Genomic DNA, 101,253 nt, shown 5'->3' on the forward strand with positions numbered 1-101,253 from the left:
AGACCTGCTGACCCAGCCTTTTTGCCCACCAGGAGGGGCTGGAAGTGAAGTTGTCACCTACTGAGCGCGAGGCCTACCACCTGTTCGCTGGTCCGAAAATGTATATGCAGGCGCATGTCTACGGCAGTGATATGGAGGATCTGAATCCTGAGCAGGCTCTTGATGTGCAGCACCCTATTCCTGCGGATTATGGCCAGTCTCAACGTTTTGTGGGGTTTCCTCAGAAAGAGGGCATCACAGTGAGTGAATCTGTGATGGATCAGCACAGTGGCCTTATCTCCTACGTCACCGTGTCTGATCTGGCTGCTGAACCCTGGCGTGAAGTGGGACTGCGTGAGAAGGTCACCCTGCGGTTTCCCAAAGCCTATGCCTCCCGTGAGTTCTCTCCCACGTCGGTCACAGCTGTAGCCTCGGACGGCAGTACCTATGTGGCGATGTACACCCATATCACTGAGTACCAAGATCAGGCTCCAGGCATAGCAGGAATCACCAAAATCAAGAATGGCAATGTGGAGTGGCAGGTCTACTGGGATGAGCCCCAGGTGCTGAGATTAGAAGACATTGCTGCCAATGATCAGGGGGTTCACGTGCTGTTTAACCGCTCTATTCACCCTTCCTATCCCCGTCTGGAATCCACCATCTTGTCTTTGGATGCCAGCGGGCAGGTGACCGGCAACCGGGATATTCCCCTGGACGCTCTGCGGGATACCCTGACGCAGGTTGATCCTCTGGACCGGTATTACGTTCTTCCGCCTCTGACCAATCTCAAGGTGGACAATGCTGGCCGTCTGGCTGCGTTCAACCAAAATGCCATTCTCACTGGGACCGTGGGGCAGAGTTTGGAACATTCTTTTGTCCTCAATGACGGTTCGGCAGCGGGCAAAGGCTGGATACACGATGTGGTGTTCCAGGGGGACTATCTGTATGCCGAAGGCATGACGGGTGAGGCCCATTTCCTGCGGCCAATGGATTTCCAGTTGCGGTCACGCTGAGTGCGCTGACTCTAGACCGCTCCACTTGTCACGAAGGAGAATGCCATGAAGAAACTATTTGTTGCTGCGGCCACCTTGGGGTGTTCCCTGATGCTCGCTGCTTGCGGGTCCACGCCTCCTGCCACCGGTCCCGGTCCGGTTGATGCTGGGTCCAGACTGAGCGCAGGCGGATTCATCTTAGAAGGGCGGAAAAACTTCAGCTCTAACCGTGTCACCCTGCCCCAGCCCACAGCGGGGCAGATGCCAGCGCGTCTGGGGGCCCAGGCCCTGACCTCACCTCTACTCGAGTGGACAGGGCCGCAGCTATTCGGGTATAGCATCGCCGATATTGGCGTCAATGCGGGAGGTGATCTCTTTCTGGGACAGAGTGCCTTTGGTATGTACTGGGATGATGCCAACAGGACCTTGCCGCCGCACCTGCTGAAATTTACCTCTACCGGACAGAAGCTCGCTCTTCAGCGCTTCCCATTCGGCACCCAGGGCGGCAGCAATGCAGTTCTCGTGACCGAGGACGGTGCCAAAGAAGAGGTCTACCACCTTATCGACCCACGGGAACCATACTCAGAGGGGCCACAGGCGGAAATCTACGGTACGGATATGCAGAGGCTCAGCAACGGATCCGAAGAGCAGTTTTCGCTTCCCATACAGGGATTTCCAAGTGAAGTCGTCCCGGCCAAACAGGGAATAGCGACCCTACAAATCCTCAGGCCTGAGCAGGGCGGTGCGGGAGGAGTGGACGTCCGCGAACTGGCTTACCGCAGCTGGGGTGAAATAGGTCTGACCCAGCACTATGTCCTGCGCTCGCCAGCGGCTCTCAAGGATGGGACTGTCAGGGCACACCTGGCCTCTGCATCGGACGGCAGCCTCTACCTGCTGACCTCTGTGGATATCCCCAACGAAGAGTGTCATTCTTTCAGGAGTCATTATTTCTCCACCTTGGCTTGTCCCAGTGTTATGGGAGTCACCAAATTCGTGGATGGCGAGGCTGCCTGGCAGGTGTACTGGGAAAGCAGCTCGCCCCAATTGGCCCTGGACCTCTCCGCTTCGGTGCAGGGCGTCAGTATTCTCATGACATCTGGCCATGCACGCGGGGAGCCGTCGGCCACCAGCGCTCAGACGGTCCTGTCCTTCGGTCCGGATGGCTCGGTAAAAGGCAATATCACTTTGCCTATACAGCAGCTTCGCAGCCAGCTTGAGATTCCGGATAAGCCGGGTCTGGCCGATACCGAACGTGTGGTGAGTGCTCCCCTCAACCTGACGCAGGACAATGAGGGACACCTGCTCGCCTACAGCGACAACCTTATCTTGACGGGCACGGTGATGGACGGCTTTGTCCATCACTACCTTATGGATAGCAATGGTGTAGAGACCGCTGTGCCTTTGCCTGCCGAACGCGGATCTATCAATAAAGTTGTGATGCGTGGCGAGTACGTGTACGCCATAGGAACCACCAACAATAAGTTCGGTTCTCCCCAGCCGCCTCTGCTCAACAGCCCTGATGACCTGAACAGGAGCACGGTCCAGGAAAAGACGTTCCTCCTCCCCCTGGACTTTCAGTTGCGGTCACGTTCTGGCCGCAGCTAAGGCCTCTGGTCATGATGGTCCGGTCGCTGGAATGCGGCTGGACCATTTCTTATTGTTCGTCACTCCGCCGGGGCTGGGTATCCCGTTGCGCTCAGAGCCACTTTGCGGGCTGCGCCCCGTCTGGTTGGGGTATGGCTATAGGACCCAGACCAGGTTCCAGCTGGCCGAAAGTCTCTTGCAGACCTGGCCAGTCCTCTCGTGTAAAAGGCCGTGTGCTGCGGCCAGAGTCGCGCCCCCACTTTGCCCCGGCGAATGCTCTAAGCTGTCCCGCAGGTTCGCTGCGCCGGACCACATTTTGCCTTCCTTTACCGCCCAGTTTGCCCTGCACGGAGTGACCCCGCATGACCCAGACCCCTGCCCCCGACCTTTCCAGCATTTCCGATTATGCCAGCCTGCCGGAACACCGCTCCAGCGGCGTGCTGCTGCATCCGACCTCTTTGCCCGGTCCCTACGGCACGGGCGAACTGGGCCACGAAGCCCGGCAGTGGGTGGACTGGCTCCAGGAAGCGGGGCAGACCTACTGGCAGATTCTGCCGCTGGGGCCTACTGGGCACGGCAACAGCCCCTATCAGACGCTGGGGGCCTTTGCAGGCAATCCGCTCCTGATCAGCCTCAGTGAACTGCTGGGCAGTGGCCTGCTGAGCGCCGCCGACCTGCACGCCGCTCCACTGCACCCGGAGCGGGTGGATTTCGACGCGCAGACTGCCTGGCGCAGTGAGCTGCTGTGGACCGCTTACCGCCGCTTTCAGGCGGGTGAAGGCCCGGCGGAGCTGGCAGCAGAGTTCAGCGCCTACAAGGCCGCGCAGGCCCGCTGGCTGGACAACTACGCCCTGTTCCGGGCGCTCAAGGAAGTGCATGGAGGGGCTGCCTGGTTTCAGTGGGCAGCGGAGTACCGCCGCCGCGATCAGGCGGCACTGACCCGCTTTCAGCAAGATCACTTTGACGTGGTGGAACATATCCGCTTTATTCAGTTCCTGTTTGAGCGGCAGTGGCAGGCGCTGCGGGCCTACGCGGGCGAGCGAGGCGTGCAGATTGTGGGCGACCTGCCCATTTTCGTGGCGCTGGACTCGTCGGATGTTTGGGCGCACCAGGACCTGTTTGCGCTGGACGAGCAGGGCCAGCCCACCGTGCAAGCAGGTGTGCCACCCGACTACTTTGCTGCAGAAGGCCAGCTGTGGGGCAATCCGCTGTACCGCTGGGACCGCATGCAGGAGCAAGGCTTTGACTGGTGGGTGGCCCGTTTTGCGCGCAGCCGTGAGCTATACGACCTGATCCGGGTGGACCACTTCCGGGGCTTTGAAGCTTACTGGGAAGTGCCTTATCCCGCCGAGAACGCGATGGGAGGGCGCTGGGTACCGGCTCCGGGCCGCGAATTGCTGGCCGAGGTGCGCCGCCGCCTGGGCGACCTGCCCATCATCGCCGAGGACCTGGGCGTCATTACCCCCAAGGTGGAGGAGCTGCGCGATGAATTCGAGCTGCCGGGCATGGTGGTGCTGCAGTTCGCCTTTTCCGATGAGGATTTCTGGAACAGCCCCTTTTATCCGGCCAACATTGTCCGTAACCGGGTGGTGTACACCGGCACCCACGACAACGACACCACCCTGGGCTGGTGGCGCACGGCCAGCGACCTAGAAAAGCACCATTTCCGGTCCTTTACTGCTTCTGACCCCGCCGAAGACGAGGTGACCTGGCGGATGCTGGGCATCGCCTGGCACAGCCGCGCCCGCGTGGCCATAGCGCCGCTGCAAGACCTGCTGAACCTGGGCACTGATGCCCGCATGAACGTGCCGGGCAGCGCCACCGGGCACTGGGGCTGGCGGGCAGACGCCAGCGCGCTGACCCCAGAGCTGGCGGCACGCCTGCGCGAGCTAACCGAGGAATCTGGGCGACTGGCGGCCCAGGTTCAGGCCGCAGACTAAAGCCCACTGGTTCAGGGCGCTGGCGGGATGAAGCAGCGCCTTTGAGAAGGTCCTGAGTTGGGAGATCAGGACCGCTTTCTTGTGGCCGGTGCGGTGGTCTACTCTGGAGCCTATGCGCCTGCCGTTTGCCCGCCGATTTGCCCCCTACCTGTTCGGCTTTCTGACCGTACAGCGCCTGCTGGAACTGAAGGTCGCCCGCCGCAACGAAGCCTGGGCGCGGGCGCAGGGTGCGCAGGAATACGGCCAGGAGCATTACCCGGCTTTTTTCGTGCTGCACCCGAGTTGGATGCTCTTTACCTTGCTCGAAGGCCGCCAGAACCGGGGCCGGGTCAGCCTGCCCGCCCTGCTGCTGTTCGTGCTGGCGCAGCCGCTGCGCTACTGGGTGATTCGCACACTGGGCCGCTACTGGAACACCCGCATCCTGATCGTGCCGGGTGGGGAGCGGGTGCGGGGCGGGCCATTTCGCTACCTGAAGCATCCCAACTACGCCGTGGTAGCGCTAGAAATTGCCTCCGCGCCGCTGGCGGTGGGGGCCTGGCGCACCGCCCTGGCCTACAGCGTGGTGAACGCCGCGCTGCTGCTGCTTGTGCGCATTCCTGCCGAGGAAGCGGCGCTGCGTGAGTATGCCCGTGAGGCGTCCCAGGGCGGTAGACTGCCTGGCTGATGCCCCCCACCTCTGCCACTGCCCGAGTGTCTCAGCAGACGGCTGCCGTTGCCGTCGCAGTGACCGCGGGTCACTTTATCAATGACGCTTATGGAGCCATGCTCACCCCACTGCTGCCAGAACTGCAAAGCCGCTTTGCGGTGAGTACCGCCGCCGCCACCTTTCTGGTGAGTGCCCACAGTCTGACCGGCAGCGTGCTGCAACCGCTGCTGGGCGTGATCGGGGAGCGGGTGGACCGCCGCGTCACCGCCGCGCTAGGCCCGCTGCTGACTGCCGTGGGCCTGTGCTTTATGGGCTATGTGCCCTGGTTCGGGGCGTTGGTGTTGCTGGTGGCGGTGGCTGGGCTGGGCAGCGGCTTTTTCCATCCCAGCGGGGCCGCCTACATCGCCACCAACTCGCCGCGTGACAAGCGGGGCCTCTGGGCGTCCATCTTTAGCGCGGGGGGCACGGGTGGGGCCGCGCTGGGGCCGGTCTTTGCGGCTCAGGGGCTGGATACGCTGCCGTATTTTGCCGCGTTCGGTTTCCTGACCGCTGCGCTCACCTATGCCGTGACTCCGCCCGCAGCCCCGCCCGCCCGAAAAGCGATGCGCCTGGCCGACTACCTCGCCATTTTCCGTGGGCCGATTGTGCCGCTGTGGGGCATGGCGGTGCTGCGCTCGCTGGCGTCTATGGGCTACAACACCATGTTGCCGTTTATCCTGCTGGGCCGGGGCTTCAGCATGCGCGAGGTGGGGTTGGCACTCGGCCTGTACGCGGTGGCAAGTGCGGTGGGCGGCATCATAGGCGGGCGCATCAGTGACCGCGTGGGCCGGACGCCAGTGCTGCGGGCAGCTATCGGGGCCACCATTCCCTTTTTCATCATCCTGATTCTGAGTGACCCCGGCGACCTGTGGTTCTATCCACTCACGTTCCTGATGGGCGCGTTCGTGAATGCCAGCGTGCCGGTAGGCGTGGTCACGGCGCAGGAATACCAGCCGGGGCACGTGGCCATTGCCAGCTCCATCATGATGGGATTTTCCTGGGGGTTTGCGGGCCTGCTGATCTTTCTGGTGGGGGCGCTGGCTGACTTGACCACCCCCACTGCGGCGGCCATCGCTGCGATTTTGCTGCTGCTGCCCAGCGTGTGGCTGGCCTTCCGCTTGCCGGAGCCGGAGCGGGCGGAGCTGGTCTAGCCGTCAAGCGTGTCCTCCTGACTTCAAGAGGCCAGGGCCGCTGTTCGCTTGGATTCTGAGTTCTGGAGTTTGGGGCTAGGCCCTGACGCGCTCCGCGTCGCTGAAGCTGCTTTCCCCCGGCGAGGCCGAATCGGCCAAGCTGATTCGCTCACTGCGTCCGCCCAGCAGCCAGCCGAGGCCCAGGCCCGCCAGCATGAAAGGCAGCCATTCCAGCGACTGTGCGCGCAGGGGAAGAGTCTCTATCCAGGGCAAGCTCAGCCAGCCGTTGCCCTGGGCTGAAGTGAGCAAGCTGATCACAGTCACGGCAGCGACAGCCAATTGCCAGCCGAGGCGCGGCGTGGCGACAAAGCGGGCCAGCAAAATCAGCAGCATCACGCTGATGGTGATGGGATACAGGATGACCAGCACCGGCACACTCACGCTGATGATGGTGTTGAGCCCCTGGTTGGCAATCAGCAGGCTGAACAGTGTCAGGGCCATCACGGTGAGGCGGTAGTTCAGCTTGGGAAAGGTGTCCACCAGGTACTCGCCCACCGCCACCAGCAGGCCCACGGTGGTGGTCAGGCAGGCCAGCGTCACGATCAGGCCCAGCAGGGTGCGCCCAAAAGGGCCGAATGCCTCGTTGGCGATGGTGGTCAGCAGGTAGGTGCCCAGGTTGGTTCCGCCCGCCTGGAGTGAGTTCAGGGTGTCGCTGCTCAGCGGCATGTGGGCCCCGGTCCAGCCCAGCGCCATGTACACCAGCCCCAGAAAAAGAGCGGCAATCGCACCTGCTGTCGCCGTTTGCCGCAGCAGTGCGGGGCCAGAAGCTGCGCCTTTGCTCTGAATCGCTCCCAGCACCACCACCGAAAAAGCCACGGCGGCCAGGGCGTCAAGCGTCTGATACCCGGCGGTAAAGCCTGCGAAAAAGGCGTGTCCATCTGCGTAAGCGGCAGCGGGCGCGGCAGGGGTGTGGCCGCTGAGCAGCATAAAAGCCCGCACAATCAGCACCAGCAGCGACAGCAGCAGCGCGGGCGTCAGCCACTCGCCGATTCGGTCTACCATGCGTGAGGGATTCAGGCTGAGCCACAGGGCCAGCCCGAAATAGCCCAGTGTCCATAGCAGCAGTGACGTGCCGCCCGCATTGCCCAAAAAGGGCACCAGGGCCATTTGGTAGGCGGTGGCCCCGGTGCGGGGAATGGCGAACAGGGGGCCAATGGTGAGATAAATGGCCGTCAGGAACACCAGGCCAAAGGCAGGGTGAATCCGGCGCAGGGCCTCGGCGTAGCCGCCAGGGGCCAGCGCACCGACCACGATGCCCAGCAGCGGCAGGCCCACGCCGGTCAGCAGAAAGCCGAGCATGGCCGGAGCGTAGGCCGCGCCACTCTCGGAGCCCAGCTGCGGCGGGAAAATCAGGTTGCCTGCCCCGAAAAAGATGGCGAACAGCATAAACCCGACGGTGAGCGAAGTTCTGAGCATAGATAGAGTCCTGACGAGAGAAACTTGGAATGGGAGCTCATCCTCGAACGCTGATGAAGCTGGGACTGCGGGGACAGTGCAGTGGCAGGAAGTTAGTGGGAAGTGCTGCCCTGGCCCCCTCACATCTGTAGCCGGGCAGTGGCCATGTCCCCAGCAAGAAGCCAGTGGCCCTGCGGTCTACGCGCTGGCCAGACGCCAGAGCAGGGCCAGGGGGAGCAAGGGAGTTCAGGGCCAGCCAAACGTGACCCCCGGCCCTGCAATAGGCCGGAGGATACCCAATGCCAGCGCAGAAAACAACCACTGCGCCGGGCTTTATGCGCTTTGGAAACTGGAGAGGCTGGGGAAGATTTATGGATGTCAGGTGGGGATTGGCCTCAGCGCTCGCGGCGATACCAGCGGATCAGGGCATTGGTGGACGAGTCGTGGTGCAGGTCCTGCTCGCCGCTCAACTCCGGTGCGATTCTCTGCGCCAGTACTTTGCCCAGCTCTACGCCCCACTGGTCAAAGGAATTGATGTCCCAGACTGCGCCCTGCACAAAGACTTTGTGTTCGTACAGCGCAATCAGCGCACCCAGGCTGCGCGGGGTCAGGTCGCGGGCCAGCAGGGTAGAGGAGGGACGGTTGCCCGCAAAGGTCTTGTGTGGCACCAGCGTCTCAGGCACGCCGTCCCCGCGCACCTGCTGGGGCGTCTTGCCGAACGCCAGCGCCTCGCTCTGCGCGAAGACGTTCGCCATCAGCAGGTCCTGGTGGGTCTGGCCTTCGCCGGCAGGCAGCGGGGTCAGGCTGCGGGCAAACCCGATAAAGTCGCAGGGAATCAGCCGGGTGCCCTGGTGAATCAGCTGGTAAAAAGCGTGCTGACCATTGGTGCCCGCCTGCCCCCACACAATGGGGCCGGTGTCATAGCCGACCTCAGCGCCGCTCAGGGTCACGTGTTTGCCGTTGCTTTCCATGTCCAGCTGCTGCAAGTAGGCCGGAAAAGAGCGCAGATACTGCGAATAAGGCAGCACTGCCAGCGAGCAGGCCCCCAGGAAATTCTGGTTCCAAATGCCGGTCAGGGCCATCAGCACCGGCAGGTTCTGCTCCAGCGGCGCGGATGCAAAATGGCGGTCCATGTCGTGCATGCCGTCCAGGAATTCGCGGAAGTGCTCTGGGCCGATGGCAATGGTCAGGCTCAGGCCGATGGCGCTGTCCAGGCTGTAGCGTCCGCCCACCCAGTCCCAGAACTCGAACATATTGGCTGTGTCTATGCCGAATTGCCGCACTTCATCGGCGTTGGTGCTGACGGCCACGAAGTGCCGCGCCACCGCCGCCTCGTCCCCCAGGGCATCCAGCAGCCAGCGACGGGCAGTGTGGGCGTTGGTCATGGTCTCCAGGGTGGTAAAGGTCTTGCTGGAGACGATAAACAGGGTGCTGGCCGGGTCAAGGTCCCGCACTTTTTCGGCAAAGTCGCTGCCGTCCACGTTAGATACGAAGCGCACGGTCAGGTTCCGGTCACTGTAGTGTTCCAGCGCCTCGTACGCCATGACCGGCCCCAGGTCGCTGCCCCCAATCCCGATATTCACCACGGCGTGGATGGGCTCGCCAGTAAACCCGCGCCACTCGCCGGAGCGCACTTGCCGGGCAAAGTCGGCCATGCGGTCCAGCACCGCGTGAACCTGGGGCACCACATTCTGCCCATCCGCGCGGATATCGGCGTCACGGGGCGCACGCAGGGCGGTGTGTAGCACGGCGCGTCCTTCGGTCACGTTGATTTTTTCGCCGCGCAGCATGGCGTCCCGTCGCTCCTCCACACCGCACTCGCGGGCCAGGTCCAGCAGGGCGTTCAAGATGGCTCTGTCCAGGCGCTGCTTGGAGTAGTCCAGATACCAGCCCGCTCCCTCGGCAGCGTACTTCTGGCCGCGCTCCGGGTCGTCAGCGAACAGGTCACGCAGCGTCAGCTGGCGCTCGGCGGCCAGGGTCGTGAGGGCTTTCCAGGCGGCAGTGTCGGTGGGTTGCATAGGTCCAGCATAGTAGGGACGCGCTGATCCCATCTCAGGCTGAGAGAAGCCTTAAAGCAGTTCTCTACTCCGGAGCCCGGCAAGCTGGGTGCTGGGGGCGGGAAGAACCCTTCCGGGGCACGCCATTTTTGGCCTGATGGGCCGTGCCATTCCACAACTCGCTAAGCTGAGCAGACGGAAGATGACAGCGCTGGGCTACGGCACCTGCCTGACGGAAAGGTGGAGCCGGGCGAAAACCCTCAGGACGCGGCGGTGTGTGAAGCCTGGGAGGAAACTGGGATGCGCGTGCAAATCGTCAACTTTCTAAATACTCGTGCCTCCCGTCACCGGGACGGTGGCCTGATACTGCCTTCTGTCTGGTAGCCGAACCGCTTCCAGGTGAGGAGCTTCAGGCCGCGCACCTAAGCGAGGTCGCGGACGCCCGCTATTTCACCCGCGCCCAGGTGGCCGACCTCTGCGCATGGGGGGAGCTGCGGGCGTATACCACCCCGCTGTTCTAGGGTGAGGCCCTGGCGGCTCGGGCCTCGCTGGACCTTGCTCTCTTACTCCACGGGAGTCAGGTCAAAGTCCCACTCAAACGAGCGGCCCCAGGGCAGGTTGACCTGTTCCAGCCCGTATTGCCCGCCGAGGTTGAGCGGGAAATACTCGGCGGCCAGCTCCATTAGCTTGGCCTGGGCGGCGGGAGTATTCATCTCAGCTTCGGGAATGGCAGCGCGTAGGGCTGCCCGCAGGCGAGTGGAATAAATCAGGTCGTTGGCGTATTCGCGGGCCAGCAGGGCCTTTTGCCGCTCTGGATCTACGCCGTCTAAGGACAGCTTGGCGTGGGCCAGCGCCGAGCCGAGGTTGTTGCCAGGAGTGCCCCAGGCCGCCAGCGCGGTCAGGTTGGCGTCGCGCTTCAGGGTGCCCAGGTCTTGCCACAGTCGGGTGTTGCCCAGGTTGACCTTTTCTACGTCCACCACAGCTACGGGGCCACGGCGCAGCAGGGCCGAAATAGCAAGCGCGGCCTGGCGTGGGTCGCCGCCATTAAACACGTACACAGTCATGTCGGCGCTTTGGCCCTGCTGTGCCATGCGGAACCCTGCGGCTTCGGCATGGTTTTCTACGCTCTCGGTGAGCGGAATGCCCTCGTACTTGATGACTTCCTGGGCCAGTTTGGGGTCAGAGTACACGGCCTGAAGTGTCTTGGGCGCGGGCGACAGGGCGCGGGCACTGAGCAGGGCCAGCACCTCGTCGGCACCGGGGTAGACCCGCACATTGTTCGGGGCGACCTCGGCGGCAAACTGCGCCAACTTGGCCCCTTCAGCAGGAGCCGGGCTGCCGGGCAGGGCGTCGTCCCAGGCGATATGCAGCTCCTTAAACACCCCAGCGGCGGCCCAACGGGTCAGCAACTGGGCTGCCGCGTAGTTGCGCTCCCGGTCTACCGCGTCGGGATGGCGCGGAATGGTGATAAAGGCGTAGACCGGACGCCCGGTTTCGCGCTGCCACTCCCGCAGCGGCAGCAGTCGGCTGCGGACCCGCGCCGCCGAATCGGTGCTCTTGCGTGACTGAACCAGCCCGCCGTAAGCCAGGGCGTCCAGGGCCACGATCAGCGGCTCGTCAGCGGCTCCGGCTCCTTCGGTGCGCAGCCACTCCAGCAGCCGGGCCGGGTCTGCGCCTTGCTGCGCCGTGCCCAGCAGGTCACGCGGGACCACTTTGAGCGTGTCGCTCTTTAGGCCAGCAATTGCCGCAGGCAGGCGGCTGGTAGCAGGGCGCGAGTCCATCGGAATCAGTGTCTGGGCCTGGGCAGGTAGGGCGGCCAGCAGCAGGCCAGCACTCAGGGCCAGCGGAAATATACGGCTCATGTGTTCAGCTTAGGCGGCGCACATGATACCCATCTGAAGCAGCTCTCGCGGTTTAGTCCTTCTGTACGGTCGTTTGCTCGTCACGCAGCCAGAAGTTGCGTCCGGCGCTGTCCTGCATCCGCACGACCACCTGCACATTCTCGCCCGCCCGCAGACCCTGTGCAGGGCCCCGGCCTTCAATCACGCGGCAACCGGCACCGCAGCTGCTGGCGCGCCACTGGCCTGCCGCTTGCCAGACACCGCCCTGGGTGACCAGATACACCGAAAGCACATTCAGCGGCAGGGCGCTGGCCGAGCTCTGCACCTGCACGCGGGCGCTGAGTTCATTGCCGCTGAGCACCGGGCGGGCCTGAGCGCTCAGGGTGCGGCCTGCCAGGCTCAGGGTGGTGGGGGTACGCAGCAGTTCTCCTGCGCTCGGGCCTGCTTGGCTCACGCTGCCACAGGCGCTGAGGGGCAGAGCCAGAGCAGAGAGGAACAGGGCAGACTTGGCCTTCATGTGAAGCATCTTAGAGCAGTCTGGTTAAAACTCTCTGACAGAAGTCCTGCTTTATGAGAAGAAGGCTGGCCTGAACATCCGCAAGTGCGGCTTAATGCCCACTGGCTGGGCCTCCGTGCGCGTGGCCTTCATAATGGCCTCAATGATTGCCCCCCCTTTATTTGCCTCAATGATTCACCTTGACGCGCCGCTGGCCTTGCGCTCCTGTCCCCCTGCTCCTCCCGTCCCACTGGCGTTCTGGCGGGCTGTGTGGAGCTGGCTATGACCCCAGCTGAATCCCCTGAAGCTGGCCCTTCGCAGGCGGCGCTGGAAGCTGCCGTTCAGCGCTCAGCCGACACCTACGACGCTGTGATTATCGGGGCCGGACCGGCTGGACTGAACGCTGCGCTGGTCTTGGGCGGTGCCCGGCGGCGGGTGCTACTACTTGATGGCGGCCCGCCCCGCAATGCCCGCGCCCAGGCGGCCCACGGCGTCTTTACCCGCGACTGCACGCCGCCCACCGACCTCAAGCGTATTGGGCTAGAGCAGCTGGCCCCCTATGACGTGACCGTGCGCCCCGAAGCGGCGCGGCAGGTGCGCGAATTCAGGGAAGGCTTCGGCGTGCAGCTGGCCACCGAATGGGTGACGGCCCGCCGGGTGCTGTTTGCCAGTGGCGTACAGGACGTGCTGCCGCACATCAGCGGGCTCAAGGAGCGCTGGGGCCGCACAGTTCACCACTGCCCCTACTGCGACGGTTGGCCCAACCGGGAAGCGGCGCTGGCCGTGCTGGGCAGCCACCAGGAAGGGCACCACTTGGCGCTGAGTATGCAGAACTGGACCGACCACCTCACCCTGCTGACCGACGGCCCCGACGAGCTGACGCCCGAGCAGCGCCGTGACCTGGCACGGCTGAACATCACCCTGGACACCCGGCCTATCCTGCGGCTTTCGGGTGAAGACGCGCTGACGGTGCATTTCCACGGCGGGGACACACTGGCCCTGGAAGGCATGTTCCTCAATCCCACCCAGGGGCAGCGCAGCCACCTGCCCGCCGCCCTGGGCCTGGAAATGGACGCCAAAATGCGCGTGATGGTCAACGAACACGGCATGACCAGCCTGCGCGGCGTGTGGGCAGCGGGCGATATGACCGGCGCCCCGCAGTATGTGATGAGCGCGGCGGCCAGCGGCATGGTGGCGGCGGTGAGCCTTAATTCCACCCTGATTCACGAGGATGTGCGCGAGTTCGGCGCTGCTTTTCACGAGTCTCCGGATGAAGCCCCCGGCGTGGGCGAGGCGTAATGCTGTGTCGCTGGCGCTGGCTAAACCGTTCGGGGCAGGGCGGCAGGGCGGTCCAGCCGCCATTCTGGATAAGCTGACCGCATGACTCCTGAACCGTCCACGACCACCCGGCAGGCTTGGCAGCTGATCGAAGCGGGAGCCCATGACGACGCCGCCGAGCTGCTCGCCACTGACCCTTCCGAAGAAGCGCGAACTGCTCTGGGGTACGCCTACACCTTCACCGGACGCTTTGACGAAGCCCGCGCCGTGTACCGGGCGCTGTGGAAGGGAGCGCAGGGCCAGCCGGGAGCGCACCGCTTCCTGCACCAGCTGGGAATGGTGGAGCGGGAAGCGGGCGACCACGCTGCTGCACTGGCCCTGTTTGAGCAGGAGCAGAAGCTGATAGAGCGCGAGGGCCTGGGGGCCCTGGAACGCGCCGTCAACGGCTATGAGCTGGCCGTCTGCCGTCATGCTCTGGGACAGGAGCGCGAAGCCCACGCTGCCCTGGCCGCTGCTTTTGCCGAAGCAGTCACGGCGGACGACCCCACCACGCTGGGCTGCCTCTGGCGGGCGGCGGGTGATTTTGCCCAGACCGAAGACCGTGCTGAGGCGGCCCAGGACGCGTACACCAACGCCCGAAGCTGTTTTGAGCGGGCGGAGTATGCCGCTGCCGTGCAGGAGATAGACACCCGCCTGAGCGCGCTAGGCACGGCCACTCCCGAAGCGTGAAAGCCGCCTTGTTCGACCTGGACGGCACCCTGCACGACCGCACCGCCACGCTACGGCACTGGCTGCCAGGCCACCTGCGCCGCTTTGGGCTGCCGCCGGAGTACGCAGCCCGCTTTGCAGAATTGGACGATTTCGGCTACCGCTCCAAGCGGGAGGTGTTTCCGCAGTTGGTGCAGGAATTTGGCCTGGAATGTGACTCGCAGGTGCTCTTTGATGACTTTGGGGGACATGTCCAGCAGGCTGCTCCCATGCCTCATGCAGCCAACGTGCTACGCGAATTAAGGAAAAATGGTGTGGCGCTGGGATTGGTGACCAACGGTTGGCCGCAGCCGCAGCGGGCGGTCCTCGCCGCCTGCGGGCTGGCCGACTTCTTTGACGCGGTGGTGGTGAGCGGCGAAGTCGGGTTGGCCAAGCCTGACCCGCGCAGCTATCACCTCGCCCTGGACGCCCTGGGTATCGCCCCAGCCGCCGCCTGGTTTGTGGGCGATTCGCCCCGCAACGACATCTGGGGACCGCAGCAAGTGGGAATGCGGGCGGCCTGGCTCCCCACCGGCCACCCGCTGAGCGGCCAGCGCCCTGACGCCACTTTGTCTGACCTACGCGGCGTGCTGCACCTGCTTTAATATTCCCTGCATGCCCGTCTCCTGTAGGCCCAGTGCGCCCAACGACCCTGAACTCCTGCGCGACTTCACCCGGTTGGTGCCGGTGGGCCGCAGCCTGGACGGGGTGCTGTGGCTGGAAGTTGGGGTGGTGTCCTGGCCTACGCCCCACACGCCGCAGCTACACTGGGAGCCGCTGCAATCTCTGCCCGCCCACGCCAGTGCTCAGGCGGTGACACAGGCCCGGCACGCTGCGCTGCACGACCCGCGCTACTTTGCCCTGTGTGGGCGGTGCGGTCAGCGCCGTCCCCAGGGCTGGATGCATGACGGCGACCTGTGCCAGAGCTGCGCTGAGCGGTGGCTGGGCGTGGTTCACTGAGCCTGCCGGATAAGTTGCAACTCACATGCTGTCCAGACCGACACTGGGGCGCTCGCCTCACACCCCTCCTAGAAAGTGCTGACCCTGTGATCGAACCCCTGCCTGCCCTTCAGACCCTGCCAGAGCTGCGCGCCGCGCTGGCTGCCCATCCTTTGGCGCTGCTGCAAGCCCCCCCCGGTGCCGGCAAGTCCACCGCGCTGCCGCTGCATTTGCTGGATGAACCCTGGCTGGAGGGTCAGCAGGTGCTGCTGCTGCAACCGCGTCGGGTGGCTGTGCGCGGGGTGGCGGCGCGGCTGGCGGCCTCGCTGGGCGAGAGCGTAGGGGAGACGGTGGGCAGCCGGGTGCGCTTTGAATCACGGGTGTCGGCCCGCACCCGGCTAGAAGTCATCACCGAGGGGATCCTCACCCGGCGGCTTCAGCGCGACCCGGAGCTGTCCGGGGTGGGGTTGGTCATCCTTGACGAGTTTCACGAACGCAGCCTGAACGCTGACCTGGCACTCGCCCTGCTGCGTGAGGTGCAGGGGGCGCTGCGGGGCGACCTGCGCGTACTGCTGATGTCGGCCACCTTGGACGAGTCCTTGCCCGCCCGGTTGAATGCGCCACTGATTCGCTCTGAGGGGCGGGCCTACCCGGTTGAGCTGCGCTACGCTGCCCAGGAACCGGCGGGCCGCACTGGGCCAGCCGTGGCCGCTGCCGTGCGCCGCGCCCTGACTGAGGAGACGGGCGACGTGCTCGCCTTCTTGCCCGGCGTGGGCGAAATCCGCGAAGCCCAGGCCGCGCTGGCAGGCGTAGACGCCGCCGTGTATCCGCTACACGGCAATCTTCCCCCAGCCGAGCAAACCCGCGCCCTGCTGCCAGACAGCGGAGGACGCCGGCGGGTGATTCTGGCGACCTCCATTGCCGAAACGTCACTCACTATCGAGGGAGTGCGGGTGGTGGTGGACAGCGGCCAGCGCCGCTCTCAGGCGTATGATCCCGGCACTGGCCTAAGTGGGCTACGCACGGGCCGCGTGACCCGCGCCGAAGCCGAGCAGCGGGCCGGACGGGCTGGGCGAACTGGGCCGGGCGTGGCCTACCGCCTGTGGCCAGAGCGCACCCAGGCCCTGCTGGCCGCTGACCGCCCCCCTGAACTTCTGGCTGCCGACCTCGCCCCGCTGCGGCTAGAGCTGGCCGCCTGGGGCGTAACCGAACCGGGGGCCCTGGAGTGGTTGGACGTTCCACCGGCTCCTGCCTGGGCTGCTGCGGGCGAACTGCTGCGCGGCCTGGACGCGCTGGATAGCAGCGGGCGCATCACCCCAGCGGGACAGGCCTTGCTGCACTTTCCCACCCATCCCCGGCTGGCGCACCTGCTGGCTGCGGCCCCTGATCCGGCCCTGGCCGCCGACGTGGCTGCCCTGCTGGAAGAACGCGGTCCCCGCCAGGAGGGCGCTGACCTGACCGAACAGGTTAACCGGCTCCGGCAGGCCCGCGCAGCCGGGCGGCTGGAGGCCTGGGCCGGAGCCGAACGACTCTCGCAGCAGTGGCGTCGCCTGCTGGACACTGCCCCAGATGACCGTCCCGCTGACCCCTATGCAGTGGGCCGTCTGCTGGCTCTGGCCTACCCGGAGCGGGTGGCCCTGGCCCGTACAGAGGTGGCGCGCGCAGAGGTGGCCCGTGCAGAAGGTGCAGGCCGTTTCCTGCTGGCGGGTGGGCAAGGAGCCGAGCTGCCGCCCGGCGACGACCTGAGCCGTGAGCCCGCCCTGGCGGTGGCCCACCTGGACGGCGCGGCAGAAGGTAACCGCCGGGGGCCAGAAGGCCGCATTTTTCTGGCCGCCCCGCTGCACCGCCGTGACCTGCTGGCGGGCGCGGCCTGGGTGCCCCGCACCGAGTGGGACGCCCGCACTGGCCGCCTGCTGGCCCAGGAAGAACTGCGCCGGGGCGCACTGGTGCTGGACACCCGCCCGCTGCCGGTCAGCGACCCGGTGGCCGGAGCAGCAGCGGTGGCGGCGGCCGTTACTCGCGAAGGGCTGCACCTGCTTACCTTTTCCCCCGAAGCCCAGGCGCTCAGAAACCGGGTGCTCTCGCTGCGGGCGTGGCGCCCAGAAGAGGACTGGCCCGACCTGTCGGACACCGCCTTGCTGAATACCGCAGGGGAGTGGCTGGCTCCTTTCCTCGGCGGCATTCGCAGCCGCGAGACGCTGGCCCGCTTGGACCTGTTACCCGCCCTCCAAGCACAGTTGCCCTGGTCGCTGGCGTCACAGCTGGATGACTTGGCTCCCACCCACCTCACCGTGCCCAGCGGTTCGCGCATTCGGCTGGAATACAGCCCGGACGGTGGCCCACCTGTCCTGGCGGTCAAGTTGCAGGAGCTGTTCGGTCTGCAAGACACGCCCGCAGTGAACGCGGGCCGCACTCCAGTGCTGCTGCATCTGCTTTCGCCAGCCCGCCGCCCGGTTCAGGTGACGCAGGACCTGCGCTCGTTCTGGGCGAGTGGTTACTTCGAGGTGCGCAAGGACTTGCGGGGCCGCTATCCCAAGCATCCCTGGCCCGACGACCCGGCCAGCCACATTCCGACAGCCAAGACCAAGCGGGCGCTGGAGCGGGAGCGAAAGTAGCGGGTGATCTGGTTTGGGTTCCGGGGGCTGTAGGGCTGTATCCTTGCAAGATCAATCACCCCTCGCCGTCCATGCCGCGTCGCTGAGCCCGCTGACAGACTACGGCTTTTGCCGCTTCTCACGTAGGCTCTCAAACCACCGGCGGCGCCGTTGCCAGCGCAGGGTGTTGGCGCTGGGTTCCGGCTGCTCGCGGCTTTGGTTGGTCAGGGTCATCCCTGCGCTCGCTGTCATCACGGCGATGAGGGCCAGCCACTGCACTGGTGTCAGCGTTTCGCCTAGCAGCAGCAGTCCCGCAACAGCCGCAATTGCAGGTTCCAGGCTGCTCAGCACCCCAAACACTTTGGCGGGGATGAATTTCATCGCCTGCATTTCCAGGGTGTAGGGCACGGCGCTGCTGAGCAGGGCCACGCCCAGCCCTGCCAGCAGTACGCCCGGCGCGAACAGGCCTGTGCCCGCCCCGGCCAGCGCAAACGGCAGGGTGACGGCGGCGGCCACCCACATGCCCGTGGTCACGCTGAGGGTGCCCGACAGCTCGCGGCTCACCCGGCTGCCCGCCAGGATGTACAGCGCCCAGAAGAACCCGGCCAGCAGCGCAAAGCCGATGCCGACGGGGTCCAGGCCCTGCATGTCTCCGCGTGGGGCCATCAGGCCAATTCCGGCAGCGGCCAGCAGCACCCACAGAAAGTCAGCCGGGCGGCGTGACAGCAGCAGCGACAGCACCAGCGGCCCGGTAAATTCGATTGTGACCGCCACGCCCAGCGGCAGCCGGGCCAGCGCCGCATAAAAGGCCAGGTTCATCAGGCCCAGGGCCAGGCCGTAGGGCACGATCAGCCGCCACTGTGCCGGCGTGATACCGCGCCAGTTGGGCCGGAACAGCAGCGAAAGCAGCGCGGCGGCCAGCACCACCCGCAGGCCCGCCGTGCCCATCGGCCCGACCTGAGGGAACAGTCCCTTGGCAATCGCCGCGCCTCCCTGAATGGTCAGCATGCCGGCCAGCAGCATGAGCAGGGGAGGAAAGCGGGGCGGTGTCTGAGGGGTCATGGCCGCGATGCTAGAGCATTTGGACGCACTCGCCCACCGTAGGGCCGGGCAGTGACGCAGCCCGCTTGGTATAAGATGCGGGGCAGTGAAAGAGGCCATGCATGACTGATTCTCAGGGGCAGCCCCCCCAATCCCCTTCCGAGGCATATCCGCAGAGCGTGACTGGGGAGCGTCACCTTCAGGCCACCTCAGCCCGCCCCGCCGCCCGCAGCGGCCTGGCAAGGCTGTGGAAAGACTGGCTGGAGCCGGTGCTTTTTGCCCTGCTGATCACGCAGTTCATCGTCACGATGGTCAAGGTGGATGGGGTCAGCATGATGCCCAACCTGCGCGACGGCGAGCGCGTGATTGTGCCCAAATACGAGATGTGGCTCCACCGCCTGGGCGTGGGCGAGTTTGACCGCGGTGACATCGTCGTGTTCAAGCCGCCGCAGGCCGCTTCCGAAGTGGTCCCCACGCTGCGCCAGGACTTTTATGGGCTGTGGACCTACCGTCCGCATCTGGTCAAGCGCATTATCGGGGTAGAGGGGGACCGCATCCGCATTCAGGGCGGCGACGTGTGGATCAACGACAAGCCGCTGGATGCCAGCTTTACCACGGCTTACTGGCAGGAGCAGGGCTGCTGGGACCGGGACAGTGCCCTTGCCAATCAGGCCACCTCGGCGCAGCAGGGCGTGATGCCCGACCAGCTGGAGCTGACAGTGCCTGAGAACCACTATTTCGTGATGGGTGACAACCGCACCGTGAACGGCTCAGAGGACTCGCGGGCATTTGGCACTGTTCCGCTGAGCGATATTGCTGGCCGCGCCGCCTTTGTGGTGTGGCCGATTCAGCGTCCCGCCGAGCTGGGCTACGATTGCCAGAACAGCCGCGCCGGGCAGGCCAGCTCCGACAAAGAATCGGCGCTGCGGACTCTGCCGGCCCCCGCTGGCTTCACGGAGCTGAGTCGGCAGTTGGGCGAGTAGGTCACAGGCTGCCCCGTAGCCATAAATGCAGAGGCCACCGGCAAGAGTTCTTCTCCGGTGGCTCCATGTGTTGGATGGTCGGACCGCTTGGGCCTTACTCCAGCGCGGTGATGTCGGTCCACTCCTCGGTGATCTGATAGTCACCCGTTGCCACAAAATCAGCGGCCAGCCGCAGGGTTTCTTCGACCCAGCTGTAGTCGTTGCTGACCGTGACCACCGCAATAACTTCCCAGTCGTGGGCGTCCAGACCGTCCAGGCGGGCGGCAGTGACCGGAAAGCGCACCTTCAACTTCTCGACCACCGGTTTGACCAGTGACCGCTTTTCCTTGAGTGACCGCACCCAGGGCATTTCCAGCCGCAGGGTCAAGGTGCCCACGTATCCCAGGGTGCTCATTGCGCTACAGCATAGCGGTTTAGAGCATGCCGGCCAGGAAGCCCTGCGAGCGCACCTGCCGCACCAGGTCCATCACGGTGTAGCGGCTGGGGTCGTAGTGCACTTCAATCTGGCCGGTGTCGGGGGTCGCTTTGCTGATTCCGGGCAGCGCCAGCAGGTGCGCGGCCACGCGTTCTCCGGCTTCGCGGTCCATGCCGCGAACGCCCAGCAGGACTCGGGTGGGGTTCGTCATGGCCCGAGTATAGGGGGGCTGGCCTTGCGGGGTTCTGTCAAATGTGGGAGCCCCGCAATCCTGTTTAGATAGAGAACTCCGTTGAGCCAGGGAGCGCAGTCTCCTCGCGGCTGCCCAGGTAGCGCACGCCGTAGTCTCCCAGCCGGCGTATGTCGCCCAGGTCTGGAGCCAGCGGCCAGCGGCGGTGCGGCACGAAGTGAACCTCATAGACGGCGGTGTCATAGGCGCTCTTGAACAGGGCACGCAGCAAACCACTGTAAATTTCTGCCCGCAGAGCTTCGGGCAGGCCTGGGTCGGTGAGCAGCGTACGGACCAGCACAATCGGCTTGTCACCCTGCCACACACTCTGGGCCAGGACCATGCCAGCCAGGGCCCCTGCCCGCACCGCCGCAAAGGAATGGTCAGTGCGCTCATAGAACTTCAGCGCCCCCAGGCTGGTGCTCAGGCGGCCTTCACGCTCGCGCTCTGGCCGCTCTGCGAAACCGGGGTCCAGTTCGAGCTGGGCGGCCAAGTCCAATTCGGCCAGGGCCGCATAATCGTCGGGAAGCAGCGAGCGGTAGGCCGCAGCGGGCGCAGAATCGGTGGCAAGGTCGGTCATAGTGCCGAGCGTAATTCATCTGGCCCAGTCTGTGCCAGAGCGTGCCGCAGTCAGATGACAGTTTGTCAAATTTGAAAATGTGCTTATACTGAGTTCAAATAACTCATAAAAACCGTGCTCAGGCGTGTGTTCGGCCCTGCCCCCCCGCTGCACTGAAAAATGCCGCTGCGGCTGATGTCAGTGGCATTTTCCGAAAGGAAGAAAATGACCCAAGACCACGCTCAAACCTACCTGTCCCGCCCCTGGACCGCCCGCTATGAGCCTGGCGTGCCGCATGACTTTGTGGCGTCCAACCGGGTGTTGCCCGACTTGCTGCGTGACCATGCCCGCGACTACGGAGCGCGCCCCGCTGTGTCCTTTCTGGGAGCCACGCTGACCTACGCGCAGCTGTGGCGGCAGGTGCAGCAGCTGGCCACTGCCCTGCAAAAGTCAGGAGTGAAGCCGGGGGACCGGGTCGCGGTGATGCTGCCCAACCTGCCGCAGTTCGTGGTCTCCTTTTATGGGTCGCTGTTGGCAGGCGCAGTGGTGGTCAATACCAGCCCGCTGTATGTGGCCAGCGAGCTCAAGCATCAGCTGGTGGATTCCGGGGCCACCACCCTGATCATTTTGGATTCGCTGCTTCCGCGCTACTTTGATGTCCGTTTCGAGGTGCCGGTGGAGCGGGTGCTGGTGGCCCGCGTGCAGGACGCCTTGCCCTTTCCCAAGAACCTGCTGTATCCCATCAAGCAGCGGCTGGACGGCGATTATGTGCCGGTGCGCTGGACCGACAAGCTTTTGCCGCTCAAAGAGGTCATTGCTTCTCAGAAGCCTGCCCCAGCTCCCGTCACGCTGCACCCCGATGACACCGCGCTGCTTCAGTACACCGGCGGGACCACCGGCGTCCCCAAAGGGGCCATGCTGACCCACCGCAACCTGATGGCCAACGCTGAGCAGGCCTGGTCCTGGCTGAGTGACCTCAAGATGGGCGAGGAAATCGGACTGGGGGCCATTCCGTATTTCCATGTCTACGGCATGACCGCCTCTATGAACCTCAATATGCTGGGCGCAGGCCACACTGTCCTGATTCCCAATCCGCGTGACCTGGGGATGGTGCTGGCCGAAATTGACCGGGTCAAGCCTACGCTGTTTCCGGCGGTGCCCACGCTCTATAACGCCATCAACCACCATCCGGATACTCCCAAGCACGACCTGACTTCCATTCGGGCGTGCATCAGTGGCAGTGCGTCTTTGCCGCTGGAGACGGCCCGCGCCTTCAAGGAAATCACCCGTGGGGCCAACCTGGTCGAAGGCTACGGCCTGACTGAGGCCAGCCCGATTACCCATGTCAATCCCGTGATGAGTGAGCAGCGGGAAGGCTCCATTGGCCTGCCCCTGCCTGGCGCGGACGCCCTGATCATGGGCGAAGATGGGCAGCCCGCTGCTCTGGGTGAAGTGGGCGAGCTGTGGGTCAGCGGCCCGATGGTGATGAAAGGCTACTGGCAGCGCCCCGACGAAACGGCCAAAACGCTGCGCGAGTATGGCGGGCAGACTTGGCTACTGACCGGCGACATCGCCCGCATGGACGCAGACGGCTTTTTCTATATCGTGGACCGCAAAAAGGACCTGATTATCGCCAGTGGCTACAACATCTACCCCCGCGAGGTAGAAGAAGTGCTGTACGCCCACCCTGCCGTGCTGGAGGCGGCGGTGGTGGGCGTGCCTGACGAGTACCGGGGCGAGTCGGTTCACGCAGCTGTGGTGTTTAAGGAAGGTCAGAGCGCCAGTGAGGACGACCTGATTCAGTATTGCCGGCGGCACCTTAGCCCCTACAAAGCGCCGCGCTCGGTGGAAGTGCGCCAAGAACTGCCCAAGACAGCAGTGGGCAAAGTGCTGCGCCGCGAACTGCGCGATCAGACCCTCGCTGCCCGCGCCGAAGCGCAGGCACAGGTGCAGCCCGGCGAACCCCAGCAGTGATGTGATGGCTGCGGCAGGCGTGAAGAGTGCCGCCCAGAGTGCCGCTTTCCCGCCCCTCTAACCAGCCGCGCAGCATGGGAGGGTAAACTGCACTGAACAACTGCGCTGAAGCGCGGCGCTGCTGGAAAGCGGGCGGGCGGCCTGGCCGCGAACCTGCACAGGACTGAGCCTAGGGCGAGGTCCAGAGCAGCGAGACTCAGCGCACCGCAGCGACATGCAGGGCAGCGAAATAAGGGAGAACACACTTGATACTGTTGGGCAAATTTCTGAAATTCTTCTTTTCGTTGGTGCTGGCGTTGGTGCTGGCCGGGGCCGGGTTGGCAGGGGCTTTTGCCATGAAGTGGGCAGGCGAACTGCCCGACTACCGCGAGCTGGACAGCCTGACCCTGGGTGCGGAGACGCGCGTATTTTCGCGTGACGGCACTCCGCTGGGCAGCCTGATTCCCCGCATCGGGGAGCAGAAGGTCAGCCGCACGCTGGTGCGCCTGAACGAAATCAGCCCTTTTATGACTGCGGCGGTGATTTCCAACGAGGACCGGCGCTTTTTTGAGCACTACGGCCTGGACCCGTACGGCATCGCCCGGCAAGTGCAGCGCATCTCCCAGGGCAAGGACGTGCAGGGCGGCAGTACCCTCACCAACCAGCTGATCAAAAATACCCTGCTGTGGGAGGAGTTCGGCGGCGCAGTGACGGCTGACCGCAAGGCCAAAGAATGGATGCTCAGCGTGCAGGTCGAGCGCTCCTTTACCAAAGAAGAAGTGCTTCAGAATTATCTGAATGCCATCTACTGGGGCGACGGCGGCCCGGTGGAGCTGTACGGCGTGTATTCGGCAGCCCAGGCGTACTTCGGCAAAGCGCCGCGTGACCTGTCGCTGGCCGAGAGCGCCTACCTCACAGTGATTATTCCCAACCCAGCCAAGCGCTACAAAGATTTCGAGCAGTCGTACGGCCTGATGAAAGTGCTGCTCGGGCGGATGGAGCAAGACGGCTGGATCACCCCGCAGCAGCACCAAGCCGCGCTGGCCGAGAAGGTGCAGCCCAAGGGCTGGAAGGTGCAGTACGCCAGCCCCGGCGAAGTGGCGAGTGCTGAGCTGGTCGACGCCAAAGCCAAAGAGCTGCGTGACGTGACCACCAACCGCGCTCCACACTTCACCCAGCAAGTGGAGCAGGAGCTGATCAGTTTGCTGGGACGCGACAAGGTCTACGGCTCCGGGGGCCTGCGGGTGTACACCACCCTGGACATGAACGTGCAAAACGCGGTAGAGATTGCCAGCCGTGAGGCGCGGGGGCTGCCCTACGGCGCGACGCTGGGGGCCATCATCATGGACCCTTATAGCGGCCAGGTGCTGGGCATGATCGGCCAGAAAATCCGCGAGGGCGAGCCCGTGCCCGACTGGAACAATGCCGCGCAGGGCCAGCGGCAAATCGGTTCAACCATCAAGCCGCTGCTGTACACCGTGGGCCTGCAAAGTGGACTGCGGCAGGATCACCGTGAGGAAGACCGCCCGGTGTCGTTCCCGTGTGACACCTGTAGAGGTGGCGTGTATAGCCCGCAGAACTTTGAAGGGGCCACCACGTTCCGCAACATGACCATCCGCGAGGCGCTGGACCGCTCACTGAACCTCGTCACGGTGCGCCTGGCTGACCGGGTGGGCCTGGAGAAATTCTTCGGGAAGCTGGGTGAGCTGGGTATTCCGCCCAGCGACGGCACGGGACTGGCCGCCGCACTGGGTGCCATTGAGACCACGCCGGTCAATATGGCAGCGGCCTACGCTCCCTTTGTCAATGGCGGCGTGTACTACAAGCCGCGCTACATCACCAAAGTCACCACTGCACGCGGTGAAGTGCTCTACGACGCCAGCACCGAGAACATCAAGCCGGTGCGGGTCTGGTCGCCGCAAGTGGCTTACTTGGGCCTGGACATGATCCGGGGCGTGGTCAATGATCTCAAGTCCGAGCAGGGCGGTCTGGCCAGCGGGGCCAAATTCGGAGAGTGGTCCGTAGCGGGCAAGACCGGAACCAGTAACGGCCCCAAAGACCTGTGGTTTGTCGGCACCACGCCGCTGTATACCGGCGCTGTATGGGTCGGTAAGCAGGAGGGCGGTGACATGCCCATCAACTCCTACTCGGGCGTGATCAATACGCCCATCTGGAAGCGCATGATGGAAGTCGCCCACGCGGGCAAGACCAAGACCGAGTACCAGCAGCCGCCGGGCATTCTGTTCGCGGATCACCCGGATCAGCAGTGGATGCCCAAGGTCAAGTTCGCCTACATCGATCCCAGCTATCAGGACGCGGCCACCGACGTGGAAGGTCAGACCCTGCCTGCTCAGGGAGCCCGCTACACCGAGGCGGAGTGGTCACCTTCCGACCCCAACTCCACTGAGCTGGTGGGGCTTGACCAGCGCACTGGCAAGCTGGCGACTGAGTTCACCCCACCTGAGCAGGTGATTATGCGGCGCATCAATACGGCTGACCTGCCCTCCTACTCGCCGGACCTGCCCGCCGCTTCCGGGCAGAGTGCGCCGCCTGGACCGGCCACGGCCAGCAGCTCGGCCACCAGTCCCGCTGCGTCGGGCAGCGGTCAGTGAGCCCAGCCCAGGCCCAGGGGGAAGGAGTTTACGCCTTGCCGCGCCGCCTGGGGCTGACCGGCAGCATCGGCGCGGGCAAAAGTACCGTGGCGGCGCTGCTGCGTGAAGCGGGCCTCACCGTGATTGACGCCGATGCCCTGGCCCGGCAGGTGACTGCTGAACCGGCAGTGCTGGCCGAGCTGGCTGCCCTGTGGCCGGACGTGGTCAGCGGCCAGGGGGGGGCGACGCAGCTGGACCGCGCTGCCCTGGCCGCCCGCGTATTTGGCGACCCGACCCAACTGGCGCAGCTTGAAGCGCTGACCCATCCCCGGATCCGTACCGCTACAGCTGCGGCCCTGCGGGCGGCGGCAGAGCGCGGCGAAAGCTGGGTGGTCCAGGATATTCCGCTGCTGTTTGAAAAGGGCCTGGACGCGGGAATGGACGCCGTGTGGGTGGTGGACGCCCCCAGAGAGCTGCGCGTGCAGCGTCTGCTGGAGCGCAGTGGCCTGAGCCGCGAACAGGTGCTGGCCCGTGAAGCAGCGCAGTGGTCTCCAGAGCGCAAGCGGGCCAGGGCCGACACCGTGATTGAGAATACGGGCACGCTGGAGGAACTGCGGGCGCAGGTCAGCCGCGAGCTGGGTGCGCTACAGGCCGGGATACCGGCAAAGTCCTGATGGGACGGAGCACCCTCCCAGGCAGCAAATGTTCAGTAGAAGGTCTTTTAGTGTAGCAGTCGCTGGGTCGGCGCACCGTACGCTGGCCTGTTTCCTGAAAGTTTATGCGTCTCTATACTGTGGCCTTGAATTTTGCTGGCTCTGCGGAGCCGGGCAATTTCAAAAGTGAAGCTGGTCTGCTGCCTCTTCCTGCATTGAAGAGGCCGGCCCCGGCGAATGAAGAGGAGTCACCCATGGATAAAGATTTCAGTGTCATTTCCGCTTCCCGTCAGAACAATGTGCGTGACCTACCCTCACCTCGCCAGCTGATTGATGAGGTCTATGCCAGCGATGTGCTGACGTTGGATGACCTGCGCAGCCGCCTGAGCAAGCCGGTGTTTAAGAGCTTGCAGGCGACGTTTGAGCGTGGCGCAGACCTGGATGCGGGCATTGCCGACACCGTGGCGCTGGCGATGAAGAACTGGGCCATGGAGCGTGGGGCCAGCCATTACACCCACTGGTTCCAGCCAATGACCGGCTCTACTGCCGAGAAGCATGACTCCTTTCTCACGCCAGTGGGTGACGGCAAAGTCATTTCTACCTTTAGTGGCAGCGAACTGATTCAGGCAGAACCTGACGCCTCGTCTTTTCCTTCGGGCGGCCTGCGTGCCACTTTCGAGGCCCGTGGCTACACGGTGTGGGACCCGACCAGCCCGGCGTTTATCCTGCGCCACGCAGCGGGAGCCACGCTGTGCATTCCGGCTATTTTTGCCTCGTGGAACGGTGAAGCGCTGGACCAGAAAACTCCGCTGCTGCGCTCCAGTGAAGCGCTCAACCGCGCCGTGGTGCCCGCGCTGCAACTGTTCGGTGCTTCTGCTGGAACCCGCGTCGGCTCCACGCTGGGTGCGGAGCAGGAATACTTCCTGATTGATGAGCAGTTCTACTACCAGCGCCCCGACCTCGTCATGGCGGGCCGAACCCTGTTTGGAGCCAAGCCTCCGCGTGGGCAGGAGCTGGAAGACCACTATTTCGGCAACATCCCTGACCGGGTGCTGAACTTCATGAGTGATGTCGAGGCGCAGCTGTACGCCCTGGGTATCCCCGTCAAAACCCGTCACAAGGAAGTCGCGCCCGGCCAGTTCGAGCTGGCCCCGGTGTTCGAGGATTCCAATGTGGCTGCCGACCATCAGCAGCTGAGTATGCAGATTGTGCAGAGCACCGCGCGCCGCCACGGTCTGGTGGCCCTGCTGCACGAAAAACCCTTTTCCGGCATGAACGGCTCGGGCAAGCACTGCAACTGGAGCATGTCCACCAATGCCGGGGAAAACCTGTTCGAGCCTGGCGAAACCCCGCACGAGAACCTGCAATTTCTGTTCTTCTGCGCTGCCGCCATCAAAGCGGTGGACGATCACCAGGACTTGCTGCGTATCAGCGTGGCGAGTGCGAGCAACGATCACCGCCTGGGAGCACAGGAAGCGCCGCCCGCCATCATTTCGATGTTCTTCGGCAGTGAGCTAACCGAGATTTTCCAGCGCATTGAGAGCGGTGAGGGTGGGCGCGGCGAGAAAAAGGGCCTGCTGGGCATGGGCAGCGCCGTGCTGCCGAACATTCCCCGTCACGCTGGGGACCGCAACCGCACCAGTCCGTTTGCCTTTACGGGCAACAAGTTCGAGTTCCGCGCGCCCGGCTCCTCACAGAGCATTTCGCTGCCCATCACGGTGATGAACCTGATTATGGCAGACGGCGTAGCGCAGCTCACGGAGCGGCTGAGGGCCCACCTGGACGATGGGATGGACCTGGACAAAGCCGTGGGCGAGATTTTCCGGGAGGTCTACACGCAGCACAAGCGGGTGCTGTTCGACGGGGACGGCTACGATGAAGCCTGGCACCGGGAGGCCGAATTTGAGCGCGGCCTGCTGAACCTGCGGACCAGCCTGGACGCTTTTCCGCACCTGACCAGCCCCAAGAATGTAGAGTTGTTTGCCCGCCACGGCGTGCTGAATGAGCGCGAACTGGAAGCCCGGCAGGAAATCATGTTCGACATTTACTTCAAGACGGTAAACATCGAAGGTGAGCTGACCGAAACCATTGCCCAGACGGTGCTGCTTCCCGACACCCTGAACTACCTGCGTGACCTGTACGCCTCGGGCGAAAGCCGCGCTGTCAAAGCCCTGATTGCCGAGATGGAAGGCCTGACCGACGAACTGTATGAAGCTCTTCAGGAGCTGCGCCAGCAGAATGCAGAGCTGGGAGGCGAGGCCGCCCACGACAAAGCCTTCCATGTGCGTGACCGGGTGCTGCCCGCCATGCTGAAGGTGCGCCGCGTGGCTGACGGCCTGGAGCGCTTGGTGAGCGATGAGCGCTGGACGCTGCCCACCTACCGCCAGATGCTGTTCGTGAAGTAAGACGGCCTGGCGCGAACTCCGGCCTTGCTGGCCGGGGTTTTTTTGTTGGAGATGTCCTAAGATTGGAGTCTGTGTTTAACTTGATGAACAAATCCGCCGTGGCTGCCGCCGAGCTGGACGCTGGCCTTGCCAAACTGGGGCTGGACGGCACCCAGCATGTGCTGGCGCATGCATCGTTGCGGTCGTTCGGACGGCTAGAAGGCGGCGCACGCACCTTGGTGGATGTGCTGGCCGCCCGCACGGCCACCCTGGCCGCTCCGGCTTTTACTTACGCCACCATGCTGTACCGCCCCACCGACCCGGTTCACGCCCGCTTCACGCGGGACCGGCGGGTGAGCCGCGAGCTGGGACGGCTTCCGCAGGAAATGGTCGAGCGGGCAGCTGCGCAGCGTTCCTTTCATCCCACCCTGAGCTTTGTGGCGCTGGGGGAGCAGGCCGAGTACGTGACCCGGCGGCAGTCGCTGGGCCAGCCGTACGGGCCGGTGGGGGCGCTCTATGAACTGGGCGGTTACTCGCTGATGGTCGGCACCGACTGGGACAGCAACACGGCCATTCACTACGGCGAGTACCTGGCCGGGGTGCCGTACCTGAGCCGCTGGGCGGAGCTGAATGGAGCTGTGGCCGAGATGGCGTTTCCCAACTGCTCGGCGGATTTTGGCAACCTTGCGCCGTATGTCCACGACCTTGCCAGCGTGGTCCGGGTGGGGCAGTCTACGCTGCAACTGTACCCGCTGCGTGACCTGGTAGACCGCGCCGTGACCCTGCTTCAAGCGGATCCCAAAGCGCTGCTGTGCCGCTCGCGCTCCTGCCGCTGCCAGCAGGTGGGCGCACTGATTGACCGTGAGGGCCTGCGTCCCCGCGCTCACCAGGCCGAGCTGAACTGATCTGCCTTGAACCAGAGATGAAGCCACAGATGAAGTAAAAAAAAGAGAGGCTGCCACAGAGGTATTCCCGTGGCGGCCTCCTTTTTCCGTCCGGCGTTCAGCCTCGGCGGTGCGTCAGCATCTCTTCTAAGTGGACGACTTTGTGGCGGGGGCGGCCTGCAGCGCCGCCGCTCGCCTGCTCATGCTGGTCCAGCACCTGCCAGTCCTCAAAGGTGTAGACCGGAAGCTGGGCCAGCTGTGCGTCCAGTGCTTCGCGGCTTCCCGCGCGGGGAGGGAGGGCTCCGCTGCTCGCGTCCTGAAGGAGCAGGTTCACGGTGTCGGCAGCGCATTTGCGGTTGGTGCCAATCACACCGCTGGGGCCGCGTTTGATCCAGCCTGCTGTGTATTCGCCTGCGCCGCCAGTCACACGCCCGCCCTCGTTGGTGATGGTGCCTGCCCGCTCGTCAAAGGGCACGCCCGGCAGTGGCACGCCTTTGTAGCCCACCGAGCGCAGCACCAGCTGCACCGGAAGTTCTTCAAATTCGCCGGTGCCCTCTGCGCCCCCGCTTTCTGTCAGGCGGTTTTTCTCGACCCGGATGGCCCGTACGCGGCCCTGCTCATCGCCCAGGATTTCGGTGGGCGACACCAGAAAGCGGAAGTGGACCGTGCGCGGCACGTCCCGTGCCTCCAACTCGCCAAAGCCGCGCAGCACTTCCAGATTCTTTTTCACCACGTTGTCGGTGATGGCGGCTTCCTCGGCCTCGCTGACCTGTATTTCTTCGGGGCGCAGACGGACATTGGCGGCGTCCAACTCGCCAAATTCACGCAGTTCTTTGGTGGTGAACTTGGCCTGCGCCGGTCCCCGGCGGCCCATGACATACACGTCCCTCACGCCGCTGCCGCGCAGCATGTCCAGCGCGTGCCCGGCAATGTCAGAAGTGTGCAGCTCATCTGCCGTCTTGGCGAGGATGCGGCTCACGTCCAGGGCCACGTTGCCTACACCAATCACAGCCACGCCTTCCACCCGGCTGAGGTCCAGATTCCGCGTGGCGGCGTCGGGGTGGCCGTTGTACCAGGCCACGAACTCGGTGGCGCTGATTGAGCCCTCAAGGTCTTCGCCGGGAATGCCCAGGCGGCGGTCACTGCTGGCCCCCACTGCGTAGATGACTGCGTCGTAGTGTTCCAGCAACTGTTCGCGGCTCAGGTCGCGGCCAAGCTCCACATTGCCCAGGAAACGCACCCGGTCATCGTTCAGGGTCTTTTCAAACGCTTTGGTTACGCTCTTGATGGTCAGGTGGTCGGGGGCCACGCCGTAGCGCACTAGGCCGTAAGGGGTGGGCAGGCGGTCATAGATGTCCACCTCGGTGGGCACTTCGGTTTGCTTGATCAGACTCTCAGCCGAGTAGATACCGCTGGGGCCAGAGCCGATGACCGCCACCCGCAGCGGGCGTTCGGAGGTAAAGGGGGAATCTTGAGTCATACGGTCCAGTTTAACGGGTCGGGCGTGGTGCCCGCCGTGACGCTGGACCGGGTTCAGCGGCGGGGCGGTACAACGCAGCAATGAAAAAAGGGCAAAAGGGTCCACTTTGGATTCCCTCTGCCCTGTGGCTACCTTATTTGCCGTTGACTTCCTTATTTCTTCGCGGGGCGGCTGGGGCGCACTTCGACCCGGCTGGGCAGGGTGCGGCGCGGCATTTCCAGCAGGTCCACCGTCAGCTGGGCGATGTCTTCAGGCTGAATCTTCCAGGCGTCGGCCTCGCTGGGGGTGTGGCCGTTAAAGTAGGTCGCCACGCTGCCGGGCATGAACTGCGTCACCTTGATGTCGTCTTCGCGCAGGTCCAGCATCAGCACTTCGCTCAGGCCGTTCATGCCGAATTTGCTGGCGTTATAGGCCGCGCCGCCCGCAAAGGGATTTTTGCCCGCCAGGCTGGACAGCAAGAAGATGTAGCCGCCGCCGTTGTTGGCGCTCTGGGTCAGCGCAGGCAGCGCTGCTTTGACCGTGTAGAACGCACCGCTGAGGTTGGTGTCGAGCACGGTGTCCCAGTCCTCCACGCTCATGTCCTTGACGTTGGAGAAGTGGCCCACGCCCGCATTCACGAACAGCACGTCCAGCCCGCCAAAGGCACTCACATGCTCATCCACCGCTTGTTGCAGGGCTTTGGGGTCACGCACGTCGCACACCACCCCGCGCACGCTGCTTCCAATCTGCTCGGCGGCTCCAGTCACTTCTTGCTCATTGCGGCTGGTGATGGTCACCTGATAGCCCGCTCCGGCCAGCGCCTGCGCCACGGCGTAGCCGATGCCCTTGCTGGCTCCGGTCACGAATGCGCTTTTGCCTGTTCCAATGGATGTCTTGTTCATGTGCTGAGCCTAGCGCGGGGACTCGGGGCAAAGGGTGGGCAGGGGCAGAAAGGGCGAGACAGGGTGCGGCACAGAAAAACGCCCCCATAGGGGAGCGTGGCGGGTGGGCGCAGTGGAAGCGTCCTTGTGCTTCCGTCCTGCTGTCCTTACGGCAGCTGCTTGGCAAGCTGGTCGAAGATGTAGTTGGCGGCGTTGGCGCGGTGGTTGTACACCTCCAGCACGCCGAAGTTCTGCTGCACGTTGACCACCTGACCGCTCGGCAGCTTCAGGCTGAGGCCCGCCGAGAACTTGGCCCAGGGCAGCAGGGCACCCGGTGCAGTCAGGCTGGGCGTCACACGGATGGCTCCTGGGGTGGCCGGGTCGGTGGCGATGGTGGCCTTAGGGTAGCGGCGTTTGATGGCCCCAGCCGAGTCGGTGGCGAGGGCTTTGACCACCGTTTGATAGTCGCCCGCGCTGACCAGGCTGCGGTTGCCGCTGATCTGCGGGCTCAGGATGACGTAGGTGGCGGTGGCTGGGTTGATGCCGCCCCAGTTTGCGCCCTGGGCGTGGGCGGCGGGCAGAATCGACAGGGTGGCCAGGGCCACGGCAGACAGGGTCTTCTTCATGACCCCGAGTGTCGCATGCATAACCTGACGGGGTATGAAAGCCCGCTGAATCTGGCGATTTGCCGTTGCTGCCGGCACAGCGCGTTCCCATGCCAGGGCTTACCATAAGGAAATGCAAGAGTTGCTGACCACCATGCGCCGGCTGCGTGCCCCAGACGGTTGCCCCTGGGACCGCGAGCAGACCCACGAGTCGCTGCGGCCCTACCTGCTAGAAGAAGCGGCTGAGGCTGTGGATGCCGTAGCGCAGGGCCCTGCCGAGCTATGCAGCGAGCTGGGTGACGTGCTGCTGCAAGTGGCTTTTCACGCGGTCATTGCCGAGGAGGCAGGCACGTTCGGCTACGCGGACATTGAGCGCAGCATCGTGGACAAGATGGTCCGGCGTCATCCGCATGTGTTTGGGGGACACCCACAGCTGAACCAGGCGGGCGAGGTGCTGGGCGTGTGGGAGCAGGTCAAGCGCGAAGAACGTGGCGGGCGTGAGCCGACCCTGGCCGAGCAGATTCCAGCTGGCTTAGGAGCGCTGGAACGTGAGCGGCAGGTCCAGAAGAAAACCGGCGTGGCTGCCGGAAGCCGCGCCTCCCTGCTCCGTGCCATTGAGGAAGCCCCGGAGACGGCGGAGGGGATAGGCGCAGTCCTGGCCGCCGCTGTGGCCTGGGCGCGGGCGGCGGGCGTCAACCCTGAACTGGCGCTGCGGGACCACACGGCCCGCACGCTTCCCGGGGCCAGCCGTGACTGAGCGGGTGCCCGACCCGCTGGACGAATCGCTGCTGTACGACCCGGCTGCCGACCCCTGGGCCGCCTGGGTGGCCCGCCGCGCCCGGCAGGGGCTGGAGCTGCCCGAATTCCGCCGCGCCGCTGTGCTGGCCGCGTTGTCGCTGGAGCGGCCAGCACGGCTGCTGCTGACGGTGCGCTCGGCAGACCTGCCCACCCACCAGGGGCAGGTGGCTTTTGCGGGTGGCAAGCTGGAAGTGGGGGAGACGCCCACTCAAGCGGCGCTGCGGGAAGCCTGGGAAGAGGTGGGATTGCCTCCGCAGCAAGTGACCTTGCTGGGCGAGCTGGACGATGTGTTCACCCCGCTGGGCTTTCACGTGACCCCGGTGCTGGCCCGCTTCCAACCCCCAGCAAAATTTGCCCTGAGTGGCGAGGTGGACCGGCTGCTGCTGTGCACGCTGGACGAACTGCGTGCTACGGCGGCTCCGCCCACCACCCGCACCCTGCCGGATGGCCGCAGCTACCCCATGTACGAGTATTTTCCCCAGGGCGTACGCGTGTGGGGGATGACGGCCCGCATTCTGCACGACCTGCTGGAAGCGGGGGTGGAGTAGGGGAAGCCGCCCCCGCTTCGCCGGATGCTTTACGCTGGAAGGCATGCCCCAACTGATCTCTTACGACCCTGCCAAGCATGCTGACCTGCTGGTGGACTACTGCCTGTACGCCCAGCCCGGTGAGCGCCTCCAGATTGCCAGTTCCACTCTGGCGCTGCCGCTGATGCAGGAGCTGTACCGCGCCGTGCTGCGCCGGGGAGCGCGCCCGGTGCTAAACCTGGAATATCCCGGTCAGCTGGACGACTTCGCCGCGCTGGCCGCCGACGATATTCTGGATCAGGTTCACGACGCGGACGTGCAGAACATAGCCGGAATGGACGGCACCCTGCGCGTCAAAGCGCCGGAAGACCCAGCGGGCGGTGCCCCCAAGCGCCAGGCCCGCCTGATTGCCAGCGGGGCGCGGCTGGCGGCGGTGCGCTCACAGAAAAAGTGGAGCCTGACCCTGTACCCAACCGAGTTTGCAGCCAAGCAGGCCGGGATGGCCCTGCCTGAATTCGAGGATTTCGTGATGCGGGCGATGTTCCTGGACCGCGCCGACCCGGTGGCGGCCTGGGGCGAGGTGCGTGAGATGCAGGCCGGGCTGATTGAGCGCCTGCGTACCGCCGACCAGTTCCGCATCCAGAACGCGGGCACCGACCTGACCTTCTCGGTGAAGGGGCGCACCTGGGCCAACTCGGACGGACGGCGCAACATGCCCAGCGGCGAGGTCTTTACCGGCCCTATCGAGGACAGTGCCAACGGCTACGTGACCTTTAGTGTGCCCACCATCTACGGTGGGCAGTGGGTGCGCGGTGCCCGGCTGGAATTCAGGGACGGCGCAGTGGTAGACGCCCGCGCCGACGAGGGCGAGGACGTGTTGCTGGCCGCACTGGACACCGACCCCGGCGCGCGCCGCCTGGGCGAAATCGGCATCGGGTCCAACTTCGGGATTCAGCAGCCTACCGGCAATATTCTGTTTGACGAAAAGATGGGCGGCACGGTTCACCTGGCGCTGGGCCGCTCTTACCCTGAGACGGGCGGCGTGAACGAAAGCGGTATTCACTGGGACCTGATTACCGACCTGCGCCCGGCGGCGGGTGGCGGCACCCTGACCCTAGACGGCGAGGTATGGCAGCGAGACGGTCAGTTCGTCTGAGTGAGGCGTAAAGAGGCCGGGCCGCGAAGTTGTACTTGCGGCCCAGTCCTTTTGTGCTGACGGTGCCTAGTCTTCGCTGCCCGGCGCGGCAGTGTTCCGGCGGCGGGGTCGCTTGAGTGGGGCTGGGTCAGTGTTGGAAGTCGTGCTAGCAACCTTGGCGCGGCCTTTCGCCCCTGCTTGTGCGGGGGTTTGCGTGTCTGTGGCCTGCTTGCGGGTGCGGCGTGCGGGCTTGGCACTGGAGGCTGGGGTGTCCGGCAGTGGGGCGCTGTCTGGTTGCTCGTTCTCTGGCTCAGCTGCGGCGGTGCGGCGGCGGGCCGGGGTGGGCAAGGGTGCAGCTTCCGCGTCTTCGCTCCCTTGATCTCCGGCTTCCAGCGGGGCCAGCAGCGCGTCCAGGTCATCCTGGGTCAGCTGCACGGCACTGCTCAGGCCGCCGTCCAGCACCCCGCTGGCCAGGGCTGCCTTGCGGGCTTGCAGGTCCAGAATCCGCTCCTCTACGCTGCTAGCGGCAATCAGCTTGTAGACAAACACCGGTTGGTCCTGCCCGATGCGGTAAGCGCGGTCGGTGGCCTGCGCTTCGGCAGCGGGGTTCCACCAGGGGTCTATGTGAATCACGGTGTCGGCTGCCGTCAGGTTCAGGCCCACGCCCCCAGCCTTGAGGCTGATCAGGAACACTTCGGCCTCGCCACTCTGAAAGCGCTCGATGGCCTCGGCCCGCTTGCGGGTCTGCCCGGTCAGCTTGCTGTAGCGCAGGCCCAGCTCGCGTAGGTCCTCTTCCAACAGGCCCAGCAGGGAAGCGAACTGGCTGAAGATCAGCACCCGGTGCCCTTCCTCGACCAGCTGCGGCAGTTGCGAGCGCAGCCATTCGCGCTTGGCGTTGTGGCGCACCTGCTCGGCCACGCTCAGGCGCACCAGGCGGGGATCAGTGGCGGCCTGCCGGAGCTTCAGCAGCGCATCCAGCACGGTCACGCTGGAGCGGGCCAGGCCGCGCATCTCCAGTTCCTGGCGCACCCGCCCTTCCAGATTCAGGCGCACCGTTTCGTACAGGTCGCGCTGGTCGCCTTGCAGCTCCAGCCGCACGGTCACTTCGGTCTTGTCGGGCAGCTCGCGGGCCACCGAGCGCTTGTCACGCCGCAGCACGAAAGGCCGGATGCGGGCGGCCAGGGCACGTTGCCGCGCCGCGTCGCCACCTTTTTCGATGGGGGTGCGGTACAGCTGAGCGAACTGCCGCTCGCTGCCCAGCAGGCCCGGCATCAGGAAGTGAAACAGCGACCACAGCTCGCCCAGGTGGTTTTCCAGCGGGGTGCCGGTCAGGGCCAGCCGGTGCCGGGCGTCCAGTGCCCGTGCGGCGCGGGCGGCTGCGCTGCGCGGATTTTTGATGTTCTGCGCTTCGTCCAGAATGACCAGGTGAAACGGCTGCGCCCTGAGCTCTTCGATGTCGCGGGGAAGCAGGGCGTAGCTGGTCAGCACCAGGTCGTAGTCGGCCAGCGACCCAAAGTGGCGGTGACGGCCCGGGCCGTGGAGCGTCAGCACCCTCAGCTGAGGCGTGAACTTCGCAGCTTCCGAGCGCCAGTTGCCGAGCACCGAGGTGGGAGCCACCACCAAGCTGGGCAGATCGGCGCGGCCAGAGCGCTTTTCGGTGAGCAGGTGGGCCAGGGTTTGGACCGTTTTGCCCAGGCCCATATCGTCGGCCAGCACGCCGCCCAGCCCGTATTCGCGCAGGAATTGCAGCCAGCCCAAGCCCTGCCGCTGATAGGGCCGCAGCTTGGCCTGAAGGCCACGTGGGGCGCGGGCCGGGGCAATGCCTTCAAAGTTCTGAAGGCGCTGCCCCAGTTCCAGCAGGTCCTGGTGGCCCAGCCAGCGCAGGCCCAGGGCGCGGTCCAGCTCGGCCAGGCGGCCTGCGTCCAGCACCGACAGCCGCAGCGGCTCGCCCGAGCGTCCGCTTAGGTGCAGCTCGACCAGCACGCTGAGGATGTCACGCACCCGCGCTGCAGGCAGGGCCAGGGTGCGGCCACCGGGAAGTGCGGTCAGCAGCGGGCGGTCATCCGGCAGCGCTGCTAGTGTGGCCGGGTCCAGCAGCTCCGGCTGACGGTCCAGCAGTCCGGCCAGCAAGGGCAGCAGACTGTGGCGCTGCCCGCCCACCATGACCCCCAGTTCCAGATCAAACCAGCTGCCGCTGGCGTCCTCTTCGGCTGCGCCGTACCACTCTTCAATCTCGGCAAAGTGATAGGGGAAGGAGGCGGTGACGTCTACCCGGAAGCCCGACGCTTCCAACCGGGGACGCACCTCCTGCAAGAAGTGGTACCACTCCGCCGGGTCGGTCACGCTGTACAGGCAGCCCAGCTCGCCCAGTTCGGGCTGTGGCTGGGTGGCGGGCGGAAACAGCTTACTCAAGGGATGCAGGCCCGTGCCTGTCAGTTGGCGCTTGGCCTGGGCTTCGGCTTCGGGGTCGCGGCGGTAGAGCGTCTGGGCCGCACCCTGTGTGTCGTCCAGGCGCTGACCGGCGTACTCGTGATGGAGCGCCGCCACAGCCACGGGCTGCACCTGCCGGTGCTTGCCCCGGCCCGCCAGCACACCTGTTTCCAGGAGCGTCAGCACGGGTTGGTGCGCGGCCACTTCGGCATGCTCCTGCATGGCCTGCGGCAAGGGGAATTTGCCCGCCCGCTCGCCCAGCAGCTCCTGCATCTGCACAGCCATTAGGGTCCGGGTGGCGGCGGCCTGCTCAGGAGGCACCGGAGGCAGGGCGAGCAGCGCCGTTTCCACCTCGGCGGGCAGCAGGCTCACCACTTCGCCCAGCTGGCCGCTTTCCCGGTCCAGATACCAGCGGCTGTGCAGGCCGAACAATTGCTCGTCGCTCAGTCCGCTCGGCGCACGCAGCTCGAACTGCTGCACTCCGCCCCGGCGCTGGGCCCAGGCATAGCGCAGGGTGCGGGCCGGCCCGGGCGCCAGCGGCTGCGGGTCGCTGCCTACATGCAGTCGCCCCGTCGCCAGCAGGGCCGCCAGCAGGTGGTCGGTCAGCGGTTCGCGCCGCAGCAGCTGCACCGGCTGATCGTTGAGGGTGGCTGGGTCGCCGTATTCGCTCAGGCCGCGCAGCAACTCACGGTCACTGTCGGCACCCGGCGGAAGGGTCTCCAGCCAGCCGCGCCGCCACTCCAGGCTGCCTGCGGGCGGCAAGTCCAGCGGCTGCTCGGGCAGCAGCGTGCCGGAGCGGGCGTAGCGGGCCTGCTCCACGCCCACACTGACCAAAAAGGGGCCACCTTCGGGATCAGGAATCAGGTTCAGGCGGTAGCGCAGCGCCTGCCCACGCCGTGGCGTGTCGGGGCGGCGCAGGCCACGCAGCAAAGGGCCGTACTGCTCGGCGGCCCGTGCCCGCGAGACTCGCCCGCCTGCTGGGCGGGATTCGGCGGGGTGCAGGGCCTGGCCCGCCTGTTCGCTCGCCGCTTCTCCTGGTGCGCCGCTGCCTGCCCGCTTTTTCTTTTTCTTCTTGCGGCGGCTGGGCTCGGCGTCTTGGCTCTGGCTGCCGTGTGTGTCTGGGGCTGCGGAGACCGGCTCAGCGTCCTGCTGAGCGGCTCCTTGCTCCGCTTCGGCCTGCGCCAACGCCTGCTGCGCCCGGTCCAGCTGCTCACTGCCAAGCACCCGCGCCAGGTGTAGGCACAGCGCCTCACCGCACGAGCAGCGGCTATCCAGCAGCTGCCCGCCCGCGTCCAGCACAAAGCGCTGCGCGAACCAGCGTTTGCCCGCCCGCACGCGCGCATTGCCCTTGGTGCCCTGCGGGATGCGGCGCAGTTTCAGGCCCTTAATAGCCCCTTCAGGCAGGTCCTGCGCGGCGCTGAGCGTGGCCGGGTCAAACCCGCCGAGGTCCGGTGAACTAAGGTCAGGAACCGTCATTCGACGCGGGTCAGGTCCTTGGGCAGCGGCAGAAACTCGATTTCGGGGTGCTGCTCGGCGGTGTAGTCCAGGTCGTATTTGGACCGAAACAGCATCACCGGGCGGCCCTGGTCGTCTTCCATGCTGCGGGCAAAGCGGGCCACGCTGCCCTCGTCACCGGCCAACCAGCGCACCAGCGAGTAGCTCGTCACGCTCATTTCCACTTCCACCTTGTATTCCTCTTCCATGCGCGCCTGGAACACCTCGAATTGCAGCGGGCCCACGGCGCCCAGGAACGGCTCACGCGCCCCGTCGGTGGGATAAAACACCTGCACCACGCCTTCTTCGGCCAACTGGGTCAGCCCTTTCATAAAGGCCTTGCGCTTGCCCACGTCCTTCAGGTACACGCTGGCAAAAGTTTCGGGTGTAAAGCGTGGGAAGCTCGGCAGCGCCACTTTGCCGCTCACGCTCACCACGTCGCCAATCTGAAACACGCCGGGGTTGACCAGACCCACGATGTCGCCGGGATAGGCTTCTTCCACCTTTTCGCGGTCCTGGGCAAACAGGGTGTGGGCCTGCGACAGCCGCAGCTTGCGCCCTGTGCGTCCGTGAATCACGTCCATGCCCCGGTCAAACTCGCCCGACATCACCCGCATGTAGGCGGTGCGGTCGCGGTGGGCCTTGCTCATGTTGGCCTGCAATTTGAAGATAAATCCGGCAAATTCCTCGGTCGGCTCACGCATGCCCTGGTCGGTTTCTACCGGCCCCGGCGCAGGAGCCAGCTCCACGAAATTGCTCAGGAAGTGTTCTACCCCAAAGTTGTTCATGGCGCTGCCAAAGAACACCGGGGTCATTTCTCCGGCCAGGAAAGCGTCCAGGCTGAATTCGGGCAGGGCGCCTTCAATCAGCTCCACTGCTTCGGCCAGGGCGGCGGCCAGGTCAGCACCCACCAGCCCCGCCAGCTGCGGGTCATCCAGGCCAGCGGTCTGTACAGGTGCGCGGTGCTTGCCGCCCGACGTGCGCTCAAAGGCCAACACCCGCCCGGTCTGAAGGTCGTATACGCCCTTGAAATCGGGGCCGTCGCCAATTGGCCAGGTGAGCGGCACGGCGGTGATGCCCAGCGACTCTTCGACCTGGTTCAGCAGCTCGAAGGGGTCGAGCGCGGGGCGGTCCATCTTGTTCACGAAGGTCAGGATGGGAATGCCCCGGTTGCGGCACACCGCAAACAGCTTCTCGGTCTGCGCCTGAACGCCACGCGCCGCGTCCAGCACCATCAGCGCCGAGTCAGCGGCGGTCAGGGTGCGGTAGGTGTCTTCGCTGAAATCCTGGTGTCCTGGGGTGTCCAGCAGGTTGATGTGGCGGCCCTCGTACTCAAAGGTCAGCGCCGAGCTGGAAATGGAAATCCCGCGCTGCTGCTCGATGCTCATCCAGTCCGACTGGGTGTGCGAGCGGCCCTGCTTGGCAGTCACGCTGCCAGCTTCCTGAATCGCGCCCCCGTACAGCAGCAGCTTCTCGGTGATGGTGGTCTTGCCGGCGTCGGGGTGAGAAATGATGGCAAAGGTGCGGCGGCGGTCAATTTCGCCCTGCAACTGGGCGGATGGTGCTTGGGTCATGGGTACTCCTGGCGTCACGGCTCCGGCGCGCTTCCAGACGGGAAAGGCGGTCAGAGTGGGAAAGCTGATTGCTGCGGCGATATCCGGCCTTCCCTCTCCGCGCTGGACGCAGAAAGCTGGGGAAGGGCGGAACAAAGACTCCAGGCCAGGGGCTCAGGGTGGACCGGGGCGCGGCCAGCGTGGAGCGGCAGACATGCGGGCCATGATAGCAACTGGCGCAGGGGCGGAGGCCAAGAGGTGGAGGCCAGCAAGGAGAGCGCAGGAAAGGGAAAGCCCCTAGTCGCGCACGCTGTGCCCCGCTGCTCTCAGGGCGGCCATGGCCCCGGCCAGCTGAGCGCGGCTGACCAGTACATAGTCGGTGTCAAAGGTGCTCACCGCAAAAATGCCTATCTCGGCGTCCCGCAGCGGGTCCAGCACACTGCTCAGGATGCCGGTCAGGTCAAAGGGGAAAGGTCCTTCTAGCTTCAGCGCCGCCCAACCAGCCTGGGCCTGCACTCCGGCAGGCACCCCCTGCGCCGCGCACAGCACTGACAGTTCCTCGGCAGTGCGGCTGACCGTCCAGAACTCGCCCTCGGTGGCCCACGCGGGCAGCGGTTCGGCAGGGTTCAGGCGGCACACGGCATATTCGCCGCGCAGCAGGGTCAGGGTCAATTCGGGCATGATCTCAGTGTAGATAACGGTGGGGCCGGGGTACGCTGACCTCATGACCAACCCTGCTTCCCGCCCCCTCACCCTCATCACTGGCGCCACCGGCGGTATCGGCCGGGCCACCGCCTTTGCCCTGGCCCCCGACCACGACCTGATTCTGCAGGGCCGCAGCCGCGCCGCGCTGGAGGACTTGCAGCGTGAGGTGCAGCTCCAGCATCCCCACACGCGGACAGAGCTGCTGGAGCTGGACCTGCTGCGCCCCGATACCTTCGCCGCCGCCGCCGACCTGCGCCCCACCCATCTGGTCCACAACGCGGGCGTGGCCGAGCTGGGCGCAGTCGCCGAGCAGACCCACGACCGCTGGACCTGGACCCTGGCGGTCAATGTGGTCGCCCCCGCCGAGCTGACCCGGCTGCTGCTGCCCTCGGTGCAGGCGGCGCGGGGCACCATCGTCTTTATCAACTCGGGCGCGGGCCTGCGGGCGAATGCCGGCTGGGCCAGCTACGCGGCCAGCAAGCATGCGCTCAAGGCCCTGGCCGACGCCCTGCGCCAGGAAGTGGCCGACTCCGGGGTGCGGGTGGCCAGCCTGTACCCTGGCCGCACGGCCACGCCGATGCAGCAGGCCATTCGGGAGCAGGAGGAAGCCGCGTACGACCCCGCCGCCTTTATCCAGCCGGCTACCGTGGCCGACGTGGTGCGTTACGTGCTGGCCGCCCCGCGTGACGTGTCGCTGGACGACGTGGCTGTGCGCCCTGGCCCGCGCTGAAGCCTGCCCGACCTCTTCTTGGTCCGGCAACCCTGGTCCGGCCGCCCTGGGCTAAGCTGTGAGGCATGAATATTCTCGGCAAAGTGACGGTGCTGCCCAAGTTGCCGGCGGCCATCGGGCGGCTTTCGGAGCTGGCCTACAACCTCTACTGGAGCTGGGAACCCCGCGCCTGTGGCCTGTACCGCGACCTCGATCCAGACATCTGGGAAACCTACGGCCACAACCCGGTTCGCACCCTGCTGGAAGTGAGCAGCGAAAATATGGACCGCGCCGCCGCCGACCCCGAGTTCGTGCGCCGCTATGAGGCGGTCATGGCCGAATTCGATGCCTATATGGGCAAAAAAGACACCTGGGCCAGCCGCCACGCGCAGGCCCTGGGGCCAGTCGCCTACTTCAGCATGGAGTACGCCCTGCACGAGTCGCTGCCCATCTATTCGGGCGGTCTGGGCGTGCTGGCCGGCGACCACTGCAAGAGTGCGTCTGACCTGGGCTTGCCGTTTACCCCGGTGGGTCTGCTGTTCCACGACGGCTATTTCCGCCAGACCCTGGGCCGCGACGGCTGGCAGGAAGAAAAGTATGACCGCCTGGACCTGACCACCTTGCCCATTCGCCCCATTCGCACCCCCGAGCAAGACGAGCTGCGGATTTCGCTGGACATTGGTGGGCGCACGGTGGCCGCCCGCGTGTGGCAGCTGAACGTGGGCCGTATCCGCATGCTGCTGCTGGACACCGACGTGCCCGAAAATCACCCGGATGACCGCCTGCTCACCTCGCGGCTGTACGGCGGCGACCAGGAAATGCGGCTCAAGCAGTACATGCTGCTGGGCATCGGCGGGGTGCGGGCGCTGCGGGCGGCGGGCGCACCTGCTGAGGTCTGGCACATGAACGAGGGCCACGCGGGCCTGCTGAATCTGGAGCGCATCCGCGAGCGGGTTGAGCAGGGCCTGGACTTTCACACCGCCCATGAGCTCACGGCAGGCAGCACCCTCTTTACCACCCATACCCCGGTTCCTGCGGGCAACGACGCCTTCGCCTGGGACCTGATGGACCGCTACCTGGGGAGCTGGCCCGCGCAGCTGCATACCACCCGCGAGCATCTCTACTCGCTGGCCCAGAGCGAGGCGATGGAAGAGCACGGCCCGGCCTTCAACATGACCGTATTTGGCCTGCGCATGAGCCGCATGGCGAACGGGGTGTCCAAGTTGCACGGCCAGGTCAGCCGCGATATGTGGAAGGGGCTGTACCCCGGCCTGTATCCCGAAGAAGTCCCTATCGGCCACGTGACCAACGGGGCGCACAACCTCAGCTTTACCAGCCAGCGGATGCGCGACCTGCTGGGCACGGTGATGCCCGCAGACTGGACCGAGCGCCTGCACGAGCCGGAGCTGTGGCAAAACGTGGAGCAGCTGACCGGCGACCAGTTGGCCGACGTGCAACGCGAAATGAAAGCCGAAATGATTGCGTTCGTGCGGCACCATCAGCGTGAAATGCTGCTGCGCAACGGTGCCGGTGCCGCTGAACTGGGCTACACCGACACCCTGCTCAGCCCCGACGTGCTGACCATCGGCTTTGCCCGCCGCTTTGCCACCTACAAGCGGGCCACGCTGCTGCTGCGTGACCGCGAGCGCCTCAGCCGCATCGTGAACCACCCGGAGCGTCCGGTGCAGTTCGTCTTTGCGGGCAAGGCGCACCCCGCCGACAACCCCGGCAAGGCGCTGATTCAGGAAATCTACCGCGTCTCACAGCTGCCTGAATTCCGGGGCAAGATCGTGATTCTGGAAAATTACGATATGCATGTGGCCCGCCGTCTGGTGCAGGGGGTGGATGTCTGGATGAACAACCCCCGCCGCCCGCTGGAAGCCTCGGGGACCAGTGGCATGAAGGCGTCATTCAACGGTAGCCCTAATTTCAGTGTGCTGGACGGCTGGTGGGTCGAAGGCCACCTGGACGGCAACGCCAACGGCTGGCCGATTGGTGAAGAGCGCGAGTACGCCGACCAAGCGGTGCAGGACGATGCCGACGCCTTCAGCCTCTATCAGACACTCGAGCAGACCATCGTGCCGCTCTACTATGGCGAGCGGGACGGCGAGGCGGGTGGCTGGGCCGGAGTGGTCCGCAGCGCCATCGAATCGGTCAGCGCCCAGTTCTCGATGCAGCGCCAGGTGATTGATTACGTGCAGTGCTACTACTTGCCGCTCAGCGAGCGCCGCGCCCTGCTGGCTTCGGGCAGCAGCGGGCGGGCCCGCGAAATTGCGGAGTGGAAAGCTTGGATTGAGAACCAGTGGCCGCAGGTTTCGCTCAGCGCTACCCATCATCTGCCCACCACCGCCGAGCCGGGCGAGCAGGTCCAGATCACGGCCCAGGTCAACCCCGCCCGCATCGCCCCCGAGGAACTGCGGGCCGAAGTGGTGCTGCGCCGGGGCCACCGGGTCGAGCGCGTGCCGATGGACCGCCAGGAGGGCGGCGAGTACGCGGCCACCGTCTCGCTGGACCGCAGCGGCATGTACGAGGTGGGTGTGCGCCTGTATCCCCACTTGCCCGACCTCAGCCACGACTTTGAGCTGGGCCTGGTCAAGTGGGCTTAGCAGACTAGCCGAGCAACAGGGGCAAGCAGTTGGGAAGAACCCGCTGCTTGCCCTGCCTGCGTTGCAGCAATGATAGGAAGGCTCGCTGTTCATCGTCCGCCGTTACGACATCAGAGCAAGCACAGCCTCTGGAGCTTTGCGCGGGTTAAGAGTGCCCAAACAAACCGTCAAACACTCCCTGTCTCTGCATGCTCAAGTCCAGATGCGCTAGAACAGCAGCTCCACATCGTCCTGATCGTCTTGGCCGCTGAGCGGCAGGGCCAGTGTGAACTTGGACCCTCGGCCACGCTCGGACTCTACCCAGATGCGGCCCCCATGCTCCTCGGCGGCCAGCTTGCAAAATGCCAGCCCCATACCGGTGTCGAAGCGGCCATGTAGGGTCAGGCGCGATTGCTCGAAGGCAGCAAACAGCCGGGGGATGTCCTCGGCGGGAATGCCCTCGCCGTCGTCCGTGACGCTCAGCAGCAATTCATGACCACTCACTTGGGTCTCCAGTTGGATTGAGCCGCGCTGCGTGGTGTGCTTGAGTGCGTTGCTCAGCAGGTTGGCCAGTACCCGGCGCAGCATGGTGGGGTCAGCGCTCAGCGGCGACATGGGGGCCAGACCAATGCTGACTTGGCGGTCGCTCAGGCCCGCGCCCACATCGCCCAGCGACTGCTGCACAATTTGCTCCAAGTGATCGCGGCTGAGCAGCTCACGCTTGAGGTGCATCTTCCCGGCCTGAATCTTGCGCACGTCCAGCATGTTGAGCGACAGGTGCAGCAGGTGGCTGGTCTCGTCGCGGGCCACTTCCAGCAGGTCCTTGGCATCGGGCGGCAAGCGGGGGTCGTCGGCCACCACTTCCAGCAGGCCCAAGATGGCCGTGATCGGGTTTTTCAGGTCATGGACCAGCATGTGGACCAACTGGTCGCGTACCCGCTCCTCGCGCTCCCAGCCCTCCAGAGCACTTTCCACCTGCCGCAGCTGAAAGCGCAGCGCTTCTTGAGCCGTCGCTCGCCGCAGCAGGGCCTCGGCCTGAGCAGCCAGCAGGTGCGGTGGCGTACTCACCGGCAAGGTCACATCTGCTCCCGCTTCCAGCAGGGAAGGCCACTGGTCAGGGCGGTCCAGCAGCAGCCAGCTCGTTCCTTCAAGGCCATGATGCCGCCGCAGCAGGGGCAGCACCTCCGTCCAGTTGCCTGGCGCGGCCCCGCTCACGATCACCACTGCGCCGGGCCGGGTTTGTTCAGGCAGGCGCAGCAGCATCTCCACGTCGGTGACTGGCCGGACGCTCACGCCGATCAATTCGGCCTCTAGGCGGCTGGGCAGTTCAGGAGGCCCGCCCAGTACCAACAGCAGTTCGCCGGGGCCCGGAATCATACGGCTCCTTCTTCGGTGTTAGCGAACAAGGTATCCCTGCTCCCGGAAGCGGGTCAGCCACGGCTCGATCTCTGAAAGGGGCGTGTCGTGCTCCAGAGCGAACTCGGCGGGGCTGAGGCCGTGAACCAAAGACGTGATCAGCAGCAGCGGCAGGCCCTGACCAAACTCGGCCCGGAACTCGCCGTGGGCCGCCGTAATCGGACTGAGGACGTCCCGTCCGCGCAGGGTGGGCGCGTAGGTGGCATGAGCCCACCCTGCCAGATGCCGGGGAAGTACCAGCGGCTGTGGCGGTCCGCTCACCGGGAAAGCCGCCTCATAGGGCAAAGTGGCGTCCAGGGTAGCAATGGCCTCACCCTGGGCGTACAGTACTGCGCCGTCTGGACGAGCGTACACGCCACTAAAACTGGGGCTCAGCTCAAATTTCTGGGCTCCCGCGCCCAGGCCGCTCAGCAGCTCGGCATAAGTGGTCGGCAGCGGATAAGCATTCAGGCTCGCTCCGCCCTGGTAGGACAGAATCAGTTCGCCGAGCGCCTGTTGCCCCACGATGCTCTCAGTAGGTACATTTTTGCCGCTGTGTAGCCGGTCAGAAGCTGCAGCCACGGGCCGGCCCCGCAGCAGCAGGACCCAGACGCTGTGTCCCTCGGCCTGAGCGTGGAGGTAGCCGCTCCACCCCTGCACCTGCAAATGCGACAGATAAATGTACAGGTCGCAAAATTCAGTATTCAGCCCCAGCTGGCTGGGAGGCGTGTCCGGCAAAAAGCGGGCCAGAAAAGGCTGCACCTCCTGAAACCGGGGGCGCAGGCGCGGCAGCTCCGGGACGGCGGCGGACACTGGAACAGCCGCTTTGGCCGCTTCGCTGCGGCGGCTGGTGCGGGTGGCGCGTGGGGTGTCTCCTTCAGGCATGGGTCCTCTCCAGGGCGGCAGGCCGCCAATGTGGCTCAGTCTACCGTAAGGGGCAAGGCGCGTCAGGCTCAGTGAGTTTCAGGCTCAGTGGTGCTTGCCGCTGGCTGGCCCTGCACTAGCCCGCCGAGTGGCCGCAGGTGCTGGCGGTAGTGCTGGGCATTGGCCACGTAGCGGGAGGCATTCTCGAAGTGGCCTGCTGGACCGATCACCCGCGCCGGGACGCCGACAGCCACCATGCCATCAGGCACAGTGTCGCCCTCACGCAGTAGGGCACCCGCGCCCACCACTGCGCCCCGGCCCACCCGTGACCCGCTCAGCAGGGTGGCTCCCATGCCAATCAAGCTGCCCTGTGCACAGTGGGCTCCATGCACCATGGCCCCGTGTCCCACCGTCACGTCCTCTTCCAGGATGCAGGGATGGCCGCGTTCGGTGTGCAGCACTGCACCGTCCTGCACATTCGAGCGTGCGCCTACGCGCACAGGCTCGATATCTCCCCGCAGAACCGCACCAAACCACACCGAGCTTTCCTCGGCCAGCTCTACCGTGCCAATCACTGCCGCCGTAGGGGCCACGTAGGCACTGGGATGTAGCTGTGGGTGACGTTCGCCTAGGGCGTACAGCGGGCCAGAAGCAGAGCCACGGAGCCGTGCCCAGCGTTCCTCGGCCAGCCACAGCAGCTGGCGGTCTTCGGGGAAGCTCAGCCGCTGGGCGGCCTCCTGCACCTCATAAAACCCGCCGTCCCCAAAGGTGTCTTCCAGCTGCACTTCTGTGCTGTGGGCCTGCATGAGAAACCAGTCAATCATGCGCCGCTGCCCACGTGAATTGGTGTAGTGGGTGGGCGGCAGCCAAGCCAGTTCGGCAGCATGCACGCCCGTCTCTTCTAGGATTTCGCGCACTGCCGTTTGCGTGGGTGTCTCGCCGGGTTCCAGGTGGCCTTTGGGAAAGGTCCAGCCGCCCCCACGGTACTCCACCAGGAGGACATGCCCAGCAGCACTGAAGACAACGCCTCCAGCACCTGGCTGGATGTCTGAGGCAGAGGTGGCCGTCACGGCTTTGGTCATAGGACCAGTATAGATATGGCCAGTGCAGGCAGTCCTGGCTGCGTGGCTCCAGGCTGCCCGCCCTCAGCAGGGCACAGCATTCGGCACCTCAGGGGCCCGCACATAAAGCGGACCTTCACCATCTGACACCTTTGCTGGAGAGGCGTGCCATAATGTGACCGTCTGAGCACCAGCCAAGACAAGTGGTAGCTGTCCAGTGGGCAGATGCCGGCTGCGCTGCACAGATGCAAGGAGATGTATGCCTCAAGGACGAGTAAAATGGTTTAGCGTGGAAAAAGGGTATGGCTTCATTGAGCATCCCGGAAACCCCGATGTGTTCGTGCACTACAGCGCCATCCAGAGCGGCGGTTTCCGCAAGCTCAACGAAGGCGATGAAGTCGAGTTCGAAGTTGGCGATGGTCAGGGCGACCGTGGCCCCCAGGCCAAGAACGTGGTTGTGACCAACGCCGCTCCGGTGAGCGACCGCAACGAACGCTGGTAAGTTTTCAGCCCGTCGCTGAACCATTCGGCAAGCCCATCAGGGAAGCCATAATAATTTTGGTTGTAGTGACAGCCGCTTCCTTTTTAGGGGGCGGTTTTTTGGTTGCTGGGGGAGTGGCAGGGGCTACTTTTTGGCCTCACGACTTTCCAGTCGTTGCCGTGATGGCCTGTGGAGCCAGAGCCTAAAAAAGAGAGGGCCAGAGTGTCTCGACTGCCCTCTCCTGACTGCCCTCCACTGAATGTCAGCTGTGGGCTATAGCTGCGGGCTTCTCTTGGGCAGCGGCAGGCTGAGCGGTGGCGGGCAGTGTCACTACCAGGCCCTGTGCCTCGGCCCAGGTGCTGAACGCCTGGAGGCCAGCGCGGAACATCAGTGGGCGCTTTTCGCGTTTGCCCCACTTGCGCTTGCCTGCAGGCAGCTCGGGGTCTGGGACCAACGCCCAATTCACATTCATCGGCTGAAAGCCTTTCGGGTTGGCGCTGGCCAGATAATGCACCAGGCCGCCCAGCATGCTGCTCTGCGGCGGTGCGCTGGGCTCCAGCCCCTGCGCGAGCCGGGCAGCGTTCAGCCCGGCCAGCCAGCCAGTCGCAGCTGATTCCAAATATCCTTCGGTACCGGCCAGGACACCGGCCACGAACTTTTGCGGGTCGGCCTTCAGTTGCAGGGTTTCCCGCAGGACCTCCGGGGCGTTGAGGTAGGTGTTGCGGTGCATCACGCCGTAGCGGACGATTTCAGCTTGCTCCAGGCCTGGAATCAGCGCCACCAGTTCCTTCTGGTCACCCCACTTCAGCCCAGTCTGGAAGCCCACCAGTGACCACATCCGCCCCTCTGCGTCTTCTTGGCGCAGCTGCGCTACCGCGTACGGCCAGCGCCCGGTCCGTGGGTCGTCCAGGCCCTTGGGTGACATGGGGCCAAAGCGCGGCGTATCCGGTCCCCGGCGTGCAATTTCCTCAATGGGCATACAGCCTTCAAAAAATTCCAGCTTTTCCCAGTCGTGCGGCGTGTGGGTGCGGGCCGTTTCCAGCGCTCCAATGAAGCGCAGGTACTCTTCTTTGGTAAAAGGGCAGTTGATGTAATCGGCGCTCTGATCGTAGCGCCCAGCCCGCCAGGCCACGTTCATGTCAATGCTGCTGGCGTCCAGTACTGGAGCGGCAGCGTCATAAAAGCTCAGACGCTCGCTGCCGGTCAGGCGGGCGAGGTCTTCGGCCAGTGCATCGGAGGTAAGCGGCCCCGACGCAATCACGCAGATGCCTTCAGGCACACGCTCCAGCTCTTCTTCGACCACCGTGATGAGGGGGTGACGGCGCACCTGCTCGGTGACTGAGGCACTAAAGGCGTCACGGTCTACCGCCAGCGCATTGCCCGCAGGCACCCGGCTGCGGTCCGCTGTGCCCACGATGGTACCGCCCACCGAGCGCAGTTCGGCCTGGAGCATGCCCTTGGACTGCATTTCCCCCTCGCCGCCCAGACTGGTAGAGCAGACCAGTTCGGCAAAGTCGCCGGTGCGGTGGGCTGGAGTCATTTTGCGTGGGCGCATCTCGTACAGGCGTACACGCACCCCCTGTGCGGCGGCGCTCAGTGCAGCTTCGGACCCTGCCAGCCCAGCGCCAATTACAGTGATTTCAGGCATCGTCATCGTGCCAGTGTAGCGGGCAGGGGAGAGCCGAGCGGCTGCGGCATTCACCTTTGGTCCTGGCCGCGCCGGGTGACGGGGCTGTCATAGCGCCACTTCTACAGTGAGCAACGTGAGCATAAGGCAGGCCCCCGCACTGACGGCCCAGAGGACTGCCGGTGCGGGTCAGCCCCGCCCGGCTGTGCAGACCAGTTTGCGCTTTCAGATTACGGCGGTGATCGCGCTGCTGGCCTTTTTGCCGAATCTGGTCGTCACGGTTGTGGTGGGTCCCCGCTTGCCGGGCGTGACGCTGGCCGTGTGGATTGGGCTGGTGGCGCTGCTGTCGGGCATGATCGCCTGGCTGCTGAGCGGCGTCTTGCTGCGGCCACTGCTCCGGCTGCACGCGGAGGTGGAAGAGGGCGACTTCGGGGTGCTGCAAAGTGATGACCCTACCGAAATCCGGGCGCTGCGCGTGGCTTTTGCGGGGTTGCTGGCACGCTTGGGCACAGAACAGGGTCGCCGCAACGCCTTTATGGCCACCCTGGTGCATGACCTCAAAACTCCGCTGATCGCCACCGGCCACCTGGTTCACTCGCTCACCCACTTTGATCTGACACCGACACAAAAGGCCGAAATCAGTGACAATTTGCTGGCCGAAAATCGCCGCCTGCTGACCCTGGTCAGCCAGATGGCCGATGCCCACCGTTTTGAGCGTGACGATGTACGCCTGGACCCTCATCCGACGGACCTGCGCTCCTTGTTGGAGCGGGTGGCAGGACGCCAGACCGTCGCAGCCGACCACCAGCTGGCTTTGCAGGTGCAGGGTGCAGGACAGGCCGTGGTGGACGCCGCCGTCTTGGAACGCGCTGTGACCAACCTGACAGACAATGCCCTGCGCTACGCCCAGCACCGGGTGGTGTTGTCCGTGACGGCGCAAGGGTTGGAAATCTGCGACGACGGCCCTGGCCTGAGTGCGGCGCTGGACGATCTGGCGCAGCCGTTCAACAGTCAGCCTGCCCTGATTGCCGGGCAGCACTACACCGCGGGCACCGCGGGCCTGGGCCTGTTTATCGCCCGGCGAATTGCGGAGGCCCACGGGGGCTCGCTGAGCTACGCCCGCAGCGCTGCTCCCCACGCCCTCAGCATTTTTACCCTGCACCTGCCCGAAGTGGTGCTGGACGCGCCGGCGGCTGCGCCTGACCAGCCTGCGCCAGAAAGGAGCGCCCTATGACCGAACATTCCCGCATCTCCCACTTTGAGATCCTAGACCTGAAGCGCCGCCCTGGTGAGCGCATAGGTGAGCAGAGTTCTATACCGTCCGGCGCGCCCTCTCTGGCAGCTTTTACCCTCGTCATCGCGGACGACCATCCGCTGTTCCGCATGGGGCTCAAGTACGCCCTTTCCCATCAGGGCTTTGAGGTGGTGGCTGAGGTGGCCAGTGGGACAGAAGCCCTCAGGGCCTGCCGCGAACTGCGTCCGACGGCGGCCCTGCTGGATGTCAAGATGCCGGGCCTGACAGGGATCGAAGTCTGCCGTCAGCTGCGTGCCGAATGCCCCGAGGTGCTGAGCATCCTGATCACCACTTTTGCTGAGCCGGCCATTATTCAAGCGGCGCGGGAGGCGGGAGCCAGAGGCTACCTCTCCAAAGAAACCGATCCCCCGGCACTGGCCGAGCAGCTGCGGGCCATTATTCAGGATCCCACCCAGGACCGCTTGCCCCGCGTGGACGTGCCCCGGCTGACCCCGCGTGAGAGCGAGGTGCTCCCGCTGCTGGCCCAGGGCCTGAGCAACAAAGAAATTGCCCGCGAACTGGGAGTCAGCCCCGATACGATCAAGGACCATCTGGCGCGGATGTACGGCAAGCTGGATGCTTGTGACCGCACCGAGGCCGTCAGCCGTGCCCGGACCATCGGCTTGCTGGAGTAGGGCCAGCAAGCTGGGGGCTGGAACCTGGCAGCGCTCCGGCCCGTACTGGGAGCATGACACAGGATGAATTCCCGCAGGGCCGCGAAACAGCCTCACCTGATCAGGTTGCCAGCACCCGCTTGCAGGATTTTCTGCACCAGACCGCTGAGCGCGACAACCCCGGCGAGGTCTTCGAGCTCGAATCCCCCCGTATGCTCGAAGCCCATATCCAGGGCAGCATCTGGAGCAAGCTGGGCGCGATGGTGGCCTACAAGGGCAATCTCACCTTCCGTCGCGAGGGCATGCTGGCCGGGGGCATGATGAAGGCGCTCAAGCGTGCGGTAACCAGCGAAATGACCCCACTGACCCGGATTGAGGGTCAGGGCGTGTGCTACCTGGCAGACAGAGGCAGGCAAATCACCATTTTGCGGCTAGAAGACGACACCCTGAACGTGAACGGCAACGACCTGCTGGCCTTCGAGGAGAGTGTGGACTACGACATCACCATGCACCGCCGCATGGCGGGCTGGGCGAGCGGTGGCCTGTTCAGTGTGCGCCTGAGTGGGCGTGGTCTGGTCGCCCTGCTCAGCCAGGGGCAGCCGCTGACGCTGCCGGTGCGGCCCGGTGAGCCGGTCACGACGGACCCCAACGCCACTGTGGCCTGGAGCGCTGGCCTGAGCCCTGAGCTGCGCATGGATTTGTCGCTGAAAACCCTGCTGGGGCGCGGCGGTGGGGAAACATTTCAGATGGTGTTTGAAGGCAGCGGGTTCGTGGTGGTGCAGCCCAGCGAAGAGACGCCGGTGCTGATCAGCGGTTGAGCCGGAGGGAAGGTCAGCCAAAAGAGTGGAGCGGGTCTGCGTAGCGCAGCCGCTCCCTCAGGGGTCAGTTGCTCGCCCTTAGTCGGTGGCCGCTGCCTGGGCTGGGGTGCTTTCGCCAGCGCTGGCCGCGTGTGGGAAAGCGGCTTCCAGCTCGGCCAGGGAGCGCTCGGCGGTCATGGCGGCGCGGGTGCCGGTGCCCACGCTGGTCGCCAGCTGGCGGTACACCCAGTCGCTTACGTCACCGGCAGCGAACAGCATCGGCACGCTGGTGTAGATATCTTCGCGCACGTCCACGTAGCCGTCTTCCCGCAGCTTGACCGTGTCGCCCAGAAAGCCCGTGTTGGGGATATGTCCGATAAAGACAAAGACACCGTCCGTCTCCATCACGCTTTCTTCGCCGGTCTTCAGGTTTTTCAGGCGCACGCCCGTCACCTGCTCATCGCCCAGAATTTCTTCCACGGTGGTGTCCCAAATGAACCGCATCTTCTCGTTGGCAAAGACGCGGGCCTGGGCCGACTTGTTGGCGCGCAGGGTGTCGCGGCGGTGAATCAGCGTGACTTCGTCGGCGAACTTGGTCAGGAACAGCCCTTCTTCCACGGCTGCGTCGCCGCCGCCCACCACCACCACGCGCTTGCCACGGTAGAAAAAACCGTCACAGGTGGCGCAGGTGCTCATGCCCTTGCCCCAGAATTTCTCTTCACCGGGCACGCCCAGGCGGCGCGGCTCAGCGCCAGTGGTCAGGATCACCGACTTGCCCTGGTAGTTGCCCGCGAAGCCCTGCACGGTAAAAGGGTATTCCACGCCGCTGGCGTCGTGGTGAATGCTCTGCACCTCGTCCATCTCAATCACTGCACCGAACTTCTCGGCCTGCTGCACCATCCGCTGGCTCAGTTCCATGCCGCTGATGCCTTCGGGAAAGCCGGGGTAGTTCTCGACCTCTTCTGTCTGGGAAATCTGACCACCGGGCATGCCCCGTTCCAGCACCAGCGTCTTGAGTTCGCCCCGGCCCGTGTAGATGGCTGCTGTCAGCCCGGCAGGGCCGCCGCCCACGATAATTACGTCGTATTGCTGGGGTTGTTCCGTCATGGATTTAGGGTAGCACCCGGCCATGCGCTCCGCTTGGGCCAGTGCCACAAAGGGAGCCCGGCTTAATACAAACCTTCGGTTTGCGCCCGCGCTGCCTGATGCCCTGTTGCTGCGCTGGCCAGTCCCTACAATGGCCAGGTGATTGTTTATCTCTCAGGCACCGTGCGCGAAGTCCGTACCAGCAGTGCCGTCGTTCAAACCGGAGGACTGGGATACGAGGTCTTTTGCCCGCAGTCCACCCTGGCCCGCCTGAAACCTGGCGAAGGGGCCGAGCTGCATACCCGCTTCATCGTGCGCGAAGATGCCCAGCTGTTGTTTGGCTTTCAGGACACCGATAGCGCCCAGCTGTTCGATCTGGTGACCGGTGTCAGTGGTGTCGGTCCCAAGTTGGGCTTGGCCCTGCTGTCGGCCATGCCCGTCTCGACGTTGGCGCAGGGCATTCTGGACGGTGACGCAGGGCTGCTGTCGAGTGTCAGCGGCGTCGGCAAAAAGACCGCCGAGCGGCTGATTCTGGAAGTACAGAGCAAAGTGCCCGCTCACCTCGCCGCACCGTCCGGCAGCAAGCCTGTCAAGGTGACCACAGCTGGAGCCGACGCGATTGACGCCTTGCTGGCGCTGGGATTCCGCGAGCCGCAGGTCCGCACCGTCGTGGCAGGCTTGCTGGCCGACGACCCGGAACAGAGCACCGACGTCCTGATTCGTAAGAGTCTTGGACAGCTCCGCTAGCGCTGGTCCACGCCGCGCACCACCGACATCACAAGCAGCGACAGCACTTCCAGTCCGGAGTTGATACGCCGACTTCGGGCCTGCTCTTGGCTGCCGTCCAGACCATCACCCCACAGCAGTTTCTTAGTTCATGCCGAGGAAAAGCGAACAATGACGCAACGAGACACCAAAGATAGAGTTGATATTCAGGATCAACCCAGCGAAACCGGGCAGGACCAGGGAATTTCGGTCAATTCCGGCTCAAAGCGGCGCGGCCAGCTCACGGCGAACGAGCAAAAGGTCAGCTGGCTTGAACTGTTCTTCGACCTGATTTTCGTTACCTCGTTCGACCAGCTCGCCAAGCGCCTGGGTGATAGCTTCTCGCCCGAGAACGTATTTATCTTCTTGTTGATGTTCGCGGCGCTGTGGTCGGTGTGGGCTGGGAATACGCAGTTTGCCGCCCGCTTTGGCAATGATCACCGCATCTACCGCTGGGGCACTCTGGTGGAACTGCTGACCCTGGGCGTGCTGAGCCTGACCCTGCGCGGTGATCTGAGTGATGTCGGCTGGCTGTTTGCGGCGGCTTATGCGTTCAACCGCTTTACTCTGGTCGTCATGTATCTGCTGGTATCGCGCTCCGAGCCGGCCGCAGCCCGCTTCTCGCAGATTACGGCGGCGGGCCTTGGCCTCTCCGGGGTGCTGTGGCTGCTCAGTATCCCCAGCAGCGACACCCTGACTCTGGTGCTGTGGGGCCTGGCCCTATTGGTCACTGTGGGCACGCCCCTGGTGGCGCAGCGCTACCACCACAATGCCTTGCCGCACCACGAGCACCTGCCTGAGCGTGTGGGCCTCCTTCAGATCATCGCGCTGGGCGGCATTGTGACCGAGCTGGTCGCGGGTGGCCGCCAGCAGCAGCTGGCCTTGCTGGATCAGGCCCCCACTTTCCTGGCGCTGGTCACCTGCATCGCGCTGTTCCGGCTCTATTTTGATCAGTCGCGTGCCCTGCCGGTGCTGATGGCGAATTTGCAGTCGCGTGGTGGCACCCTGATGGCCTGGCTCTACGCCCATCTGCCGCTGACCATCGCCATCATGATGCTGGGGGTGGGTTTCGGGCACGGCATCGCCTATGAGGACGAGCACCATGACCAGCTGAACCTGAGCTTGGTGAGCTGGTCCCTGGCGGCTGTATTTGCCTCGCTTGGGCTGATTCGCTACGCGGCTTCGCGCCTGACCAGTGTGCCGTCGCTGGACCGTTCTATGGCGGCGTTGTTGCTGGGCCTGGCGGTCAGTCTGGGCCTGGCGGCCACCCATATAGATACGCTGATTTTGCACCTGGCGACAGCCGCTGTCACTGTGGTGATTGCCCTTGTGACGGCCAAAGACGCCGCAACCAAGCGTCTAAGCGCGGTGGAAGAGCGCATCTTGGAAGAACACGGCTCGGATGAATAGGTGCTGAAAAGCTGAAAGTCTCCCTAAAGTCGCCCCCGAACTATGGACGCCTACGCGCTCCGGCGGGGGCTTCGATATATGCTGGCCCCGCTATGCTGAGGCCATGTCCGCCGAGCCATCTGCCCAGTCTGCCCCCCAACCCGACCAGCCGCTGACCCACGCCGACTATTTGAGCCTGCGGGCCGAGCTGGAGCGCCACAACCGCGCCTACTACGAGCAGGACGACCCCGAAATCCCCGATGATGAGTACGACGCTCTGGCCCGCCAGGTCCGCGCTGCCGAAGCTGAGCATCCCGAGTGGGCGGCTGCGGGCAGTCCTACTGAAGCGGTTGGTGGGGCTGTCAGTGCGGCCTTTGAGTCGGTGGACCATCCCACGCCCATGACCAGTCTGGACAACGCCTTCGATGACGCCGAGCTGAGGGGCTGGCAGGAGCGGCTGGCCCGTTCGCTGAACGTGGACCCAGCCAGTGCGGACATGCCTGGCGCGCAGTTTCGCTACACCGGCGAGCTGAAAATTGACGGCCTGAGTGTGAACCTGTATTACCAGGATGGCAACTTGCAGTGGGCGGCCACACGCGGCAATGGCCGCACCGGCGAGAAGGTCACGGCGCAGGTGCTGACCATCGCTGGTATTCCGCAGCAGGTGCCGGGCCTGAGTGGTGAGCTGGAAGTGCGCGGCGAAGTCTACCTGTCCCGCGAGGATTTTGCAGCGTACAACGCCCGCGCCGAGGAACTGGGCGAATCTCTGCTCAAGAATCCCCGCAACGGTGCGGCGGGGGCGCTGCGCCAAAAGGACCCGGAACTGACCCGCCGCCGGGGACTCAAGGCCATCTTTTATTCGCTGGGCAAGCGCGACGGCGTACCGGCCCGCACCCAGTGGGAAGTGCTGCAATGGCTGCGGGCGCAGGGCTTCCCGACCAGTCCCTACTCGCGTCCACTGAGCAGTCTGGCTGAGGCGCTCGCCTACCACGCCGAGATGACTGCCGGGCGGGCTGAGTTGCCCTTCGACGCCGACGGAACAGTGATCAAGCTGGATGACCTGAGAATGCAGGAAGAAGCCGGATTTACCAGCCGGGCACCGCGCTGGGCTGTGGCCTACAAGTTCCCGGTGGAGGAAGTGGAGACGGTACTCGAAGACATCAGCGTGGGGGTGGGCCGCACCGGCAAGATCACCCCGCTGGCGCACCTGGCTCCGCGTCTGATTGAAGGCAGCACCGTCAGCCGGGCTACACTGCACAACGAAGATTTCGTGCGCGACCTGGACCTGCGGGTTGGGGATACGGTGGTGGTGCGCAAATCGGGCGGCGTGATTCCGCAGATTATGCGGGTGCTGGTAGACCGGCGGCCAGCGGACGCGCCGCCATTCGTCTTTCCGGCGGAGTGCCCCGAATGCCGCCACGCCCTGGTCCGCACCGAAGGGGATGCCAACACCTACTGCCCCAATCCGGCCTGCCCGGCGCAGCAGTTCGAGCGTCTGAGCTACTTTGTCAGCCGTGAAGCAATGGATATTCGCGGTGTGGGTGAGCAGTTGCTCCGTCAGCTCTTGGCACAGGAACTGGTGCGCGACGCCGCCGACCTCTATACCCTGAGTGCCGAGCAACTGGCCGGGCTGGAACGCAGCGGCGACAAAAAAGCCGCCAATATCCTGGCGCAACTCGAAGCGTCCAAGACCCAGCCGCTATGGCGGGTGATCAATGCCCTGGGCATTCAGCACGTGGGAGCCCGCGTCTCACAGGCCCTGGCAGCCGAGTTTGGTACGCTGGACCGCTTGCTGGCCGCCGACGTGGCTGCGGTGGCCGCCGTGCCAGGGCTGGGCGAGGTCATCGCAGAGAATCTGGTCGCAGCCCTTCAGGACGGGGCCATGCGTGACCTGCTTCAGCGCCTGGACGCTGCCGGTGTGCGCCCGCCTGCAACCGTGCAGGAGCGCGGCACGGCCCTGAGTGGCTTGAACTTCGTGATCACCGGCACTCTCAGCCAGCCCCGTGAGCACTACAAGGCGCTGTTGGAAGGGCAAGGTGCCCGTATCACCGGCAGCGTGACCGGCAAGACCAGTTACCTGCTGGCCGGAGAGGACGCTGGCTCCAAGTTGGACAAAGCGCAGCAGCTGGGTGTGCCGGTGCTGGATGAAGCTGGCCTGGAGGCGCTGCTTACTGCGCGCGGCGCCGAGAACCGCTAGGCTAACGTCATGGAGCTTACTGGTACAGGGCTGTACGGCCTGCCCAATTTCGTTTGGGCCATCATTTACGTACTGAATATCATCTGCTTGGTCCACGCCCTGGTCACGCGCAACTGGCTCTGGGCCGCCTTTTTGGCTTTTGGCGTCTTTATCTCGCAGGGGGGGCTCTTTGTGACCCTGTTCTATGCGTTTAGCGAACTGTTCCCGGCCCTGCGCGGCAGCGGCACCCGTACCCGACGGGCGGTTCAGCACACGGTCCAGACCGGGGTAGAAGCGGTCAAGCCATTAGAAACCAAGATTGCTGAGGCCCAAACGGCCTTGGACCGCAGTGACACCCTCGCCAACCGCAGCAGTCTGGCCCATCTGCTGACCCGCGCAGGTCGCCTAGATGAAGCTCAGGCGACCCTTCATCCTCTGCTGACCGGCATTTACCGCGATGACCCGGTGGTGCTGCTGACCAGTGCCCAATTGGATTTGGCCCAGGGACAGCCCGCTGTGGCTGAAAGCAAGCTGAGTCAGGTGGAATTGCAGACCTCGGCGGCCACCCGCACTCGGGCACTGACCCTACTTGCCGAAGCTCAGGCGCAGCAGGGCAATTTGGACGGTGCCGAGGCCCGCTATCAAGAAGCCATGCATGCTGCCACCACTGAGGAACCCCGTGCGCGCTACGCAGAGTTCCTGCTCAAGCAGGGCCGCGCCGAGCAGGCGCACGAAGTGCTGAACCGCCTACTTCAGATCGAAAATGAGGCCACGCCGCTCTACCGCCGTCAGGAGCGCGAGTGGTTTGAGTTGGCCGCCAAGCTGCGGCGTCAGCTACGGCGCTAAGGTCGGGGTACTGACCTGCTGCCGAGTTGCCGAGTTAAGGCGGGTAGGGCCTGAAAAGGAGCGTAGGTCTGCCCCCTCTATCTGCTCAACTAGACGCGGGGCTGGTGGTTCTGCTCAGGTATCCTTCATAGACAGTCTGTATCGCGTGAGCCCTTTAATAGCGTTCCGTTCTCTAGTGTCAGTTGCCCCGAGCCTTTGGCCTTGGCTTAGAGGAAAGCTGAGAGCCCAAATAAAAGCCCCCCGCCACTGTGGCAGGGGGCTTTGCACCTCGGTACTGTAGGCAGAACCTTACTTCAGTTCGACCTTAGCACCAGCAGCTTCGAGCTGCTCTTTGATCTTGTTGGCTTCGTCCTTGGAAGCGCCTTCCTTGATGGCACCGCCCTTTTCGGCCATGTCCTTGGCTTCTTTCAGGCCCAGGCCAGTGATGCCACGGATTTCCTTAATCACGTTGATCTTGCTGGAGCCAGCGTCCACCAGGATGACGTCGAATTCGTCTTTCTCTTCAGCAGCGGGAGCAGCAGCACCGCCAGCAGCGCCACCAGCAGCCACAACGGCTTCAACGCCCCAGGTTTCTTTCAGGCCGTCGATCAGGTCGGCGAGTTCCATGATGGTCAGTTGGCTGAGTTGGTCAATCAGAGCTTGTTTGTCGTATGCCATGTTCGTTTCCTCCAGGGAAGGGATTTTTAAGTATGAATGAGAGGGGAGAGGATGCTGGACTTACTCAGCAGCGGGGGCAGTGGCAGCGCTACCGCCATCGGTTTCCAGCTTGCCTTTGTAAGCTTCCAGCGTGCCGATAAAGGTTGCCAGGTGGGTGGACAGAACGCCCACCATTTCGGCTTGCAGGCTCTGCTTGCTGCCCAGGGTCGCCAGCTTGGTAATGACCTTGGTGTCCACGCGGTTGCCTTCAACAAAGCCACCCTTGAAAGCAGGGATACCGGCTTCATTGGTCTTGGCAATATCGCTGAGGGCTTTGGCGACGCCAGCGGGGTCTTCGCTGGCCAGCACCAGGGCGCTGGGTCCGGCGAGAATATCGGAGAAGTCCTGATCATTGCCTTGCAGGGCCAGGTGAATCAGGGTGTTCTTGGCCACGATCAGCTGGCCGCCCTTATCACGAATATCCTGACGCAGTTTGGACAGCTGTCCAGCGCTCAGACCCTGGTAGTCCACCAGGTAGAACGACTCCACGCCAGCGAGGCTCTGTTGCAGGTCACTCAGGCTTTTTTGATTGCGCTCATTGGCCATGTTGACCTCCTTCGCTTGGGATGTGCTGCTTAGCAGCTTGGGGTCCAGGTGCGGGCACCTGGCATCTCGGCGGGATATTTAAACCTGGCAAGGGTCCCCGCTGTCTACGGTGCCGAAATTGAAGAGGTGCTGTTCGCACCGGGGTGCCGTTAGGGCAAAAGTTAGGAGCTTAGTTCTGAGCAGCGCTCAGGCTCAGCTGAATGCTGGGGCCCATGGTGCTGGTCAGGTAAGCGCTGCGCAGGAACACGCCTTTAGCTGAGCCTGGCTTGGCCGCTTCCAGGGCCTGCACCAGCGCGGTGTAGTTGGCCGTCAGGGCGTCAGCACCGAAGCTGGCCTTGCCGATAGGAGCGTGGATCACGCCGGTCTTGTCGTTACGGAACTCAATGCGTCCGGTCTTGAGACCGCGCACCATTTCGTCCACGTTGGTGCCCACAGTGCCGCTCTTGGGGTTGGGCAGCAGACCACGGGGGCCGAGCAGACGGGCCAGCTTCTGGCCAATCTGGGCCATCATGTCAGGCGTCGCCACAACAGCGTCGAACTCCATAAAGCCGCCAGCAATGCGGTCAATCAGTTCTTCACTGCCTACCACATCAGCACCAGCAGCTTCGGCAGCGGCCACGTTCTCACCTTTGGTGATCACGGCCACTCGCACTTCACGGCCAGTGCCGTGAGGCAGGGCCACAGTGCCACGCACGCTTTGATCACTCTTGCGGGGGTCAATGCCCAGACGGAAGTGCACTTCCACGGTTTCGTCGAACTTGGCGTTCGCCAGTTCCTTGACCAGGTCAGCAGCTTCGGTGATGGGGTACTGACGGCTGCGGTCCACCTTTTCCTTCAGGGCGCGGTAACGCTTACCATGCTTAGGCATTGGGGCCTCCTTCGATGGTTACACCCATGGAGCGGGCGGTGCCAGCTACAGTGTTGGCAGCAGCCTCGACAGAGCCAGCATTCAGGTCGGGCATCTTGGTCTGGGCAATCTCCAGCACCTGGTCCCAGTTCAGCTTGCCCACTTTGTTCTTGTTGGGCTCGCCGCTTCCTTTCGCCAGGCCAGCGGCCTTGCGGATCAGGTAGCTCATGGGCGGGGTCTTGGTGATGAAAGTAAAGGAGCGGTCCGCGTAGATGGTGATCTCTACGGGAATAATCGCGTCACCTTTGTCGGCGGTCTGGGCGTTGAACGCCTTGGCGAACTCCATGATGTTCGCGCCGTACTGACCCAGGGCCGGACCCACGGGAGGGGCCGGCGTGGCCTTCCCTGCGGGGAGTTGCAACTTGACAATCCCTAAAACTTTTTTCATATCTCCTCCTTAGCTCCCCCGTGACGCACGCTCGTGTCTTTGGGGTGCTGGCGCTAAGTGCTGCAACCAGGCAGCAACTTTTACAGTATGCCAGTCCGGGGGGCTGGGTGCAAGAGCGCTGGCTTAGGCCAGCCCCCCTGCTTTTTGAGTCTGTGAGGTCGTGTAGGAACCTACAAATCCACACCGACTCCACTCATTCGGCAATTGAGAGCCTTACTTGCTGACTTGGGCAAAGTCTAGCTCAACGGGCGTTTCGCGCCCGAAGATGCTAACCAGCACCTTGACTTTGGCCTGCGGAGCATTGACCTCGCTGACCACGCCGTTAAAGTCAGCAAAAGGACCACTCTTGACCTTGACCAGATCGCCAGGCTTGAGGTCAATCTGCACTCTGGGCGCTTCTGGCTTGGGCACTGCACCCACGCCAACCGAAGCCAGCAGGCGCTGCACTTCGTCAGGCGACAGCGGCACCGGGTAGGTGGCCGTTCCCACAAAGCCAGTCACGCCGTTGGTGTTGCGCACCACTTCCCAGGATTCGCCCAGTTCGCCTGGAGCATCATCGTCCTCGATATCCATCTGCACGAAGACGTAGCCCGGGAACAGCTTGCGCTCTACAGTTTCCTTCTTGCCGCCGTCTTTTAGCTCCACGGCCTGCTCACTGGGCTGCAACACCTGAAAAATCTTGGTGCCCAGCATCCCCAGCTTGCGGGCGCGCTCCAGCAAGTGCTGCTGCACCCGGTCTTCCTGACCGATATAGGTATGGACCGCGTACCACTCAATACTCATAACAACACCGCCTGAATCAGGGTGGTGAAGAGCAAGTCCATCAGGTACACGATGAGGGTCAGCGCCACCAGAAACAGCAGCACTGCCTGCGTGCCTTCCCACACCTGTGCGCGGGTCGGCCAGCTGACGCGGCCAAGTTCCTCGCGCGATTCCCGTAGATACTGACTCAGATTCATTCACTCACCTCACGGAAAACCCGCCGGGCTACCCCAGCAGGTTGTTCCAATCAAACCTTTTTCTCTTTGAAGGTGACGTGCTTCTTGGCCACGGGATCATACTTGCGCAGTTCCAGCTTTTCCTGGGTGTTGCGGCGGTTCTTGGTGGTGGTGTAGTAAAAGCCCGTGCCAGCGGTGCTTTCCATCTTGATGATCATGCGGGGTCCGTCTTTAGCCATGATAAAACTCCTTTCGCAGCTTACCGGACCACTGCTGGTCGGCAAACTGCTCCCAGCAAGACAACCTCGTGTGGGCACCGAAGCGCCCCTGTGCGTCAGGCTGGTAAAATCCCGCCTGTCGGCGGGCTAACGCCCCAGTATAAAGCACTGCCTAGTGCTTGTCCACGCACAGGGGCGAGGCTCCTCACGGTGCCGCGCTGCCCGGCACTGTTACACTGACCCGCGTGAAAGCCGACGCCTCCCAGGACCTCCTCTCGCAGCTCAACGAACAGCAGGCCGCTGCCGCCGACCACTTTACCGGCCCTGCCCTGGTGATTGCCGGCGCGGGAAGTGGCAAAACCCGCACACTGATCTACCGCATCGCCCACTTGATAAACCACTACGGCGTGGACGCTGGCGAGATTCTGGCCGTCACGTTTACCAACAAAGCGGCGGCGGAGATGCGCGAGCGAGCCAGCCGCCTGGTGCCCGAAGCCGATAGGCTATGGATGAGCACCTTTCACTCGGCAGGTGTGCGGATTTTGCGGACTTACGGCGAACACATCGGCCTGAAGCGCGGGTTTGTCATCTACGACGACGATGACCAACTCGACATCCTCAAGCAGATTACCGGCGGGATGTCGGGCTTCGGTCCTGACACCAACCTGCGTGCGGTGCGCGGCTTGATTGACCGGGCCAAGAGCAATCTGGAAACACCTGCCCAGATGGAGCGCAGCGGCGAGCCGTATCTGGCAGGGATTCCGCGTGAACTGGCTGCCGAGGCTTACCGTCAGTACGAGTCGCGCAAGAAGGCGCAGAACGCGATTGATTTTGGCGATCTGATCACCGAGACGGTGCGGCTGTTTCAGGAAGTGCCTGCGGTGCTGGACAAGGTGCAGAGCCGCGCCCGCTTCATTCATGTAGATGAGTATCAGGACACCAACAAAGCCCAGTACGAGCTGACCCGGCTGCTGGCTTCACGTGACGGCAACCTGCTGGTGGTGGGTGACCCGGACCAGAGCATCTACCGCTTCCGTGGGGCGGATATTCAGAACATTCTGGATTTCCAAAAAGACTACCCAAGCGCCAAAGTATACCGCCTGGAAAGCAACTACCGCTCCAGCGCCAACGTGCTGACTGCCGCCAACCGCCTGATTGAGAATAACTCCGAGCGCCTGGAAAAGACGCTGCGGCCAGTCAAAGAGGGCGGGCACCCGGTGGCCTTTCACCGCGCTGCTGACCACCGGGGCGAGGGCGATTTCGTGGCCGATTGGCTGACCCGGCTGCACGGTGAGGGCCACGACTTTGTCGATATGGCCATCCTGTACCGCACCAACGCCCAGTCGCGTGTGATTGAAGAGTCGCTGCGGCGGGTGGGGATTCCGGCCCGTATCGTGGGCGGCGTGGGCTTCTATGACCGGCGTGAAATCAAGGACATTTTGTCGTATGCCCGCTTGGCCCTGAATCCAGCCGACGACGTGGCGCTGCGGCGGATTATCGGAAGGCCGCGCCGGGGTGTTGGCGACAGTTCACTGACTCGGCTGCTCGACTGGGCGCGGGCCAATGGGGTATCGGTGCTGGAAGCTTGTGCCCGCGCCGAGCAGGACGCCATCTTGGAGCGTGGGGCGAACAAGGCCACCGAGTTTGCCGCGCTGATGGCGGCCATGAGCGAAGCGGCGGACAACTACGAGCCGGCCCCCTTCCTGCGCTTCGTGATGGAAACCAGCGGTTATCTGGACATGCTGCGTCAGGAGGGAACAGAAGGCCAGACCCGGCTGGAAAACTTGGAAGAACTGATCAGCGCCGCCGAGGAATGGTCGCAGGACAATCATGGCACCATCGGAGATTTTCTGGATGACGCCGCACTGGTCGCCAGCGTGGACGACATGCGCGCTCAGCAGGAGAACAAGGGCGTGCCCGAAGACGCCGTGACCCTGATGACCCTGCACAATGCCAAGGGCCTGGAATTCCCGGTGGTCTTTATCGTGGGTGTAGAAGAGGGCCTGCTGCCCAGCCGCAACTCGCTGACTGAGCGCGGTGGCATTGAGGAGGAGCGGCGGCTGTTCTACGTGGGGATTACCCGTGCCATGGAGCGCCTGTTTCTGACAGCAGCCGAGAACCGCATGCAGTATGGCCGCACCAACCCTGCCGAGGACAGCCGTTTCCTCGAAGAAATCGGCCAGGACTTTGAAACGTGGAACGCTTTCGGGCAGCCGGTGGACTACCGCCAAAAAAGCTGGAAGGATTTCCGGCCCAGCAGTGTGCCGCAGACCCCGGCGGTCAAAAACACCAGTCCTCTCACAGGCGCAATGGCTTACCGGGGTGGCGAAAAGGTGCGGCATCCCAAGTTCGGGGAAGGGCAGGTGCTGGCGGTGGCTGGCGTCGGCGACAAGCAGGAGGTCACTGTTCACTTCTCGGGTGTGGGCAACAAGAAGTTGCTGGTCAAGTTTGCCAATTTGCAGCCTGTCTGAACATGACGGTGCTGATGTAGCCGCCGCGCTAGACTCGCCCTATGCCGTTCGTTATCGTGTCGGGTCTGTCGGGAAGTGGCAAGAGTTCTCTGCTCAGAACGTTGGAAGATTCCGGCTATCTGATCACCGATAACCTGCCGCCCGCGCTGTGGCTGCATATGTACGAGCTGGCGCGCGCCCAGGGCATTCAGGACGTGGCTGTCAGCGCCGACGCCCGGACACGCGCTTTTTTGCATGACTTGGACGACAGCTTCCGGGAGCTGTCCACAAAGGCGACGGACGTGCGGATGATTTTTCTGGAAGCGGCAGACGAGGTGCTGCTCAAGCGCTACAACCTGTCGCGGCGTGAGCATCCCTTGGGAGAGAATCTGCTGCTGGACTTCGCCCGTGAGCGTGCCTTGCTGGCTCCGCTGCGGGCTTTGGCCGATACCGTGATTGACACCACCGAACTGACTGTGCCGGAGCTGTCGCAGCGTATTGCTGGCCTGCTCAAGACGGACCGCCGCTTTGAACTCCGCCTGATGAGCTTTGGTTTCAAGCATGCGCCGCCCCGTGATGTGGACCTGGTGCTGGATGTGCGCAGTTTGCCCAATCCCTACTACGAGCCGGAACTGCGCCCGCTGACGGGGCTGGACTCCCATGTGGCTGAGCATGTCTTTGCCGATGAAGACGCCGAGGCATTTTATCAGCAGCTTAAAGAATTCGTGCGTACAGCGGCTGAGCGGGCCGAGCGTGCGGGCAGACATGGCTACTCGGTGGGCATAGGCTGCACAGGCGGGCAACACCGCTCCGTCGCTGTGACTGAGCGGCTGACGCGGGAGCTGACTGACCTGAACACCGAGCTGATTTTGCACCGTGACATGCCCAGCATCACCGAAGCGCCTCTGGGAGAGGGTGCAGGGGGAGCAACCGAATGAGGCAGCTGTGGCCGTCAGATGATCCTCAATCAGTGACTTCTCCACTGACTGAGGGTTCAGCTGACGCCGGGGCCACTGTGGGAAGGTTAGGACGCTTTCGCCGTTGGATGACACCGGGCCTTGGAATCAAGCGCTGGGTGTCACTTTTTATGCTGGCTTCTATTCTGGGAGCGCTCAGCCTGTTGGCGTTTGCCTGGATGGGACCGCTGCGGGGCGTTATCTCAGGAACGATCTATCAGCTTCAGCTGTGGCTTCTCCCCGGTGTTTCGCTGCCCTGGGTCTTGGGCTTGCTGCTGCTGTTTGCCGCGCTTGCGCTGGGTGCATACAGCATCTTGCAGATGAACCGCACCTTGCTGCGCGCTGCGGGCATGGAACCCAAGCACGCCGCCCAAGAAATCTATGTGCAGCACACCCTTGGTCGGGGACCACGGATTGTGGCGGTTGGTGGCGGGACTGGCCTATCCAACCTGCTGCGTGGTCTCAAGCAGCACAGCAACAACCTGACGGCTGTGGTGACCGTGGCCGATGATGGAGGCTCCAGTGGGCAACTGCGCCAGAGCCTGAACATGATTGCGCCCGGTGACCTGACCGATTGCTACGCGGCCCTGTCCAAGCACCCAGCCCTCAGCCAGTTGTTGCTGCACCGCTTTGGGCGTGGGGAGGGTCTAGAAGGCCATACGTTCGGCAACCTGTTGCTGGCCACCCTCAGTGAAGAGCGTGGTGGACTGGCCCCGGCGCTGGGTGACCTGCACGAAATTCTGCGAATGCAGGGCAAAGTGTACCCGGCCACCACCATGCCTACCACGCTGGTGGCGCAGCTAAGTGATGGCCGGACTGTGCGTGGAGAAAGCCGTTTGGCTGCAGAACTGGGCATGGCTACAGTCCAGCGTGTCAAGCTGGACCCACCCGAGTTGCCCGCGGTTCCGGAAGTCCTAGCTGCTATTGAGCAAGCAGAGCTGATTGTCTTGGGGCCTGGGAGCCTTTTTACCAGCATCTTGCCGGTGTTGCTGGTGCCGGAAGTGGGGGACGCTCTTCGCCGCACCTCGGCGCGCTTGGTTTATGTGGCAAGTCTAATGACTGAGCCTGGCGAGACGGACGGCCTCAGCCTCACCGATCACTTCCATATCATTACCCAGCACCTCGGGCGTTCTCCCGACTGGCTCCTGCTCAACAGCCAACCACTGGACCTTGCCATGTTGCAGCATTACGCCCATGAGGGCGCTGAACCCCTGTTTTTTGGGAGTGAAAGTCGCAAGTTGAGAGCGCGGCTGCGGTATGCGCCACTGCTTGATCTCTCAGCAGCCCCCTTGGTTAATCATGATTCTGTGCTGTTGGCCCAAGCTGTGCTCACCCTCTATGAAGAGGCAGTGGCTCAACGGCGTTAGTGATTATGTTCCTGCGGCCAAAAGAAAAAGCCCCCATTGCTGGGGGCCTTTTCAAAGTAGAGAGGCTTAGAAGAACAGTTTGACGCCAGCGCGTGCGCCGTAGCCAAAGCCGCCAGTGTTGCTGTCGGTGGAGCCAGCGGTCACACCAGTCACGCCCTGAGCCACGGTGGTGTTGCTGGAGAAGTAGTACTTGCCGTTGGCTTCAGCGAACAGACCCACGTTGGGGGTGACTTTGAAGTCAGCGCCGCCCAGCAGGTTGGCGTAGATGTCGGTGGCCGACTGCTGTGCAGTGGTGCCATCAGTGTTAGGACGGTCCTTACCGTAGACCACACCCACACCAGCGCCAGCGTAAGGCTGAACCAGACCCAGGTCGGTGCCCACGGTAGCGTTCACGTCGGCAGCGATGGCATTGTCACGTCCGGGGATGTACTCCACGTTCACGCGGCCACCCACAGGACCGTACAGGTTCTGTGCGCCAACGGTGCCCAGCAGGCTACCGCAGTAGTTCACACGGCCAGCGCCGTCAGCTGCGGGATCGTTCACGTCGGTGCGGGCGCTCACGAAGGGGCTCAGGCACTGGTAGTCGGTGTTACCAACGAACTGGCTGTTGATGGGGTAGTAGCCACCACCGATACCAGCGTACATGTTGCCAGCGGGGGTCACAGGGGTCACCACAGGGTCGCCGATCACAATGTCACCACCGGTGGTGGGAGCATCAGGAGCGGGGGTCACAGGAGCAGGAGCGGTGGTGGTGCCTTCCAGCTGAGCGATGCGGGCTTCCAGAGCGTCAATGCGGGCCACCAGAGCGCTGCTGTCGCCGGTGTCCATACCCTTGATGGCGGCTTCAATAGCGTCAATGCGGGCCTGTTGCTCAACGGTCAGGCGCTCCACGTCGGTCAGGCGGCTGCTGATAGCGGCCAGCTCAGTGCTGACTTCCTGCATACCACGGGTGATGACCAGCAGATCTTCGTCGCTGATGTCAGAGCCGCTCAGGGCACCGCTCTGCAGCAGACGGTGGAAGATCATGGCAGCCTGGTAACGGGTCAGGTTCTCGTTGCCACGGAAGGTGCCGTCGGGGAAGCCCTGGATCAGGCCAGCTTCAACGATGGCTTCAACGGCGTCACGGGCCCAGTGGCCAGCGGGAACATCGGTCAGCACCACGGAGCCGCTCACAGGAGCATTGGTGGCTGCGGGAGCAGTGGTGGTGGTGGGAGCAACATACTGGGTGTTGTCGGCATAGCCGCCACCAGCTTGGGCTCCAGCAACGCCAACGGTCATGGCCAGGGTGGCCGCAATAATAGATTTACGCATAATACTTTCTCCTTTGCACAGCTCGGCCAGGTGTACAGAACGCACATCTTGGACCGATCGGTGCCTAAGCAGTACCTTAGAGTTCAGCACTCACTGAAATGTGAGAGAAGAACTTATTCCCCTGAAGGGTTTAGGACCACTCAGTGCATGACACCGGCTAGGGTCTATCTCACTGCCCCTGCAGGATAGCATTGTCCTGATAAGAGGCAACACTTTTTTGCGCATTGCCCCTTAAGGTTCCCGTAGTGCTGGGTCACATTGAAGTCAGGCTGCCGAATCCTGGTCTGCCTAATATGTTCGGCAGGTGCCTTGTAGAGCAGTAAAACCGGGACCCGCCCTGGGTTGATGCTTCAAGCGAAAAAGACTCAAAGGTTCCAAAGTCGCCTATCTGGGCCAGATCCGAAAGCCATGAAGCTGCTGTCAGATGGACTCGCTGCCAGTGGCATACAACTGGTTGCCCCGGACTTCCAGGGCTATACGTGGCAAAGGCAACGTGGCCTGTCCGAAGACTGCCTCGCCAGCTTTGAGCGGGTCAAACACGGAATAGTGGCAAGGACAGCCCAGTTGTGGATGCTGCGCTTCTGCGGCGCGGTAGTTGTAGGCCAGGGCCAGCACTTCTGGGTCGCGGACCACCACTACGGGACAGCCCTGGTGTGTACAAAGCCGCGAGAAAGCGGCGAAGTGCTGCTCGCCAGCTGTGATTCCGCCGGGCACTGGCTGAGGCAAGCGCAGCAGTACAGCTGGCGTGCCCTGATAACTAAACTCCAGGCTGTCCCACTCGGTGGGCAAAGCACTAAGCTGGGCCACCTGCTGTGCCGGTCCCGCTATAAATGCAGGTTCGCCCGGCTTTTCTTTGCGCGTGAGGATACGCCCGGCGCGCAGGCCCAGCCAGCCAAATGTGCCGAGGGTACCCGCCACCGGCAAGGTCCACCAATAACTGAGCAGAGAACGCCGACTGAGACGGCGGTATCCCCGAGTAGAGCTGTGCAGGCCCTTGTCATCCTGGGCAGAGCTGTCTGGTCTACTCATGGCCGTTCCTGGACACTGCTTTGGCTGGCCGAGGCTTGACTGGCTGACTCTTGGCCGGATGCGCTCTGCCCCCCTGCGTTCTGGCCGGTCACATTGAGGCCGTTGCCGCTAAGACTGCCTGCGCTTTCATTGTTCATGCTGTTGCCTGTGTCGCTTGGCGCGCTGGATGGCGCTGTTGCAGATGCAGAAGCCCCCGCGCTGCCAGGTTGCCATTCTTGTAATAGATCAAGGAGGGCATTCAGGTCTGCGTCTTTCAGGTCGGGGAACGCTGGCATGCTGGCTCTCCCCTGAACAATGATTTGGGCGGCAGCGTCCCGCGTGAGGTTGGATTCCCGCAGAGAAGGCCCTAGCCCCCCATTGCCCGCCGGGCCGTGGCAGCTGGCGCAGCTGGCCGAATAGACCTCAAGTGCTGGGCTGGCCGAGTTCTGGGCGCTGCGAATGGAGCTGATGAGTTCGTCCGCGTCACGGCCCTGGGGGTCCAATTCGCGGTAGCGTTCCAGCGCGGCGAGTGCCTGCTCTTCTTCGCCAAATTTGACCAGGGCGTAGCCCAGGAGAAGCTGTGATTCGGGCTCGTCAGGGGCCAGGCTGGCGGCGGTCCGAATCAGGGCGAACGCTTGCCCAGCTTCCTGCTCACCCAGCGGCTGCCCACCCATGCTTTCGCGGTTGAGCAGCAGGGTGCCTAGCCGGCGCAGGGGCTGCGGCTGACGCGGGTCTAGCTTGAGCGACTCGGTATAGGCCCGCAGCGCCTCACCGTAGCTGCCCTGCTGAAAGGCGGCGTCACCCCAGGCGTTGTAGCTGGCGGCACTCTTGGCCGATTGGGCGGCGGACCGTAGGCCAGGGAGCTGCTGAGCGGCAGTGACCTGGCTGGCTTCGGCGGCGCCGATTCCTAGCTTTTGCCAGGCAGGGAATAAGGTCAGCGCCCCAGCCAGGGTCAGCGCCAGAGCTACGCCCCAGCCCGCGCGGGCCAAAGCTGCTGAGCGGCCCTGCGCTTGAGGTGGGGGTGGAGTCGCTGGAAGCTCATCCAGCTGGCGCAGGATGCGGGCGGCCCGCGCTTCTAGCGGCAGCCGGACTACGTCACCTGCATCGGTGTCGGGAATCTGGCGCAGCTGCGTATACAGGTCGTCACGCTGCGCTTCTAGAGCGGCCCGCTGCTCAGCCGGCGGATCAAGGACCGGGCGGGCATAGGGCAGCAAGACCAGGGCCAGCGCGGCGGCCAGCATCAGCCCCAGCAGCAGCATCAGCCCCAGGCTCATGCCGGGCCGCCTTTGGTACGGCTGGGAGTGCGCCGCGCCTCACGCTGTACCTGTTCGAGGTAAGGCTGCAAGTCGGGGTCCTGCGCCGGTTCAGTCCTACGCCCAGCATCGGCGGCTGGCTTGGAGTCGGTGGCTGGGACAGCCTGAGGTCGGCGGCCCAGCGTCTGTATTAGCCACCAGGCCCCCGCACCCAGCGCCAGGAGCGGACCTGCCCACAGCACCAAGTTGGCCCCCTGCTTGGGCGGGTCCAGCAGCACGAATTGCCCGTAGCGGGCGGCAAAATGGTCATAGATTTCGCGGTCACTCAGGCCCTGGGCCACCAGCCGCTCGACCTCGGCGCGCATTTCACGGCTGATGTCGTTGGAGCTTTCATTGATGGACTCACCCGTGCAGATGGGGCAGCGTAGGGTGTCTTGCAGCCGCTCGGCCTGGGCCTGTTGCTGCGCTGAAAGTGCCAGGGGCGCAGAGGCAAAGGCTGGGGTGCTTAGGCTCAGCAGGCCCACCAGCAGGGCGGACTGCACACGGGTCACAGCGGCTCCATGCCGATAGCTTGAAGGCCTACGTTGAGCCGCGTGCGGTCCAGGCCCCCTTTGTCCTTGTGGCGAATTACGCCGTCTTTGTCAATAAAAAAAGTTTCGGGGATCGCGCCTACGCCGTAGTTGATGGCGGTGTTCAGATTGTTGTCGCGCAAGTTGGGGTAGGCCAGGGCGTACTCACGGATAAAGTCGCGGGCGTTCTGCTCATTCTTTTCCTCGAACAGGATGCCCACCACGGCCAACCCGTCCGCTCCCTGCTGCTCGCTCAGTTCGCGGAACAGTGGCGCTTCCTCGCGGCAAGGTCCACACCACGACGCCCAGAAATTCAGCACCACTGGCCTTCCTTTCAGCTCACTCAGGCTGACCGGGGTACCGTCCAGACTGGTCAGCTGAAAGTCGGGCGCAGGCTTGCCCACCAGCGGACCGCCAGCCGTCTCGTTGCGGGTGGGGGAGAACAGCGCGGTGCCCAGCGCCGCTACCAGTCCGAAAGCCAGCAGGGGGGGCAGCCACTTTTTCCAGGTGGGGCCGGTGTCTGCCGTGGGCTGCGTGGGGGCGGAATGGGGAGAGGTCGGTTGGGTCATGGGGGTCCTTTCTGGGAGTCAAGTCAGTCGGTGGCAGGGGCTGGGTGTGCGGCGGGGGTGGTGCGCGGAGAATCGGCGAGCCGGGAACGGCGCGGCGAGAGCAGCGAAATCCCGGTGCCCAGCATCATCACGGCGGTGCCCCACCACAGCCAGGCGATCAGCGGGCTTTCGACCAGGCGCACGCTGGCCCACTGCCCGCCCTCGTCAAAAGCGGTCACGACCAGGTAGGTGTCACCAAAAAAGCCGTAGCGCACCGCTGGCGCAGGAAACGCCATGCTGCCTGCCTGCTGATAAAAGTTCATCCGGGCCTCAAACGGTTCGCCGTCAATGCGGACATCGGCAATCAGCGAGTGACCATCCGTACGCTGGACGCTGCGGGTGCCGGTCAGCTCCAGCTGTTCGTGTAGCAGCTGCTGCGGCTGGTTCAGATTCAGGGTGGTTTGCTCGTCCTGGCGGTATACCGTCGAGCACACGATGCCCAGTGCCACCATCACCAGGCCGATGTGGGCGATGTAAGCTCCGTAGCGCCGGGGCTGCGAGCGAATCAGCCCGCTGAGGCTTCCGCCCAGGCCAGCGGCGCGGCGTTCGTGGAGATGCCGGGCAGTCAGTAGGCCCAGGCCGACCAGATTGTAGGCGGCCAGCGCAGTGGTCGCCAGCACACCAGGGTGGCGCACGCCCAGCACGGCGGCCACCAGGGCGGCCACGCCACCGGCCATAAGCAGTGGCCGCAGCGCCCGCCAAAAGGACGCTCCCTCGGCCCGCCGCCAGGGAAGCAGGGGACCAATCCCCATCAGAAGCAGCAGGCCCAGACTGAGCGGCACCGCGAAAGCGTTGTAAAAGGGCGCGCCTACAGAGGTATCGCGGTGGCCCTGGGTGGCTTCGATCAGGGTAGGGAAGAGGGTGCCGAGCAGCACCATAAAGGCGAACACCAAAAACAGCCAGTTGCCCGCCAGGAACGCTCCTTCGCGGCTGACCAGGCCAGGGAGTTCGCCCTGGTCACGCAGCCGGGGAGCGCGCCAGGCGGCCAGCGCAATGCCTCCCAGCAGCAGCAGGGCCAGGAACCCGAAGAACACGCCGCCTACCGGGCCGCCTGCAAAAGCGTGGACGCTCTGTACGATGCCTGAGCGGTTTAGGAAGGTGCCCAGGACCGTGCTGGCGTAGGCCAGGACAATCAGCCAGACATTCCAGCCTTTCATCAGGCCGCGCCGCTCCTGAATCTGAATGGAGTGCAGAAAAGCGGTGGCCAGTAGCCAGGGAATAAATGAAGCGTTCTCGACTGGGTCCCAGGCCCAGTAGCCGCCCCAGCCCAGGGTTTCGTAACTCCACCAGCCGCCCGAGACGATGCCCAGGGTCAGGAAGCCCCAGGCCACCAGCGTCCAGCGGCGCACGGTGCTGACCCAGTGCTCCGACAGCCGCCCGGTGATCAGCGCCGCTACGGCGTAGGCAAACGGCACCGCCAATCCCACAAAGCCCAGATACAGCAAGACCGGGTGGACCGCCATCATCCAGTGGTTTTGGAGGGCAGGGTTGGGGCCAGCGCCCTCGGCAGGGATGGTCGCCAGCGGGGTAAAAGGACTGGCAATGGTGCTGCATACGCCCAGGAAAAACAGCAGGTTGAACAGCATGGTGCCCAGCACCCAGGGCCGCAGGGCGTCGCGCCGGGCGGTGCGGGTCAGGATGACCGCGTACAGCGCCAGCAGCCACAGCCACAGCATGATGGAGCCTTCCAGCGCTCCCCACAGCCCGGTAATCCGAATCCACAGCGGACTGGTGCTCATGGAGTGCTCGGCCACATAGCGCACGCTGAAATCGCTGCCGATCATGGCGGCCAGCAGCGCCCCGATACTGACGGTCACGAAGCCAAACACCGCCACCGTGGCCCGCGAAGCGCTCTGGGCCGCGCGGGGGTCGCCAGTCCGGCCACCCACCACGGCCTGCCACAGCCCGCCGATGCCGAACAGCAGCGCCAGCAAGAGGCTCAGTTGCCCCAGCAGCGCCAGCGGACTCTGGGAAAAGCTCAGGGCGTACCAGCTCAGCAGGTCCACTACTGACCGGCTCCCTCGCTGCCGCCCGTGCTGCTCTCACCCGATTCCAGCAGCACCTTGAGCTGGTCAATATCGGCCTGGGTTTCGGGAACCTTGTACTCCTCGGAGTGCTTGACGATAAGCTCGGTGGCCTGAAAGATAGTGCCATTTCCCGCCTCTTTGTCAAAGCGGCCACGTACGATGACCCCCTGGCCTTCTTTGAACATGTCGCTCACGGCCCCGGTGTACTGGACGGGATAGGTCACGCTGCCGTCGGTCAGATCAAAGCTCAGGTTCAGGGTCTGGGGGTCGTACTTGGCGTTTTGTACCAGACCGCCCAGGCGCAGCAGTCGGCCTTGCAGTTGGGCTTCGGCCTGCTGATACTCGCTGGGCGTCTTGAAGTATTCCAGGCTCTGGCCCAGTGACCCAAAAGCCAGCACCCCAGCCAGGGTCAGCAGGGCTCCTCCTCCCAGAATGGACGGCAGAGGGTTACGGCGGCGGCGGCGGGCACGCGGCAGTGGAGCAGGGGAGTTGAGGGGGTCGGTCATGGGGCTTGCCTCCGTTCAGACGCGGTCAGGTGGGCCTGGGCACGCTGCTCGCGCTCACGGGCCCACTGTCGCTCGGCTCTCAACCGTTGCCACAGCCACAGCAGATAGGCCGCCAGCAAACCAAAAGTCACGGCGTAGACAATCACCACATAGGTGACATATTCAGGATGATCCACGGGCCACCTCCAGATCGTGCGTGGCTTGGGCGGGGAGCTCGGCCATCAGTTCATCTTCTTCGCGGGCGTCTGCCAGAGCGGCAATCTTGGCGCGCACGCGCAGCAGGTACAGGTACATCAGCGTAAACGTCACCACGCCTGCCAGCAGAATCCAGCCATAGATGGGCGAGGCGGCAAAATCGGGGCTGCCCAGCAGCTTGAGGGTCTGCGTCTGGTGTACACCGCGCCACCACTCCACCGCCATATAGTTGACCGGCACGTAGAGGGTGCCCATCAGCCCGATCACGGCGGCCACGCGGGCGCGGCGGTCACGTTCGTCAATCAGGCTGCGAATCAGCAGGTAGCCGCCGTAAATGACCAGGCTCAGCGCAGTGGTGGTCAGCCGGGCGTCCCACACCCAGTAGGTGCCCCAAGTCGGCTTGGCCCACAGCATGCCGCCCACCAGGGTAGAAACGGTAAACAGCACACCCAGCTCGGCCGAAGCCAGCGCCAGCCGGTCGTACCGCAGGTTGCGCTTGAGCAGATACAGCAGCCCGAACAGCCCGGTGCCGAAATAGGCCAGGTAGCTGAGCCAGGCCGCCGGCACATGCACGAACAGCAGGCGGACCAGCACACCCTGATTCTGATCGGGCGGGGCCCCCAGGCCCAGATAGAGGGTCACCAACAGGCTGAGGGCCGTGGCCCAGCCCAGCAGCGGGGTCAGGCGGTCAGCGGGAGAAGAAGCAGAGGTATAGGTCATAGAGAAATTCCAATGTAGCCAAAGAACAATTGAGCCAGGGAGCAATGTAGCCAGAGGGCCATGTATCTAGAGAAAGTGCGGCCTAAAGACCTGTAGGAAGCGCCCAAGGAGGCTCAGGCGCAGTGGATGCAGGATGGCACTACCGGGTTAAAGCGTTGCGTGAAGCGTGGACGATGCCGAACAAGCAGCCGAGTGCAGGAGTCCTGCGTGTAGAATCCTGCCCCAGCAGACCACATGGCCGGGCTGAGCGGCAAGGAAAGGAGTCCCAATCTTCTACTTGAGCCAGTCCGTGCCCCGGAACCCTGGCTAAAGGCCCGGTTCAGAACGCCGCCCGGCAGCCTCCCTACACTGGGGAGATGACCCGCTCTCCTGTCCGGCCCCGTCCCGCTCCGCCTTCTTCGCCTGTCAAGCGGCCCCAGACGGTGTCGGCGGCGTTGGTCACGGCCCTGCTGATCGGGCTGATTTGGATTCAGGAATTCATAGATCAGCTGCTGCCCGGGCTGCGGCTGGACAATCTGGGCATCTGGCCGCGTGACTCGGGTAGCTGGTGGCACATCTTCACGGCTCCGTTCCTGCACGGCGGCTGGGGGCACCTGATCGCCAATACTGTCCCGCTGGCGACCCTGGCGTTTATGTCGGCGGTGCGCTCGGTGCAAAGGTTTCTGGCGGCCACCTTCATCATTACGCTGGTGGGTGGGGGGCTGATCTGGCTGCTGGCCCGTGGCGGGAGCGTCCACCTGGGGGCCAGCATTCTGATTTTCGGGTATTTCGCTTATCTGCTGGGAGTGGGTTGGTGGGAGCGTACCCCGGCGGCCATCGGGGTGGCAGTCATTGCGGCGGTGCTGTATGGGGGCATCTTGTGGGGTGTGCTGCCCACCGACCCGCGCATTTCCTTTGAGGGCCACCTCTTTGGCTTTATCGGCGGTTTGGTGGCGGCGGCGATGCTCCACCGGCCCCGGCCTCCGCGTTCGCTGGCTTGAGCAGGCGTGGTCAGTCCAGCGTGACCTGGCCGCCCGGCGTGGCGAAGGTGGCCCGCAGCTGCGGCTGCTGGGCCCAGCCTGCCCGGATGTCTGCACCCTGATTGTTGCCGGTCCAGTGCCGCAGGCGTTCTGGCTGTGGCCCTAGCAGGTCTAGCGTCTGCAGTGTGACGCCGCTGAGTGGCAAGGTGCCCGCAGGCGAGAGAGTCTCCCACGCAATCAGGCTGGGCTCTACGCCGCCGCCTGGGAGCGAACCGTCTGCCGGCACGGTCAGCTGCCAGCGAGCATGGCCGCGTTCCAGGGGGAGGGCCAGGGGATGGCCGCTCAGTGTGGGAACCGCAGCCACCCAGTGAATCAACCGGGGACGCTCAGCCAGCCGCGCCTGCATGGCGGGCATGTCCAGTTCAAACCAGCGGGGGCCAGTCGGTGCCGGTGCCGCCGGATCTATGGCGATGACTTCCAGGTAGCAGCGGCCTGAGCCGGGCAGGTCTAGGCCCAGTAGCCGGTTGTGGGTGCCGAAGCGGGGATGCTGGCCCCCCGGCTCCATCGGGACGCCTAGCCTCGCTTCTAGCCAGGCCTGAGCGCTGCCCAGGTCGCGGGCGGCGAAGACAAGATGGTCCAGGCTCCAGGTGGCGGGCGGCAGGGACAGTATGGGCATACGGCAAGCTAACGCAGGAGGATGTGCTGAGCACTGCACCCTGTGAAAATCCTCATCTGCGTGGAGGGGCGTGCTGCGCCTGACCTATGGTGAGAAGCAAGATGAAACTGTATACCAAGACCGGCGACAAGGGCGAAACCGGGCTCTATGGCACGGACCGGGTCAGCAAAGCGCACCCCCGCGTAGAGGCCTACGGCACGGTGGATGAGCTGAACAGCGTGCTGGGTGTGGTGCGTGCGGCGCTGCATGGGGAGGCTTCGGCCCGTGATGACCTGGACCGTGATTTGGAGTATCTGCAAAATGCGCTGTTTGACCTGGGCGCGGACCTGGCGACCCGCGCGGACAGCCGCTATCAGGCCAAGCTGGTGCGGATAGATGCTGAGGACGCGGCGACGTTGGAAGCGATGATTGACCGCTATCAGGTGGAGGCACCGCCCTTTACGGGCTTTGTGCATCCGGGTGGGACCCTGGCTGCCGCGCATTTGCAGGTCGCCCGAGCCGTGGCCCGCCGCGCTGAGCGTGAAGTGATTCGCCTGGGTGCGGAGGAGGAGTACAACTCTGCTGTGCAGATTTACCTCAACCGCCTGTCTGACCTGCTGTTTATCATGGCGCGTGCGCTGAATGCCCGCGCTGGGGTACCGGAAGAAGGCTGGCTGGTCGGTGGTCGGCGTTAGGGCAGCCCAGCGGAGGCCGGGCCTAGACTCGCTCGTTTAGACTGGCCGGTATGTCAAGCCAAGCTTCTGCCTTTCCGCTGCCGCTGGAACAAGACTTTCTGCACAAGCTGGCCAGCGCTGACCTGGTCCGGCCTGACCACTTGTTGGGGGCCCATCCGGTGATTCAGGGAGGGGTGCCGGGTGTGCGCTTTGCGGTGTGGGCCCCGCAGGCCCAGGGTATCCACGTGGTGGGCGACTTCAACGGCTGGCAGGAAGATCATTCCCTAGAGCGGCTGGATTACGGCTACTGGGGCACTTTCGTGCCGGGGGCGCAGGCCGGGCAGCTGTACAAGTTCCGCATTCAGGGAGCCGATGGCCGCACGGTGGACCGGATTGACCCCTACGCCCGCGCCTTTGAGGCCCCGCCCGCCACAGCCAGCGTCATCTGGACAGACGACTATCAGTGGCAGGACGCCGAGTGGATGGCGCGCCGCAGCGCCCGCCAGGATGGGCCAGTCAGCATCTACGAAGTGCATGTGGGCTCGTGGCGCTACGGTGACCAGGGCCAGCCGCTGGGCTACCGCGAGCTGGCGCATCAGCTGGCCGATTACGTACAGGACATGGGCTTTACCCATGTGGAGCTGATGGGCGCGATGGCGCATCCCTTTTACGGGTCGTGGGGCTATCAGGTGACTGGCTACTATGCTCCGGCAGCGCGTCAGGGCACACCGGAGGACTTCAAGTATCTGGTGGATTACCTGCACAGGCGCGGCATCGGGGTGATTCTGGACTGGGTACCGGGCCATTTCCCCACCGACGATCACGCCCTGGCGCACTACGACGGCGCCCCGCTGTACGAGTACGCCGACCCGCGCAAGGGCTTTCACTATGACTGGAACACCCACATCTTCGACTATGGCCGCAACGAAGTGGTGATGTTCCTGGTCGGTTCGGCGCTGAAGTGGCTGCAAGACTTTCACATTGACGGCCTGCGGGTGGACGCAGTGGCCTCCATGCTGTACCTGGATTTCTCGCGCACCGAGTGGATTCCCAATATTCACGGGGGGCGCGAGAACCTCGAAGCCATCGCTTTTCTGCGGCGGCTGAATGAAGTGGTGCACCACATGGCCCCCGGCTGCATGATGGTGGCCGAGGAAAGTACGGCATTTCCGGGCGTCACCCACCCCACGCCGCAGGGCCTGGGCTTTGACTACAAATGGGCGATGGGCTGGATGAACGATTCTCTGGCTTACTTGGAGCAAGACCCCCTATACCGCCGCTACGACCACCACAAAATTACCTTTTTTAACGTGTACCGCAGCACCGAGCACTTTGTCCTTGCCATCAGCCACGATGAGGTGGTTCATGGCAAGAAGCCGCTGGTGCTCAAGGCCCCCGGCGACTGGGAGCAGCAGCGGGCAGGTCTGCGGGCGTTTTATGCCTACATGTGGTCCACGCCCGGCAAGAAACTGCTGTTTATGGGCCAGGAGTTTGCCCACTCACAGGAATGGAACCATGACGTGGCATTGCCCTGGGACAAGGCGGTCTGGCCGGACCATGCGGGCGTGGCCGAGCTGGTGCGCGAGCTGAACCGCCTGTATACCGAGCGCCCCGATTGGTACGCGTCTGACACCCAGCCCGCCGGGCAACAGTGGCTGAGCGGTGACGACGCCGAAAACAGCGTGTACGTGTACCGCCGCCTGGACGAAACCACTGGCCGGTCCAGTGTCGTGATTCTCAACATGACCCCGGTGTACCGCAGGGACTACCATGTGCCGGTGCCGCAGGCAGGGGAATACCGCTATGTCCTGAACACTGATGAAGGCCGCTTCGGGGGCTGGAGCCATGAGGTGGGTGACCCCCGCGCCTGGGAAGAACCGCTGCTTGGTCAGCCTGCGCGGCTCTCGCTGAACCTGCCGCCGCTGAGTGCGCTGGTGCTGGAACCCAGCGGTGGGCAAGGCGAATAGGACGAAGGCATGGCGCAGAGTGAACCGCCGCCTCCCGCTCCTGACCTGCTGTGGCAACTGAGTTTTGTGTTGTTGCTGGCGGCAGGGCTGAGCCTGCTGTCGCCTCTGCTGGGTGGACCCATGCCGCCACTGGGCGCTGTGGCTGCCCTGCTGGGGCTGCGGCTGGCGCTTCAGGTGTGGCGGGCCGTGCAGTTTGGCGAGCGGCGGCAACTTCCCGCTCTGCTGCTGACTGCACTGCTGCTCGGCATGCTGTTTTGGCAAGCTGTTCCGCGGGGCTAATTTCCGTGCTTTGAGGTAAAAGTGTGACAGCTGTTCCCGTATGCTGGGCAGCATGCAGGTTCTGCTCGCACTGTTCGCACTGATTGTCGGAGGACTTTATTTCACGGTGGGGCTGCGGCTGGGGGCCGTCACGATGATGCCCACCCAGATGTACGCCGCCAAAAAAGAAGGTATTTACACCTTCCGCACCACTGAGCAGGGCAACCGGGTTGGGGTGTCGGGGACCTGCGTGGCCACCAAGGGCAGCGCCAACTTTTACATGCTGGGCGCAGACGGCACGGTGCAGCAGAGTGCCAGCTGTGTGCCCGGCCAGCCCTGGGCCATCAACCTGATGGCGGGCGGCCCTCCCGGGTTTTACCGGCTGAAGGTGGAGTACAACAACTTTACCGGCAAAATTGATCTCACCGAGGAGCGGGCAGGCGGCACCTACTAAGCAGCCGCCTACAGGCGGTCCATCTTCTCCCTGAACGTAGCGGGTAGAGCAGACCCCACAGGACGGAACAGAGCGTGGCCAAAATAGTGACGTGAAGAGTTTTCAGACACACTTTAGGGAATTTGCCCCTGACCGCGCCATTTGGTCTTCCAAAACCCACAGCAGCGAACGGTGCTCAAGGCGGCCTCTATGCGCCCGCTCCCTGCGGTGCGTCGGGGCGCTGGCGGCAGCGGGGCCCCGGCGGCGCGGCGCATGTCCAGCCGGGGGCGCTATGGTAGAGGCCAAATGCTGACTGTCGTAGAGCACCCCCTGATCAAGCACAAACTTTCTCTGATGCGTGACGAGCGCACCGGAGTCAAGGAATTCCGTGAGCTGGCTGGCGAACTCAGCCTGCTGCTGGCCTACGAAGCCATGCGCGACCTGGAAACTGTGCCGGTCCAGTTCTCCACGCCTGTGCAGAGCGGCGAATTCCCCATGCTCAGCGGCAAAAAGCTGGCGCTGGTGGCTATTTTGCGGGCTGGCCTCGTGATGACAGAAGCCATCACCGACCTGATTCCGGCAGCCAAAGTGGGGCATATCGGCATGTACCGCGACCCCGAAACGTTGCAGCCGGTGGCCTACTATTCCAAGCTGCCTGAGGATATCGGCAGCCGCCGGGTCTTCTTGACGGACCCGATGCTGGCGACGGGCGGCAGCGCGGTGGCCGCGATTGACAAGTTGAAGGAGATGGGCGCTGAGCGCATCACCCTGATGTGTATCCTGGCGGCCCCCGAAGGCGTCGCTGTGATTGAGCGGGCCCACCCTGACGTAGAAGTTGTGACCGCCGCTGTGGACGAGCGACTCAATGACCACGGCTACATCGTGCCTGGCCTGGGGGATGCGGGCGACAGGATTTACGGGACCAAGTAAGGAAGCGAATGATAGACACGTTGCAGGGCCTGGCCGCTGATCTGGGAATCGCCGAACCGTTTGGGCGCGGCTTTCTCAGTGTGCTTTTGACGTTTTTCACGGCGTTGGCCTTTACTTGGATGTTTATTCCGCGCCTGCTCAAGTTCGCCCTGGAAAAAGGCTGGGCGGACCAGCCCAACGAGCGGCGACTGAATGTCCGGCCCCTGCCCAACGCCGGGGGGCTGGCGATTTTTGCAGGCTTCGTGGTCAGTTTGGTGGTGGCCTGGGCCATGCGCCCCATCATCATTCAGGATGTCAATATTCAGGTGCTGGCCATCTTGCTGGGTGGGTCGTGGTTGGTGCTGGTGGGCTTTATTGACGATCAGTTCGGCCTCTCGCCGCTGGTGCGCTTGCTGGTACAGACGCTGGCCGCTGCCCTGCTGATGGTGAACGGCCTGATGATTGATTTCAACGCCATTCCTTTTCTGAGCGTGGTGCCGGAAAGCCTGAACGGTCCGCTGAGTGCGCTGGTCACCTGGCTGTGGGTGGTGGGCCTGACCAACGCAGTCAACCTGCTCGACGGCGTAGACGGCGTGGTCGGTGGGGTGGCTTTTGTCGCCAGCATGGTGCTGTTGGTCACGGCGGCGCAGTTCCCTGACCGGGCCGCTGCCGTGATTCTGCTGGCGGGCCTGGCGGGGTCTACGCTGGGCTACTTGCGTCACAACTTCAACCCCAGTCACATCATCATGGGGGACGCAGGCAGTACGCTGCTGGGCTTTACGCTGGCGGCGGTCAGCTTGCTGGGTACGGTCAAGGCCACCGCGTCGGCCAGTGTGCTGCTGCCGCTGCTGGTGCTGGCGCTGCCGATTGTGGACACCACCCAAGTGGTCGTGGGCCGCCTGGCCCGTGGCATCCGCAATCCGCTGGCGCACCCCGACAAGACCCACATTCACCACCGCGTGCTGGCCCGCACTGCCAGTGCCCGCAAGACGGCGCTGACCCTCTGGGCACTGTCGCTGGGCTTTGGCCTGCTGGGGATGGCGGCGCAGGGCGTGGACGCCGTGCCTATCGTGGTCACTGGCTTGGGGGTGGCCGGGCTGCTGGTGGCCGTGGCCTACACCCGCGTGCTGGCCCACCGGCGTGAACTGGGCCGCGCTGCTGAGCAGGCATCACAGGAGGAAGCATGAAACCTAGAATTGTCCTGGCCTTCGGCACTCGCCCTGAAGCCACCAAAATGGCCCCGGTGTACCGTGCTCTGCGTGAGCGCGGCGACCTTGAAGCACTGATTCTGTCGACGGGACAGCAGCGTGAAATGCTGGACAGTGCTATGGAGGTCTTTGGGCTGCGGGCCGACTTGGACCTCGAAGTGATGACGGACCGCCAGACCCTGGCCGGGCTGACTGGGCGCATCGTGCCGCAGGCCGGTGAAAAGTTGCGTGAATTGGGAGCCGATATGGTGCTCGTTCATGGAGACACGTCCACCAGTTTCTGCGTGGCGCTGAGTGCGTTCTATGAGGGGATTCCGGTGGGCCATGTGGAAGCGGGCCTGCGCTCGGGCGACCTGAGCGCGCCTTTTCCCGAAGAAGCCAACCGCCGCCTGACCGGCGTGCTGGCCGCGCTTGACTTTGCTCCGACGGCAGCCAGCCGCGCCAATTTGCTGCGTGAAGGCAAGTCGCCCGGCGGCATTTTTGTGACCGGGCAGACGGCGGTGGACGCCGTGCGCGAGGTGGCGGGCCGCCTGCCGCTGCGCCCCGAGTGGCAGGCCCTGCGCTCCGCTGGGCAGCGGCTGGTGACCGTGACCATGCACCGCCGCGAGAACCTGCCGCAGATGCGCGAGATGGCCGGGGCACTGGCAACCCTGGCCGGTGAATTTCCGGGGCATACCTTCATCTACCCGGTGCATCTGAATCCGGCAGTGCAAGAGGCGGTGCGCCCAGTGCTGGAAGGGCGGCCCAATTTCATCCTGACTGCGCCGCTGGACTATGCCGAGATGGCCCCCCTGATGGCGGCCAGTGACCTGCTGCTGACCGATTCCGGGGGGCTACAGGAAGAAGGCGCGGCGCTGGGCGTGCCGGTGGCCGTGCTGCGCGACGTGACCGAGCGCCCTGAGGGCCTGGAGGCCGGCGTGCTGCGGCTGGCTGGAACCGACCCGGCCCGTATCCTTGCGCTGGGCCGCGAACTGCTGGGTGGTGGACCCGCGCTGGAGGCCATGCGCCAGGCCGTGAACCCATACGGCGACGGACAGGCCGCTGGCCGCATCGCGCAGGCGGTGGCCTGGCACTTTGGGCTGGCTGAGCGCCCAGCCGACTGGAGTCTGTAGTGGCTGTCCCGCTGGCGGTGGTGCTTAACCGGACCGCAGGCGGGGGGAGGGCGGCCCGTGAATGGCCCCGGCTGCGCGGTGAGCTGCATGCCTGGGGCGTCTCTTACCGCCTGATTGACAGCGCTTCTCCGGCACAGGCACTGGCGGCTGTCTCCGCTTTGCCGCCCGGCTGGGCTGTGGCGACGGTGGGCGGCGACGGCACGGTGGCCTCGGTGCTGCCCGCAGTTATTGAGCAGCAGCGGCCTTTGCTGGTGCTGCCGTTTGGGACCGGCAACGACTTTGCGTCTACCCTTGGGCTGCGGGCTGGGCAATTCCGCGAGGCGTTGGCGGGTCTGGACGCTCCTGCCCGCCCGGTGGATGCGCTGCGGGTCAGTTACGGCGGTGGGCCACAGCCCGGAGGTCAGGCCTATTCACTCAACGGCGTGGGCATGGGCTTTGATGCGCAGCTGACCGCCAACCTGCCGCTGGCTCCGGCCTGGACGCAGGGGCCAGCGCGTTATCTCTGGGCAGCGCTCGCTACCTTGCGGGCCATGCAGCCACAGCCCTGCCGCGTTTTGCTGGACGGTGCCGAGCTGTACGGCGGCCCTGCCATGCTCTGCTCGGTGCTGAATGCCCGCTCGCTGGGTGGCGGCTTTCAGTTCAACCCGGACGCCAAGCTGACCGATGGCCGCCTGAATGTGGTGGTGGCTGGAGACGTGAGCCGCCGCCAGGTACCTCCTCTGATTGCCCAGGTCCGAATTGGAAAGCATGTTGGGCATCCCGCCGTGCGCTACGCCGCTGGGCAGGTGGCCGAGCTGCACTGGGAGCAGCCCGTGCAGCTGCATGTGGACGGCGACCTGAAAGGCGAGCAGGTGTGGCTGCGGGTGGAAGTGCTGCCAGGGGCGGTGGCGTTGCTGGGCTTTCCGGAGGAATAGTCACTGTTTGGATGTGGAAACAGGGTGGGACGAAGTGGCACAAACTACTAGGTTCACCCGGCTGGCACTACGATGAAGTGCTGTGCGTTTGACAGGGCAACGGTCACATGGTGTTGGAACGGTTGCCAGTGGAGCTGACGGGAAGTGTTTTTGCGTTGCCGCCCAAGAAATAAATTGCCCCCACTTGCTCCGGCTTTGGCCTGGGCGGGTGGGGGTTTTGGGGTTAGCTGTTGGAAAATGGGACCCTTACTGTGTTACCCCTTCACCACAATATTCAGAATCCGCCCCGGTACGTAGATCACCTTGACGCGCTCCTTGCCTTCCAGGTGCTTGGCGATTTCGGGATTGGCTTCGGCGGCGGCCAGGGCGTCTTCCTGGCTGGCAGCTTTGCTGATCTCAATCTGGCCACGCATTTTGCCGGTGACCTGCACGCCGATGGTCACGGTGTCCCGCACCGCTGCCGCCTCGTCTACCTGCGGCCAGGGCTGCGTATGGACACTGCCTGCACCGCCGCGCCCGGTCCAGATTTCTTCAGCGATGTGCGGTACAGCGGGAGCCAGCATCAGATTGAAGATGTTCAGGGCCTCGTCCCAGGCAGAAGTGCCGTACAGGTCGCTGCGGCCCGCCTTAACGAGCACGTTGGTCAGCTCCATCAGCGCGGCCACGATGGTATTGAAGCTCATGCGCTCAAAGTCGCCGTCTACTTTTTTCAGGGTGGAGTGCACCGCAAAGCGCAGGTCAGCCTCGGTCACGGTTTCGCGGGGGCCTTCGGGCTGTCCGCCAAAGAACAGCGTCCACACGCGGCCAAGCCATTTGGCCGGGCCGTTGATGCCCTGGGTGTCCCAGGGGCCGCCCAGCTCCCACGGTGCAATGAACATCAGGTAGGTCCGGACCGTATCGGCACCGTATTCGGCCACCAGGTCGTCGGGGTCCACCACGTTGCCGCGAGACTTGGACATTTTCTCGCCGTCTTCGCCCAGCACCATGCCCTGGTTGCGGACCCGGCGGAACGGCTCGTCATGGTCCACCAAGCCCATATCCTGCATCACTTTGGTCCAGAAGCGCGAGTACAGCAGGTGCAAAATGGCGTGCTCGATACCACCGGTATACAGGTCCACCGGCATCAGGCCCTTCTGGGCAGGGTCAAAAGGGCCGCCGTCATAGTGCGGCGACAGGTAGCGGTACATATACCAGCTGCTGTCCACAAAGGTGTCCATCGTGTCGGTGTCGCGCTCGGCAGGGCCGCCACACTCAGGGCAGGTGGTCTGCACCCATTCACGGTCCAGCTTCAGCGGGCTTTGGCCGGTGGGCGTGAATTCCACATCGTCGGGCAGGCGCACGGGCAAGTCGCTCTCAGGCACTGGCTGCGGGCCGCACTTCTCACAGTGAATGATGGGAATCGGCGTGCCCCAGTAGCGCTGGCGGCCCACCAGCCAGTCGCGCAGGCGGTAGGTGGTCTTGGCCCTGGCGATCCCGCGCCCCTCCAAGCGCCCAATCACCTCGGCAATGCTGGCCTTGCCGCCGGGCAGCCCGTCAAACTCGCCGGAGTTCACGATCACGCCTTCGCCGGTGTAGGGCTCGTCGCCGGTCACGTCCAGCGGCTCTGCCCCCTCGGCGCGGATCACTTCACGGATGGGCAACTCGAACTTCTTGGCAAAGGCGAAATCGCGCTCATCGTGTGCGGGCACGGCCATGATGGAGCCGGTGCCGTAAGTGACCAGCACGTAGTCGGCCACCCAGATGGGGAGCGGCTCGCCCGTGACCGGATGGGTGGCGTAGGAGCCGGTGAACACGCCCGTCTTTTCGCCTTCTTGCTGGCGCTCCACGTCGGTCTTGCGGCCAGCGGCGGCCACGTAGGCTTCTACTGCGCCGCGCTGCTCGGCAGTAGTCAGCTCCTTGACCTTGGCGTGCTCGGGGGCCAACACCATGAAGGTGGCTCCCATCAAGGTGTCGGGCCGGGTGGTGAACACGGTCTCGGGACCAGCGGGGGTGTCAAAGGTCACTTCTGCGCCCACCGATTTGCCGATCCAGTTCGTCTGCATCAACTGCACGCGCTCGGGCATGTCGGTTTCGCTGAAGTCCAGCAAGCGCTCGGCGTAGTCGGTGATTTTCAGATACCACTGGCTGAGGTTGCGCCGCTCTACCGGCGTGCCGCAGCGCTCACAGGCTCCGCCTACCACCTGCTCGTTGGCCAGCACCGTCTGGTCCTTGGGGCACCAGTTCACCAGGCCGCCTTTTTTGTAGGCCAGGCCGCGCTTGAAGAACTGCGTGAAGAACCACTGGTTCCAGCGGTAGTACTCCGGGTCAGATGTGGCAAAGGACCGGGTCCAGTCAATCATGGTGCCCATCCGCCCGAACTGGCCTTTCATGTGGGCAATGTTGTCGTAGGTCCAGCTACGTGGATTCACGCCGCGCTTGATGGCCGCGTTCTCGGCGGGCAGTCCAAACGAATCAAAGCCCATCGGGAACAGCACGTTGTGCCCGCGCATCCGCATCCAGCGGGCGTGCGCGTCGGGGGCCACGTTGGCGTACCAGTGCCCGATGTGCAGGTTGCCGCTCGGATAGGGAAACATGGTCAGGGCGTAGTGCTTTTCGCCCGCCGCCTGGGGGTCAAAGGTATACAGGCCGCTCGCCTGCCAGGCGTCTTGCCATTTTTGCTCGATGGCGTGGGGGTTGTAGCGCTCCGAACGGGGTTCTTGAATCTCTGGTTTGGTCATGGAAGTCTCCTGGGAAAAAGTGGGGATCAAAGAAAAGCCCCGCCTGCAATAACACAAGCGGGACCCGGCGGCGTAGCGGCGCTAGTCGCGGGGTCCCCTGGGGTCTAGAGCAGAGCGGGTCACCCGCCCAGTGTACGGCATCACGCCGCTGGGCGGCTACTCCTGGGCAGGAGCAGGAGCCTCGCTGTTGGGCTGCTCATCCACGGCTGGCGCTTGTGAAGCTGCCTGGGAGCTGTCTGATGAGCTGTCCACTTGCGCACTGCTGGCCTCGGCATTCTCGGCGCTGGCGTCTGCGGCCTCCTGGGCCTGCTGCACGGTGACCGGGTTGCCCACCGAGTAGCCGCCGGGCAGTTCTTCAGGAGGAAGGCCCCACATGGAGATGATGCCTGCGGACAGCTCCTGAAAGATGGGCGCGGCCAGCTGTGATCCCTGGAAGGTGCCGGAGTCTTCTTTGGCCCCGTGAACCATCACCGCAATGGTGATCCGCGGGTCCGCCGTCTGGCAAAATCCAGCGTAGGTGGAGTTGTACTGGCCCTTCATATAGCGTCCGTCGTCCCCGACCATCTGGGCGGTGCCGGTTTTGCCCGCGCAGGAGTAGCCGTTGATGCCTGCTGCGTGGCGGATACCTTCGAGCGCCGTTTGGAGCATCGGCTTGATTTGCCGGGCCTGCGGATTGCCCAGCACTTCGCGCCGCTCGCCACCTGCGCTGCCTTCAACCAGTTTGGGAGGGATGTACAGACCGTCGTTGGCCAGCACGTTGTAGGCGGCGGCCAGCTGCAAGGTGGTGCCGCTCATGCCCTGGCCGAAGCCGCTGGTGGTTTCGACCAGGTGATCCCACTTGCCCTCGGGCTGGAGGATGCCGGTCTGGGTGGGAATGGGCCCCAGGTCCACCTTTTTGCCGTACCCATAAGCCAGCAGGTAGTCGCGCAGCTTGGTGCCTGGCAGCGTCTCCACAATGTGCGAAATGCCCACGTTGCTGGAGTAGCGCAGCACGCCAGTGGTGGTCAACTTGGGCTCGTGGGGCACCGAGTCGCCGATGGTGCTGCCCGATGAGCGCTCACCCACGTAGCGCCGCATGGGCGTATCAAAGACCGTGCTGGGGGTGATGGTGCCTTCGTTTAGCGCTGCTGCCACCGTCAGACCCTTGATGGGCGAGCCCGGCTCGTACACGTCCATCAGCGGGCGGTTGAGCCAGTCGCTGGGCTGGTAATCACGCCAGTTGTTGGGGTCAAAGGGCGGGTAGCTGGCGGCGGCCAGAATGCGCCCGGTGCGGGTTTCCAGCACGATCACCGAGCCTGAGTCGCCCTCCGACTTGGGAATGCGCCGTGCCAGCGCCGCTTCGGCCTGGGCCTGGATGCGCGGATTGAGCGTCAGGGTGATGTCCTGCCCGCTTTCCAGCTGCGGGTTGTAGGCGTGCTCAATGCCTTCCAGACCTTCTTCGGTGCCCATCATGCCCACGACCTGACCGGCCAGTGGGCCCTGGGGGTAGATTCGCTTGCCGTCCACCGAACGGGCCAGGACAGTGCCGTCGGCAGCCAGGACGGCCCCGCGTGCCTGCACCACCGAGCGCGAAAGGCTGGTGGGTGCCGACCATTCGAGCTGCGCGTACCCCCAGGCCAGGCCCAGAAAAATCACTGCCGCGATGGTTTGGAGCAGGCGGGCGCGCCTTCTGATTTTTACTTCCATGCTGTGCCTCCCTGCTCCTGTAGCGCTGCTTGCGGCTGAGTGTTCGCGTGGGCCTTCATGGGGTGCCCTGCTGTTTGCCAGAGTTCTGATTTTGAGTACCAGAATCCTGAGTGCCAGAGTTCTGAGTGCCAGAATCCTGCGTGCGGGCAGCACCCCACTGCCAGCCCAGCTTCAGCGGCTGCTCGGTGGGCGTGACCGGCTTGGGAGCCTCCACGCCGCTCAGCTTGGCCGTGCGCTTGAGCGAATCGGCAAAGCGCAGCATGCCCTGCTCCTCCGCCCAGGCGGTGATGCGGCTGGCGTTGCCGAGGCTCTGCACCTCCAGCGAGAGTGTGTCCCGCTCCTTGACGAGTGCTTCTTGAGCAATCTGAGCCTCACGCAGTTCGGGGCGAATGGAAGCCGTCATGATCCGTAAGCCCACCAGCGCCAGACTGAGCAGCGCCCAGACCGCCAGCAGCCGCAGGGCCCAGCGCCGCCACAGCACTTCGTCGGTCCAGCGTGACCGGGCAGCGGACCGCTGGGGCAAAGCGTCTGACGCTGAAATCTGTTGGGCCGGTATGGGCGCAGGCATACGGCCCTCCTCAGCCACTTGGGTCTGCTGTTTTCCGGGGAGGGCGGTCATGCGTTCACCTCCGCAGGGGCAGCTACCACTTCCGCGACCCGCAGTTTGGCACTGCGTGAACGGGGATTGCTGGCCTGCTCCGCTTCGCTGGCGACGATAGGCCGTTTGGTCAGCGGAGTCAGCCTCCGACTGCCCAGCAAAAAGCGCTTGACGATCCGGTCTTCGAGCGAGTGAAACGAAATCACGCCCAGCCGTCCGCCGGGAGCGAGCAGGGCTTCGGCGGCCTGCAAGCCTTCACGGAGCGCGCCCAGTTCATCATTCACGGCAATGCGCAGGGCCTGAAAGGTCCGCCGCGCCGGGTGAATGCCCTTGGCAAAGCCGGGATACGCCCGCTTGATGATGTCGGCCAGCGCAGTGGTCGTCTCAATCGGCGCTTCCTGCCGGGCGGCCACGATGGCGCGGGCCAGCCGCCGCGAGTGCTTTTCTTCGCCGTATTCGTAGATCAGGGCGGCCAGCTCGGCTTCTTCCAGGTCATTAACCAGGTCGGCAGCACTCGGGCCACTCTGGCTCATGCGCATGTCGAGCGCCGCTTCGCTGTGGTACGAAAATCCCCGCTCTGCATCATCAAGCTGAAACGAACTGACACCGATGTCCAGCAGGATGCCGTCCACCTGCGTCACGCCAATGCCGGCCAGGAGTGCTTGCATATCCCGGAAGTTGCCGTGCACGGTGCTCAGGCCCGGCAGCCCTTCCGCCCCGACCCGCTCCAGGGCGTAGGGGTCTTGGTCTATGCCGATCACGGTAGCCCCGCGTGCCAGCAGCATTCGGGTGTGCCCAGCGCCGCCCAGTGTTCCGTCCACAATAACGCGCCCCGGCGCAGGAGCAAGGGCGTCCACCACCTCCTGCGGCAAGACGGGCAGGTGGCTGAGGGTTGGAGTGGTGGCGGTGGCATCCTGGGTCATATGGTCATCCGGTGGGGAAAAAGGGGCGAAAGTCAGACGGTCAATGTTTGGAGGAGGGCGGTGGGGGGAGCGGCGTCACTGAAGGTCTGGGCAATTGCGGCGTTCCAGCGCTCAGGGTTCCAGAGTTCCAGTCGGCCTGGGGCGCCGACCACCACCGCCTGACTGTCGAGCGCGGCAAATTGGCGCAGCGTAAGCGGCACACTGATGCGCGATTGCCCGTCCAGCCGGGTCTTGGCCGCTCCTGAGTAGAAGAACCGCACGAACGCCCGTGACCCGGCGTCGGTCAGAGGAAGCCCTTCAAGCTGTTCTTCCACCCGCCGCCAGCCGGCCAGCGGAAAGACATACAGGCAGCCTTCCATGCCGCGTGTCAGGATCAGGCCGTCCTCCACAAACTCGCGGAAAGGCGGTGGCATGACCAGCCGGCCTTTGTCATCAAGATTGTAGGGGTATTCGCCATACGGCATCCGCGTCTCTCCTCCGCCGGATTGGGCCAGCGCCCAAGCTGCCGACAGTGTAGCAATCCATTTCCCTGGATTACCACCATTTCCCACCAGACTCCCCCCAATCTGACCCAAAAAGGCCCGGATGCCCCACCCAGCTGGCCCAAATCTGCCCCTATCCGTCCATTTCTGGGCTTCATTCCCCCGGTGACGCGCCACCCAGCCGTGTCGTAAAGCAAATGGTGCTCTGCGGGAGCGCCTTCACTTCTTTTACTGTGCCAGCGTGGCTTTGACCCAGCGCAGGGTCAGGTCCAGGGCGGCGGGGTCCAAGGTGGTGGGAATGCTGGCGTACTCCTGCGGCAGACCGGTGCGGGCCGGTTGCAGCAGGTGATTGAGTCCGCTCAGCTCGTGGACCTCGCTGCCGGGGCCGCGCAGCAGCTCGCGCATGGGCTGTGCGCCAGCAGCGGGGGGCACCTGCAAATCACGCGAGCCGAACAGGGCCAGCGTGGGCACCTGGCTGCTGCGGAGGGCTGGACGCGGGTCGTAGGCCAGAAAGTCCTGCAAGTAAGGCGAGTGGACAAAGGCCCGTGAGTGTAGCCAGGCCTGTTCGATTTCGCTGCTGGAGAGTGGGCCCTGACCAGGGCTGACGCGGTGGTTCTGCAGGGACTGAGCTTGCAGGGCGGCGCGGGCTTCGGTTTCGCTGGCCCCCAGTCCCTGCGCCTGCAATTGGGCGCGCAGTTGCAAGTCCAGCAACTCGCGGCCCGGCACGGCGGGACTGCCCAGCAGCACCAAGAAAGCTGGAACAGGCCGCAGCCCCTGAGCGCCCAGGGCGGCCAGCGAGCCCCCTTCCGAGTGGCCGATTAGGCCCACTGCTTCTTGCCGGACCGAACCGTGCCCCCGTAGAAAGGTGACGGCCGCCTGCACGTCGCTGGCCAAGTCGCGGTAGTGAACGCTGTACAGGTCGCCATCGGAAGCGCCGGTGCCCCGGTCATCCAGCCGCAACACAGCCAAGCCCTGACGGGTCAGCTGGTCGGCGAGCACCAGGAAGGGCCGGTGTCCATGCAGGGTAGAGTCGCGGTCCTGCGGTCCACTGCCGCTGACCAGTAGGGCTGCGGGAAAAGGCCCTGGCCCCGGCGGGAGCGTCAGGGTGCCGCGCAGGGCGACAGCGTCAGCGCCCCATACAGTCACGTCTTGCGTGCGGTACGGCAAAGGAGTGCGCGGTTCCTGTGGGCGAGGGGGCAGGCTGACATTGCCTGGCCACAGCGTCAGCGGCGAGCTGAAGGCGCCCTGCCGGAAGGTGCCCCGCAGCACAGCCGTCTGGCCCTGTCCGCTGCGGGTCAGCTGGAGCTGCGGCTGTCCTGGCCAGTGCTTCAGCTGCACCGTCAGCGTGCTGGACGGATTGCCAGTCACCGGCACCGTCACGCCGCGAATCCCCTGGTCAGGCAACCAGAGTTCGGCGCTGTTGCCGCGCAGATTCAGGCCCACCGCCACCTCGCGGCCACGCTGAAACAGGCTGCCGTGCCAGGTATTCGCCCCGTGTGTGGTGCGTGCAGGCGTAGCTGGGCGCGGGTCAGAAGGAAGCGGGGGAATCTCAGCCTGGCTAACCGCAGTGGCTGGTAGGCTGAGGGCCAGGGCGGCCAGCAGAAAAAGCAGAACTCTGAACATGGTGGTGGGGGGCGTGCGCGGGGCGGGGATAAGCTGCTATTCCACACGCCTCTGCGCCGTTCGCTGGGTATTGTACCTGCTTCCCCTGATTCCCTGCTGACAGCATCTGGCTCAGGCTGCTAGGCGTGCCTGCCCCGCCTGGAGGTTGTGACTTCAGGTGCTCGGCTGCGCCAGGGCTCGGCTGATTCGCTCCAACGCCTCACGCAGTACCGGACGCGAGGTGGCGAAGTTCAGCCGCACAAAGCCCTGATACTGTCCGGCCTCCTGCGGCGCAGTGAAGGTGGTGCCGTCGTTCAGGGCCACGCCTTGTTGCACCAGATACTGCTGCATCCGCTGCGCTTCTGGATGGGCCCGCAGGTCCAGCCAGGCCAGATAGGTGGCTTCGGGCGTATGGCAACGCACCAACGGTTCGCCGTCCGCCCACTCACGGATCAGCTGGCGGTTGCCGTCCAGGTAGTCCAGCACCTCATCCAGCCAGGGCTGCGCGTGGGTCAGCGCCAGTTCCCAGGCACTCACGTTGAAAGGGTGAGGCTGTCCCAGCAGGCCGCCGACGGTGTCCTGAACCCGCGCCAACAGCTGCGGATTGCGGCTGATCATGGCCCCACAGCCGATACCGGCGATGTTGTAGCTCTTGCCAGGGCCGGTGAGCACCACAGTGCGCTCAGCGGCAGCGGGCAGCGAAGCGAAGGACTGAAAGGCCGGTGCGCCGGGATAGCGCAGGTCGGCGTGCAGCTCGTCCGAGCACACGGTCAGGTCATGGCGCTCGGCCACCTCGGCCAGACGGGTCAGCTCCTGTGGGGTCCAGACCCGCCCGCTGGGATTGTGGGGATGGCACAGCAGCAGCAGCCGGGTGTCTGGCGTGATGGCGGCTTCCAGGGCGTCCCAGTCAATTTGCCAGCTCTGCCCATCGTCGCGTAGAGGAGCACTGCGCCAGACTCGGCCCTGCGTCTGAACCGCCATATGGAACGGCGGATAGGTGGGTGTGAGGGCGACCACGCTTTCACCGGGTGCCGTAAAGGCCGCTACCGAGGCGTACAGGCCCGGCACCACCGCAGGCATCAGGCGGATATGGTCGCCGGTCAGGTCCGGGACGCCCTGCTCTTGCAGGCGGCGAATCAGCAAGGCTTTGAGCGGCACGGCGGCGCTGGTCACGTCGCTGTAGCCCAGCGGCACACCGAGCCGCTCGGTCAGGGCGCAGCGCAGCTCCTCGGAGATGGGCAGGTCCATGTCGGCAATCCACAGGGCCAGCGCTCCGGCAGGGTAGGTGTTCCACTTCAGACTGACCGGGTGACGGACGGCTTCTGCGGTCAGGTCATCGAAGCGGTGCGGCGCAGGAGCATGCACGGGAGATGTTGCCATACCTCATCATAAGTGGCAGGTACACTGGGGCGCATGATAGCGATTATTGGCGCAATGGACGAGGAGATCGGACTGCTGCGGGACCTGTTGGAAGAACGCACCGAGGAGACGCTGCTGGGCGTGACCCTGTACCGGGGCCTGCTGGAAGGGGTGCCGGTCTTGCTCACCCAGGGCGGCATCGGCAAGGTGAATGCGGCCAAGACGGCCACCGTGCTGCTGCTGCAGGGCGCGAGCAGCGTCATCTTTACGGGTGTGGCCGGTGGGGTACATCCCGCCATGAAGGTGGGCGATCTGGTGGTCAGCACAGACCTGATTCAGCACGATGTGGACGTGACCCCGCTGGGCTACGATCTCGGCACCATCCCTGGAGAACCTGCGAGCTGGGCCGCCGACGTACATCTGCGCGACCTGGCCCTGACGGCGGCTGGAGCAGTCAGCGCCGTGCAGGTCTACGAAGGCCGGGTGGCCAGCGGGGATCAGTTCATTGCGTCGCCCGAGGGCTCGGCCCGCTTGCAGGGCTACGGTGCCCACTGCGCCGAGATGGAAGGCGCGGCGGTGGCGCAGGTATGCGCTTCGGCAGGGGTGCCGTTCGTGGTGATTCGCGCCATCAGCGACACGGCGGACCACGACGCCAAAGTGGACTACCGCAGCTTTTTTCCGCAGGTAGCCCAGCATGCCGGGACCGTGGTGCGCGGCATGGTGCGCCGTTTGGGAGCCGAGCAGCGCTTTGCCCGTGGGGGCTGAGCGCATACAGGGGGCTGTGGCCTCAGGCGAAGCGGGCGAGCGCCCCCAGCTGGTGCTTGAACATCCCGACTTTTACGCCCTTTACAAGCCAGCTTTGTGGTTGACCCATCCGGTGCGGTCCCACGGCAGCAGCCGCGTGCCAGATGTGGTGAGCTACTGGCAGGGCCAGACGGGCGAGCCGGGCCTGGGGCCACCGCACCGGCTGGACCGTGAAACGTCGGGTCTGCTGCTGCTCAGCCGCGATGCCGAATCGGCGCGGCGCTTTTTCGTGCTGTTTGGTCAGCGCCTGGTGGCCAAAACCTATCTGGCCATCGTGCGCGGTGATCCTGGTTGGAGCGATTACGAGTTAGACGCCCCTCTGGGCGAGCTGGGCCTGGGCGGGGGCAACCGGGTCATCATGCGGCAGGGGGTGGTGCCGGATGGCCGCCCTGCGGTGACGGCGTTCCGGGTGCTGGAGCGCCGCGCCGGGCACGCCCTGATCGAAGCGCGGCCCCGGACTGGCCGCCTGCACCAGATTCGCGCCCACCTGTACCACCTGGGCCTGCCGCTGGTGGGTGACAAGATCTACGGCCCTGAGCGGGACGCCTTCTTGGAATTCCGCGAGACCGGCCAGACCCCGGAGCTGACCCGCCGCCTCGGCTTGCCACGTCAGGCCCTGCACGCGGCCAGCTTGCATTTTCCCTGGGACGGGGCACAGGTGCGGCTGCGTAGCCCACTTCCTGCCGATATGCAGCGCTTCTGGGACGGCCTGCCTTCCTCCCGGTGAAGCCAAGGCCGTTTGTAGCGCGGCAGGTGCCCTTTTCGCCTGCGGCCTTCTACTTTTCCCTGCCTTCTGCTCCCGGCCAGGGCCACTGCTACAATCCAAGCTGTGTCTAAGCCGACGATTCAGCTGATTCCTGCAACCGACCCTCAGGCCTACAACGATGTGGTGGCCACCATGCCCCTCAGCAGCCCCCTGCAAGGCTGGGGCTACGGCGAGGCGCGGCGGGTGCTGGGCCAGCAGCCCGAGCGCTACTTGCTTCAGCGCGGCGCAGAGACGGTGGGGGCGGTGCAGCTGATTCGCAAGCGGCTGATTCCCGGTTTTTCTACCCTGTATGCTCCGCGTGGCCCCGCAATTCTGGACACGGACCTGCTGCCGGAGTTCGGCCAGGCGGTGCAGGCGGTGCGCCGCCCCAGCGATACTCTGCTCAAGATCGAGCCGCCGCTGATGCTGCCTGCTGGCGAGGGTGATCAGAACATCCCCGCAGGGTTCGGTCCCTTTGAGCGCGCCGCCACCGAGCAGCCCGAGCACACCATTATCAAGCGGCTGGATGCGGGCGAAAAAGAGCTGTTCGCGGAGCTGCATTCTATGGCCCGCCGCAACGTCCGTGCCGCCGAGAAGCGCGGCGTAGAAGCGGGACGCAGCACCGACTTCGAGGGCTTCTGGGAAATCTTTACCGCCACCAACGAGCGGGCCAAGCTGGGCGCTTTTCCCCGCGCCTACTACGAAACGATGCTGCGCGAGGGCAACAAGTACGGCGGCGAAAGCTATCTGCTCCTCTCGCGTCACGAAGGCCGCGCTCTGGCCGGCGGCTTTTTCCTGGCTCTGGGCGACACCACCTGCTACCTGTACGGCGGCAGCGTGCGCGACGACCGCCCCACCGCCGACGGTTCGCCCCGCAAGGACGCCAAAGCCCCCGACGCTTTTTATTGGAACGCTCTGCTGGACGCCAAAAAGCACGGTTACCGGGTCTTTGACTTCTGGGGCATTCCCCGCGAGCTGGATGAATCCAAGCATTCCTACGGCGTATTCAAGATGAAGCTGAAATTTTCCGAGGAGCGCGTCTGGTTCCCGGCCTATGACTTGCCGCTCAACGCTGCGGCTCCGGCCATCGTGAAGGCCCTGCGCTGGCGCAAGACCCAGAACAACCTCCGCAAGCGTGGCACCGCTGACGACGTCCTCTGATACCGATTGCGGCTGAATCGCCAAGGATTTGAGCGTTCAAACCGAGGTCAACAGAAATCGCAAAAAACCCGCCTCCACTTCGGGGCGGGCTTTTTCCGGTGAGGTGACGTCGGCATTACTGGCAGAACAGGGACAGTCAACGCGCTACAGGTCAGTGCGCTACAGGTCAGTGCGCTACAGAAAGGCTCTATTGGCCGGGTTTCTCCATGAAGCTGATGGTATAGGTGCCTTTGCTCTCGGCGTTGTAGCTGCCTGCGGCCACAAAATACTCGCCGTCGCTGGGCACCTCGAAAGTCACCATGGAGTCCTGGCCGGTAAAGTCGTCGTTGCTGGCCAGCAGCTGTCCCTGAGCATCGAACAGGCCCAGCATCAGGTCAGGCTTGCCGCTTTCGTGTGCCAGAGTGTCAATGACCAGGGTTTGACCTGCGCGGGCGCTCAGGCGGAAGGTGTCCACATCGGTATTGGTGGCGAGGGTGGCTTCGTATGTCTCGCCCACAGCCGTACCCAGGGCTTTGCTCCAGTCCACGCCGCCAAAGGTATCGTTGGTCACGCGGCCAGCTTCGTTCTGTTCGGGGGCTTGGCCTTTCCAGCGGGTCAGGCCCACCAGATAGGTGTTGAACGCTCCGCCGACTCCTTCGTCGGTGATTTCGGCAAAGTACTGGCCGCTGGCGGGCACCCGGAAGGCCAGCGCCGCGTCACGCAGGCCGCTGCGGAAGCTGGCGTTGACAGCCAGCTCTTTGCCGCTGCCGTCCAGGACACGCACCTTGAGGTCGGGTGAGCCGAGCAGGGTCTGCGTGCCGATGAATGCGGTTTCACCAGCCTGGGCGCTGAAGCGGTACAGGTCGGTATCGCGCTCGCCCATCACGGCTTCGAGTCCCTGTCCGTAAGTGATGGCTGTGGCCTGGGCGGGCGTGTTGTTGGGCTCGTAGGGGTCGGCAGGCAAGGCCACGGCCAGCGGCACGCCCGCTTGGTCGCCCAGCGTGCGCCGCTCGCCGGGGCTCAGGCTGACGCTGGCCACGCTGCTACCAGGAGCGGTGCCCGTCAGGATGGGACGCGGACCGGAAGCAAACAGCTGATAGTCGCCTGCGTCAATCTCATAGAAGCTGGTGTGACCCGAGGGATAAACGAAAGCTCCCGCTGCCGACTGGCCGTACAGCAGTTGGTCTGGACGCCGCTCGGAGCCCTTGAGCGTTACGCCCACCAACGGAATGCCCACGCTGGGGTCTGACTGCGCCACAAAGCGCATATCCAGGCTGGCCCCCTTTTCGACGCGGTTGGAGGCGTCGTTCAGCGCCATGTCTACAGCGCGGTCAGCCCGCACCACGCCGTAGCCCAGGTCGGTGGTGTAGCCGCCTGTGGGGCTGTGGGCGGTGTCTTCCAGAATGTGCCGAACCTGAGCGGGGGTCAGGTTCACGCGGTTGATGGCCCCGGACGCGTCCTTTTCGGCGGCGGCAGCCAGCACCAGGGCCGCTGCACCCGCGGTGGCCGGCCCTGCAAACGAGGTGCCGTTTACGTAGGCGTAGGTGTTGTCGCTGGGGTCGTTGATGCGGCTGCGGGTGCCAGGCACCCAGATGTTTTCACCCGGCGCAGCCACGCTGAGGTGTCCACCCCGGTTGGAGAAAGTGGTGCGCGTATCAGTGGCCGTGGTGGCGGCCACCGAGATGACGCCCGGCACCCAAGCGCCGGAAGATGAGCCAGTGGTGGGCGTGTTGCCCGCCGAGGTCACAAAAACCACGCCATGTTGCAGCACATACTCAATGCCTTCGCGCAGAATCTGCGAGTAGTTGTCACCGCCAAACGAGTAGTTGACGATGTCCACGTAGCCGCTGCGGCCTGCGGGGGTGTCGGCGTCCCCAGCGTCGCCAGGAGCCAGGTTGTCAGGGCCGTTCACCGACCAGACGAAGGCTCTGGCTGAATCCCAGTAGGACGCGCCTGTGCCGCTGTGGGTAATCGTCACCGGCACAATGCTGGCGTCAGGGGCCACCCCTGCGCCGCCGATGCCGTTGTTGCCCACGGCGGCGGCTGTTCCGGCCACCCAGGTGCCGTGCTGGCCCATTCCGTCATGCGGGGTTGCCGGGGTGATCAACGTATTGTTGGGCGAATCGTAGCCTGGATAGGCGATGTTGGCGGCCAGGTCGGGGTGGTGGCGGTCAATGTCCTCATCGGCCACCGCAATACGGATGCCTTTACCGGTGGTGGTTTTCCAGGCCTCAGCCGCTTTCATGCTGCGCAGGAACCACTGGTAGCCGATTTCCGGGTCGTTCAGGCCGCCGTACACACTCTGAGCGCCCAGTGGCGACTGGCTTTCCAGCTGTACTGGCTTGGACGCGACGTAGTTGGGTTCGGCGTACCTGACGCCCGCCACGCCGCGCAGGAGCCCCGCTGCTTTTTCCAGGCTGCGGCCCTGCGGCACTTCTATCAGGACCGCGCCCAGCCGTTCATTGCGGTCCACCAAGCGGGCGTCCAGCGCCGTAAGAACAGCGTTGAGGTCGCCGCCTGCGTCCAGGCCCACAATGAGCTGGTGGGCGATGCGGTCACCGTCCAGTTCAGGGACTGCCTGACCGGGTGCAGTTGGAGTTGGCCCCGGTGCCGAGTGGAGCGGGGGAGTAGAGGTCTGGCCGCAGCTGGCCAGCAGCAGTGACAGGCCCAGGATTCCCGCAAAGTGCTGTCGGTGATTCATTGTGCTCCTCCAGTGACAAATTCATGGACCGGCCCAGATTTGGCCGCATAGACGTTGTACAGATTGAAGTAGTCGGCAGCCACCGCCAGGGCGTCACCCTCTGCGTTTATGGTGACCGAGGCGAGCTGCCATTCGTAGGCGTGATATGGCTGAAGCTGCGGCTGAGCAGCGGAGCCGTCGAAGTTGTACTCTGCACGCTCCTGATTCTCCATTTCCTCGCTGAGCCAGGCCACCGTGGCTCCTTCGGACTGCACGCGGTCCAGCACGATCACATTGCTGACGGTCAAGTCGCTGGCCCCCGTGCTGGTCCAGGTAAAGGTGGGCTTGAGGCTCACCAGGGTCTGCGCTTGGCTGGGCGAAACCAGGTTGACGGTGTAGCGGCCCAGAGGTGTGGTGTTGCCCATCTCGGAGTTGGCGGCCCCTGAGTCGCTCACGGCCCGGACCTTGTAGAACACTTCCCGGCCAGGGGTCAGCAACGGGCTGGTGTCACGCATCATGTAGCGGCCACTGGTGCCCGCTGCCACACGCTGAGGCGCAGCCGAGAAGACCTTGCTAAAGGTTTTGCCGTCAAAGGACCGCCACAGTTCAAAGGCGCGTGGCAGGTCTTTGCTCGGATAGCTGAAGGGCACGTCAACCCACAGGCTCGCGTCATCTGGCGCGGCCATGGGGGACAGGCCAGGCTGGTTGAGCGCCGAAGCCTTCAGGCCACTGAGCTGTTCTAGCAGTGCAGCGCGTACCTCAGGCTGCACACTCTGGGGCCCAAAGGTCAGGTTGTCAGCAAAGGTCACGGCCAAGGGATTCACATTTTGCGGGGCCAGCACCGCGTTGGTGTTCTTGGGCGACAACACATTGAGCGGCTGAATCAGGTGGACACGGTTGCCGTTCAGGTCGTAGGCGGTCACATGCAGGTTCACCTTGCCCTGATAGGCCGCCAGCTCGCTTGCGCTGAAGCTGAAAGACGTGACATCGCCGCGTGGGTCGCCGAAAAGGTTGCGGGTCAGGCCCGCGTTCAGATGCCCGCTGGTTCCACCGGCCACCTCGATACTCGCCACACCGGTCTTGAAGGTATTCATCTCCGGGTCGTCCACCTGCACCTTGACGGCGATGGTGATGTCTTCCCCGTAGGTATTGAGCACTTCGCCGGTTTCCAGGTCGTCCCAGTTGCCTGGTTCGGCGGGGTCACCGCGCAGCACGCTGAGGCTCATGCTGGGCGCTTTGGTGGTTGCTGCCGCATCAAAGGCAGGCCGCAGGATTTCCTCAATCTCGGTGGTTTCCGCCGTGTTCAGGCCCACCACTCGGGTGCTGGCGTGGCCCGCCTTGCTGATGGTGACTTCAGCCAGTCCTTTGGGGGCGCTGACGCTAAATAGGCCGTTGGCGTCTGTCTGTGCGGTGCCGCCGCCCTTTACGGTCACGGTGGCTCCGGCTACAGCTTCTTGCCCTCGGCCCTGCGCCACTGCGCCGCTCAGTGTGACCACTTCGGCAGGAGGAGGCGTTGTCGGAGGGGTCTGGGTGGGTGGTTTGGGCGAGCCACCACCACAGGCGCTGAGAGCGACGGCTCAGTACCTGACAGGTTGCCTTTCGGCCCCTCCTGGCGCAGGAAATGGAGTCCTCAAGAGGTCCAGGAAGAGCCTGAATTTCTCCCCGCCCCACCGCAGCGCACGGCTCAGCTCCTCATACCCGTACCTCGCCCTGCTGACCGCAGGGCGACCATGTGTTTTGACACTTATGGGTTGCTGTTCAGTCCGCCATTCACCCACACGCAGCATCCAGGTCAGGGCTAGGGTCAGCAGCCCAAACAAGTTCCCCACCCGCTCCGGGTTGGTCATGTGGGTTTGCTCCAGATTCAACCCTCTGGATTTCATGGCAGAGAAGGTGGTTTCGATGGCCCAGCGCTGCCTATAGATAGTGAGCGTGTCCCAGACGGATAAGTCTGAAGCGACAATGACCCGCTCTCCCTCTGGGGAGAGCGTCGCGACTACTCGCATCCAGCTGCCCTGAACCCAGGCCTTTTCAAACAGGGCTCGTGTTTGACAAGGCTCCAGTGACGCGAAACAGTCACGAGCATATTCACCGTCTACCACGGTATTGGCCCGAATACGAATGCATCTTTTGATCCCGC

General features: G+C 64.3%; 90 protein-coding genes and 1 pseudogene. 45 read left to right on the top strand and 46 right to left on the bottom strand.

Features of this window, described 5'->3' with window-relative positions; all coding sequences use genetic code 11:
* Window positions 1-44 precede the first annotated feature (44 nt).
* The 5 genes from IE158_RS03550 to IE158_RS03570 all read left to right on the top strand — a co-directional run bounded on the left by IE158_RS03550 (window position 45) and on the right by IE158_RS03570 (window position 6,331).
* On the top strand, window positions 45-992 hold the full coding sequence (locus IE158_RS03550; protein ID WP_189642303.1) for a hypothetical protein: 948 nt from the start codon (window positions 45-47) through the stop codon (window positions 990-992).
* Between the two features lie 45 nt (window positions 993-1,037).
* A complete protein-coding gene (locus tag IE158_RS03555; protein ID WP_189642304.1) occupies window positions 1,038-2,576 on the top strand; it encodes a hypothetical protein in 1,539 nt (512 codons plus the stop codon).
* 341 nt (window positions 2,577-2,917) lie between these two features.
* Window positions 2,918-4,495 (top strand): 4-alpha-glucanotransferase, encoded by a 1,578-nt coding sequence (gene malQ / locus IE158_RS03560; RefSeq protein WP_189642305.1) that lies wholly within the window; start codon window positions 2,918-2,920, stop codon window positions 4,493-4,495.
* Between the two features lie 112 nt (window positions 4,496-4,607).
* Entirely contained in the window at window positions 4,608-5,159 is a 552-nt protein-coding gene (locus IE158_RS03565) for an isoprenylcysteine carboxyl methyltransferase family protein (RefSeq protein ID WP_189642306.1), read from the top strand.
* Entirely contained in the window at window positions 5,159-6,331 is a 1,173-nt protein-coding gene (locus IE158_RS03570; protein WP_189642307.1) for an MFS transporter, read from the top strand. The genes IE158_RS03565 and IE158_RS03570 overlap by 1 nt, the downstream gene beginning before the upstream one ends.
* Before the next feature lie 75 nt (window positions 6,332-6,406).
* Here IE158_RS03570 and brnQ read toward each other — a convergent pair whose 3' ends face one another.
* Window positions 6,407-7,786 carry a branched-chain amino acid transport system II carrier protein gene (gene brnQ / locus IE158_RS03575; protein WP_189642308.1) on the bottom strand — a complete coding sequence of 460 codons (1,380 nt, stop codon included), beginning with the start codon at window positions 7,784-7,786 and terminating at the stop codon, window positions 6,407-6,409.
* Window positions 7,787-8,160: 374 nt separating this feature from the next.
* A complete protein-coding gene (pgi, locus tag IE158_RS03580; protein WP_189642309.1) occupies window positions 8,161-9,783 on the bottom strand; it encodes a glucose-6-phosphate isomerase in 1,623 nt (540 codons plus the stop codon).
* 189 nt (window positions 9,784-9,972) lie between these two features.
* On the opposite strand from pgi, the pseudogene IE158_RS03585 reads away from it, so the two are divergent.
* A pseudogene (locus IE158_RS03585) lies at window positions 9,973-10,146 on the top strand (NUDIX domain-containing protein); the annotation flags it as partial.
* Between the two features lie 179 nt (window positions 10,147-10,325).
* On the opposite strand, the gene IE158_RS03590 reads toward IE158_RS03585, so the two are convergent.
* Together IE158_RS03590 and IE158_RS03595 are read right to left on the bottom strand one after the other, a co-directional pair.
* Window positions 10,326-11,624, bottom strand: a complete 1,299-nt coding sequence (locus IE158_RS03590; protein WP_189642310.1) for a DUF4127 family protein — start codon at window positions 11,622-11,624, stop codon at window positions 10,326-10,328.
* Between the two features lie 52 nt (window positions 11,625-11,676).
* Entirely contained in the window at window positions 11,677-12,120 is a 444-nt protein-coding gene (locus tag IE158_RS03595) for a hypothetical protein (RefSeq protein WP_189642311.1), read from the bottom strand.
* A gap of 261 nt (window positions 12,121-12,381) precedes the next feature.
* Between IE158_RS03595 and IE158_RS03600 the strand changes: the two genes are divergently transcribed.
* The 5 genes from IE158_RS03600 (at window position 12,382) to hrpB (ending at window position 17,678) form a co-directional block, all read left to right on the top strand.
* Complete coding sequence (locus IE158_RS03600) at window positions 12,382-13,398, top strand: NAD(P)/FAD-dependent oxidoreductase (protein WP_189642312.1); 1,017 nt, start codon at window positions 12,382-12,384, stop codon at window positions 13,396-13,398.
* A gap of 81 nt (window positions 13,399-13,479) precedes the next feature.
* The gene (locus IE158_RS03605) at window positions 13,480-14,106 is read left to right on the top strand and encodes a tetratricopeptide repeat protein (RefSeq protein ID WP_189642313.1); all 627 of its coding nucleotides are present in this window, start codon (window positions 13,480-13,482) and stop codon (window positions 14,104-14,106) included.
* Complete coding sequence (locus IE158_RS03610; RefSeq protein ID WP_189642314.1) at window positions 14,103-14,729, top strand: HAD family hydrolase; 627 nt, start codon at window positions 14,103-14,105, stop codon at window positions 14,727-14,729. Before IE158_RS03605 ends, IE158_RS03610 begins: the two co-directional genes overlap by 4 nt.
* A 10-nt stretch (window positions 14,730-14,739) precedes the next feature.
* Window positions 14,740-15,084 carry a hypothetical protein gene (locus IE158_RS03615; protein WP_189642315.1) on the top strand — a complete coding sequence of 115 codons (345 nt, stop codon included), beginning with the start codon at window positions 14,740-14,742 and terminating at the stop codon, window positions 15,082-15,084.
* An 86-nt stretch (window positions 15,085-15,170) separates the two neighbouring features.
* Window positions 15,171-17,678, top strand: a complete 2,508-nt coding sequence (hrpB, locus tag IE158_RS03620; protein WP_229838877.1) for an ATP-dependent helicase HrpB — start codon at window positions 15,171-15,173, stop codon at window positions 17,676-17,678.
* A 99-nt stretch (window positions 17,679-17,777) separates the two neighbouring features.
* Here hrpB and IE158_RS03625 read toward each other — a convergent pair whose 3' ends face one another.
* On the bottom strand, window positions 17,778-18,719 hold the full coding sequence (locus tag IE158_RS03625) for an EamA family transporter (RefSeq protein ID WP_189642316.1): 942 nt from the start codon (window positions 18,717-18,719) through the stop codon (window positions 17,778-17,780).
* Between the two features lie 101 nt (window positions 18,720-18,820).
* On the opposite strand from IE158_RS03625, the gene lepB reads away from it, so the two are divergent.
* Window positions 18,821-19,681 (top strand): signal peptidase I, encoded by an 861-nt coding sequence (gene lepB, locus IE158_RS03630; RefSeq protein WP_189642317.1) that lies wholly within the window; start codon window positions 18,821-18,823, stop codon window positions 19,679-19,681.
* A 94-nt stretch (window positions 19,682-19,775) separates the two neighbouring features.
* Here lepB and IE158_RS03635 read toward each other — a convergent pair whose 3' ends face one another.
* The 3 genes from IE158_RS03635 to IE158_RS03645 all read right to left on the bottom strand — a co-directional run bounded on the left by IE158_RS03635 (window position 19,776) and on the right by IE158_RS03645 (window position 20,905).
* Entirely contained in the window at window positions 19,776-20,075 is a 300-nt protein-coding gene (locus tag IE158_RS03635; protein ID WP_189642318.1) for a DUF503 domain-containing protein, read from the bottom strand.
* Window positions 20,076-20,094: 19 nt separating this feature from the next.
* Complete coding sequence (locus IE158_RS03640) at window positions 20,095-20,307, bottom strand: heavy-metal-associated domain-containing protein (protein ID WP_189642319.1); 213 nt, start codon at window positions 20,305-20,307, stop codon at window positions 20,095-20,097.
* A gap of 64 nt (window positions 20,308-20,371) precedes the next feature.
* On the bottom strand, window positions 20,372-20,905 hold the full coding sequence (locus IE158_RS03645) for a DUF1999 domain-containing protein (protein WP_189642320.1): 534 nt from the start codon (window positions 20,903-20,905) through the stop codon (window positions 20,372-20,374).
* Between the two features lie 204 nt (window positions 20,906-21,109).
* Here IE158_RS03645 and IE158_RS03650 point away from each other — a divergent pair, with 204 nt between their 5' ends.
* From IE158_RS03650 to IE158_RS03670, 5 genes are all read left to right on the top strand, one after another.
* On the top strand, window positions 21,110-22,858 hold the full coding sequence (locus IE158_RS03650; RefSeq protein WP_189642321.1) for a long-chain-fatty-acid--CoA ligase: 1,749 nt from the start codon (window positions 21,110-21,112) through the stop codon (window positions 22,856-22,858).
* Between the two features lie 245 nt (window positions 22,859-23,103).
* The gene (locus IE158_RS03655) at window positions 23,104-25,449 is read left to right on the top strand and encodes a transglycosylase domain-containing protein (protein ID WP_189642322.1); all 2,346 of its coding nucleotides are present in this window, start codon (window positions 23,104-23,106) and stop codon (window positions 25,447-25,449) included.
* 35 nt (window positions 25,450-25,484) lie between these two features.
* Complete coding sequence (gene coaE / locus IE158_RS03660) at window positions 25,485-26,102, top strand: dephospho-CoA kinase (protein WP_229838878.1); 618 nt, start codon at window positions 25,485-25,487, stop codon at window positions 26,100-26,102.
* 233 nt (window positions 26,103-26,335) lie between these two features.
* Window positions 26,336-28,486, top strand: coding sequence for a glutamine synthetase III family protein (locus IE158_RS03665; RefSeq protein ID WP_189642323.1), 2,151 nt, complete (start codon window positions 26,336-26,338; stop codon window positions 28,484-28,486).
* Between the two features lie 83 nt (window positions 28,487-28,569).
* Complete coding sequence (locus tag IE158_RS03670; protein WP_189642324.1) at window positions 28,570-29,370, top strand: AAC(3) family N-acetyltransferase; 801 nt, start codon at window positions 28,570-28,572, stop codon at window positions 29,368-29,370.
* A gap of 97 nt (window positions 29,371-29,467) precedes the next feature.
* Here IE158_RS03670 and IE158_RS03675 read toward each other — a convergent pair whose 3' ends face one another.
* From IE158_RS03675 to IE158_RS03685, 3 genes are all read right to left on the bottom strand, one after another.
* The gene (locus IE158_RS03675; protein ID WP_189642325.1) at window positions 29,468-30,829 is read right to left on the bottom strand and encodes an FAD-dependent oxidoreductase; all 1,362 of its coding nucleotides are present in this window, start codon (window positions 30,827-30,829) and stop codon (window positions 29,468-29,470) included.
* A 152-nt stretch (window positions 30,830-30,981) separates the two neighbouring features.
* The gene (locus IE158_RS03680; RefSeq protein ID WP_189642326.1) at window positions 30,982-31,710 is read right to left on the bottom strand and encodes an SDR family oxidoreductase; all 729 of its coding nucleotides are present in this window, start codon (window positions 31,708-31,710) and stop codon (window positions 30,982-30,984) included.
* Between the two features lie 146 nt (window positions 31,711-31,856).
* On the bottom strand, window positions 31,857-32,315 hold the full coding sequence (locus IE158_RS03685) for a hypothetical protein (protein ID WP_189642327.1): 459 nt from the start codon (window positions 32,313-32,315) through the stop codon (window positions 31,857-31,859).
* 112 nt (window positions 32,316-32,427) lie between these two features.
* Here IE158_RS03685 and IE158_RS03690 point away from each other — a divergent pair, with 112 nt between their 5' ends.
* Genes IE158_RS03690 through IE158_RS03700 form a run of 3 tightly spaced genes read left to right on the top strand, consistent with a single transcriptional unit; the run spans window position 32,428 to window position 34,775 of the window.
* The gene (locus IE158_RS03690) at window positions 32,428-33,051 is read left to right on the top strand and encodes a MazG nucleotide pyrophosphohydrolase domain-containing protein (RefSeq protein ID WP_189642328.1); all 624 of its coding nucleotides are present in this window, start codon (window positions 32,428-32,430) and stop codon (window positions 33,049-33,051) included.
* Complete coding sequence (locus tag IE158_RS03695) at window positions 33,044-33,640, top strand: NUDIX hydrolase (protein ID WP_229838879.1); 597 nt, start codon at window positions 33,044-33,046, stop codon at window positions 33,638-33,640. Before IE158_RS03690 ends, IE158_RS03695 begins: the two co-directional genes overlap by 8 nt.
* Window positions 33,641-33,683: 43 nt before the next feature.
* The gene (locus IE158_RS03700; protein WP_189642329.1) at window positions 33,684-34,775 is read left to right on the top strand and encodes an aminopeptidase; all 1,092 of its coding nucleotides are present in this window, start codon (window positions 33,684-33,686) and stop codon (window positions 34,773-34,775) included.
* Window positions 34,776-34,841: 66 nt separating this feature from the next.
* Here the strand turns inward: IE158_RS03700 and IE158_RS03705 are convergent, their stop codons facing one another.
* The 3 genes from IE158_RS03705 to IE158_RS03715 form a co-directional block, all read right to left on the bottom strand.
* A complete protein-coding gene (locus tag IE158_RS03705) occupies window positions 34,842-38,660 on the bottom strand; it encodes a DEAD/DEAH box helicase (protein ID WP_189642330.1) in 3,819 nt (1,272 codons plus the stop codon).
* Window positions 38,657-40,252, bottom strand: coding sequence for a peptide chain release factor 3 (locus IE158_RS03710; RefSeq protein WP_189642331.1), 1,596 nt, complete (start codon window positions 40,250-40,252; stop codon window positions 38,657-38,659). Before IE158_RS03710 ends, IE158_RS03705 begins: the two co-directional genes overlap by 4 nt.
* A gap of 276 nt (window positions 40,253-40,528) precedes the next feature.
* Window positions 40,529-40,912 carry an ACT domain-containing protein gene (locus IE158_RS03715; protein ID WP_189642332.1) on the bottom strand — a complete coding sequence of 128 codons (384 nt, stop codon included), beginning with the start codon at window positions 40,910-40,912 and terminating at the stop codon, window positions 40,529-40,531.
* 43 nt (window positions 40,913-40,955) lie between these two features.
* On the opposite strand from IE158_RS03715, the gene IE158_RS03720 reads away from it, so the two are divergent.
* Together IE158_RS03720 and glgP are read left to right on the top strand one after the other, a co-directional pair.
* Window positions 40,956-41,666, top strand: coding sequence for an SDR family oxidoreductase (locus tag IE158_RS03720; protein ID WP_189642333.1), 711 nt, complete (start codon window positions 40,956-40,958; stop codon window positions 41,664-41,666).
* A gap of 65 nt (window positions 41,667-41,731) precedes the next feature.
* Window positions 41,732-44,251 carry an alpha-glucan family phosphorylase gene (gene glgP, locus IE158_RS03725; protein ID WP_189642334.1) on the top strand — a complete coding sequence of 840 codons (2,520 nt, stop codon included), beginning with the start codon at window positions 41,732-41,734 and terminating at the stop codon, window positions 44,249-44,251.
* Window positions 44,252-44,458: 207 nt separating this feature from the next.
* Here glgP and IE158_RS03730 read toward each other — a convergent pair whose 3' ends face one another.
* From IE158_RS03730 to IE158_RS13720, 3 genes are all read right to left on the bottom strand, one after another.
* Window positions 44,459-45,607 (bottom strand): sensor histidine kinase, encoded by a 1,149-nt coding sequence (locus IE158_RS03730; RefSeq protein ID WP_189642335.1) that lies wholly within the window; start codon window positions 45,605-45,607, stop codon window positions 44,459-44,461.
* Window positions 45,608-45,625: 18 nt separating this feature from the next.
* Window positions 45,626-46,510 (bottom strand): hypothetical protein, encoded by an 885-nt coding sequence (locus IE158_RS03735; RefSeq protein WP_189642336.1) that lies wholly within the window; start codon window positions 46,508-46,510, stop codon window positions 45,626-45,628.
* A 68-nt stretch (window positions 46,511-46,578) separates the two neighbouring features.
* Window positions 46,579-47,571: an NUDIX domain-containing protein gene (locus tag IE158_RS13720; RefSeq protein WP_308430668.1), complete on the bottom strand. Its 993-nt coding sequence runs from the start codon at window positions 47,569-47,571 to the stop codon at window positions 46,579-46,581.
* Between the two features lie 238 nt (window positions 47,572-47,809).
* Between IE158_RS13720 and IE158_RS03745 the strand changes: the two genes are divergently transcribed.
* Window positions 47,810-48,052, top strand: coding sequence for a cold-shock protein (locus IE158_RS03745; RefSeq protein ID WP_013614633.1), 243 nt, complete (start codon window positions 47,810-47,812; stop codon window positions 48,050-48,052).
* Window positions 48,053-48,293: 241 nt separating this feature from the next.
* Here IE158_RS03745 and trmFO read toward each other — a convergent pair whose 3' ends face one another.
* A complete protein-coding gene (trmFO, locus tag IE158_RS03750) occupies window positions 48,294-49,679 on the bottom strand; it encodes a methylenetetrahydrofolate--tRNA-(uracil(54)-C(5))-methyltransferase (FADH(2)-oxidizing) TrmFO (RefSeq protein WP_189642386.1) in 1,386 nt (461 codons plus the stop codon).
* 115 nt (window positions 49,680-49,794) lie between these two features.
* On the opposite strand from trmFO, the gene IE158_RS03755 reads away from it, so the two are divergent.
* The 3 genes from IE158_RS03755 to IE158_RS03765 are packed head-to-tail and all read left to right on the top strand — an operon-like array spanning window position 49,795 to window position 52,384.
* Window positions 49,795-50,892 carry a DUF6232 family protein gene (locus tag IE158_RS03755; protein WP_373295822.1) on the top strand — a complete coding sequence of 366 codons (1,098 nt, stop codon included), beginning with the start codon at window positions 49,795-49,797 and terminating at the stop codon, window positions 50,890-50,892.
* Entirely contained in the window at window positions 50,889-51,587 is a 699-nt protein-coding gene (locus IE158_RS03760) for a response regulator transcription factor (RefSeq protein WP_189642337.1), read from the top strand. Before IE158_RS03755 ends, IE158_RS03760 begins: the two co-directional genes overlap by 4 nt.
* 53 nt (window positions 51,588-51,640) lie before the next feature.
* Entirely contained in the window at window positions 51,641-52,384 is a 744-nt protein-coding gene (locus IE158_RS03765) for an AIM24 family protein (protein WP_189642338.1), read from the top strand.
* A gap of 78 nt (window positions 52,385-52,462) precedes the next feature.
* On the opposite strand, the gene trxB is transcribed toward IE158_RS03765, so the two are convergent.
* Window positions 52,463-53,470 (bottom strand): thioredoxin-disulfide reductase, encoded by a 1,008-nt coding sequence (trxB, locus tag IE158_RS03770; protein ID WP_189642339.1) that lies wholly within the window; start codon window positions 53,468-53,470, stop codon window positions 52,463-52,465.
* Between the two features lie 138 nt (window positions 53,471-53,608).
* On the opposite strand from trxB, the gene ruvA reads away from it, so the two are divergent.
* The 4 genes from ruvA to IE158_RS03790 all read left to right on the top strand — a co-directional run bounded on the left by ruvA (window position 53,609) and on the right by IE158_RS03790 (window position 58,625).
* Entirely contained in the window at window positions 53,609-54,196 is a 588-nt protein-coding gene (gene ruvA, locus IE158_RS03775; protein ID WP_189642340.1) for a Holliday junction branch migration protein RuvA, read from the top strand.
* A 150-nt stretch (window positions 54,197-54,346) separates the two neighbouring features.
* Window positions 54,347-55,624, top strand: a complete 1,278-nt coding sequence (locus IE158_RS03780) for a low temperature requirement protein A (protein WP_189642341.1) — start codon at window positions 54,347-54,349, stop codon at window positions 55,622-55,624.
* A gap of 103 nt (window positions 55,625-55,727) precedes the next feature.
* Window positions 55,728-57,800: an NAD-dependent DNA ligase LigA gene (ligA, locus tag IE158_RS03785; RefSeq protein WP_189642342.1), complete on the top strand. Its 2,073-nt coding sequence runs from the start codon at window positions 55,728-55,730 to the stop codon at window positions 57,798-57,800.
* A gap of 9 nt (window positions 57,801-57,809) precedes the next feature.
* The gene (locus IE158_RS03790) at window positions 57,810-58,625 is read left to right on the top strand and encodes a tetratricopeptide repeat protein (protein WP_189642343.1); all 816 of its coding nucleotides are present in this window, start codon (window positions 57,810-57,812) and stop codon (window positions 58,623-58,625) included.
* Between the two features lie 288 nt (window positions 58,626-58,913).
* On the opposite strand, the gene rplL is transcribed toward IE158_RS03790, so the two are convergent.
* From rplL to rpmG, 7 genes are all read right to left on the bottom strand, one after another.
* Entirely contained in the window at window positions 58,914-59,282 is a 369-nt protein-coding gene (gene rplL / locus IE158_RS03795) for a 50S ribosomal protein L7/L12 (protein ID WP_189642344.1), read from the bottom strand.
* A 60-nt stretch (window positions 59,283-59,342) separates the two neighbouring features.
* Window positions 59,343-59,867: a 50S ribosomal protein L10 gene (rplJ, locus tag IE158_RS03800; protein ID WP_189642345.1), complete on the bottom strand. Its 525-nt coding sequence runs from the start codon at window positions 59,865-59,867 to the stop codon at window positions 59,343-59,345.
* A 169-nt stretch (window positions 59,868-60,036) separates the two neighbouring features.
* Window positions 60,037-60,735 carry a 50S ribosomal protein L1 gene (gene rplA, locus IE158_RS03805; RefSeq protein ID WP_189642346.1) on the bottom strand — a complete coding sequence of 233 codons (699 nt, stop codon included), beginning with the start codon at window positions 60,733-60,735 and terminating at the stop codon, window positions 60,037-60,039.
* On the bottom strand, window positions 60,728-61,162 hold the full coding sequence (gene rplK, locus IE158_RS03810) for a 50S ribosomal protein L11 (protein ID WP_189642347.1): 435 nt from the start codon (window positions 61,160-61,162) through the stop codon (window positions 60,728-60,730). The genes rplA and rplK overlap by 8 nt, the downstream gene beginning before the upstream one ends.
* Window positions 61,163-61,375: 213 nt before the next feature.
* Window positions 61,376-61,945, bottom strand: a complete 570-nt coding sequence (nusG, locus tag IE158_RS03815; protein ID WP_189642348.1) for a transcription termination/antitermination protein NusG — start codon at window positions 61,943-61,945, stop codon at window positions 61,376-61,378.
* On the bottom strand, window positions 61,942-62,121 hold the full coding sequence (secE, locus tag IE158_RS03820) for a preprotein translocase subunit SecE (protein ID WP_189642349.1): 180 nt from the start codon (window positions 62,119-62,121) through the stop codon (window positions 61,942-61,944). Before secE ends, nusG begins: the two co-directional genes overlap by 4 nt.
* A 50-nt stretch (window positions 62,122-62,171) precedes the next feature.
* A complete protein-coding gene (rpmG, locus tag IE158_RS03825) occupies window positions 62,172-62,339 on the bottom strand; it encodes a 50S ribosomal protein L33 (RefSeq protein WP_013614649.1) in 168 nt (55 codons plus the stop codon).
* A 224-nt stretch (window positions 62,340-62,563) separates the two neighbouring features.
* On the opposite strand from rpmG, the gene IE158_RS03830 reads away from it, so the two are divergent.
* The 3 genes from IE158_RS03830 to IE158_RS03840 all read left to right on the top strand — a co-directional run bounded on the left by IE158_RS03830 (window position 62,564) and on the right by IE158_RS03840 (window position 67,091).
* The gene (locus IE158_RS03830; protein ID WP_229838880.1) at window positions 62,564-64,789 is read left to right on the top strand and encodes an ATP-dependent helicase; all 2,226 of its coding nucleotides are present in this window, start codon (window positions 62,564-62,566) and stop codon (window positions 64,787-64,789) included.
* A 41-nt stretch (window positions 64,790-64,830) separates the two neighbouring features.
* Complete coding sequence (rapZ, locus tag IE158_RS03835) at window positions 64,831-65,706, top strand: RNase adapter RapZ (RefSeq protein ID WP_189642350.1); 876 nt, start codon at window positions 64,831-64,833, stop codon at window positions 65,704-65,706.
* Between the two features lie 149 nt (window positions 65,707-65,855).
* On the top strand, window positions 65,856-67,091 hold the full coding sequence (locus IE158_RS03840; RefSeq protein WP_229838881.1) for a gluconeogenesis factor YvcK family protein: 1,236 nt from the start codon (window positions 65,856-65,858) through the stop codon (window positions 67,089-67,091).
* Between the two features lie 66 nt (window positions 67,092-67,157).
* Here IE158_RS03840 and IE158_RS03845 read toward each other — a convergent pair whose 3' ends face one another.
* From IE158_RS03845 to ccsA, 9 genes are all read right to left on the bottom strand, one after another.
* Window positions 67,158-68,402: an S-layer homology domain-containing protein gene (locus IE158_RS03845; RefSeq protein WP_189642352.1), complete on the bottom strand. Its 1,245-nt coding sequence runs from the start codon at window positions 68,400-68,402 to the stop codon at window positions 67,158-67,160.
* 420 nt (window positions 68,403-68,822) lie between these two features.
* The gene (locus IE158_RS03850) at window positions 68,823-69,431 is read right to left on the bottom strand and encodes a Rieske 2Fe-2S domain-containing protein (protein WP_189642353.1); all 609 of its coding nucleotides are present in this window, start codon (window positions 69,429-69,431) and stop codon (window positions 68,823-68,825) included.
* The gene (locus IE158_RS03855) at window positions 69,428-70,684 is read right to left on the bottom strand and encodes a c-type cytochrome (protein WP_189642354.1); all 1,257 of its coding nucleotides are present in this window, start codon (window positions 70,682-70,684) and stop codon (window positions 69,428-69,430) included. The genes IE158_RS03850 and IE158_RS03855 overlap by 4 nt, the downstream gene beginning before the upstream one ends.
* Window positions 70,681-71,214 carry a cytochrome c-type biogenesis protein gene (locus IE158_RS03860; RefSeq protein WP_229838882.1) on the bottom strand — a complete coding sequence of 178 codons (534 nt, stop codon included), beginning with the start codon at window positions 71,212-71,214 and terminating at the stop codon, window positions 70,681-70,683. The genes IE158_RS03855 and IE158_RS03860 overlap by 4 nt, the downstream gene beginning before the upstream one ends.
* A complete protein-coding gene (locus tag IE158_RS03865) occupies window positions 71,211-71,801 on the bottom strand; it encodes a TlpA family protein disulfide reductase (RefSeq protein ID WP_189642355.1) in 591 nt (196 codons plus the stop codon). The genes IE158_RS03860 and IE158_RS03865 overlap by 4 nt, the downstream gene beginning before the upstream one ends.
* Window positions 71,802-71,824: 23 nt before the next feature.
* Window positions 71,825-73,846 (bottom strand): heme lyase CcmF/NrfE family subunit, encoded by a 2,022-nt coding sequence (locus IE158_RS03870; RefSeq protein ID WP_189642356.1) that lies wholly within the window; start codon window positions 73,844-73,846, stop codon window positions 71,825-71,827.
* Window positions 73,846-74,373, bottom strand: a complete 528-nt coding sequence (ccmE, locus tag IE158_RS03875; RefSeq protein WP_189642357.1) for a cytochrome c maturation protein CcmE — start codon at window positions 74,371-74,373, stop codon at window positions 73,846-73,848. Before ccmE ends, IE158_RS03870 begins: the two co-directional genes overlap by 1 nt.
* On the bottom strand, window positions 74,370-74,549 hold the full coding sequence (locus IE158_RS03880; protein WP_189642358.1) for a hypothetical protein: 180 nt from the start codon (window positions 74,547-74,549) through the stop codon (window positions 74,370-74,372). The genes ccmE and IE158_RS03880 overlap by 4 nt, the downstream gene beginning before the upstream one ends.
* Entirely contained in the window at window positions 74,536-75,318 is a 783-nt protein-coding gene (ccsA, locus tag IE158_RS03885; RefSeq protein WP_268248059.1) for a cytochrome c biogenesis protein CcsA, read from the bottom strand. Before ccsA ends, IE158_RS03880 begins: the two co-directional genes overlap by 14 nt.
* Window positions 75,319-75,644: 326 nt before the next feature.
* On the opposite strand from ccsA, the gene IE158_RS03890 reads away from it, so the two are divergent.
* Window positions 75,645-76,268, top strand: a complete 624-nt coding sequence (locus tag IE158_RS03890; RefSeq protein ID WP_189642360.1) for a rhomboid family intramembrane serine protease — start codon at window positions 75,645-75,647, stop codon at window positions 76,266-76,268.
* Between the two features lie 10 nt (window positions 76,269-76,278).
* Here IE158_RS03890 and IE158_RS03895 read toward each other — a convergent pair whose 3' ends face one another.
* Window positions 76,279-76,923 (bottom strand): VOC family protein, encoded by a 645-nt coding sequence (locus IE158_RS03895; RefSeq protein ID WP_189642361.1) that lies wholly within the window; start codon window positions 76,921-76,923, stop codon window positions 76,279-76,281.
* Between the two features lie 101 nt (window positions 76,924-77,024).
* Here IE158_RS03895 and IE158_RS03900 point away from each other — a divergent pair, with 101 nt between their 5' ends.
* From IE158_RS03900 to IE158_RS03935, 8 genes are all read left to right on the top strand, one after another.
* On the top strand, window positions 77,025-77,597 hold the full coding sequence (locus tag IE158_RS03900) for a cob(I)yrinic acid a,c-diamide adenosyltransferase (RefSeq protein ID WP_189642362.1): 573 nt from the start codon (window positions 77,025-77,027) through the stop codon (window positions 77,595-77,597).
* Window positions 77,598-77,647: 50 nt separating this feature from the next.
* Window positions 77,648-79,543: a 1,4-alpha-glucan branching protein GlgB gene (gene glgB / locus IE158_RS03905; RefSeq protein WP_189642363.1), complete on the top strand. Its 1,896-nt coding sequence runs from the start codon at window positions 77,648-77,650 to the stop codon at window positions 79,541-79,543.
* A 9-nt stretch (window positions 79,544-79,552) separates the two neighbouring features.
* Window positions 79,553-79,822, top strand: coding sequence for a hypothetical protein (locus IE158_RS03910; RefSeq protein ID WP_189642364.1), 270 nt, complete (start codon window positions 79,553-79,555; stop codon window positions 79,820-79,822).
* Between the two features lie 52 nt (window positions 79,823-79,874).
* Entirely contained in the window at window positions 79,875-80,255 is a 381-nt protein-coding gene (locus IE158_RS03915) for a hypothetical protein (protein ID WP_189642365.1), read from the top strand.
* A 285-nt stretch (window positions 80,256-80,540) separates the two neighbouring features.
* Window positions 80,541-81,164: a uracil phosphoribosyltransferase gene (upp, locus tag IE158_RS03920; protein WP_189642366.1), complete on the top strand. Its 624-nt coding sequence runs from the start codon at window positions 80,541-80,543 to the stop codon at window positions 81,162-81,164.
* Between the two features lie 8 nt (window positions 81,165-81,172).
* On the top strand, window positions 81,173-82,330 hold the full coding sequence (locus IE158_RS03925; protein WP_373295823.1) for an MraY family glycosyltransferase: 1,158 nt from the start codon (window positions 81,173-81,175) through the stop codon (window positions 82,328-82,330).
* Window positions 82,327-83,463: a non-hydrolyzing UDP-N-acetylglucosamine 2-epimerase gene (wecB, locus tag IE158_RS03930; protein WP_189642367.1), complete on the top strand. Its 1,137-nt coding sequence runs from the start codon at window positions 82,327-82,329 to the stop codon at window positions 83,461-83,463. The genes IE158_RS03925 and wecB overlap by 4 nt, the downstream gene beginning before the upstream one ends.
* Window positions 83,463-84,377 carry a diacylglycerol/lipid kinase family protein gene (locus IE158_RS03935; RefSeq protein ID WP_189642368.1) on the top strand — a complete coding sequence of 305 codons (915 nt, stop codon included), beginning with the start codon at window positions 83,463-83,465 and terminating at the stop codon, window positions 84,375-84,377. The genes wecB and IE158_RS03935 overlap by 1 nt, the downstream gene beginning before the upstream one ends.
* Before the next feature lie 254 nt (window positions 84,378-84,631).
* Here the strand turns inward: IE158_RS03935 and leuS are convergent, their stop codons facing one another.
* The 7 genes from leuS to IE158_RS03970 all read right to left on the bottom strand — a co-directional run bounded on the left by leuS (window position 84,632) and on the right by IE158_RS03970 (window position 93,765).
* Window positions 84,632-87,094 (bottom strand): leucine--tRNA ligase, encoded by a 2,463-nt coding sequence (gene leuS, locus IE158_RS03940; RefSeq protein WP_189642369.1) that lies wholly within the window; start codon window positions 87,092-87,094, stop codon window positions 84,632-84,634.
* Between the two features lie 156 nt (window positions 87,095-87,250).
* Complete coding sequence (locus tag IE158_RS03945) at window positions 87,251-88,780, bottom strand: peptidoglycan D,D-transpeptidase FtsI family protein (protein WP_229838883.1); 1,530 nt, start codon at window positions 88,778-88,780, stop codon at window positions 87,251-87,253.
* Between the two features lie 55 nt (window positions 88,781-88,835).
* On the bottom strand, window positions 88,836-89,399 hold the full coding sequence (locus IE158_RS03950) for an FtsB/FtsL family cell division protein (RefSeq protein ID WP_189642370.1): 564 nt from the start codon (window positions 89,397-89,399) through the stop codon (window positions 88,836-88,838).
* A complete protein-coding gene (gene rsmH, locus IE158_RS03955) occupies window positions 89,396-90,301 on the bottom strand; it encodes a 16S rRNA (cytosine(1402)-N(4))-methyltransferase RsmH (RefSeq protein WP_189642371.1) in 906 nt (301 codons plus the stop codon). The genes IE158_RS03950 and rsmH overlap by 4 nt, the downstream gene beginning before the upstream one ends.
* A gap of 32 nt (window positions 90,302-90,333) precedes the next feature.
* Window positions 90,334-90,765 (bottom strand): division/cell wall cluster transcriptional repressor MraZ, encoded by a 432-nt coding sequence (gene mraZ, locus IE158_RS03960; RefSeq protein ID WP_189642372.1) that lies wholly within the window; start codon window positions 90,763-90,765, stop codon window positions 90,334-90,336.
* Between the two features lie 246 nt (window positions 90,766-91,011).
* Window positions 91,012-92,406, bottom strand: a complete 1,395-nt coding sequence (locus IE158_RS03965) for an alpha/beta hydrolase family protein (protein ID WP_189642373.1) — start codon at window positions 92,404-92,406, stop codon at window positions 91,012-91,014.
* Window positions 92,407-92,559: 153 nt separating this feature from the next.
* Window positions 92,560-93,765 carry a MalY/PatB family protein gene (locus IE158_RS03970; RefSeq protein ID WP_189642374.1) on the bottom strand — a complete coding sequence of 402 codons (1,206 nt, stop codon included), beginning with the start codon at window positions 93,763-93,765 and terminating at the stop codon, window positions 92,560-92,562.
* A 33-nt stretch (window positions 93,766-93,798) separates the two neighbouring features.
* Here IE158_RS03970 and IE158_RS03975 point away from each other — a divergent pair, with 33 nt between their 5' ends.
* The 3 genes from IE158_RS03975 (at window position 93,799) to IE158_RS03985 (ending at window position 96,454) form a co-directional block, all read left to right on the top strand.
* On the top strand, window positions 93,799-94,509 hold the full coding sequence (locus IE158_RS03975) for a 5'-methylthioadenosine/adenosylhomocysteine nucleosidase (RefSeq protein WP_189642375.1): 711 nt from the start codon (window positions 93,799-93,801) through the stop codon (window positions 94,507-94,509).
* 16 nt (window positions 94,510-94,525) lie between these two features.
* A complete protein-coding gene (locus IE158_RS03980) occupies window positions 94,526-95,275 on the top strand; it encodes an RluA family pseudouridine synthase (RefSeq protein ID WP_189642376.1) in 750 nt (249 codons plus the stop codon).
* Window positions 95,276-95,377: 102 nt separating this feature from the next.
* Window positions 95,378-96,454, top strand: coding sequence for a lipid II:glycine glycyltransferase FemX (locus IE158_RS03985; RefSeq protein WP_189642377.1), 1,077 nt, complete (start codon window positions 95,378-95,380; stop codon window positions 96,452-96,454).
* Between the two features lie 187 nt (window positions 96,455-96,641).
* Here IE158_RS03985 and IE158_RS03990 read toward each other — a convergent pair whose 3' ends face one another.
* From IE158_RS03990 to IE158_RS04000, 3 genes are all read right to left on the bottom strand, one after another.
* Window positions 96,642-99,134 carry a S8 family serine peptidase gene (locus tag IE158_RS03990; RefSeq protein WP_189642378.1) on the bottom strand — a complete coding sequence of 831 codons (2,493 nt, stop codon included), beginning with the start codon at window positions 99,132-99,134 and terminating at the stop codon, window positions 96,642-96,644.
* The gene (locus IE158_RS03995; protein ID WP_189642379.1) at window positions 99,131-100,609 is read right to left on the bottom strand and encodes a peptidase associated/transthyretin-like domain-containing protein; all 1,479 of its coding nucleotides are present in this window, start codon (window positions 100,607-100,609) and stop codon (window positions 99,131-99,133) included. Before IE158_RS03995 ends, IE158_RS03990 begins: the two co-directional genes overlap by 4 nt.
* An 81-nt stretch (window positions 100,610-100,690) precedes the next feature.
* A partial coding sequence (locus IE158_RS04000; protein WP_189642380.1) for a transposase occupies window positions 100,691-101,253 on the bottom strand: 563 nt, incomplete at its 5' end.

It is taken from the genome of Deinococcus piscis (assembly GCF_014653275.1).
GTDB lineage: Bacteria > Deinococcota > Deinococci > Deinococcales > Deinococcaceae > Deinococcus > Deinococcus piscis.

Bases quoted from the DNA above. Each gene is read 5' to 3' on its own strand.
- IE158_RS03555 (WP_189642304.1), top strand. From the start codon at position 1,038: ATGAAGAAACTATTTGTTGCTGCGGCCACCTTGGGGTGTTCCCTGATG.
- malQ (WP_189642305.1), top strand. From the start codon at position 2,918: ATGACCCAGACCCCTGCCCCCGACCTTTCCAGCATTTCCGATTATGCC.
- IE158_RS03565 (WP_189642306.1), top strand. From the start codon at position 4,608: ATGCGCCTGCCGTTTGCCCGCCGATTTGCCCCCTACCTGTTCGGCTTT.
- IE158_RS03570 (WP_189642307.1), top strand. From the start codon at position 5,159: ATGCCCCCCACCTCTGCCACTGCCCGAGTGTCTCAGCAGACGGCTGCC.
- brnQ (WP_189642308.1), bottom strand. From the start codon at position 7,786: ATGCTCAGAACTTCGCTCACCGTCGGGTTTATGCTGTTCGCCATCTTT.
- pgi (WP_189642309.1), bottom strand. From the start codon at position 9,783: ATGCAACCCACCGACACTGCCGCCTGGAAAGCCCTCACGACCCTGGCC.
- IE158_RS03590 (WP_189642310.1), bottom strand. From the start codon at position 11,624: ATGAGCCGTATATTTCCGCTGGCCCTGAGTGCTGGCCTGCTGCTGGCC.
- IE158_RS03595 (WP_189642311.1), bottom strand. From the start codon at position 12,120: ATGAAGGCCAAGTCTGCCCTGTTCCTCTCTGCTCTGGCTCTGCCCCTC.
- IE158_RS03600 (WP_189642312.1), top strand. From the start codon at position 12,382: ATGACCCCAGCTGAATCCCCTGAAGCTGGCCCTTCGCAGGCGGCGCTG.
- IE158_RS03605 (WP_189642313.1), top strand. From the start codon at position 13,480: ATGACTCCTGAACCGTCCACGACCACCCGGCAGGCTTGGCAGCTGATC.
- IE158_RS03615 (WP_189642315.1), top strand. From the start codon at position 14,740: ATGCCCGTCTCCTGTAGGCCCAGTGCGCCCAACGACCCTGAACTCCTG.
- IE158_RS03625 (WP_189642316.1), bottom strand. From the start codon at position 18,719: ATGACCCCTCAGACACCGCCCCGCTTTCCTCCCCTGCTCATGCTGCTG.
- lepB (WP_189642317.1), top strand. From the start codon at position 18,821: ATGACTGATTCTCAGGGGCAGCCCCCCCAATCCCCTTCCGAGGCATAT.
- IE158_RS03635 (WP_189642318.1), bottom strand. From the start codon at position 20,075: ATGAGCACCCTGGGATACGTGGGCACCTTGACCCTGCGGCTGGAAATG.
- IE158_RS03640 (WP_189642319.1), bottom strand. From the start codon at position 20,307: ATGACGAACCCCACCCGAGTCCTGCTGGGCGTTCGCGGCATGGACCGC.
- IE158_RS03645 (WP_189642320.1), bottom strand. From the start codon at position 20,905: ATGACCGACCTTGCCACCGATTCTGCGCCCGCTGCGGCCTACCGCTCG.
- IE158_RS03650 (WP_189642321.1), top strand. From the start codon at position 21,110: ATGACCCAAGACCACGCTCAAACCTACCTGTCCCGCCCCTGGACCGCC.
- IE158_RS03665 (WP_189642323.1), top strand. From the start codon at position 26,336: ATGGATAAAGATTTCAGTGTCATTTCCGCTTCCCGTCAGAACAATGTG.
- IE158_RS03670 (WP_189642324.1), top strand. From the start codon at position 28,570: ATGAACAAATCCGCCGTGGCTGCCGCCGAGCTGGACGCTGGCCTTGCC.
- IE158_RS03675 (WP_189642325.1), bottom strand. From the start codon at position 30,829: ATGACTCAAGATTCCCCCTTTACCTCCGAACGCCCGCTGCGGGTGGCG.
- IE158_RS03680 (WP_189642326.1), bottom strand. From the start codon at position 31,710: ATGAACAAGACATCCATTGGAACAGGCAAAAGCGCATTCGTGACCGGA.
- IE158_RS03685 (WP_189642327.1), bottom strand. From the start codon at position 32,315: ATGAAGAAGACCCTGTCTGCCGTGGCCCTGGCCACCCTGTCGATTCTG.
- IE158_RS03690 (WP_189642328.1), top strand. From the start codon at position 32,428: ATGCAAGAGTTGCTGACCACCATGCGCCGGCTGCGTGCCCCAGACGGT.
- IE158_RS03700 (WP_189642329.1), top strand. From the start codon at position 33,684: ATGCCCCAACTGATCTCTTACGACCCTGCCAAGCATGCTGACCTGCTG.
- IE158_RS03705 (WP_189642330.1), bottom strand. From the start codon at position 38,660: ATGACGGTTCCTGACCTTAGTTCACCGGACCTCGGCGGGTTTGACCCG.
- IE158_RS03710 (WP_189642331.1), bottom strand. From the start codon at position 40,252: ATGACCCAAGCACCATCCGCCCAGTTGCAGGGCGAAATTGACCGCCGC.
- IE158_RS03715 (WP_189642332.1), bottom strand. From the start codon at position 40,912: ATGCCCGAATTGACCCTGACCCTGCTGCGCGGCGAATATGCCGTGTGC.
- IE158_RS03720 (WP_189642333.1), top strand. From the start codon at position 40,956: ATGACCAACCCTGCTTCCCGCCCCCTCACCCTCATCACTGGCGCCACC.
- glgP (WP_189642334.1), top strand. From the start codon at position 41,732: ATGAATATTCTCGGCAAAGTGACGGTGCTGCCCAAGTTGCCGGCGGCC.
- IE158_RS03730 (WP_189642335.1), bottom strand. From the start codon at position 45,607: ATGATTCCGGGCCCCGGCGAACTGCTGTTGGTACTGGGCGGGCCTCCT.
- IE158_RS03735 (WP_189642336.1), bottom strand. From the start codon at position 46,510: ATGCCTGAAGGAGACACCCCACGCGCCACCCGCACCAGCCGCCGCAGC.
- IE158_RS13720 (WP_308430668.1), bottom strand. From the start codon at position 47,571: ATGACCAAAGCCGTGACGGCCACCTCTGCCTCAGACATCCAGCCAGGT.
- IE158_RS03745 (WP_013614633.1), top strand. From the start codon at position 47,810: ATGCCTCAAGGACGAGTAAAATGGTTTAGCGTGGAAAAAGGGTATGGC.
- trmFO (WP_189642386.1), bottom strand. From the start codon at position 49,679: ATGCCTGAAATCACTGTAATTGGCGCTGGGCTGGCAGGGTCCGAAGCT.
- IE158_RS03760 (WP_189642337.1), top strand. From the start codon at position 50,889: ATGACCGAACATTCCCGCATCTCCCACTTTGAGATCCTAGACCTGAAG.
- IE158_RS03765 (WP_189642338.1), top strand. From the start codon at position 51,641: ATGACACAGGATGAATTCCCGCAGGGCCGCGAAACAGCCTCACCTGAT.
- trxB (WP_189642339.1), bottom strand. From the start codon at position 53,470: ATGACGGAACAACCCCAGCAATACGACGTAATTATCGTGGGCGGCGGC.
- IE158_RS03780 (WP_189642341.1), top strand. From the start codon at position 54,347: ATGACGCAACGAGACACCAAAGATAGAGTTGATATTCAGGATCAACCC.
- ligA (WP_189642342.1), top strand. From the start codon at position 55,728: ATGTCCGCCGAGCCATCTGCCCAGTCTGCCCCCCAACCCGACCAGCCG.
- IE158_RS03790 (WP_189642343.1), top strand. From the start codon at position 57,810: ATGGAGCTTACTGGTACAGGGCTGTACGGCCTGCCCAATTTCGTTTGG.
- rplL (WP_189642344.1), bottom strand. From the start codon at position 59,282: ATGGCATACGACAAACAAGCTCTGATTGACCAACTCAGCCAACTGACC.
- rplJ (WP_189642345.1), bottom strand. From the start codon at position 59,867: ATGGCCAATGAGCGCAATCAAAAAAGCCTGAGTGACCTGCAACAGAGC.
- rplA (WP_189642346.1), bottom strand. From the start codon at position 60,735: ATGCCTAAGCATGGTAAGCGTTACCGCGCCCTGAAGGAAAAGGTGGAC.
- rplK (WP_189642347.1), bottom strand. From the start codon at position 61,162: ATGAAAAAAGTTTTAGGGATTGTCAAGTTGCAACTCCCCGCAGGGAAG.
- nusG (WP_189642348.1), bottom strand. From the start codon at position 61,945: ATGAGTATTGAGTGGTACGCGGTCCATACCTATATCGGTCAGGAAGAC.
- secE (WP_189642349.1), bottom strand. From the start codon at position 62,121: ATGAATCTGAGTCAGTATCTACGGGAATCGCGCGAGGAACTTGGCCGC.
- rpmG (WP_013614649.1), bottom strand. From the start codon at position 62,339: ATGGCTAAAGACGGACCCCGCATGATCATCAAGATGGAAAGCACCGCT.
- rapZ (WP_189642350.1), top strand. From the start codon at position 64,831: ATGCCGTTCGTTATCGTGTCGGGTCTGTCGGGAAGTGGCAAGAGTTCT.
- IE158_RS03840 (WP_229838881.1), top strand. From the start codon at position 65,856: ATGCTGGCTTCTATTCTGGGAGCGCTCAGCCTGTTGGCGTTTGCCTGG.
- IE158_RS03845 (WP_189642352.1), bottom strand. From the start codon at position 68,402: ATGCGTAAATCTATTATTGCGGCCACCCTGGCCATGACCGTTGGCGTT.
- IE158_RS03850 (WP_189642353.1), bottom strand. From the start codon at position 69,431: ATGAGTAGACCAGACAGCTCTGCCCAGGATGACAAGGGCCTGCACAGC.
- IE158_RS03855 (WP_189642354.1), bottom strand. From the start codon at position 70,684: ATGAGCCTGGGGCTGATGCTGCTGCTGGGGCTGATGCTGGCCGCCGCG.
- IE158_RS03865 (WP_189642355.1), bottom strand. From the start codon at position 71,801: ATGACCCAACCGACCTCTCCCCATTCCGCCCCCACGCAGCCCACGGCA.
- ccmE (WP_189642357.1), bottom strand. From the start codon at position 74,373: ATGACCGACCCCCTCAACTCCCCTGCTCCACTGCCGCGTGCCCGCCGC.
- IE158_RS03890 (WP_189642360.1), top strand. From the start codon at position 75,645: ATGACCCGCTCTCCTGTCCGGCCCCGTCCCGCTCCGCCTTCTTCGCCT.
- IE158_RS03895 (WP_189642361.1), bottom strand. From the start codon at position 76,923: ATGCCCATACTGTCCCTGCCGCCCGCCACCTGGAGCCTGGACCATCTT.
- IE158_RS03900 (WP_189642362.1), top strand. From the start codon at position 77,025: ATGAAACTGTATACCAAGACCGGCGACAAGGGCGAAACCGGGCTCTAT.
- glgB (WP_189642363.1), top strand. From the start codon at position 77,648: ATGTCAAGCCAAGCTTCTGCCTTTCCGCTGCCGCTGGAACAAGACTTT.
- IE158_RS03910 (WP_189642364.1), top strand. From the start codon at position 79,553: ATGGCGCAGAGTGAACCGCCGCCTCCCGCTCCTGACCTGCTGTGGCAA.
- IE158_RS03915 (WP_189642365.1), top strand. From the start codon at position 79,875: ATGCAGGTTCTGCTCGCACTGTTCGCACTGATTGTCGGAGGACTTTAT.
- upp (WP_189642366.1), top strand. From the start codon at position 80,541: ATGCTGACTGTCGTAGAGCACCCCCTGATCAAGCACAAACTTTCTCTG.
- IE158_RS03925 (WP_373295823.1), top strand. From the start codon at position 81,173: ATGATAGACACGTTGCAGGGCCTGGCCGCTGATCTGGGAATCGCCGAA.
- wecB (WP_189642367.1), top strand. From the start codon at position 82,327: ATGAAACCTAGAATTGTCCTGGCCTTCGGCACTCGCCCTGAAGCCACC.
- leuS (WP_189642369.1), bottom strand. From the start codon at position 87,094: ATGACCAAACCAGAGATTCAAGAACCCCGTTCGGAGCGCTACAACCCC.
- IE158_RS03945 (WP_229838883.1), bottom strand. From the start codon at position 88,780: ATGGAAGTAAAAATCAGAAGGCGCGCCCGCCTGCTCCAAACCATCGCG.
- IE158_RS03950 (WP_189642370.1), bottom strand. From the start codon at position 89,399: ATGACCGCCCTCCCCGGAAAACAGCAGACCCAAGTGGCTGAGGAGGGC.
- rsmH (WP_189642371.1), bottom strand. From the start codon at position 90,301: ATGACCCAGGATGCCACCGCCACCACTCCAACCCTCAGCCACCTGCCC.
- mraZ (WP_189642372.1), bottom strand. From the start codon at position 90,765: ATGCCGTATGGCGAATACCCCTACAATCTTGATGACAAAGGCCGGCTG.
- IE158_RS03965 (WP_189642373.1), bottom strand. From the start codon at position 92,406: ATGTTCAGAGTTCTGCTTTTTCTGCTGGCCGCCCTGGCCCTCAGCCTA.
- IE158_RS03970 (WP_189642374.1), bottom strand. From the start codon at position 93,765: ATGGCAACATCTCCCGTGCATGCTCCTGCGCCGCACCGCTTCGATGAC.
- IE158_RS03975 (WP_189642375.1), top strand. From the start codon at position 93,799: ATGATAGCGATTATTGGCGCAATGGACGAGGAGATCGGACTGCTGCGG.
- IE158_RS03990 (WP_189642378.1), bottom strand. From the start codon at position 99,134: ATGAATCACCGACAGCACTTTGCGGGAATCCTGGGCCTGTCACTGCTG.